Source organism: Paraburkholderia sp. MM5496-R1, from assembly GCF_050436205.1.
GTDB lineage: Bacteria > Pseudomonadota > Gammaproteobacteria > Burkholderiales > Burkholderiaceae > Paraburkholderia > Paraburkholderia tuberum.
In genome coordinates, this window is the sequence record NZ_JBNDLT010000003.1 from 912,147 (window position 1) to 1,027,489 (window position 115,343).

102 protein-coding genes and 4 pseudogenes (1 of these 106 only partly in view) are annotated in these 115,343 nt (G+C 63.0%); 52 read left to right on the forward strand and 54 right to left on the reverse strand.

The window, feature by feature from the left end; translation table 11 throughout:
• Positions 1-114: 114 nt before the first annotated feature.
• From OKW38_RS30500 to OKW38_RS30520, 5 genes are read left to right on the forward strand one after another with little or no spacing between them, the layout of a single operon-like run.
• Positions 115-474, forward strand: a complete 360-nt coding sequence (locus tag OKW38_RS30500; RefSeq protein ID WP_429364597.1) for a hypothetical protein — start codon at positions 115-117, stop codon at positions 472-474.
• A complete protein-coding gene (locus OKW38_RS30505; protein WP_429364598.1) occupies positions 474-977 on the forward strand; it encodes a DUF4123 domain-containing protein in 504 nt (167 codons plus the stop codon). Before OKW38_RS30500 ends, OKW38_RS30505 begins: the two co-directional genes overlap by 1 nt.
• Positions 964-1,308 carry a hypothetical protein gene (locus OKW38_RS30510; protein ID WP_429364600.1) on the forward strand — a complete coding sequence of 115 codons (345 nt, stop codon included), beginning with the start codon at positions 964-966 and terminating at the stop codon, positions 1,306-1,308. The genes OKW38_RS30505 and OKW38_RS30510 overlap by 14 nt, the downstream gene beginning before the upstream one ends.
• A complete protein-coding gene (locus OKW38_RS30515; RefSeq protein WP_429333271.1) occupies positions 1,308-1,928 on the forward strand; it encodes a restriction endonuclease fold toxin 5 domain-containing protein in 621 nt (206 codons plus the stop codon). Before OKW38_RS30510 ends, OKW38_RS30515 begins: the two co-directional genes overlap by 1 nt.
• A 9-nt stretch (positions 1,929-1,937) precedes the next feature.
• Positions 1,938-2,672, forward strand: a complete 735-nt coding sequence (locus OKW38_RS30520; protein ID WP_429364602.1) for an immunity 52 family protein — start codon at positions 1,938-1,940, stop codon at positions 2,670-2,672.
• A 74-nt stretch (positions 2,673-2,746) separates the two neighbouring features.
• On the opposite strand, the gene OKW38_RS30525 is transcribed toward OKW38_RS30520, so the two are convergent.
• Together OKW38_RS30525 and OKW38_RS30530 are read right to left on the reverse strand one after the other, a co-directional pair.
• A complete protein-coding gene (locus OKW38_RS30525) occupies positions 2,747-3,058 on the reverse strand; it encodes a hypothetical protein (RefSeq protein ID WP_429364604.1) in 312 nt (103 codons plus the stop codon).
• A 448-nt stretch (positions 3,059-3,506) separates the two neighbouring features.
• Entirely contained in the window at positions 3,507-4,838 is a 1,332-nt protein-coding gene (locus OKW38_RS30530) for a PLP-dependent aminotransferase family protein (RefSeq protein WP_429364605.1), read from the reverse strand.
• A 90-nt stretch (positions 4,839-4,928) separates the two neighbouring features.
• Here OKW38_RS30530 and OKW38_RS30535 point away from each other — a divergent pair, with 90 nt between their 5' ends.
• Positions 4,929-5,525, forward strand: coding sequence for a DJ-1/PfpI family protein (locus OKW38_RS30535; RefSeq protein ID WP_429333267.1), 597 nt, complete (start codon positions 4,929-4,931; stop codon positions 5,523-5,525).
• Positions 5,526-5,963: 438 nt separating this feature from the next.
• On the opposite strand, the gene OKW38_RS30540 is transcribed toward OKW38_RS30535, so the two are convergent.
• Together OKW38_RS30540 and OKW38_RS30545 are read right to left on the reverse strand one after the other, a co-directional pair.
• A complete protein-coding gene (locus OKW38_RS30540; protein WP_429364607.1) occupies positions 5,964-8,042 on the reverse strand; it encodes an FUSC family protein in 2,079 nt (692 codons plus the stop codon).
• 316 nt (positions 8,043-8,358) lie between these two features.
• Positions 8,359-9,264: a LysR substrate-binding domain-containing protein gene (locus tag OKW38_RS30545; RefSeq protein WP_429333265.1), complete on the reverse strand. Its 906-nt coding sequence runs from the start codon at positions 9,262-9,264 to the stop codon at positions 8,359-8,361.
• Between the two features lie 142 nt (positions 9,265-9,406).
• On the opposite strand from OKW38_RS30545, the gene OKW38_RS30550 reads away from it, so the two are divergent.
• Together OKW38_RS30550 and OKW38_RS30555 are read left to right on the forward strand one after the other, a co-directional pair.
• Positions 9,407-10,249, forward strand: coding sequence for a class II aldolase/adducin family protein (locus OKW38_RS30550; protein WP_429364609.1), 843 nt, complete (start codon positions 9,407-9,409; stop codon positions 10,247-10,249).
• A gap of 93 nt (positions 10,250-10,342) precedes the next feature.
• Positions 10,343-11,656 carry an MFS transporter gene (locus OKW38_RS30555; protein WP_429364611.1) on the forward strand — a complete coding sequence of 438 codons (1,314 nt, stop codon included), beginning with the start codon at positions 10,343-10,345 and terminating at the stop codon, positions 11,654-11,656.
• Positions 11,657-11,704: 48 nt separating this feature from the next.
• On the opposite strand, the gene OKW38_RS30560 is transcribed toward OKW38_RS30555, so the two are convergent.
• A complete protein-coding gene (locus OKW38_RS30560; RefSeq protein WP_090807832.1) occupies positions 11,705-12,391 on the reverse strand; it encodes a GntR family transcriptional regulator in 687 nt (228 codons plus the stop codon).
• 229 nt (positions 12,392-12,620) lie between these two features.
• On the opposite strand from OKW38_RS30560, the gene OKW38_RS30565 reads away from it, so the two are divergent.
• A complete protein-coding gene (locus OKW38_RS30565; RefSeq protein ID WP_090807834.1) occupies positions 12,621-14,162 on the forward strand; it encodes a Rieske 2Fe-2S domain-containing protein in 1,542 nt (513 codons plus the stop codon).
• Between the two features lie 81 nt (positions 14,163-14,243).
• Complete coding sequence (locus OKW38_RS30570) at positions 14,244-15,239, forward strand: PDR/VanB family oxidoreductase (RefSeq protein ID WP_429364613.1); 996 nt, start codon at positions 14,244-14,246, stop codon at positions 15,237-15,239.
• 150 nt (positions 15,240-15,389) lie between these two features.
• Here the strand turns inward: OKW38_RS30570 and OKW38_RS30575 are convergent, their stop codons facing one another.
• The 16 genes and pseudogenes from OKW38_RS30575 to tssB all read right to left on the reverse strand — a co-directional run bounded on the left by OKW38_RS30575 (position 15,390) and on the right by tssB (position 36,414).
• The gene (locus tag OKW38_RS30575; protein WP_429364615.1) at positions 15,390-15,914 is read right to left on the reverse strand and encodes a class I SAM-dependent methyltransferase; all 525 of its coding nucleotides are present in this window, start codon (positions 15,912-15,914) and stop codon (positions 15,390-15,392) included.
• A gap of 135 nt (positions 15,915-16,049) precedes the next feature.
• Complete coding sequence (locus OKW38_RS30580) at positions 16,050-16,637, reverse strand: DUF4865 family protein (RefSeq protein WP_429364617.1); 588 nt, start codon at positions 16,635-16,637, stop codon at positions 16,050-16,052.
• A 406-nt stretch (positions 16,638-17,043) separates the two neighbouring features.
• Positions 17,044-17,924: pseudogene (locus OKW38_RS30585) on the reverse strand (IS110 family transposase).
• 62 nt (positions 17,925-17,986) lie between these two features.
• The gene (locus OKW38_RS30590) at positions 17,987-18,151 is read right to left on the reverse strand and encodes a hypothetical protein (RefSeq protein WP_167368729.1); all 165 of its coding nucleotides are present in this window, start codon (positions 18,149-18,151) and stop codon (positions 17,987-17,989) included.
• 62 nt (positions 18,152-18,213) lie between these two features.
• Positions 18,214-18,735 carry a type VI secretion system lipoprotein TssJ gene (gene tssJ, locus OKW38_RS30595; RefSeq protein ID WP_429333261.1) on the reverse strand — a complete coding sequence of 174 codons (522 nt, stop codon included), beginning with the start codon at positions 18,733-18,735 and terminating at the stop codon, positions 18,214-18,216.
• Positions 18,736-18,748: 13 nt separating this feature from the next.
• On the reverse strand, positions 18,749-19,858 hold the full coding sequence (gene tssG, locus OKW38_RS30600; protein WP_429333260.1) for a type VI secretion system baseplate subunit TssG: 1,110 nt from the start codon (positions 19,856-19,858) through the stop codon (positions 18,749-18,751).
• Positions 19,855-21,669 carry a type VI secretion system baseplate subunit TssF gene (gene tssF, locus OKW38_RS30605; protein ID WP_429364619.1) on the reverse strand — a complete coding sequence of 605 codons (1,815 nt, stop codon included), beginning with the start codon at positions 21,667-21,669 and terminating at the stop codon, positions 19,855-19,857. Before tssF ends, tssG begins: the two co-directional genes overlap by 4 nt.
• Positions 21,670-21,692: 23 nt before the next feature.
• On the reverse strand, positions 21,693-23,273 hold the full coding sequence (tssA, locus tag OKW38_RS30610; protein WP_429333258.1) for a type VI secretion system protein TssA: 1,581 nt from the start codon (positions 23,271-23,273) through the stop codon (positions 21,693-21,695).
• Positions 23,274-26,837 (reverse strand): ImcF-related family protein, encoded by a 3,564-nt coding sequence (locus OKW38_RS30615; RefSeq protein ID WP_429364621.1) that lies wholly within the window; start codon positions 26,835-26,837, stop codon positions 23,274-23,276.
• Entirely contained in the window at positions 26,819-28,015 is a 1,197-nt protein-coding gene (locus tag OKW38_RS30620) for a hypothetical protein (protein WP_429364623.1), read from the reverse strand. The genes OKW38_RS30615 and OKW38_RS30620 overlap by 19 nt, the downstream gene beginning before the upstream one ends.
• Complete coding sequence (locus tag OKW38_RS30625) at positions 28,015-28,272, reverse strand: PAAR domain-containing protein (RefSeq protein WP_429364625.1); 258 nt, start codon at positions 28,270-28,272, stop codon at positions 28,015-28,017. The genes OKW38_RS30620 and OKW38_RS30625 overlap by 1 nt, the downstream gene beginning before the upstream one ends.
• Before the next feature lie 8 nt (positions 28,273-28,280).
• Positions 28,281-29,303 (reverse strand): hypothetical protein, encoded by a 1,023-nt coding sequence (locus OKW38_RS30630; protein ID WP_429364627.1) that lies wholly within the window; start codon positions 29,301-29,303, stop codon positions 28,281-28,283.
• Positions 29,304-29,327: 24 nt separating this feature from the next.
• The gene (locus OKW38_RS30635) at positions 29,328-31,805 is read right to left on the reverse strand and encodes a glycoside hydrolase family 19 protein (RefSeq protein ID WP_429364629.1); all 2,478 of its coding nucleotides are present in this window, start codon (positions 31,803-31,805) and stop codon (positions 29,328-29,330) included.
• Between the two features lie 12 nt (positions 31,806-31,817).
• The gene (locus OKW38_RS30640; RefSeq protein WP_429364631.1) at positions 31,818-34,157 is read right to left on the reverse strand and encodes a type VI secretion system Vgr family protein; all 2,340 of its coding nucleotides are present in this window, start codon (positions 34,155-34,157) and stop codon (positions 31,818-31,820) included.
• A gap of 96 nt (positions 34,158-34,253) precedes the next feature.
• Positions 34,254-35,816, reverse strand: coding sequence for a type VI secretion system contractile sheath large subunit (tssC, locus tag OKW38_RS30645; RefSeq protein WP_090807867.1), 1,563 nt, complete (start codon positions 35,814-35,816; stop codon positions 34,254-34,256).
• Between the two features lie 85 nt (positions 35,817-35,901).
• On the reverse strand, positions 35,902-36,414 hold the full coding sequence (gene tssB / locus OKW38_RS30650; protein ID WP_090807869.1) for a type VI secretion system contractile sheath small subunit: 513 nt from the start codon (positions 36,412-36,414) through the stop codon (positions 35,902-35,904).
• Positions 36,415-37,012: 598 nt separating this feature from the next.
• Here tssB and tssK point away from each other — a divergent pair.
• The 15 genes from tssK to OKW38_RS30725 all read left to right on the forward strand — a co-directional run bounded on the left by tssK (position 37,013) and on the right by OKW38_RS30725 (position 54,709).
• Entirely contained in the window at positions 37,013-38,365 is a 1,353-nt protein-coding gene (gene tssK / locus OKW38_RS30655) for a type VI secretion system baseplate subunit TssK (protein ID WP_090807871.1), read from the forward strand.
• Positions 38,362-39,126 (forward strand): DotU family type IV/VI secretion system protein, encoded by a 765-nt coding sequence (locus OKW38_RS30660; RefSeq protein WP_429364633.1) that lies wholly within the window; start codon positions 38,362-38,364, stop codon positions 39,124-39,126. Before tssK ends, OKW38_RS30660 begins: the two co-directional genes overlap by 4 nt.
• 119 nt (positions 39,127-39,245) lie before the next feature.
• Entirely contained in the window at positions 39,246-40,949 is a 1,704-nt protein-coding gene (locus OKW38_RS30665; RefSeq protein ID WP_429365552.1) for an OmpA family protein, read from the forward strand.
• Positions 40,950-41,047: 98 nt separating this feature from the next.
• Positions 41,048-41,533 carry an Hcp family type VI secretion system effector gene (locus tag OKW38_RS30670; protein ID WP_090807873.1) on the forward strand — a complete coding sequence of 162 codons (486 nt, stop codon included), beginning with the start codon at positions 41,048-41,050 and terminating at the stop codon, positions 41,531-41,533.
• A gap of 142 nt (positions 41,534-41,675) precedes the next feature.
• Entirely contained in the window at positions 41,676-44,432 is a 2,757-nt protein-coding gene (gene tssH, locus OKW38_RS30675; protein ID WP_429364635.1) for a type VI secretion system ATPase TssH, read from the forward strand.
• Between the two features lie 11 nt (positions 44,433-44,443).
• Positions 44,444-44,866, forward strand: a complete 423-nt coding sequence (tssE, locus tag OKW38_RS30680; RefSeq protein WP_429364636.1) for a type VI secretion system baseplate subunit TssE — start codon at positions 44,444-44,446, stop codon at positions 44,864-44,866.
• A 232-nt stretch (positions 44,867-45,098) separates the two neighbouring features.
• Positions 45,099-47,483, forward strand: coding sequence for a bifunctional salicylyl-CoA 5-hydroxylase/oxidoreductase (locus OKW38_RS30685; protein ID WP_429364637.1), 2,385 nt, complete (start codon positions 45,099-45,101; stop codon positions 47,481-47,483).
• Positions 47,480-48,253 (forward strand): SDR family NAD(P)-dependent oxidoreductase, encoded by a 774-nt coding sequence (locus OKW38_RS30690; RefSeq protein WP_429364638.1) that lies wholly within the window; start codon positions 47,480-47,482, stop codon positions 48,251-48,253. The genes OKW38_RS30685 and OKW38_RS30690 overlap by 4 nt, the downstream gene beginning before the upstream one ends.
• Positions 48,250-48,810 (forward strand): MarR family winged helix-turn-helix transcriptional regulator, encoded by a 561-nt coding sequence (locus tag OKW38_RS30695; protein WP_184030378.1) that lies wholly within the window; start codon positions 48,250-48,252, stop codon positions 48,808-48,810. The genes OKW38_RS30690 and OKW38_RS30695 overlap by 4 nt, the downstream gene beginning before the upstream one ends.
• A gap of 19 nt (positions 48,811-48,829) precedes the next feature.
• A complete protein-coding gene (locus OKW38_RS30700; RefSeq protein ID WP_429364640.1) occupies positions 48,830-49,681 on the forward strand; it encodes an enoyl-CoA hydratase family protein in 852 nt (283 codons plus the stop codon).
• Position 49,682: 1 nt separating this feature from the next.
• Complete coding sequence (locus tag OKW38_RS30705; protein WP_429364642.1) at positions 49,683-50,894, forward strand: acyl-CoA dehydrogenase family protein; 1,212 nt, start codon at positions 49,683-49,685, stop codon at positions 50,892-50,894.
• Positions 50,891-51,334, forward strand: a complete 444-nt coding sequence (locus OKW38_RS30710) for an acyl-CoA thioesterase (RefSeq protein WP_090807889.1) — start codon at positions 50,891-50,893, stop codon at positions 51,332-51,334. The genes OKW38_RS30705 and OKW38_RS30710 overlap by 4 nt, the downstream gene beginning before the upstream one ends.
• A gap of 75 nt (positions 51,335-51,409) precedes the next feature.
• Positions 51,410-51,727: a RidA family protein gene (locus OKW38_RS30715; protein ID WP_429364644.1), complete on the forward strand. Its 318-nt coding sequence runs from the start codon at positions 51,410-51,412 to the stop codon at positions 51,725-51,727.
• An 84-nt stretch (positions 51,728-51,811) separates the two neighbouring features.
• On the forward strand, positions 51,812-53,452 hold the full coding sequence (locus OKW38_RS30720; RefSeq protein WP_429364646.1) for an AMP-binding protein: 1,641 nt from the start codon (positions 51,812-51,814) through the stop codon (positions 53,450-53,452).
• A 33-nt stretch (positions 53,453-53,485) separates the two neighbouring features.
• Positions 53,486-54,709 carry a dienelactone hydrolase family protein gene (locus OKW38_RS30725; protein WP_429364648.1) on the forward strand — a complete coding sequence of 408 codons (1,224 nt, stop codon included), beginning with the start codon at positions 53,486-53,488 and terminating at the stop codon, positions 54,707-54,709.
• Positions 54,710-54,797: 88 nt separating this feature from the next.
• Here OKW38_RS30725 and OKW38_RS30730 read toward each other — a convergent pair whose 3' ends face one another.
• Positions 54,798-55,175 (reverse strand): hypothetical protein, encoded by a 378-nt coding sequence (locus tag OKW38_RS30730; protein ID WP_429364650.1) that lies wholly within the window; start codon positions 55,173-55,175, stop codon positions 54,798-54,800.
• On the reverse strand, positions 55,172-55,666 hold the full coding sequence (locus OKW38_RS30735) for a DUF6402 family protein (RefSeq protein ID WP_429364651.1): 495 nt from the start codon (positions 55,664-55,666) through the stop codon (positions 55,172-55,174). Before OKW38_RS30735 ends, OKW38_RS30730 begins: the two co-directional genes overlap by 4 nt.
• Between OKW38_RS30735 and OKW38_RS30740 the strand changes: the two genes are divergently transcribed.
• On the forward strand, positions 55,665-57,158 hold the full coding sequence (locus OKW38_RS30740) for a DHA2 family efflux MFS transporter permease subunit (protein WP_184030402.1): 1,494 nt from the start codon (positions 55,665-55,667) through the stop codon (positions 57,156-57,158). The two genes, OKW38_RS30735 and OKW38_RS30740, sit on opposite strands and share 2 nt — an antisense overlap.
• Positions 57,159-57,203: 45 nt before the next feature.
• Positions 57,204-58,037: an AraC family transcriptional regulator gene (locus OKW38_RS30745; protein WP_429364653.1), complete on the forward strand. Its 834-nt coding sequence runs from the start codon at positions 57,204-57,206 to the stop codon at positions 58,035-58,037.
• A 61-nt stretch (positions 58,038-58,098) separates the two neighbouring features.
• On the opposite strand, the gene OKW38_RS30750 is transcribed toward OKW38_RS30745, so the two are convergent.
• Together OKW38_RS30750 and OKW38_RS30755 are read right to left on the reverse strand one after the other, a co-directional pair.
• Positions 58,099-59,463 (reverse strand): MFS transporter, encoded by a 1,365-nt coding sequence (locus OKW38_RS30750; RefSeq protein ID WP_429364655.1) that lies wholly within the window; start codon positions 59,461-59,463, stop codon positions 58,099-58,101.
• Between the two features lie 288 nt (positions 59,464-59,751).
• Positions 59,752-60,180, reverse strand: a pseudogene (locus OKW38_RS30755) (AraC family transcriptional regulator); the annotation flags it as partial.
• Between the two features lie 241 nt (positions 60,181-60,421).
• Between OKW38_RS30755 and OKW38_RS30760 the strand changes: the two are divergent.
• The 3 genes from OKW38_RS30760 to OKW38_RS30770 all read left to right on the forward strand — a co-directional run bounded on the left by OKW38_RS30760 (position 60,422) and on the right by OKW38_RS30770 (position 62,105).
• Entirely contained in the window at positions 60,422-60,805 is a 384-nt protein-coding gene (locus OKW38_RS30760) for a hypothetical protein (RefSeq protein WP_090807904.1), read from the forward strand.
• Positions 60,806-61,157: 352 nt separating this feature from the next.
• Positions 61,158-61,469: a PQQ-binding-like beta-propeller repeat protein gene (locus tag OKW38_RS30765; RefSeq protein ID WP_429364657.1), complete on the forward strand. Its 312-nt coding sequence runs from the start codon at positions 61,158-61,160 to the stop codon at positions 61,467-61,469.
• A 138-nt stretch (positions 61,470-61,607) separates the two neighbouring features.
• On the forward strand, positions 61,608-62,105 hold the full coding sequence (locus OKW38_RS30770) for a GNAT family N-acetyltransferase (RefSeq protein ID WP_090807908.1): 498 nt from the start codon (positions 61,608-61,610) through the stop codon (positions 62,103-62,105).
• Positions 62,106-62,111: 6 nt separating this feature from the next.
• Here OKW38_RS30770 and OKW38_RS30775 read toward each other — a convergent pair whose 3' ends face one another.
• The 3 genes from OKW38_RS30775 to OKW38_RS30785 all read right to left on the reverse strand — a co-directional run bounded on the left by OKW38_RS30775 (position 62,112) and on the right by OKW38_RS30785 (position 64,808).
• On the reverse strand, positions 62,112-62,504 hold the full coding sequence (locus tag OKW38_RS30775; protein ID WP_090807910.1) for a flavin reductase family protein: 393 nt from the start codon (positions 62,502-62,504) through the stop codon (positions 62,112-62,114).
• Between the two features lie 184 nt (positions 62,505-62,688).
• On the reverse strand, positions 62,689-63,021 hold the full coding sequence (locus OKW38_RS30780; RefSeq protein ID WP_184052897.1) for a hypothetical protein: 333 nt from the start codon (positions 63,019-63,021) through the stop codon (positions 62,689-62,691).
• A gap of 194 nt (positions 63,022-63,215) precedes the next feature.
• Positions 63,216-64,808, reverse strand: coding sequence for a PLP-dependent aminotransferase family protein (locus OKW38_RS30785; RefSeq protein WP_429364659.1), 1,593 nt, complete (start codon positions 64,806-64,808; stop codon positions 63,216-63,218).
• 126 nt (positions 64,809-64,934) lie between these two features.
• Here OKW38_RS30785 and OKW38_RS30790 point away from each other — a divergent pair, with 126 nt between their 5' ends.
• The 7 genes and pseudogenes from OKW38_RS30790 to OKW38_RS30820 all read left to right on the forward strand — a co-directional run.
• On the forward strand, positions 64,935-65,669 hold the full coding sequence (locus OKW38_RS30790) for a GNAT family N-acetyltransferase (protein ID WP_429364661.1): 735 nt from the start codon (positions 64,935-64,937) through the stop codon (positions 65,667-65,669).
• Between the two features lie 312 nt (positions 65,670-65,981).
• The gene (locus OKW38_RS30795; RefSeq protein ID WP_429364663.1) at positions 65,982-67,553 is read left to right on the forward strand and encodes an efflux transporter outer membrane subunit; all 1,572 of its coding nucleotides are present in this window, start codon (positions 65,982-65,984) and stop codon (positions 67,551-67,553) included.
• A 53-nt stretch (positions 67,554-67,606) separates the two neighbouring features.
• Positions 67,607-68,758, forward strand: coding sequence for an efflux RND transporter periplasmic adaptor subunit (locus OKW38_RS30800; RefSeq protein ID WP_429364665.1), 1,152 nt, complete (start codon positions 67,607-67,609; stop codon positions 68,756-68,758).
• 16 nt (positions 68,759-68,774) lie between these two features.
• Positions 68,775-71,843 (forward strand): efflux RND transporter permease subunit, encoded by a 3,069-nt coding sequence (locus OKW38_RS30805; protein WP_429364667.1) that lies wholly within the window; start codon positions 68,775-68,777, stop codon positions 71,841-71,843.
• 140 nt (positions 71,844-71,983) lie between these two features.
• On the forward strand, positions 71,984-72,952 hold the full coding sequence (locus OKW38_RS30810) for a quinone oxidoreductase family protein (RefSeq protein ID WP_429364669.1): 969 nt from the start codon (positions 71,984-71,986) through the stop codon (positions 72,950-72,952).
• 124 nt (positions 72,953-73,076) lie between these two features.
• The gene (locus OKW38_RS30815; RefSeq protein ID WP_429364671.1) at positions 73,077-73,664 is read left to right on the forward strand and encodes a DUF4337 domain-containing protein; all 588 of its coding nucleotides are present in this window, start codon (positions 73,077-73,079) and stop codon (positions 73,662-73,664) included.
• A gap of 30 nt (positions 73,665-73,694) precedes the next feature.
• Positions 73,695-73,904: pseudogene (locus OKW38_RS30820) on the forward strand (LysE family translocator); the annotation flags it as partial.
• Positions 73,905-73,957: 53 nt separating this feature from the next.
• On the opposite strand, the gene OKW38_RS30825 reads toward OKW38_RS30820, so the two are convergent.
• The 5 genes from OKW38_RS30825 to OKW38_RS30845 form a co-directional block, all read right to left on the reverse strand.
• The gene (locus tag OKW38_RS30825) at positions 73,958-75,232 is read right to left on the reverse strand and encodes an RNA polymerase sigma factor (RefSeq protein ID WP_429364673.1); all 1,275 of its coding nucleotides are present in this window, start codon (positions 75,230-75,232) and stop codon (positions 73,958-73,960) included.
• A 77-nt stretch (positions 75,233-75,309) separates the two neighbouring features.
• Positions 75,310-75,723 (reverse strand): YciI family protein, encoded by a 414-nt coding sequence (locus tag OKW38_RS30830; RefSeq protein WP_429333228.1) that lies wholly within the window; start codon positions 75,721-75,723, stop codon positions 75,310-75,312.
• Between the two features lie 179 nt (positions 75,724-75,902).
• The gene (locus tag OKW38_RS30835; protein WP_090807928.1) at positions 75,903-76,256 is read right to left on the reverse strand and encodes a YciI family protein; all 354 of its coding nucleotides are present in this window, start codon (positions 76,254-76,256) and stop codon (positions 75,903-75,905) included.
• A 402-nt stretch (positions 76,257-76,658) separates the two neighbouring features.
• The gene (locus OKW38_RS30840; protein ID WP_090810306.1) at positions 76,659-77,132 is read right to left on the reverse strand and encodes a hypothetical protein; all 474 of its coding nucleotides are present in this window, start codon (positions 77,130-77,132) and stop codon (positions 76,659-76,661) included.
• A gap of 867 nt (positions 77,133-77,999) precedes the next feature.
• Positions 78,000-78,272 (reverse strand): DUF1488 domain-containing protein, encoded by a 273-nt coding sequence (locus tag OKW38_RS30845; protein ID WP_090807933.1) that lies wholly within the window; start codon positions 78,270-78,272, stop codon positions 78,000-78,002.
• Positions 78,273-78,564: 292 nt separating this feature from the next.
• Here OKW38_RS30845 and OKW38_RS30850 point away from each other — a divergent pair, with 292 nt between their 5' ends.
• Both OKW38_RS30850 and OKW38_RS30855 read left to right on the forward strand, forming a co-directional pair.
• The gene (locus tag OKW38_RS30850; RefSeq protein ID WP_429364675.1) at positions 78,565-79,068 is read left to right on the forward strand and encodes an N-acetyltransferase family protein; all 504 of its coding nucleotides are present in this window, start codon (positions 78,565-78,567) and stop codon (positions 79,066-79,068) included.
• Positions 79,069-79,098: 30 nt separating this feature from the next.
• Positions 79,099-79,449, forward strand: coding sequence for a DOPA 4,5-dioxygenase family protein (locus OKW38_RS30855; protein ID WP_090810310.1), 351 nt, complete (start codon positions 79,099-79,101; stop codon positions 79,447-79,449).
• Between the two features lie 28 nt (positions 79,450-79,477).
• Here OKW38_RS30855 and OKW38_RS30860 read toward each other — a convergent pair whose 3' ends face one another.
• From OKW38_RS30860 to OKW38_RS30880, 5 genes are all read right to left on the reverse strand, one after another.
• Positions 79,478-79,792, reverse strand: coding sequence for a high-potential iron-sulfur protein (locus tag OKW38_RS30860; RefSeq protein WP_090807936.1), 315 nt, complete (start codon positions 79,790-79,792; stop codon positions 79,478-79,480).
• Positions 79,793-79,828: 36 nt separating this feature from the next.
• Positions 79,829-80,518: a nitroreductase gene (locus OKW38_RS30865; RefSeq protein WP_187611578.1), complete on the reverse strand. Its 690-nt coding sequence runs from the start codon at positions 80,516-80,518 to the stop codon at positions 79,829-79,831.
• A gap of 110 nt (positions 80,519-80,628) precedes the next feature.
• Entirely contained in the window at positions 80,629-81,351 is a 723-nt protein-coding gene (locus OKW38_RS30870) for a PepSY-associated TM helix domain-containing protein (RefSeq protein ID WP_429364677.1), read from the reverse strand.
• Complete coding sequence (locus OKW38_RS30875) at positions 81,348-82,031, reverse strand: Fe2+-dependent dioxygenase (protein ID WP_429364679.1); 684 nt, start codon at positions 82,029-82,031, stop codon at positions 81,348-81,350. The genes OKW38_RS30870 and OKW38_RS30875 overlap by 4 nt, the downstream gene beginning before the upstream one ends.
• 80 nt (positions 82,032-82,111) lie before the next feature.
• The gene (locus tag OKW38_RS30880; RefSeq protein WP_429364681.1) at positions 82,112-84,292 is read right to left on the reverse strand and encodes a TonB-dependent receptor; all 2,181 of its coding nucleotides are present in this window, start codon (positions 84,290-84,292) and stop codon (positions 82,112-82,114) included.
• A 277-nt stretch (positions 84,293-84,569) separates the two neighbouring features.
• Here OKW38_RS30880 and OKW38_RS30885 point away from each other — a divergent pair, with 277 nt between their 5' ends.
• A complete protein-coding gene (locus OKW38_RS30885; RefSeq protein ID WP_429364683.1) occupies positions 84,570-85,565 on the forward strand; it encodes an aldo/keto reductase in 996 nt (331 codons plus the stop codon).
• A 47-nt stretch (positions 85,566-85,612) separates the two neighbouring features.
• On the opposite strand, the gene OKW38_RS30890 is transcribed toward OKW38_RS30885, so the two are convergent.
• On the reverse strand, positions 85,613-86,179 hold the full coding sequence (locus OKW38_RS30890) for a YbhB/YbcL family Raf kinase inhibitor-like protein (RefSeq protein ID WP_429364685.1): 567 nt from the start codon (positions 86,177-86,179) through the stop codon (positions 85,613-85,615).
• A gap of 201 nt (positions 86,180-86,380) precedes the next feature.
• Here OKW38_RS30890 and OKW38_RS30895 point away from each other — a divergent pair, with 201 nt between their 5' ends.
• From OKW38_RS30895 to OKW38_RS30905, 3 genes are all read left to right on the forward strand, one after another.
• Positions 86,381-86,767: a hypothetical protein gene (locus OKW38_RS30895; RefSeq protein ID WP_184057874.1), complete on the forward strand. Its 387-nt coding sequence runs from the start codon at positions 86,381-86,383 to the stop codon at positions 86,765-86,767.
• 4 nt (positions 86,768-86,771) lie between these two features.
• Entirely contained in the window at positions 86,772-87,251 is a 480-nt protein-coding gene (locus OKW38_RS30900) for a hypothetical protein (RefSeq protein WP_143037232.1), read from the forward strand.
• A gap of 141 nt (positions 87,252-87,392) precedes the next feature.
• Positions 87,393-87,935, forward strand: coding sequence for a type VI secretion system amidase immunity protein Tai4 (locus tag OKW38_RS30905; protein WP_429364687.1), 543 nt, complete (start codon positions 87,393-87,395; stop codon positions 87,933-87,935).
• Positions 87,936-87,993: 58 nt separating this feature from the next.
• Here OKW38_RS30905 and OKW38_RS30910 read toward each other — a convergent pair whose 3' ends face one another.
• The 4 genes from OKW38_RS30910 to OKW38_RS30925 all read right to left on the reverse strand — a co-directional run bounded on the left by OKW38_RS30910 (position 87,994) and on the right by OKW38_RS30925 (position 95,449).
• Positions 87,994-88,818, reverse strand: a complete 825-nt coding sequence (locus OKW38_RS30910; RefSeq protein ID WP_429364688.1) for an ROK family protein — start codon at positions 88,816-88,818, stop codon at positions 87,994-87,996.
• A gap of 63 nt (positions 88,819-88,881) precedes the next feature.
• Positions 88,882-90,501, reverse strand: coding sequence for a glucose-6-phosphate dehydrogenase (gene zwf / locus OKW38_RS30915; protein WP_429365553.1), 1,620 nt, complete (start codon positions 90,499-90,501; stop codon positions 88,882-88,884).
• Between the two features lie 110 nt (positions 90,502-90,611).
• The gene (locus OKW38_RS30920; RefSeq protein ID WP_429364689.1) at positions 90,612-93,428 is read right to left on the reverse strand and encodes an MGH1-like glycoside hydrolase domain-containing protein; all 2,817 of its coding nucleotides are present in this window, start codon (positions 93,426-93,428) and stop codon (positions 90,612-90,614) included.
• A gap of 50 nt (positions 93,429-93,478) precedes the next feature.
• Positions 93,479-95,449, reverse strand: a complete 1,971-nt coding sequence (locus OKW38_RS30925; RefSeq protein ID WP_429364691.1) for an amylo-alpha-1,6-glucosidase — start codon at positions 95,447-95,449, stop codon at positions 93,479-93,481.
• Positions 95,450-95,649: 200 nt separating this feature from the next.
• Here OKW38_RS30925 and OKW38_RS30930 point away from each other — a divergent pair, with 200 nt between their 5' ends.
• Positions 95,650-96,003, forward strand: coding sequence for a hypothetical protein (locus OKW38_RS30930; protein WP_090810319.1), 354 nt, complete (start codon positions 95,650-95,652; stop codon positions 96,001-96,003).
• Positions 96,004-96,102: 99 nt separating this feature from the next.
• Positions 96,103-98,259: a phosphocholine-specific phospholipase C gene (locus OKW38_RS30935; RefSeq protein WP_429364693.1), complete on the forward strand. Its 2,157-nt coding sequence runs from the start codon at positions 96,103-96,105 to the stop codon at positions 98,257-98,259.
• A 109-nt stretch (positions 98,260-98,368) separates the two neighbouring features.
• Here the strand turns inward: OKW38_RS30935 and OKW38_RS30940 are convergent, their stop codons facing one another.
• The 3 genes from OKW38_RS30940 to OKW38_RS30950 all read right to left on the reverse strand — a co-directional run bounded on the left by OKW38_RS30940 (position 98,369) and on the right by OKW38_RS30950 (position 101,464).
• A complete protein-coding gene (locus OKW38_RS30940) occupies positions 98,369-99,286 on the reverse strand; it encodes a dihydrodipicolinate synthase family protein (RefSeq protein WP_429364695.1) in 918 nt (305 codons plus the stop codon).
• Positions 99,287-99,543: 257 nt separating this feature from the next.
• Complete coding sequence (locus OKW38_RS30945; protein WP_429364697.1) at positions 99,544-100,659, reverse strand: succinylglutamate desuccinylase/aspartoacylase family protein; 1,116 nt, start codon at positions 100,657-100,659, stop codon at positions 99,544-99,546.
• 37 nt (positions 100,660-100,696) lie between these two features.
• Positions 100,697-101,464 carry a transporter substrate-binding domain-containing protein gene (locus OKW38_RS30950; protein ID WP_429364699.1) on the reverse strand — a complete coding sequence of 256 codons (768 nt, stop codon included), beginning with the start codon at positions 101,462-101,464 and terminating at the stop codon, positions 100,697-100,699.
• A gap of 114 nt (positions 101,465-101,578) precedes the next feature.
• Here OKW38_RS30950 and OKW38_RS30955 point away from each other — a divergent pair, with 114 nt between their 5' ends.
• A complete protein-coding gene (locus OKW38_RS30955; RefSeq protein ID WP_429333214.1) occupies positions 101,579-102,499 on the forward strand; it encodes a LysR substrate-binding domain-containing protein in 921 nt (306 codons plus the stop codon).
• A 36-nt stretch (positions 102,500-102,535) separates the two neighbouring features.
• Here OKW38_RS30955 and lysA read toward each other — a convergent pair whose 3' ends face one another.
• Entirely contained in the window at positions 102,536-103,792 is a 1,257-nt protein-coding gene (gene lysA, locus OKW38_RS30960; protein ID WP_429364701.1) for a diaminopimelate decarboxylase, read from the reverse strand.
• Positions 103,793-103,912: 120 nt separating this feature from the next.
• On the opposite strand from lysA, the gene OKW38_RS30965 reads away from it, so the two are divergent.
• Both OKW38_RS30965 and OKW38_RS30970 read left to right on the forward strand, forming a co-directional pair.
• Positions 103,913-104,851: a LysR family transcriptional regulator gene (locus OKW38_RS30965; protein ID WP_429364703.1), complete on the forward strand. Its 939-nt coding sequence runs from the start codon at positions 103,913-103,915 to the stop codon at positions 104,849-104,851.
• Between the two features lie 229 nt (positions 104,852-105,080).
• Positions 105,081-105,935, forward strand: coding sequence for an oxidoreductase (locus OKW38_RS30970; RefSeq protein WP_429333211.1), 855 nt, complete (start codon positions 105,081-105,083; stop codon positions 105,933-105,935).
• Between the two features lie 33 nt (positions 105,936-105,968).
• Here the strand turns inward: OKW38_RS30970 and OKW38_RS30975 are convergent, their stop codons facing one another.
• The 6 genes from OKW38_RS30975 to OKW38_RS31000 all read right to left on the reverse strand — a co-directional run bounded on the left by OKW38_RS30975 (position 105,969) and on the right by OKW38_RS31000 (position 111,624).
• Positions 105,969-106,403, reverse strand: a complete 435-nt coding sequence (locus OKW38_RS30975) for a rubredoxin (protein ID WP_090807985.1) — start codon at positions 106,401-106,403, stop codon at positions 105,969-105,971.
• Positions 106,404-106,473: 70 nt separating this feature from the next.
• Positions 106,474-106,599, reverse strand: a complete 126-nt coding sequence (locus tag OKW38_RS30980; RefSeq protein WP_260321012.1) for a hypothetical protein — start codon at positions 106,597-106,599, stop codon at positions 106,474-106,476.
• 220 nt (positions 106,600-106,819) lie between these two features.
• Positions 106,820-108,010 (reverse strand): Rieske 2Fe-2S domain-containing protein, encoded by a 1,191-nt coding sequence (locus OKW38_RS30985; RefSeq protein ID WP_429364705.1) that lies wholly within the window; start codon positions 108,008-108,010, stop codon positions 106,820-106,822.
• A gap of 213 nt (positions 108,011-108,223) precedes the next feature.
• Positions 108,224-109,675: a glycosyltransferase family 2 protein gene (locus OKW38_RS30990; RefSeq protein ID WP_429364707.1), complete on the reverse strand. Its 1,452-nt coding sequence runs from the start codon at positions 109,673-109,675 to the stop codon at positions 108,224-108,226.
• Positions 109,676-109,752: 77 nt separating this feature from the next.
• Positions 109,753-110,352 carry a cytochrome b gene (locus OKW38_RS30995; protein ID WP_429364709.1) on the reverse strand — a complete coding sequence of 200 codons (600 nt, stop codon included), beginning with the start codon at positions 110,350-110,352 and terminating at the stop codon, positions 109,753-109,755.
• Between the two features lie 357 nt (positions 110,353-110,709).
• Positions 110,710-111,624: a LysR substrate-binding domain-containing protein gene (locus OKW38_RS31000; protein WP_429364711.1), complete on the reverse strand. Its 915-nt coding sequence runs from the start codon at positions 111,622-111,624 to the stop codon at positions 110,710-110,712.
• Between the two features lie 100 nt (positions 111,625-111,724).
• On the opposite strand from OKW38_RS31000, the gene metC reads away from it, so the two are divergent.
• From metC to OKW38_RS31020, 4 genes are read left to right on the forward strand one after another with little or no spacing between them, the layout of a single operon-like run.
• Positions 111,725-112,888: a cystathionine beta-lyase gene (gene metC, locus OKW38_RS31005; RefSeq protein ID WP_187630028.1), complete on the forward strand. Its 1,164-nt coding sequence runs from the start codon at positions 111,725-111,727 to the stop codon at positions 112,886-112,888.
• Between the two features lie 38 nt (positions 112,889-112,926).
• Positions 112,927-113,766: an ABC transporter substrate-binding protein gene (locus OKW38_RS31010; RefSeq protein WP_244144749.1), complete on the forward strand. Its 840-nt coding sequence runs from the start codon at positions 112,927-112,929 to the stop codon at positions 113,764-113,766.
• A gap of 2 nt (positions 113,767-113,768) precedes the next feature.
• A complete protein-coding gene (locus OKW38_RS31015; RefSeq protein WP_090808002.1) occupies positions 113,769-114,419 on the forward strand; it encodes an amino acid ABC transporter permease in 651 nt (216 codons plus the stop codon).
• Positions 114,416-115,186, forward strand: coding sequence for an amino acid ABC transporter ATP-binding protein (locus tag OKW38_RS31020; RefSeq protein WP_090808004.1), 771 nt, complete (start codon positions 114,416-114,418; stop codon positions 115,184-115,186). The genes OKW38_RS31015 and OKW38_RS31020 overlap by 4 nt, the downstream gene beginning before the upstream one ends.
• A 129-nt stretch (positions 115,187-115,315) precedes the next feature.
• On the opposite strand, the pseudogene OKW38_RS31025 reads toward OKW38_RS31020, so the two are convergent.
• Positions 115,316-115,343: pseudogene (locus OKW38_RS31025) on the reverse strand (LysR substrate-binding domain-containing protein); its annotated part runs 761 nt beyond the window's last position; the annotation flags it as partial.

Consider the following 115,343-nt stretch of genomic DNA (forward strand, 5'->3'; position numbering starts at 1 on the left):
GAGCAATTGTGAAGATCTGTCAAAACGGTTTTATCTCGAATTAAAGTCATTGACCGTGTCGCGTTTTGGATGGTTAATTCCTCGGGTGTGTTCTGGAAAATCAGCAGAGGTCAGATGGAACAACAGAAACAGGATGAAACCGGGGGCAAGGAAGAATGCCAGCTTTGCCGTATCACTTATTCAGTCTACTCAAACTTCCCGCCAATGCCGTCGGCAATGGCGCTGAATGCCGAAACCGGCGAATGGTTTCCGTTCGACACGCTGAAGTCGTATGCAACTGGTTACGAGATGGCCGAAGCCCTAGGTTACGCGTGGGCGTGCGATTGTCGCGGACGCTCCCCTAATACCGTGCAGAAAAAAGGCCCGTTATCGCGCTACGGCGCAACGCCCTGGCCGGTGCTTCCGCAGTCGTCCATCTGTCTCGAATGCATGATTCACGCTGCCGGACAAGGCGCGATGACCCTGGAGCGCTGATGATTCCCGCCTCTGTCAATGAACAGCTTCGACAGTATGGGGAACGGCACTACAGCGGCCACGTGCTGGCGCTAGTGGACGGTATCCAGTACCAGCAGCATACCGGCCAGCAACTCACGCCCGAAGACCACATGACGGTTTCGCTGTTCGCGGGCACGAACGACATGGCACTCGCACACGCGGGGCCGTGGCTGGTTGATCCGAGGACGGCGCGCGACCATCTTGCGGACTTGGGCGAACTCGAACAGGCCCGCCCTGGCGTGATCTGGCTGATTACCTCAGAAAGCCTGGAGAGGCAGGCCGCAAAGCTGCGCCCGCACCTGAATACCGGCATACCGAAAGGACGAGCCGCCCTGCTGCGCTTCTGGGACCCCAGGGTGCTGCATGCGCTCAATGCGGTATGCCACGGCAAGAGCGAGCGCGAGCTTTTCAGGGCTGCCGACGCGTGGCACTACCTCAACGAACGACAACGGCTCACCATCAACGACAATGGAATTTACTGAAGGGCAATGGGCGCTTCTGAAAGCCTATGAAGACCGTAACTATGTGGACTTTATCCGTGGTCATATCGTGTGCGATTATCCCGCGCTGGCCAATGATCCGACTTTGCGCGACCGGCTTAATGCGGCCTTCGCGCGAACAAAGTTACTCCGCTTCACGCATGACGTGCCGATAGTCGATTTCCTGTATGTGGAAGCAACGACGCCGGAGTTTTACAGCATTCCGGCGGTCATAGCATGGCTGTACAAATCAGGAGTTCCGGGTGAACAGCGATTCGAAATGTTGATGCAGGCAACGGGTAAAAGACAACAGGAAATGAAGGAGAAACGGTGATGGGTATTCCATTCCCGGCGACGCTGGCACGCGCAGCAAACGCAATGGTGCAAGCAATGCCTATGCCCGTTCCGGTCCCCACCGCCGCACCGTCTGCTGCTCCCGCAGGCAGCAGCGGTACTGGCGCGGGTGCAGACGGCGGATGGGACGAACTGCCGCGTGACCGGAGCCGCGAACGCGAAAGACCGTGCAAGTGCCCCCCGGAGAAAGGCGCACTGGTGCGAAAGAACCACAGCATGAACCCTGAGCCGCGACGCTACCAGGCGCGCATTACCGGCTTCGAGTATGCGATAACAACGGACGGAAAAGGCCGTGAGACCGCCGAAGGCTGGAATATGGAATGGGACTGGCTTGACATAGACTTTGATGGGTTTCAGCATTCCCAATGTCTCTTGCAGGAAGCCAAGGGAAATTACGATCAATTTTTCAAAGAAAATAAGGAATTGAAATTTCCGTTTAAAGGATTCACAAAAATGCAGGAGCAAATAGCAACTCAAGGAGAAGCTGTTCGCGCCAATCCGCCGAGCAGATTAATGTGGTACTTTGAGACACCGCAAACGCGAGCTTACATGATGAACACACTTCGCCAGTTTGGCGTGCCTTCGGTCCATCAACCGTGAGTGATTATCGTGAATTTACTTGAACAACATCGGGATCAAGCTGCCGCACCAAAAGGCGCATTCGAATTTCATCTTCAACGCATTAAAGCCATTGTCGACTTTATTGCAACCAAGGACGAAACCTTGGGTGGGAACTGGTATCTCGCAGGAGACACGCAACAAGATGCACTTCAATATGAGGTCTTCGCAAATGGAGCAGCGTCGAAGGCTGCTATAGATGTTTTGAAGGCAGAATATGGACATGGGAAAAAAATTGATCGACCGAAAGTCATAGGCATATGGAACGGAAGACAAACTGACGGCGCGACCGCCATCATGTCCTTAATGATCGACACGGGAGTTATTTCCAATAACATCGAATTGTCTCTGGATGAGAAAGCGAATGGTCTTTCGCGGCTAGGCAATTACAAATCCGTGGCCGAAGTTGTAGCCAAAGTGGCTGAGCTTTATCGCTCGCTGTATGTGACGTTCGGGCCGCGCGCTTATCAGGATCAACAGGTCTTTGATGCCCGCTTAGGCGTAAGCTGGATGCTCTACCTACCGCACGCTCTCGCGCCGGCCCAGGTGCCGGAAGCGCGCGACTTAATCCCTGTCATGCGCGATGGCAAGCAGCAAGGCACGATCATCGTCAGCGTGACGGATGAAGTCTTTGATGTGAACAACCTGGAGCACGTCAAGGCGGCTAACGATATCGAAATCCGCCTCGCCGATCAGGACCTGTTGCCGCGTTTCGTTGATCTCTGAGTTCGGCTCGCTATCCCCGCTTCGGCGAGGCCTTTTCCTGCGAAGAGGCCCGCTACCGCGCGGGCCTTTTGCCGTTACGCCTGATTCCAGCGATTGGGCCTCAGGGGCGATCCACCACGATGCCACTTGCGCCATTCTGTTGCGATTTTCTCCAGCAACTGCAACACCTCTTCGCGGTTGCCGGCTTTATCCGCCTGTTCCATAGCGGCCCGGTATTCATCAGGCGTCGGCTCGACACCGTCACAGCACCGGTTCACCACCACCGTAAGCGCATCCATCGGCGGGCCGACATACCGGGCACGCAACGATAACATCGCATCATGCGTGAGTTGGGTCAGATCGTCGGTCTGCAACACGGCGGCGCTGATTCTCAGCACGGGTTCCATCCACGCAAGCAATTCTGCCGAATGCTGCTTTCGCACTTCGAGCGAACGAAGATTGTCGTAGCAGCGCTTCCTGTTGTTATGGTCGAACGTGGCGGGCGCGAAACGATACGTGAACTCGGTTCGTGTCCATCCGAGGTACTCGACGCTTTACAACGCGATGCTATCCATCCAGGGTGGCTGCGGACGTGCGCGGGCGCTGCGCACCAGTCAGCACATTTCTCCCTTCCGTTTTGCACCGGTTTGTGCAGGAACGAAGCGGTCTTATGCTTGTGCTGGCAACTCGAAAGCGACGCATTCCGTGTCGAGGGTCGTTTCGTGCGATGTCGTCGGGAAAGGGTATGTCGCGGCGTTTTCTACGGTTGCATCGCAACAGAAAGTACGTCGTAGTGAGACGACAGGTCCTGGCCGGATAATCCTGGTGGACAGACCGCGCCCTCGCGCTTGCCGGTCAGTAGGTCTGTTCGGTAATAACCCGGGCCACTGTTTCCAGCGACCGGCGCAGCGTGGCCAGATCGACGGACCCAATCGCGAGGCGGATGGCGTGAGGTACATGCGTCGATGTCGCGAACGGCAGGGCCGTCGACACTGAAATGCGCTCACGCATCAGCGCCATCGCAATCGCGTCGGCGCGGACTTCCTGCGTCAGGGGCATCCAGATGAAGTACGACGCTGGATGGCTCATCGTCTTAAGCTTGCCGAGCGCTTCGGCGGCAAGGATTTGGCGCGTCTTCGCATCCCGCCGCTTCTCGTCTTCGAGCCGGGCCACCGTGCCGTTGTTTATCCAGTTGCAGGCGATTGCCGTCATGGTTGCGGGAGTGTTCCACGTCGTGGCCCGGATTACCCGTTCAAGCCTGGGAATCCATTCGCGTGGTGCGCAGACGAAACCGACGCGCAGACCTGTCGCGACACTCTTCGACAAGCTCGAGACATAGATCGTCGTCTCCGGAGCAATCGATGCCAACGGCGGCGGAGCATCTTCTGCGAGGTATGCGTAGGCCCCGTCCTCGATGAGGATCAGTCCATGCTGTCGAGCGATACTGACAAGCTCGCGGCGCCGCCGCGCGCTCATTACCCAGCCAAGAGGGTTGTGCAGCGTCGGCATTGCGTAGACGGCGCGTACGCGTCGTCGCTTGCATAGGGCCGTCAGCGCGTCCAGATCGGGGCCGCGCCCCGCGGCTGGGATCGGCACGAGTTCCAGTCGAACGGCCTCGGCGGCCAGCTTGAATCCCGGGTAAGTCAGCGCGTCGACGGCAACCACGTCGCCGGGTTCGAGCAGCGCCATAGTGGCCGTCGTCAGTCCGTGTTGCGCGCCGCTCACGAGCAACGTCGTTCCGGCTGTTGCTGCCAGACCTCGGTTCGCCAGGTGGCGTGCCGCAGTAGCGCGCTCGTGCTCGCGGCCACCGTGCGGCTGGTATCGAAGCAGCGACTCGAGGTCGCCGGCCGCCGCAAGCTGGCGCAGCGCTGCCCGAAGAAGGTCTGTCTGACCCGGTGCAGAGGGATAGTTGAAGCTCAGGTCGATCGTAATGGCGCTCCAGGCGTGCAAGTCAACGCCTTGGCCGCGAGGAAGTGGTTCCTTGACGAATGTGCCACGGCCAGCTTCGCCGCTCACCAGACCCATCGTATGAAGCTCGGCATAGACACGCGTCGCGGTGACCAGCGCCAGGCCCTCGCGAGCAGCCAGCTCGCGGTGCGTGGGCAGACGCGTCCCGGGGGGAAGGCGGCCGTCGCGGATGTCAGCCGCAAAGCGGTCAACCAATTGCTTGTAACGGGCCCCAGGCATGGCTCAATGTATCCATGACAATAATTTGATTGTATTGATTATCGGCCCTACCATGATCTTTCACAACCTCTCCATCTGCCCGAGGACGTCATGCACATCACCATTCTGACCTTTGAAGGCTTCAACGAACTCGACTCGCTAATCGCGCTGAATATCCTTAACCGGGTCAGAAAGCCGGGCTGGCAGGTATCGATTGCCAGCCCAGCGGCGAAGATCCGTTCGATGAACGGAGTGGTCCTGGAGGCGCAAGCGTCGCTGAAGGACGCTTGCGAGGCCGACGCGGTGCTGGTCGGCAGTGGAATACAGACACGTGGAGTGGCCGCCGATGCCGCGCTGATGTCGCAGTTGCGGCTCGATCCGACGCGCCAACTGCTGGGCGCGCAATGCTCGGGCACGCTGATACTCGCGAAACTGGGCCTGCTGGATGGCGTTCCGGCCTGCACGGATCTGACTACCAAACCGTGGGTCGAAAAGGCGGGCGTGCCGGTGCTCAATCAGCCGTTCGTGGCGAAGGGGAATGTCGCGACGGCAGGCGGGTGCCTGGCTTCGCAGTATCTGGCCGTGTGGGTGATCGCGCGTCTGGAGGGCGTCGAGGCTGCGCGCGCCGCGATGCAGCATGTCGCCCCGGTTGGCGAGAGGGAGATCTACGTGACGCGGGCGATGGCGAACATCGCGCCATTCATCTGACGCAAAACAGAGGCGCTTCGCACGTCCTTCAAAGCCGACATTGCTGGAGTCCGGTCTGTGGTCCTTCGCGATATTTTCTGTCGTAGCGACCGTTCTGCAATGGAGTGCGCTGCCGCATACCGGCCTGTTTCTTTGTTGCTCGTCGCAGGGCTCGTGGTCGGTGTGACGCTTTTTGCGGCTTATGTCGGGGCCAAAACGAACGAAACCGCTCGCGCGGTAAGGGGCTCCGGCCAATACCTGCCGGTCGACGCTGGTGTATAGATCGTTTTCAATTGCAGTGCACGGTCGTCAATTGTCACGTGGAACTGTGAGCATCTGCTCTTGCGACTATGCTAACGAGCGCGGACTTGCCGTCATTTCTCTTGAAAGAATACGGTCATGAAAACGCGGAAATTCTCCGACGCAAGGCCGCGGTCAAACAGGGGCTCACTGGCGTTCTTATACGGTTCCCACGTAGCTATCAAATGCGCTCACGAGATGCTGGATCGCCTGTTCGAGGTCATCTGCCGGCGTTTCAAAAGACTGATTCAGTTGCATCGCTTCCCTCGACATCAGGGCTTCCAGCAGTGTGGCGGTCATCTCATCGTAGCGATTGGCCCTTTCCCGGTCATGTGCGTCCGGTTCCCCGCTCCGAAGGACTTCGATCACCGCGGCGGCGCCGCAAACCACCCGCACCGCGACGGTCAGGTTCCGCAGTTGTTCGAGCCGCGCAGATCGCCGCTGGCCCTCCAGGAGCATACGTTCTCTCGCAACTTCAAGCCGTGAGCTGGCGAGACCGGCTTCGCGTTGGAGGCGATCGAGGGTGGCGGTCGATCCTCCAGCCATCCGAAGCGCGGCGGACGCGAATGCCATGTTGGCCGAAATCGCGGCTGAGATCACGGCATTCAGCGCGTTACTCTCCCTCGGCGGCCAGAGAAGAAAGCTCGCCGCCACGCCTACGCAGGCACCGACGAATTCATTGGTAAGACGAGCGACAATCAATCCCTCCGCCGGATGGATGAAATCCGACATCAGCATGAACATCGGCGTCAGGAAGACAACGAACAGACCGTAGTTCACCAACCTCAATGCGACGGTCACCGCGGCAAGCGGCAAGATTGCCAATGTCACCGCAACCGGACCGGACAGACTCGTCAGAAGAACAGCGGCGATCGTTGCGCCGATGAGGCTGCCGCATGCACGCTCCAGCACGCGCAACCATGTATTGGCGGAAACCGGTTGGGTCACGACGATTGCAGCGATCACGCCCCAGTATGCAAACGTGACACTCAGCGATGTGCCGATCATGAAAGCGAGCACCGATGCGACAGCCACCCTCAGCGCATGGTCCCAGACCAGCCTTTCAATCTTGACCGCGCGAGCGGCGGCAGGCGTGGGCGTCTCGGGGTCCATTGCGAGCGCGTGTCGCCCGTCCGCGAGCCGAGCGATGGCCCTTGCCGCAAAGGCAACGGCGCTTGCCGTTTGGTCCGTCCGTTCAGCCGTCTGCCGCAACAATGCGTGTGCTTGCGCTAGCAGCGTATCGGCAATGGGCAGTTCTTGCTGTGCCTGCGCGGCCATGCTTTGCAGCAACTGTCGCAGGCCCTGGAGCAATTGCCGCGATCCATCGTCGTCGGCAATCGCTGCGTTGCGGCGGGCATGACCGATTGCGATCAGCGTGGAAAACACCCGGCCCGCGGCATCGACGCCCGGCCCGAAATCAGGGCCGTTGCGAACATCATGCGCCGCCAATGCCCTGCCGCGCTCGATCGACATGCGCACCCCGCGGCGATGAACGGTATCGAACTCGGTCCAGCCCTGCACATCCATTCCAGGCCGCGAATCCAGCGACTCCAAAAAACCGGCCATGTCCTCGAGCCTGCCGAAGATCGTCGCGAGCGTGAAGCCCGCGGACTGTGGGAACGGGACGGGCCAGAGGAAGATGCAAAACAGCATGGTCCAGGCTGACCCGAGCAGAAAATAGCCACCATGAGCGAGTGCAACGGCAAGCGGCTCGGGCGACGCAATTCCGATCACGACCGCGAGCGAGGCAACCAACCCCGCCTGCGCCGGCATAGGCCCGAGCGAGGGCTTGTAGGAGCGTGTCAGTCCACAAAGGAAGACCAGGACAAACAGGGTGACAATGCTGACGGCATAGCCCCAATGCGCGGCATAGGACGCCAGCGGCATGACGACAACACCCATGGCCGTGAAGATGGCCATCGCCTTCAGGCGCTGTGACCTGGACCCTTGCGGATCGCAGAGACAGTTCCAGAACGCCGCGACGGCTCCGAAAGCGATATCCGAACGACCGAGAATCGCCGCGGCACAGAGCATTGGCGCCATCGCAAGCGCAGCGTGTATCCCTTCCGCAATCCCGATGCGCTCGGGCGTTATGGCGAAGACATGACCTTCAGCCCGCAAGGTCCGACGGCTTACCAGGGATACGAGCTTACCTATTATTGTCATCGCACCTTTGCTGCTCTCGAACGTTGATTGCTGGAGGACAAGGCCCAGGAAATGGGCGCTTCCCGGATTCACGCTGCCAGCGCGCTGAGATAGCCGCCGACTCCGCGCTGTGAACGTCTGCTTTTCGCCTATGCGACTGGCGCCTCTGTTTCATTTGCAACACTCCCGCCGCTCATGCGACGTTCATTGTGTTGCATCGACCGGTTGAATCCGCCAATGCGGAGGAGACGTACACGCAATCAGCTTTGGGCGGCCGGGCGGCTAGCCCATTTAGAATCCACGCAGTCTTCCTCTGCGGCGGGCTACGAGGATCGCCGCGCGTATGTTCATCGAATATGCGATCGCGGACCTCTCTAGAGAAGCCGGAGAAGGAGACTCGATCTCAGCATTAAGCGATGCGCGCAGCATCGAGTCCCACCTCCTCGCACAACCAGTCGCAGAAGCACTTCACCTTCTCCGTGTTGCGCTCGTTCACGCGATACGACAGAAAATGCGTCTCGCGGGAGACCGGCTCGAAGACCTCCGCGCCCAGCTCAACCAGTTCGCCGCGCGACAACTCGCGCTCGGCGAGACGCGTGGTTTCGAGCGCGACGCCCATGCCATCGACAGCGGCGGAGATCGCGAGCGCCCCACGATCGAACGAGGGCCGCGCCCGCGACGGGAACGGGAGTCCGTTGAGCGCGAACCAGTCGGACCACGTCACGCGGCTGAGCTGGGAATCGATCAGCGTCATTTCCCCGATCTGCTTCTCGATGGGAACGCCGCTTCGCACGAGCGCAGGCGAACACATCGGCACGATGCGTTCTGCGCCGAGCGCGCGTGTCACGATGCCCGCGCGCTCGTGTGCGACCGCGTATGAGATGGCGACATCGACTTCATGCACCCGGGTGAGGTCGATCGGCTCGGGACCGGACGACAGACGGATCGTCACGCCCGGATGCGCCTGCGTGAATTCAGGCAGGCGCGGACCGAGCCACTTGGCGGCGAAGCTCGGCGCGCTGTGCACCGCGAGCACTTGCGCATCGGGCGCGAGCGCGACCTCGCTGCATGCAGCCTCGATCACATCGAAAACGCGTCCGAGGCTCTCATAAAGGCGCCGTCCTTCCGATGTCGCTTCCACCCGCCGATTGCGTCGATGAAACAGCGGCCGGCCGAAATATTCTTCGAGCTCCTTGACCTGATGACTGATCGCGGACTGCGTCAGATGCAGCTCCTCGGCCGCCAGCGTGAAGCTCTCCAGCCGCGCGGCCGCTTCGAAGGCGCGCAGCAGCACGAAATTGGGAATTCGTCTCATGTCTTTCACCGAAACATGAATGTGGTTCATCTTTGTATGAACAGCCATCGTTTGTCAATGACGGCAGCGACCGCGACCATAGGGCCCATCGAAGCAATCCGCTTCGACCGGTTCAAACCTCACTTCAAAAAGGAGTCGACCCATGGCAGCAGTGATGGAAACGCGGCCGCAGGCGCTGATCAAGGACGGCAAGGTTTCGATCTATCAGCCGGAGCAGGAAGGACTCATCTTTCCGGAGCTTCCGTCATTTTCGAATCCCGCCGCGCAGCGGCAGCATGTGAAGGAACGGCTGGTCGGCGCCTGTCGCGCGTTCGCCCAGCAAGGGTTCGATTACGGCTTCGCCGGACATCTGACCGTGCGCGATCCCGAGAATCCCGGCCTTTACTGGACCAATCCGATGGCCATCCACTTCTCGCAAGTGAAGGTCTCGAACCTGATCTGCGCGGACCATCAAGGGCACGTCGTCGAGGGGCGCCATGCAATCAACCGCGCGGGCTTCGTACTGCATGCGGCCGTGCACGAGATGCACCAGGACATCGTCGCGATGTGCCATGCGCATACGGTCTACGGCACCGCGTTCGCGTCGCTCGGCAGGCAACTCGAGCCGATCACGCAGGACGCCGCGGCGTTCTACGAGGATCACGTCGTGATCGGCGACGAGGCAGGACAAGTAGCCGTCGAGGTGAAGGCGGGTCACAAGGTCGCGAACGCATTCAAGGACGTGAAGGCCGCGATCCACCAGAATCACGGGCTTCTGACGGCAAGCCGGCACAGCATCGAATCGGCGGCGTTCTGGTTCATCGCGCTCGAACGGTGCTGCCAGCAGCAACTGCTGGTCGAGTCGACCGGCATCGCACCCAAGCTCGTCACCCCCGAACGCGCGCGCTACAGCCGCGAGCACGTCGGCAGCGACTACATCGGCTGGCTGCACTTTCAGGCGATCTGGGACGACCTCGTCGCCACGCAGCCGGACATGTTCGACTGATTCCGTAGAAGCAGTCCGAGCACGGCGACAACGCGAGACGAGCGCTAAAAAACGCAGCGTTGCGCTGCAACCTGAACACCAGGAGACACCACAATGAGTTCCCCCAGTCCGGTTGCGTATTACCAGGGCAGAGAGTCGTCCACCTATGCGAAGGTGACATGGCGGCTCTTGCCGTTTCTGTTCCTGTGCTATCTATGCGCGTATCTCGACCGAATCAACGTGAGCTTCGCGAAGCTGCAGATGCTGCAAGCGCTCAAGTTCAGCGACGCGGTCTATGGCGCGGGCGCCGGCGTCTTCTTCGTGGGCTATCTTCTCTTCGAAGTGCCCAGTAACCTGATCCTGCTGCGCGTCGGCGCGCGCCGCTGGATCGCCCGCATCATGATCACCTGGGGCATCGTCTCGGCGAGCATGATGTTCGTCAGAACGCCGATGAGCTTCTACATCATGCGCTTCCTGCTGGGCGTCGCCGAAGCGGGCTTTATCCCCGCGATCCTGCTCTATCTCACGTACTGGTTCCCGGCCTCGCGCCGCAGCAAGGTCACCGCGCTCTTCTTGACGGGCATTCCGATGTCGGGAGTCGTCGGCGGGCCGCTGTCAGGCTGGATCATGAATCATATGAATGCATCGCACGGGCTGGCGGGCTGGCAATGGCTGTTCCTGATAGAAGGCATTCCGACCGCGATCCTCGGGCTGGTCGCGTTCTTCTATCTCGACGACACGCTCGCCGATGCGAAGTGGCTCACAGACTCGCAGAAAGCCATGCTCGAAGCCGGCCTGAAGGACGAAGAGCCGGCTCACGCGCTGCATTCGGTGAAGGACGGCCTGACGCATCCGAAGGTGCTGCTCCTGAGTGCGATCTACTTCTTCTTCACGATGGGCCTGTACGGCGTAAGCTTCTGGCTGCCCACGCTCGTCAAGGCGAGCGGCGTGGCCGATCCGCTCAATATCGGCCTGCTTTCCGCGATCCCTTACGCGGCGGCGGCCGTCTCCATGCTGCTCGTCGGTCAGAGCTCGGACGCCCGCGGCGAGCGGCGCTGGCATCTCGCGTTGCCCGGGGTGGTCGGAGCGGCCGGACTGTGCACGAGCGTCGCGTTCGCCCATTCGACGCCAATCGCGATGATCGCCCTCACGATCGGCACGATGGGCGTGATGACGACAATTTCGCAGTTCTGGGTGTTGCCGCCCGCTATCCTGGGCGGCGCCGCCGCGGCGGCGGGGCTTGCGCTGGCGAATTCGGTCGGCAGCGTATCGGGTGTCGTGAGCCCTTACGTGATCGGGCTAATTCAGACAGGCACGGGATCGACCGGCAACGGCGTACTTGGGCTGGCGGCGAGCCTGATCATCGGCAGCGCGCTCGTCTTCACCGTGCCGGCCGCACTCGTGAACGGCCGGCGCAAGCGGGCTTGAGCGAAGTCCCGCTCCACGCAAAGATCCCGCGATCGCGGGATCATCGCATCAGCTCACTTTTTCTTCCTGCCGATCGCTCAGCACCTGCCCGAGCCGCTCGACGAGATTCTGCCGCGCCCGAGTCGTATGAAGATCGGTCAGTTCCGTCGCGCGCTGCGGATCGCCATCGGCGATGGCCGCGGCGATGGCTGCGTGCTCGTCCCAGATCGCCTGGCGCTGCCCCGACGACTGCAGCACCGCGCCCATCACCCGTCGCAGATGGACCCAGTGCATCTGCGCGGTCTCCACGATTAGCGGATTGCCCGACGCGGCATAGATCGCGGCGTGGAACGCCATGTCGGCATCGATCATCGCCTTCACGTCGTCGGCCTTCGACGCGCGCCGGCCGTTCGTGATCAATGCCTTGTCCAGCTTCGCGCCGCGACCGGCGGCAAGACGCGCGGCGAGCGAGTCGAGCGCGCCGCGGATTTCATAGAGATGGCTGATCCAGGCCGCGTCGAGCGGAGTCACGAGCAAACCCCGACCGGGCGCGTCCTGCACCAGTCCGTCCTTCTTGAGCAAGCGCAGCGCCTGCAACACCGGCGAGCGCGACACCGCAAGTTGCTCGGCGATTTCTTCCTGCGTGATGCGCGTCCCGGGCGCGAGCGTCCCAGAGCTAATGGCATCGAGCAGCACCTTGTAGACCTCGTCCACGTAGTCGGTGCGCGCCTGAAGCTTGAGCAGTTTCGTCGCCATGATCAAAACTCGTTTATGGATACAGAATACGGCAAGGGTATAACCGCACCGCGGGACGCGTCAATGTCCGGCGCTGAAGCGGAAAAGGTGAATCTCCGCGTTTACCCATAGAGACATCGCCGTATCGCGCGACTAATCTTTGGATACAGAGTACGGTGTTCTGAATATCGAGTTCGGCGTTCAAAGTGCCGGCGACTGACAACTCCACCACCTCAAAATAGGATTTGCGATGACGATCAAGGAAGACAAGCTGGAAGGACAGAAGACGAGCGGCGGCAATGTCGTGTCAAAGAAGCTGATTCCATATGGCGGTTACTACACAAGCAAGGTGCCTGGCCACGATCCCGAGCTCACCGAGACCGGCCCCGGCACACCGATGGGCGAGTTCATGCGCGCGTTCTGGCATCCCGTGTGCATGTCGATCGAACTGACGGACACACCGCGTTATCTCAAGATCCTCGGCGAGGAACTGGTGGCGTTTCGCGATGGCAGCGGGCGCGTGGGCGTGCTGCATGCGCATTGCGTGCACCGCGGCGCGTCGCTCGAATACGGCGCGATCCAGGAGCGCGGCATCCGGTGCTGCTATCACGGCATGGTGTTCGACGTGGACGGCACATGCCTGCATGTGCCGTTTCCGAAGGGCGAAGAGAAGGAAGCCGAGAAATTCGCGTGCTCGATCCAGCAGGGTGCGTACAAGGCGGTCGAGCGCAACGGCCTCGTGTTCGCGTACATGGGACCGCCCGATGCCGAGCCGCCCTTTCCCGAATGGGAAGGCGACTTCACGGTGTTGCCGGGCGACGAGCTTGTGCCGTACAGCAACTTCCAGCATTGCAATTGGCTGCAGGTGCAGGACAACGCCGCCGACAACTATCACCCCACCGCGCTGCATGCCGGCAAGAATGTCGTGAATGGGCAGTACCAGGGCACGACATTCGACGAGGTCGGCGCGGCATCAATGGAAGTCGCGCCCGACATGCACTTCGTGCCGGTGCAGCAGGGCCGCAGCCTCGCCTGCGCGGGCGCGCGTCGAGTCGACAAGGACCGGCTCTTCGTGCGCGTGCAACATCAGGTGCTGCCGAATCTGAGCCTGCATGCGTACACGTCGGAAGACGGATCGAAGAAGAAGCTGTTCAGCCGCTTTCACATCATCCGCTGGACCGTTCCCGTCGACGACGAGAACAGCAAGATGATCGGCTGGCGCGTGATGGGCCCGGGCATCGATACGCGCGGCGTCGGCAAGAAGGAACTCGTCGGCTATGAGTCGATCGACTTTCTCGAAGGACAGGTCGCGATGCGGCGCCCCGAGCGCTTCGGCGAATACAAGCTCGAGGATCTGCCGCCCATTCCGCCGAATCATCGCGAGCGCGAGAACTACAAGGCCGCGCAATACGCGCCCGGCGACTACGAAGCGATCATCAGCCAGCGACCGATCGCCGTGCACGCGCTCGAGAACCCGACGAAGTTCGACGCCGGCCTCTTCCTCTTTCGCAAGTTGCTACGCGATGCGCTGCGCGGCACGAATCCGGCGGCATCGGCGCAGAGCTTCGCCGAGTGGTTCCGTGCGAACGCGGGCGCACCCAACAGCTATTGCTCGGGCAACGTGTTCGAGATTCCCGAAGGCGACACGGTCGAAGAAGAAGTCGCGCGGCGCCGCAAGGTCACGAAGACGATCGTCTCGATCCTCAACGAGAGCGAGCGGCTAAAGGCGGATGAACGCGCAGTGTTCGTGCGCGAGAAGTTCGAGGAACTCGAACAATCGATGAAGAACTGAAGCGCCACGACAAGCAAGGGGCGCGTTGCGCGCCTCGTGCGGCGAATCGGGATTCGGCAGCACATATGAGGGATCAGGAAAATGGCAAGCGAACAGACATCGAACTCCGACGGCAGCACGCTCCAGTTGCTCGTGCGACAGGTTCGTTTCGAAGGCAAAGGCATCAACTCTTACGAACTGGTCGATCCGTCCGGCGCCGAGTTGCCGGCTTTCACTGCCGGCGCTCATATCGACATCCATCTCGGCGACGGCCTCGTGCGCCAGTATTCGCTGTGCAACGCACCCAACGAGCGCCATCGCTATGTGATCGCCGTGCTGCGCGACGAGCGCGGCCGTGGCGGATCGAGAGCGCTGCACGAGCGCGTGCATGTGCAGGACATCGTGCGCGTGAGCCGTCCGCGCAACCAATTTCAGCTCGTCGACGATGCGCGCAGGGTGATCCTCATCGCGGGCGGCATCGGTGTGACGCCGCTCACGTCGATGGCGCATTGGCTGGAAGACGCCGGCATCGAATACGAAATGCACTACTGCGCGAAAGATGCGGACTGTGCCGCGCTTTCCGGGGAACTCGAGCCGATGCGCGTGAACGGCCGCGTGCACTTTCACTTCGACGGCGGTGATCCGAAGGCGGGGCTCGACATCCGCCGCTTGCTGAGCGAGCCGTCGCACGGCGTGCACGTGTATTACTGCGGTCCGGCTGGTTTCATGCAGGCATGCGCGGATGCGAGCGCGCACTGGCCCGCCGGCACCGTCCACTTCGAGCACTTCAAGGCGCCGGGGCGAAGCGAACCCGCGAGAGCGGCGAACGATGTGGCGGACACGTTCAGCGTGAAGATCGCGAGCACGGGACAGATGATCGAAGTCGCGAACGATCAGAGCATCGCGGACGCACTCGAACAAGCGGGCGTCACAATCGAAACATCGTGTCATGCGGGGCTGTGCGGGACATGCAAGGTGCGGTATCTGTCCGGGGAAGTTGAGCACAACGACTGCATTCTCAACGACGACGAGAAGGCCGAATTCCTGACGGCCTGCGTATCGCGCGCGAGAAGCAAGGTACTGGTGCTCGATCTTTAGCCGAGATGTTCGATTAGACTCGCGATGGAGCTGTAGCCTCTCGAGCGCAAGGGGCCGTTGTCGGATATGAAGCCGACCTTCGTATGTCTCTTCTCACGCACGGACGAAAGGCTGATGATGGCCGGACACCGCCGATGGAAGGGATCGAAGCTAATCTTGCCCACCACCTTTGACAAAGGCGAGCCGGCTCCAGGTCACACCCATCCGCTGATTTCCTCGTTGGGTGGATTCGGTCCGGACATTTAGCACAGTCCTGAAGCTATGGGCGCTTGCTAACCGAATGGTCTCTGCTGCCGAAACATCAAACATTCGGCGTCCTTCGGGGACTGGACCGTGACGTAAAGACATCACCACCATCGCACCTTCCCGCAGCAAGGAGCTGACGGTCGACATCGCCTGACAACGCTCGTCTTCGTCCAGATGCATCCAAACGGCGGACAGCATCACCAAGTCGAATTCTCTTCGTCGCGAACGTACAGACATGAGATCCGGCAGACTGTCGTCCACCCATTCAATCCGGGAAGACGAATGCAGCCCAATTCCTGCGACGCGCAACGCGTCCACTGGTTCTACGGCCATAACTGTATGCCCCATAGCTCCTAACGCAGCTGCATCGGTTCCGATACCGGCGCCAACGTCAAGAATGTGGGCCGGGGGCATCGGCAAGAGATGCATGACGGGCCCGTGGCTGTTCTCAAATGAGATGTCCTGCCATTGATCGATGAGCGATTGAGCGTTCTCAGCGTAGCCTGCCCGACGGCAATTGAATGCGGTCGCCGACTGGACGAAACGTTAGGCTGCTGGCGCTATCTATTCTGTTGACGGCGCCAGTTCATCGAAGCCTGGGCGCGACAAGTGCAGCACTTCGTAGCTTTCGCCTGGGACAACTGCTTCTGGTGTGTCGGCCCAAACCGTGAAGGTGACACGCTCCCAGGAGCGCGGATCAATCGCACAGGCGCTGGCGATCACACTACTATGCCTTGCGATACGCTCGACTTCAGCGACCGCATCTCGCGCGGCCTGCGCGAGATCGGCTTCGCGAGGAACGACCACTCGCTCCCGCGTCGCCGCGCAAGGCAATACGCCGGACGCCGGTCCGCGCTGGCACAGGAGGCCCGACCATGTCAGCACGACGGGCCGTCCGAACGATTCGACGATGCCTTGGAAACCGCCTCCTTCCCACAGGAAACGGTTCATACCAACGGTGTCATTCCACAAGTAGAACGGCGAATACTGGTTGAGCGTCGCACCTGCCTTGTCGCGCTCGCGGATCAGGTAAGCCTTGAGACCAAGGCCAGCGAACGTGTCGGTCATGTGCCCGCGGTCCGCGACGCGATTTCGGATGATCTGCATATCGTAGTCGGCGGGCAAGGTGATTTCATAATGCATCGCATACATGGTCGGGCTCCAGATTTTGCTACAACCAGGCGAGCGACATCCATTGCGAGGGTGCCGCCGCCCGCGATTGTCGCTGACCCTGAGCTGCCCTTCGGCCCAGTCTAGCTGCAACGGCTTCTTTGAAGCCAGAACGGCCGAAAGATCGATGAAAGCAAGAGAGCGACTTTCCGGCGAAGACGCTTTGAAGGGGGCACGACTGCGTCCGTACATTCGGCTTCTGATGTGCTTGCTGCTGCACGAGCCATCATGGAAATTTGCGCGCTTGCTCCTCATCGGCCTTCTGGCTTCGTACTGCAGCCGCCGGATATATCAGGATCTGCAAGCGCCGGTCCGACCGGTTCGCCATGCTTGCTGCTTCTTGCGCAATCGCGAAAGAAATAAAGCAATACTCAATATCTGTTGCCTGTTACGCAACTCGGAAGCAGCCGTTACCTGTCAATATTGCCCATGCAATGCGCGCCGTCTTGTTCGCCAGGGCGATCGCAGCAATGCTCACGTGGCGGCGTTGCATCACAGCCTTGATCCAGCGACTGTGCCGATCGTCGCGACGGTTCACGAAGTGCATGACCGCGCGGGCGCCCTGTACAAGCAGGGTTCTCAGATAGGTGTCGCCGCGTTTTGTGATACCGCCTAACCTGGTTTTGCCTCCGCTTGATTTTTGCCTCGGCGTCAGCCCCAGCCAGGCCGCAAACTGCCGGCCGTTCCTGAACTGGGACGGATCACCGACACTGCAGACGAGCGCGGTCGCGATCACTGGCCCGATTCCTGGAACGGTAGCGAGCCGTTGGCAAGCTTCATTGCTCTTGAAGATCTCCGCTATCTCGGCAGTAAGTTCGTCGAGCCATTGCTGCAGTGCCTTCAGTTGCTCGAGGTACATCGAGCCAAGCCGTCTGAGCAATGCGGTAATGTGGGCATCGGGATTGTTGACGAGCTCAACCACTCCCTTTCTCAATTGCGGAAGCCCGACCGCGAAGATCACCCCCTCTTCAGCAAACATGCTCCGGATCTGATTCGATTTCGCTGTCCGCTCCAGGATGAGCCGTTGGCGCATGCGATGAACCGACTGCAGCGACTGCTGTTCAGCGCTCTTGATCGCAGCTCACGGGCCCAGAAATGGGAGCCGTGACAGGCCTCGATACCAACCAGACTGCATTCCAGTTTTGCGAAGAACTTCAACACCTCAGCTCGGCGAAGTTTCCGCTGCACAACGGTCTTGCCATGACGATCGACGCCATGAACCTGAAACACGTTCTTTGCGATATCCAGACCAATGGCAAGTGCAGGCATTGACGTTCTCCCGGGAATTGGTGAGGTAAATGTCGCCCCGAAGGGGGCGGGAGTCCATGCCATCAGCCTTTTGTGCAGCCTGACCGGCCGACCGCCGTCGCGATCGGTCGGGTCCGCCGGGCTGTCGACTTCGCAGGACCTCCCGATCCGGTTTCGTGTTCACGGGCGAGCCGGATGTCAACATCCAGCTGGTCGAGTTCCTGCTGCAGTTCGCGAAGCGTCTTCATCGGGCCGCCCCGTCATGCAAACACGTTAAGCCCAGACACTTCCGGACGTCGTGTCATTCCGGCTAGTCCTTCTGGCGATCACCGGATGCGACCAGTTCCTGATCCATCAGCGTGAGCTTCAGCGGGGCATCGGCAGACAGATTCTTCTTTATGATCACGTATTTCCAGCCATCGCCATTGCCGGGATTGCGATAGAACGCGACGATCGCCACGTACTTCGTGTCTGCCTGCATGGGCTGAGACAGGCTGACCGACGCGCCAGGATTGACGACGGCCGCCATACTGGCCTGAAGGTCCTGCGCGAGTACGGTCCTGTCGTTCTTCAGCAGATCGTCGTAGGACACGCCGTCAAACAGCTTTCGATCCCTGAGCTGATAGACGCGGACCGCGAGTGACGTCGAACGGCCCGCGTCATCCGGATTCAGCTCGGCACGCGCGGTCAGGTCGACGTCAAGCACCTTGACCTGCCTGAAAAACACCGAGTGATACGCGCTGGAAGTCGTATCAGATACGGACTGCCAGGCGCCGCATGCGGAAAGCAGCAGACCTGACGCGAGGGCGGCCACGGTTAAACGTAAAGGCATGATTTCTCCAGATTCAGGCGGCACGTGGAACCAGATGCGGGTTCGGTCCGGGCGTGGGAAAGACTTCGTAGACGCCGAGCGCAATGGTGATGATGCGTTCCTCATCAGACGGCAACACGACGGTCCATCCCAGCCGCGGTGCCGGGCCGGTCGCAGCCGTGCCGACCGACGGCGCGGGCGCGAGACGCGACGACACCTCCATCCGCAGGTGTACGTCGGCCTTCGTGCCCACATACAGGCGGATGAACGCCATCAGCTCGCGATGCAGCCATGCGCCGGGCAGCATGTCGTGCGCCTGCTGACCGTCCGAAGGGCGCAGCGTCACTCGAACGGCGCGGCTGCGATACTCGAGGCGGTTGCCGAGCACGTAGCCCCCGCCAAGTCCGCGGCGCTTGCTGTCTTCCTGAGCGCCGGCGAGCCTGCCTGACGACGTGAGGGGCTGCGGCTGTCCGGCACGCTTGACCGTCGGGCAGAACTCGTCGACACGCACCTCGACACCGGGCACCGCCAGCGCCACCACACCAGCGAGTCCCTCGGGCGTGCGCGTGCGCTGGACCAGCAGACCCAGCAGCGCGAGCACGCGTGAATCCGGCAGACCCGACCGGGCCGGCTTCCCGCCCCACCCGAAGCCGGCGAGGCACAGGAGGTTGCGCGACTGCGCATCGGTGCCGCCCGCCTGGAAACTCTCCGGGTAGCGGTACTTCTTCCAGGCGCGGTACAGCAGCGCCACGTAGCGGTGGTTGAACTGGTCGAGAAACGCTTCGACGGCTTCATGTCCTTCCTCGCGCAGGACGATCTCATCGATCATGTGCGATGGCACCGCGGCGTCGACGCCATACAGGCCCAGGAAGGTCGTGCGCACGGTCGGCGGCGCATCGGGACCGAATGTGTCCGACCCGTCATCGAATTCCACCGCGGCGATCTCACCGGCCGGGAACCCCAGCCGCGGCCTCGGCCGGAACCTCACCGGCTCGTGCTCCGGCGTGTCTCGCGTGCCGAAGCCGGGTTGATCGGGTACGCGCACTTCGAGCAGCCTGCATAGCTGCATGAAATTCATCTTCGGCGCGCGCGCAAGCAATGACGCCACGAGCGGTTCAAGATTCGGCAACTCGCGTGGTTTCATAGGGGAGCGCGCTGCGCCTTGCTGCGCGGCCAGTCGGTACGGGTTTGCGAAGGCAGGCTCACGATGGCGAGCTTCGTGAACAGGTTGATCTCCGCATACAGCCCGAAGAAACGGTGCAGCAGTTCGCCGAACAGCATCACGTCGCCTTCGCCCGCGAACGCGTGCGAATCGAGCGTGACTTCGATCAGTACGCCCCGCTCGACCGAGCCGCCCGACACCTCCTCGAGCAGTTCCTCCGACACATGCAGGATGCCGGCGAGGCGTCGGCGGTTCAGCTCGTCGTTGGTCCAGTCGTAGAGCGCCAGTGCGCCCCGCAGCACTTCCGCGTCCATCATCGACAGGAAGTTCGGCGCGAGGTGCGACAGGACTCTCCACTGGAAGCGGTCGCCGGTCGGCGGATAGAGTGGCAACGTCGGCGCCACCAGGTTGCGTACACCCGCGACATTGGGCGTGCTTGCGGCCAGTTCGTCAATGCTGGCCTCGCGCAGACCCTTGCGCGGCAGCATGCCGTTCGTGCCGGTTACGCGCAGCGATACGCTCTCCTCGGGCAGATCCTCCATCGTCTCCCACGCGTGGCCGCCGAGGATCACCCATGTTTCGTGCAGACCGGTCACGCCTGGCCGCACGCGGGTGTGGAAATAGCGCTCGGGTGCTTCATGGCGCAGCATGCCGCCGCGATGCCGGAAGGTGGCGAACGGCACATACTCGTAACGCTCAGCCGTCACATGGTCGAACGATTCGATCGCGTCGACCGAATATGTTTCGACATGCTCGCCCTGGTGCCCGGCCGGGACGACCCGGTACTCCGTTTCGTGGTGATCGATCACGATCGGCGCGGCATCAAGCTCGAACAGGTTAATGACCGGCGTGCAGAAGAGCCGCACGTTCTCCGCGCTGAAACGCTGGTCGGACGGATACGCCCGCTTGAGCACGATCTCCAGTTCGAAGCGCGTTGTGCTCGCCGGCAGCTTCGTAACATCGAGTCCGCACAGGTCGACAAAGAGGAATTTCTCGCGGAACGTGAAATATTCGAGGAGCATCTGGTAGCCGGAAAACGACGCCTCGGCTTTTGGCCATAACCGCTCTTCGGTTGAGAAGCCCGCCGGCTCGATCGTGACGCCGGCCAGCGGCAGCGCCTCGCCATCACGCACTTCGGGGATCCGCCATGCAACCGAATCAACCTGGCGGGTCAGCGCAAGATGCATCGCGAATGCGGTCGGAAGATCGGCGTTCAGATGGAGGCGCACACGGGACAGGTCCGTCGCTTCGCGTCGCGCAGACTGGTCCAGATGGAATCCGAGGCGGATCACCGAGCGGCCGTCATGTCGCACGGTAGGGCCCGCATGCGTGAGGCGCAGCGGCTGCAACGTCACCTCCTGCGTGGTCCGGTAGAGGCACTGCACAGTCCTGGGCGTGGTGCCCTCGGCGCCCGCTGCCGGCGGCACGGCGATGGATGCGGAACGCACCGGCACGCCGGCAGGCACGTTTTCCGTCTTCTGCAGTGTCTCGGCCAGCGGGATCAGCTCGACGACCGACAGCGACGGCATCATGCGCAGGTAGTGTGGCCACAGCAGGCTCACGAGACCTTCCGTCAGTTCGGGCAGTTCGTCGTCGAGCTTCTGCTGCAGGCGCCCCGTCAGGAACGCGAAGCCTTCGTGCAGGCGCTCGACATAAGGATCGCGCTCGCCCACGCGATCGAGGTTGAGCATGCGCGCCCGGTCGGGATGCGCTTTCGCGAACTCCTTGCCGGACTCGCGCAGATAGCGCATTTCGGCTTCGTAGTAGCGCAGGATCGGATCGTCGTTTTCCATGGTGTTCTCTTATTTTCGTTCTCTTATGACAGCGTCAGCGCACGGGACGGGTCGAGCACAGTCAGCTCGTCGCGCAACTGACCGATGCGGTGCGCGAGCGCCGGCTTGTCCGCGTCCTTGCGGCTGCTTGCCGCTTTCAGCGCACGCATCAACTGGTGCTTGACCTCGAAGATGAGCGCCGGCTCCCAGCGCATCAGCGGCAACGAGCGGGCAGCAGCATCGAGTTCGGTCAGCAGCGCCATCGCCGTATCGGCGCAGCCCGCATGATCGGCGAGTCGCGCCATCACGAGCCGCTGCAGGTAGCGCTGGCGTTCGGTCCGGATGCCAGGCAGTGCGTCGAGCCATGCGAAGGCTGCCTCGATACCGTCGCCGGCCACCATGTCGCGCGCCTGCGCTTCAATCTCGGGCCAGTCGCCAGCAGCACCATCGTCGCTGTCAGCGGATACGGACAGTGGTGCAACGCTTTCGCCCGCCTCGAGATCACGCACGACCGCGTGGCGGGCGATCCATTCGAGCGTCGCGTCGTCGGCGAACGGCGTGCCGTCGTTGAACGCGAGCCGCTCGATACCGGGCAACCTTTCGAGGAACAACGCGAAGTCGGCGCGCAGCAGTTCCCGCCACGTGCTGTAGGGCGCACCGACGTGGTCGAGCGCGACGTGCTGGAAGTACTGCAGGTCGAACCAGAGGTGGTTCACGCCCTCCATGTACGCCCCTTCGACGCGCTCCAGCAGTTCGTGCCACTGCTTCTGCAGCACGAGCCGTTTCATCTGCTGGCGAAGTTCGCCGCGAGGCGGCACGAGGCGCGTGCGTGCGCTCGCATCCGCTGGCGGCACCTCGTGGAGTGTGTCCCAGCGGATGCTGCGCACGAGCCGCACGGAAGGCAGGTAGCCGTTTTCCTGATCACGCAGCCACGTTGCCATCGTGCGCGCCTGGTCAAGCAGATCGCGCGTGGAGCCGATCGCGCTGGATGTTGAAGGGGAACCTGCCACAGCGGAGGGCGCGGTCGAGTCGGGTTCCGCGCTGCGTGCCGGATCGTCGCTGCGCTCGAAACGGGACACGAGGGGGCGCAGGTTCGGACGGGCCGCTTCCGGCCACACCCCGGTGCGGGTCACGAGCAGATCGAGCGCGGCGAGCGCACGTTCGAGATCGGCCGGCGCGAACTCGCCGCGGCTCTCAAGCAGATCGATCATGCGGGTGGTGGCCAGCATATCGAGCGCGCCCTTCTTCGCCTCGGCGCGTGCGGGCAGCAGCGCCTCGCCGAACCGCTCCACCAGCGCGGCCGCAAGCTCCAGACCGTCCGCGAAGCCAGCCGTCCCATCCTGGCGCAGTCGCGCGAACGCGTAATACCCCACCACGCGCAGATCCTTGCCGGTTTCCTTCGTGAGCTGCTCGCAGGAGCGCACGATCAGGCCGTCATCAATGGCGGAGAGCCTGTTCGCCTCGTCCTTCAGTTCGAAGAACGCATCCTCGTAGCCCGGATCGCGGCCCACACCGTGGTCGCCTGGTAACGGGTCCAGCCACGCGTCCCACGCATCGAGACGCGCGCGCATCAGTTGCTCCGCATCACGCGAAGGAAACAGGGTTTTGAGCAGACCGGACAGCATTTACTCGACCTCCGGCATCGCGCCATGCGGCAGCGGCATCGCAGCGTGTTTCGCTGCTGCAATCGCTGACGGCGGCAGTGGCGGCGGATTGACGGCCGAGAGCTTCGGTCCGCCTTTCGCCGTGCTGGTCACGAAGATCCGCGGCGGCAGCGTGAAGTGGCGTAGTTCGAGCACGTCGAGTGGCCCCGCTCCAGCCTCGCTGCGAAGCTGTACACGCAGCGGAATGCCCTGGCTCCGGTCCGGCGTCCATGTCAACAGATAGCGCGCGCTGTCCTGCGGCGACACCTTCGCGTGCTCAAGCAGCCGGATCAGCCCGAACCGGCCCTGGGCGTCGAGCCCCGAGCGCAACCCGCCCTGCTCGGTCTGCCACTCGATATGCGAGAGATTCTCCAGCGAGTCGCCGGGCCAGATAAACGGCGTCCACTCTTCCTTCTGGTTGAAGTAGTGCAACTCGCGGCCCGACAGCACGAACTTCATGTCGGTCACGCCTGGTGTGGGTACCGCGCGTAGCTCATAGCGCACATGCGCGTCGCCGGATGGAAACAGCACGGTCGCCACGCGGGTGAGCCTGTTCAGGTCCGCGAGGAAGCCCGGATCGAGTGTGAGCGCGCCGTGGTTTGCTCCTTGGGCCGCCACCCATCGGTCGCCCTGACGCTCGACGATACCGGCCAGTTGCGTCGTGACGAACCCGGTGATGACGCCGCTGTCCGGACGCATGAAGCGCGCCATCTCCGGCAGCGAGGCATCGTTATCCGAATCGGCGAACGGATAGCGGCCGCCGAACGTCCGGTTCCAGTCCGCGACAATCGCCGTGCGCCAGATGTCGTTCAGGCTCGCCGCGGCCGGCTGTACCACGACCTGCCAGGTCTGGTCGAGCGGTGCCTGAAAGAGATTGCCGAAGCCTGCCCATTGCTCGCCGAGGCTCGCAGCCAGACGGCTCGCGTAATCCCGGCTGTCGGCGATATCAGACGTCTTGCCCTGCAGCACAGATTGTGCGGCCGAGCGGGCCATCGCGTCCGCGTCGGCACTGTCGACCATCTGCTGTGCCTTCAGCCGCATCGCGCTCACCCGTTCGAGATAACGCGCGAGGCTCAGGTCGCCCGTGGCCGCCAGCCGGGTGGCGGCCTTCGTGTTTGCGGGCGCGCCCGAAGCCAGGGAAGCCAGGTCGCTGCCCGTCAGGCGCAGGACCGGTCCGAAGGCCACGGCCAGCGGTGCCAGTTGCGGCTGGGTCTGCTTCGATGGATCTTTCTCGTCGGCGCCGACAAGCTGCTGCGCCTTGCTGATCAGCGTATCGGACAGCGATTGCGTCGCGGTGCCCGCGCCTGCCTGATAAACCACTGCGTTCATCAGGGCAACAAGAGGCGAGCGCTGCGGATCACTGAGCAGCGTCAGCTGGTCAACCGTGCCTGACAACGTCGGCGCCGGCTGCCAGCGCAGGCTGTTGAGAAACAGCTCCCAGGCCCGCGCGTAGTCGTCAAAATAGCGCTGACGCAGTTCGGCTTTCAGCGAGCTGGTCGACGGTGCGCTCGCGTGGACGTCTGAGAGCACCCAGTCGCCGGTCACGTTGCGCTGCTCGCTCGCGTCGTCGATGGCTTTCGAGATCCGCTCGTCCCACGCAGTGCGCGTGAACACGCCCGGTACGGTCACCGCGGTATTGAAAAGCCCCTTGCTGCTCGTATCGCCGAGCAGCGTCGCGAGCGACACCGGCGGATATTTCGGCTTCGCGTCGTCGAGGATCTGCTGGTAGATCGCGTCAGTCGAGTTCTGGATGCCGCGCACGCCGATGATGGTCTGACGCGCCGTGGCCACCAGCGCGCCGTCCGGAACGATCGCGAGCGATGAGTCCCCGGCGGATCCATGGCGCCCCAGGTGACTCGCAAAGAACGCGATTGCACGCTGGCGCAGGTCTTCCCACGTGCCGGGTGTCAGCGGCGAACTGGCCGGGTGCGCTGGCACGGCCGTGGCGATCAGTTGCGGCGTCAGGAATGCGGCAACCGCGCGGTCCGGCCTCGCGAGCATCAGGTAGGTCTTGAGTGTGTCGTAGGCGGCCTGGACCTGCGCGTTGCCGCCGCTGGCGATTTCCGCATCCGAGAGCGAGGCGAGCTGGTGCAGGCGCTCCTCCAGTTTCAGGCGGATCGGTGCGACGAGGATGCGGCTGACGGCGTTTTCGTAGCCGGGCCAGGCGGCGGTCAACAGCACGCTGTCCTGGTTCAGGCCGAAGCGTGTGGTCCACGGTGCGCCGTCGCGCTGACGGACTTCTAGGGTGTCGAGCTGCTTGTCCAGGCTGTCGAGTGCGAGCGCCGCCTGCGTGCGGTCCTGCGTTGTCGAGAGTTTCGTCAGTGTGTCGGCCGACGTCTGGATCGTCGACCGATTGGTGAAACCCGAAAGCATCGTGCCGGCGATCCAGCATCCGACGAGTGCCGTCGTTACCCACGCGGCCATGGTCGACAGCGAGGAACCGACGCGCCGGCCGTGGATCCTGCGGCTATGGTCGCCGACCGTTTGCCAGATCGTACGTTGCTGCGGCGGCAGGGGTTCGCCGTCTTCGGAGTCTGGAGTGGGGGCGGTCAGCTCCCGCTCCTCGAACAGTGGAGCGAACAGCAGCCCATGAACCGCATGGCGCCACAGACGTGACTGGCCGGTCTGCATGACCAGATCCGACAATGCGCTGCGCAATCCCGCAATGTGCCGCGACAGCTCGGCCGGGTACCGGTCATCCCGATCCTGCGTGATACGCATCACACCCGCGTCGGCGAGATTGTCCGCGAGTCCCCGCAGCGAGGCGTCGATCTCGTCGGGACGGATGCGCCCGTTCGACCAGGTGAAGCCGATCGCTTCGTCGGGGCCAGACGGTTCGTTGCCAAAGTCGGTGACGTTCAGCAGATACGCGGGCGCCGCCCAGCGTAGCGCGCGCGCGTGACGTGCGAGCCGCTGTGCGGTGCCCTCCGCGTCGAACGGCGTGTTGGCTGAGCTCCGGTTGCGCGTCACGGCTACGATCGCGTCGGCAGGGCGTCGCCGGCGCAGACGGCGGATCTGGTCGAGCCATTCGGCATCGAGCTTGTCGGTGGTCTGCTTCGCGTACAGCAGCACGGTATCGCCGGTGATCGCGTAGCCGGTGTCCGCGAGCCCGGGCACAAGACGCCTGACGAGCGGCTCGTCGCCTGCGACGAGCAACCAGCGGTCGCGATAACGCCAGCACCAACCGTGACGTTCCCGAAGAAAGTCGCGAAGTTGCGAAACGGAGAATGCAAAGGAGTGTTGCCCGTCTGCGGGTCTGGCGGTTTGCTGTTTTTTCTGGCGACTCTGCTCGAACGCCCGTGCGACGCGCGAATCCGCTGCCCACTGGCGAATGCCGCGCTCGTAGAGTGCGGCCATGAGCATGCACGCGAACCATCCGGCGACGAGCGTAACGCCTACAACGCTCCGGTTGTCGGCAAGCCAGCCTCGCTGCGGGCCTTCATTCAATAACCACAACCAGACGCCAGCAAACAGCGCTGCCAGCGCACATCCCAGATAGATCAGCACCCTTGCGGAAGCCTTTTCGTTCAAGTCTTCTTTCGACATATCATTGCGACCAATTCGCCGCCCTGTTGATCCAGAATCAGTTGTGGGCTCACGCTTTCCTGCGCGTTTGCAGCGGCAAGTGCCAGTGCAAGCCACGGGGTGGCAACACCCGCATCGCCGATGGTTCGAACCAGCTCTACGGCCGGCGCTTCATTCACGGAACCATCGAGACTCCTCAATGCGGCCGCGAGCGGCTCAACCAATCCCGGATTCCAGACGGTATCGATACTGCCTTGAGCGCAATGTCCCCAGCGCAATGCATTCGCAACCACTTCATCGAGTGATCGGGCAGTGCCCCTGGAGGGCCGGTGTACGCGGACTGGTACCCCCGAATCCGGTGATTCGGCCGACGTGCCGGTCAGCAGAACTGCCGCGCCGGCTTCCGCCTGTCCAGCCTGAATGCCGCCACTAATGGCGCCTCTCAGTTGCACCGCGATCGCAAGATGACGCGCACTGCGCGCTCTCATGTCGAACCAGGCATCAAGCGAATAAAGCGACATCGGCTCCAGCAACTGGACTTTCTCTGCGTACCTCAGCCCGAGCGTTGCCCACGCTCGGGTAATCACCGTCTTTGCAACATCCGCGGTCAGATCCGAATCGAGACACAACCAGACGGTGAGGCCGCGAGCGGCCTTCAGCGGGGCCATCAGCGGCCTGATCAGTTCAACGAGCAGCCATTCAAGCACGACTGCGTGCCGACGCAATTCGTCGGCCTCGTTGCCCCGGAAAAACGCTCGACCGGGAATGACAAGCCCGCCCGAGCCAGCCGGATTTTCCGTGGACTCGCGGGTCTTCATCGCGTCTTCGAGTCTGTTTTGGCCAGCGTCGCCCGAAAAGCGCCAGGACTGCGCCATGACCGCGAACGGCACGCTCGCATCGCCGTGCAGGCGCGCTTCCTTGCGATCAATGGCTGCATTGTCAGCCAAAGCATTGCGCAAGCGGTGAGCCCCCAGAAATCCCCAGCCGAAATACAGCCCCAACCAAACAAGCAGTGGCAGTCCGAACATGCGAATCCAGAACCACGGAGTCTGCGTAGGTCGTCCCGCCGGCCATGTCGCAATACTGGTTGCCGCCCCGGCCGCGACAATGATGACCACCGCGATCAGCCAGGGTACGACTGCCTGTCTCCCATCTGGAATGGCCCCCCGTGCTGGAAGTGCATCGAAGTCAACAGGCATCAGCGAATCCTCGCCGCCCCAGACGACGCGATCAGGACGCATCCGCACCGCGCGCGATGCCCGTCCAGGGCAAGCGGAACATCTCCATCTTTGATTCGATCAATGCCTTCGATGATTTCGTTGTCGCCATGCAGGGGGCACGACACGAGGTCGCCTTTTCGGGCCGCACGGCGACCACGAATCCGGATGCGGTCCGAGCCGGAGATGACCTTACCGCCGTGGCTGGTCGAATCACCTTCGAGTATCAAATTTGACATGATCTATTCTATTTTCTTGGTATGAGGTACGGTTCGATCATTTCAGGCTGGCATTTTTGGCTAGATACAATCGTTCCTTTTCTTTCAACAATGACACCACCCGAGCTCGTGTCCCCGCCATTTCCAAATTTGACGGTGTATTTGTATCCACCGTTCTCAAACGATTCGGCCTCTTTGTTGGCAACATAGTTGCTATCTATCTGCTTGGACAAAGACAGTTCAATTTTCCGATCGGAGCCGGCACGATACTCAAGAACTGCAGCGCCGTTCATATTTCCGGAGCAGACAGAGATGACCCTTTTGTCAAGTTTGCAGACAAACACATCGAACTGATCGTCGCCGCACAGACTAACGCTTTTCCCCAGGAACTTTCGACGTATCAGGTTTGCGATCGACGAATTGACTTCATTGCTTAGTTGGCTCGTATAGCTATGAGAAAATAGAGAATCCTGCTTGCGAATCTCGTTCATCAGATCGGGAATGGCGAAAAATATCATCGCGTTGTCAAGAGCTTGATTTCCATCTGGGCCAATGAAACCTGATCTATTTTTTGAGACTGATTGGATTAAATACGCCATTTCAGTTTCACCGGATTTATTAATCCATTTCGGTGAAATCCGGTTTATCTCAATATATTTTCCGTTATCCAAATCAGACTCGACCCCGCCGATAGTTGTTAGGCCTTCGTCACCAGGATAAAGAAATGTCACATTATACGAGCCATTCATGCCGCCATTTTTCTCGGAAATTGCCAATAATCCGAATGCAATTTTTTTTATGACCGGCGGAGCCTGAACCGGAAATGTATATACTTCTGGAGTCGTCGTCTTTCCGGCCTTGTAGGTCACCGTTGCGAGTCCCCAAATCCCATCAGGACTAGAGGGCTTAGTAGCGCTACTTAATTCCAGAGTAAAATTGCCTCCGGACATGGTTTGCCCAATAAGCTCAGCGGATAGCGCGGGCAGGGTCAGAAATGCAACCTGAGTAAAAATTAATATACAAATGTAGCTGCGAAGATTGAATTTTAACATGCGACATCACTCATTAGTGGGTATCTATAGACCTGCTAAAGCACCTTCGACTTCTGTCGCCTTGGATATATGATTGTTGTACCAATTTGAGGTACCTACGGCGCTCTCAGCGAATACGAAGTGTTTAAGCTTGACATTCACCGCATTACAGCACTCATCCAGCTTGAGGAGCGGAGCTAGCTTCAGAAGAAGCGAGTTTCTTTCAAACACGTGTCTATATCCTCCGTTAACTGCGATCGTTACATTTAGAAAATCGCTTCGCTCGGCCATTGGATTGATATCCCCCCAAGCGCTGCCCTTTCTCCAGTACCAGCATGCCGATTCCACGGTATGCGCTACTTGCTGGCTTACGATATCAGGATCTGTTGCAATCGAAGAATTGCCAACCGCGCTTCCATATTTGGTGTAGTTATCGTCATGGGTTAGCTGAATCAACCCTCTGCCATGGAAGTTTGATCCGCCACGGTAATTACTCCATCCCGCAGGGGTGGATCCATCTCCATTTCGGTATTCTTCGTTTGTTCGTAGCTGATCGCATTCATGGGAAAATTGAGCAAGAAAATGGACCTTATGGATGCAATTCACGATTCCGTGCTTTTGAATATTTTCATTCAAAAGAGAGAGAAAGTTCTCAATGGAATAATTGCGAATGCCAGCAAAATTGGCTTTATAAAATAGCCCATGCTGAAGGACGTCGCTCGGCAATATGGCTCGGAGTTGTTCCATGGTTATGGCTTTTCCGCACGAGCACGCTCCAGATAAAAAATTCCCAACAAGTGAGATTGGGTGGATATGATAAACGTCCGAACTCGACGGAAACGGCCCCTTTACTGCATTCTTAACATCGTCCCACCAGACAAGTTTTTTAACGCGCTCGATCTCTGCGTCGTGATACGGTTCTTTCGCTACCCGTTTCAGTACCTTGTCGAAGAAGGTCTCGTATTCGCTTTGACTGGCCCATTCGCTACGATGTTTCGGGATCAGACGCGACGCACGGAAGCGTAACCATTTGTCGTCCTTGTGCGCGCGCAACTCATCCGCTGCCTGCTGCTCGTTGCGCATCGGTGACAGTTCCCGATACACGCTGGACGCCACTGGCTTGAGCCTTGAGGCATCACCGGTCGCGGGCTTGTCCTCACGGAGCATATGATCCAGCCACGCATCGACCGTGCTGAACATCGTCGGATTGCCGGCGTCGGAACCTGTGACTGTCTCGAAGTCTTTCCATCCATGCGGTGATTCGCGCGTGACACCACCATTGGGTGGCATCTGACGATTGCGCACCCAGCCGCTGATATCAGCATGACGACTGTCGGCGCTTGTCACTTTCCACCACGGTTCGCCGTCTCCATACGCATCGTCCTTGGGTCCCTTGCTCTCGGCTGGCAGCGCATCGAGTGCGGCCTGACTGTAGATCTGGAGCACGGACGTTTCGGGGGCATCTGCACCTTCTTCATTGATCGAATGACCCGCAAAGAGCTTCACACCCTTGCCGATCCGCAGCAGGGGAAGCCTGTCGAAATCGGTGATCTTCTTTGCGGCCTTGCGACTTCCCGACAGGAAGCTGCTTAGTTCGTCGCCGCAGAACACCTCAATGTGGACCATCCTGTTGTCCCGTGCCGGATCGTCCGGCAGCCAGTACTGCCCGAGGTGGCCGATCAGATCGCCAGCGTTGACGGGGATCGGTTTCCCCGGTATCACCACCTGGTCGCACTGCGCGTCCGACACGACCTCGGCAAGCAGCACATGCCCATGCTCCTTGCTGAGGTAAAGCCAGCCCTTATCGGCACCTGGCTGCACAACACTGGCCACGCGCGGCGGTATCGGCGTGCCTGATTCGATCGCTTCGATTCTTCCCCATTTGCCGGTACGGTCGCGCTCACCGATACGGACCAGCGCCCCTCGGGGCAGGATCCCAAGGATTGTGCGGCTTCCCGCCTCGGCATGAATATTCAGTCCCACCTGCCCAGTCGGGGCTGGGCCCAGGTGCGGGTCAGTTTTGGGTCTGTCCGAGGCGTACTGCGTCACCTCGCAGGACCGTGCCCAGTAGGCCGGTGCCGGCATCGAGTTCTGCTGATAGTCGGCCAGGCTTTGCAGATGCATGTACAGGCTGAAGAAAGTCAGCCGGTTGTTCGCGGGATATTCGAGCGTATGCCGCACCAGCGTGAAAGCCGAGCTGTAGTGGCCGGTCTGGGCAGGCTTGCCGTTGCCGGCCGCAATCTGGCTGGCCAGCGCAATGCGATTCATCCGATAGGCCACCACTTCGCCGACCGCAATGCACCGCGCACCGTGCCTGAGGTCGATCTGTTTCCCGGCGCCGTCCGCCGATACATGAATTCCGCCGTGCCACATGCCAGAACCGGTGATCGCGAAACTGCCACTTCCCTCGCTGGCAAGCCAGTCGTAGAACACGTGTTCGTCAACGATCTCCTTTCCCTTCGCGTCGCGGAACGGAAAGGAGAAGCTGATCATCGGGGGTTCAGGATTTGATTGTGTCGTCATGTCAGTTTCCAGTTAGCCTGAAAATCCCGGTTTGATATGTTGCTGGACATCTTTGAGCGGCGCATCAGACCACTGAGGAAATGCAAAACTGCTACCGTCCGGACCATTGATAGTCAGATTGCCCCTCAACTCGATTTCACCCGCCGGACTGCCAAGGGTGATCTTGCCGCCTGCCAGCTTGATATAGGCCCCCGATCCATCGCCGAGCGTCACTCCCTTGCGCCCGGTGATCATGACTTCTCCGTCGGAGGAGCTCACCACCATGTCCTTGAGCGACATCAACTCCATTGCATCCCCCTGGGCCTGCAACTGCACCTTGCCTTTTACCGAGAACAGCCGAATGCCGAGTTTTGCCGCAAAGAGCGAAATCGCGTCGCCGGCCGCAACCGTGATGCGCTTGAGCACGCCAATGTCGAGTCCTGCCCCGGCCGTGACGAACATCTGCTTTGCGGCTGCCAGCTGCATGTGCTGACCGCTCGCCAGACCAATACCCTCAGGAGCGCTCGCGACGATCACCGGCTTCTGGAGTTTCGCGAGCTTCTGTTCGACAAGCGTACGTTGCTGTTCGACCTCAGCCAGCCACGCATTCGCGGCGCTCGCTGATTCATTGAGCGAGCGCAGTATGTCCTCGCCCTGCTGGAAGGTGGTATCCGCGTTGGGCATTGCGAGCTGCTGGCCCGATGCACCAGGCTGCGCTTCGGCACTGAGCAGCATGCCTTTGGCCGTCCTGGCCGCCAGATGTCCGTCAGTGGTGAGTTCTGCGCCCTGTCCCCGTTCCTTGCCGTCGGTATCGACCATGTGCCCGAGGTTCAGCTGGCTGGACTGGAACGGCGTCATCACGTGGATGTGCTCTATCCCTTCCTTGTCCTCCATCCGCTGCGTATTGCCCGCGGCGGTCACGATGAGGTTCCGGGTGTTGTTGAGGTTATTGACGAGGTCGGGATGGAGACTGTCGTGCATCGAACCAATGATGACGGGCCGATTTGGATCGCCCGCCGTATGGATGATGGCTACCTCCGCCCCATCGATCAGCGGAAAATGGTGGCCGTAATTGTCGCCGCTGTATGGCTTCGCGAGGCGCACCGGCCGGCTTGTGCCACCTGGGCTCCAATCGTCGAGATCAAACGGCAGCTTGATCACGTACCAGCCTTGCTCGGTCAGGTACGCGTATTTGTATCCGCCCGGCGACGTAATACGCGCCGGCAGGATACCGTCGATCACCGGTCTTTTGATCGTATCGAGCGACGTGCGCCACACCCGGTCGGCCGGGATCGCCGTTAGCGTATTGGTGTAGGACTGGCTGCGGCCACCGCTGGATTCCACCGAGGTGATAAACAGCCCATGCGGCGCATCGACCGGGTTCTGGTCGAGCCGTACGACCTCGCCAGCCTCGATGGCGAATGCGTTACCCGTTGCCTTGTAGGTGACCTGTGTTGCGAGATAGGCTTCATGCCGCAGCCGTGCGATACGCCGCCCTTCTTCAGGCGTCTCGTAATGTTCGCCCCAGCGATAGTCAACCGCGTTGGTCGTCTTGTCGCCGCGTGCGGCGTTTTCCTCGACGAGCAACGACACGTCGGCCTGCCGGTGGTTATAGTCGTGCAGACGTACAGCTTCCGGGACACGCTGCGTATATCGCTCAAGTGTCTTGATCGCATCTACGCCGACGCTTTCGAGTCCCGAGTGTAGCCGGAACGGCACAACGCGCTGATTGCGGGCATACGCGTCCAGATCGTCGCCGAACACAATCACGGCGTGATCGCGCTTCTGCTCGAAGCGGAACCAGATGCCTTCCTCCGCGCAGATCCGCTGGATGAAGGCAAACGTCGTTTCCTCGCACTGTGTGATGTACTCGTGCCGCTTGTATTTCGCACGCAGCTTGAACTCGAAATCGACGCCCGCGCGGAAACCATAGTGGCGCAGCGTATCGGTAATGATTTCTTCGACCGACTGCTTCTGGAACAGCCGGCTCGTGACACCGCGATTCAGATCAGCGAGCTTCGGCTCCATCACGACCTTGTAGCGCGTCTCGTCAGCCGAAGTCCCGAGCTCATCGAACTTCGTGATAATGCCGTGGACTGTGTGTGCAGGCGGCATCTTGCTGAACTGCCAAGCGTTCTCGCCGAACATCCTGCGCAGATAGTCCATGTTCGGGTCGATCGGGTCGATGATGAACTTCGCCGGGCGCCCCAGCACCTGATCCATCGGAATTCCGGCCATCGGGCTCGTGAATTCGATCTCGTACCGGTAAAGCTCGCTGAGCGCGTCGCGCCCGCTGAACTTCAGGATCGAGAACGGCGCCGGGTGCGGCGCCAGTTTCAATTCATAGGCCTGGGAAGGCAAAACCATCGACATTTTCTAAAGACCCCTTGAACACACGTCATATCGCAAAGGACAACGCCGGGACGCATGTTTCAGCGCCCCGGCGGGGGTTACATCAGGTAATGAGGATCAGCTCTTGGCTTTCGGCATCTGCGATACCAGCGACAGGCCGATGTCCATGCCTTCCACCTGGAAGTGCGGAATGATGAAGAGCTTGATGCGGAAGAAGCCCGGGTTGTCCTCGATGTCCTCGACCGTGACCTTCGCCTCACGCAGCGGATGCGACGACTGCAACTCGTCGCCCGGATCCTTCATCTCTGTCACGAGGCCCTTGATCCAGCTGTTCAGCTCAAGTTCGAGCAGACGCCGGTCCTTGGTCGTGCCGATGTTCTCGCGCTGGATCAGCTTCAGGTAGTGCGCGATGCGCGAGAGCAGGAAGATGTAAGGCAGGCGCGCATTGATGCGGCTGTTCGCGGTCGCCTCCCTGGTCTCATACAGCGCCGGTTTCTGTGCCGAGCTGGCCGAGAAGAAGCACGCGAAGTCGTGGTTCTTGTAGAACGAGAGCGGAATGAAGCCGAGGTTGGCGAACTCGAATTCGCGGGTTTCGGGAATCAGCACTTCGGTCGGAATCTTCGGCTGCGCGCCGGTGCCCAGGTCGTACAGATGAACCGGCAGGTCCTCGACCTTGCCGCCCGCCTGCGGGCCGCGGATCTGCACGCACCAGCCGTTGTTGACAAAGCTGCGCGTCATGTTGGCCGCGAAGGCGAACGACGCGTTGACCCACAGGTATTTGTCGTGGTCCGGACCCTTGACCGCTTCCTCATAGTTGAACGAACGCACCGGCGTCGTATCCTTGCCGTACGGCAGGCGACCGAGCACACGCGGCATTGTCAGGCCCACGTAGCGGGCGTCATCGGTGTCACGGAAGCTCTTCCACTTGATGTACTCGGCGCGATCAAAGTAGTTGCCGATATCCTGGATCGCGGCCACTTCTTCCATCGACTGCTTGCCGAAGAACGCGGCGCCGACTGAGCCGACGAACGGCATGTGCGCGGCTGCGGCCACCTTTGAGACGTTACGCAGCAGCGCCACGTCCTGCGGCGAGTTGGTGAACTCGTAGTCGCTGATCATCGCGCTGATCGGCTGACCACCCGGCGTGTCGTACTCCTCGATGTAGGTGAGGCGGTACAGGCCGCTCTGGATGATCTCGGGCGTATCCTCGAAATCGCGGTGCAGTGCCTCCTTCGACACGTCAAGCACTTCGACGCGCGCGTTGCGACGGAAGTCTGTCCGGCTCACGAGCATCTTGAGACCACGCCAGCGACCTTCGAGCGCCTGAAATTCCGGCGTATGCATCACTGCGTCGAGCTGCCGGCTGATCTGGCGGTCAATCTGGCCGATGTGGAAATCGAGCAGCGACTTGTCGAGCCGGTCGACCGGCTTGCTCGCCTTGCTCACGAGATCCAGGAATGCGCCCATGCCGCGCGCGATACGCTCGTCGGCCGACGCTTCAGAGAGCATGTCGTTGTCGCGGAAGGCCAGGAGCGGTCGCGCTTCGGCGACGGGCTTCAGGTTGATCTTGCTGCACAGGGACGCGTAGACGCTGTCGCTGCTGCTGTCATGATTGCCTTGCGGGGCGTCCAGCACGACGGTTTCGGTCGTGCCGCCTTGCTGCGATTCAGTGGGATTCATTTCGTGTCCTGTCTGCGATACTATCGCTACCTGCATATCTGTCCGGTTATGGAACGCGGTGAAGGCCGTCCTGGGCCGACGCCGTTCAGGCATGGCCTTCAGGCTGGGTGGCCGCCGTCGCGATCTGTGCGAGTTCGCCGCGCAGCTTGTCAGAGAGCGGCTTATCCTTCAGAATCTTCTCGAACTCACGGCGGAACGTGCCGTTATCGAGCAGATTCGATTTCAGGTCACGCAGCAGATTGCGCACCGCCAGCAGCGCCTGCATCTCCGGGATCTGACGTGCCACCTGTTCCGGCTCGAAGTCTTTCAGCGAGCGAAACGAGAGGTTCACCGGCAGTTCCGAGCCGTCGCCAGCCAGGGTGTTTTCCGCAGCGACCTTGAGGTCCGGCGCGTAGTCAGCGAGAACAGAATCAAAATTATTCTTGTTGATGTCCGTTTTCTTGCGCTCGGCGAGCGGCGCCTGTTCCTTGCCCGCGCTGAAGTCACCGGCGACGAGCAGCTTCAACGGCAGCTCGACCTTCTTCTGGGCACCGCCCGTATGCAAATCTAACGTGATCGAAACCCGACTTTTCGGAATTTCGCGCTGGAAGCTGTCCATTTGTATTCCTTATTGAACGACGTTCAGGATCCCCGCAGAACTCGCCCGGTGCGATGCGGTGACCTCTTTCGATCGGGCGCACACGCATATGCGTGTTTCGCTCGCGAAGGACTCCTTGTGGTACCCCATAGCGCGGCCTCCATTCATGCGATCATTATTGCCACGCGCTATTAAACAGGTTTACCCGCGCCGAGTCAAAGTACGTCGGCGCTGTGAAATCGATACGAATTATAAAGACATCGTAAATAATTGTTAATGATCGTCAATTCAATTCGCATTCAGACTCGTCAATATGAATAATTTGATAAACGAGGTATGCGAATGCGTGACAATTTTCACGAAACCGTTGCTGGCATGGGCTCACAAGGGCATGACATTCTCTGACAATCTTTCAATGATGAAGGCGGTACGATGGCAACATCGCGCTAACCATGCATCGCGAATATTGCCTATTCTGGCACGGACAATATCTCAAAAATAATCATCCTCTATTTGATGTAGTTCGCATGCTTAACTATTCGCAACTGTATACGGATCACAAGTCACGCGTATAGAATCGCCACTCACCATAATCCAAGATAACGGCACAACCACACCCATGCGGATCGATAAACCGCTCTTTCACGAAGGGCTGATCCTAACCCAACAGCACTTCCAGCAGCTGGGTCGAAACGTCGACTTCACGTTGAACCAGATCGCTGCCGCCTGCGTCGCCGAGCCGTGGGGCACGCAGGGCATCGATATCGACGAGGAAGTGCTTGCAGCTGGGCGTCTGAAGCTCACCCGACTGAAGCTGCGTTTTCCGGACGGCACACTGATCGACTCCACGGTGACCGATGCGTTGCCGCCTGCACGTGATCTGACGCAGGGACTGCCAGCCGATGTGCAGAGCGTGGTCGTGCTGGCCGCCCTGCCGCTGTTCAATGCCACGGGCAGCAACTGCCGGTTCGACGAAGCGACGCTGGCGCGGCCGCGGCGCTCATACCGGGAGTTCGTCAAGGTCATCGACCTCAACGGTACCGGCGAGGCCGAGATTGCCGCCGAACGCCATGCGGTGCGACTGCTGTTCGACTTCGAGTCGCATGCCGACGACACGGTGTGTGCGATTGCCCGGTTGACGCGTACCACGAGCGGGCAATTTCAGGTCGACCACCGATACGTGCCACCGTGCCTGACGCTTGGCAGTCATGCGCTGCACGTCGAACGGATCAATCGTCTTGCCGACATCCTGCAGGCGAAGAGCACGGCGCTGGGTTCGCGCAGAAGCGAACGCATCGAGCAGGTTGCCGAATACGGCGTGGCCGACGTGCAGCTGTTCTGGTTGCTCCACTGCATCCATACGGTCTGGCCGCAACTGCGGTTCTTCTCGACGCATCCGGGCCAGCCTCCCGAGCGGCTGTACTCGACGCTTGCCCAGCTGGCGAGCGTCCTCATGACGTTCTCGACCGGCTCGCAGCTCGGCGACATTCCGGCGTATGACCACGTACGCGCCGATGAAGTATTCGCCAGGCTCGAGACACAGATCCGTGATCTGCTCGACGCGATCATTCCGTCGCGTGTGGTGTCGATCGGGCTCACGCACAGGAATCCGACGACGTGGGCGGGCCAGTTCCTCGACGAGCGCATCGTAGCGAGTTCCGCCGACTGGTACCTGTCGGTCCACGCCGCGTCGCCTGCATTCGAACTCGTCGAGCAGTTCCCGAGGCTCTGCAAGATAGGTGCGCCGGACGATATCGAGCACATCGTCAATTCGGCGCTCCCAGGCATTCCACTCAAGGCCGTGCAGCGTGTGCCGGCCGCCATTCCGGTGCGGCTGGACAACCAGTACTTCGCGCTCGACGCGAGCGATCCCGCGCACGCGCGGATGCTGGCCGCCCGCGCCTGCCAGATCTACCTGCCGACGTCGGTTCCCGACGCGTCGCTTGAACTTTACGCGGTGTTGCGCTCATGAGCACGCTGACTCCTGCCCGCGGCGAGACCGCCCTGATGGGTGGATTCGCCTCTGCGAACCGTACTGCCGCCAGTGGTATCCGGGACCTGCTGCGCGACACGGCCCTGCTCGTGACGCGATTATCCGAGGGTGGCCACGCGGAAGACCCGGCTACCCTGCGTCAACGTTGCAAGCAGCTGATGGCGGGTTTCTCAACCGCGCTCGATCAGCGCGGTTTTGCGGCGGACGTCCGCGAAGACGCAGAGGTTGCCCAATGCGGGCTGCTCGACGAGGCCGTACTGCGCAACCTGAGTGCGCAGAACAAGCCGGTCTGGGATGCGCAGCCGTTGCAGGTCGAGCGGTTTGGCAAGCATGACGCGGGCGAACGCGTGTTCGAACGGCTCGAGCAGCGGATGCGTGAAGCGTCGCCGCACATTGCGCTGCTCGAATGCTACGCGGCGGTCCTCGGGATGGGGTTCATGGGCCGCTACGCCCGTGAAGGCGAAGCGAAGCGTTCCGTGCTGATCGCCTCACTCAATACGCAACTCGAAAAACTGCGCCCCGAAGGAAGTCCCCTTGGGGGGCGCCCGGTCGCTGCCCGCCCTTTCTTTGCCGATCGTACCGGCAGGCGGTTCTCGGACTGGTTCTACCGCCTCTCGCCCTGGGCGATTGCCGGCCTCGCGTGCGTGGCGGCCGCGGTGATCTGGCTGATATGGGCACAGGTGCTCGATGCGCAGCTCGCCCACCTCGTACCAGCTGTACCGACGGCGCCGCGGCCGTGAAGTCCGATCTGCACGAACCGTCCGGACCGGCGCTCGGGGACTCGATCCGCACACTGGACCAGGCGCAGAGCCGCGCGCTGGAGGGCCTGGGTTACCCGTTCCGTGCCATCGTGACACTGATGGCCGCGCTCGCGCTCGCCGTTATCTGGCTGGTGTTGCCTGTCTCCCAGGAGGGCTTCCTTCGACCAACGGAAGTCCCTGTGGGACCGGGCGCCGGACAGGGTCTCGCATGGACGCTCACTGTCCCCATCGTCCTGTCCTGGCTGGTACTGATCTGGCTGCGCACCCGTCAGCTCTCACGCGCGCGCGAACAGAACGTACACGTACTGACTGCACCCGGCGCCGCTACGTCGAATATCCCGGTCAACCTGCGCACCCGCATGCCGCTCGTGCTCGTGACCGGCGACGCCTTGGGGAACCTGTTCGACCGGATTGCCGGAGAGCGACGTCTCGCACACGTTGGCGACGGCGCAATATGGCTACGGGCCGACCGGCTGCAGGATCTGCCCCGCCTTGCGGTGGCCGTAAAGCAGTGGCGCGATGGGCGCGCACCCGATGGTGTCGTGCTGTCGGTTGCGCCGGCATTGCACGCGGGTGAAGACGTCCTGACGCAGAATCTGCGCGTCGTGCGGCAGTCCGTCGCTGACGCCTCGCGCATGCTCGGCGTGCGCCTGCCAGGCTTTGTTGCCGTCTACCAGCGGCTCACCAATGCGCCGGCCACACTCGCGATGCCACAGTGGTATGGCGTGTCATCGGCTACGCGCCTGGCTGACGCAAGCCGTTTTGAAGCCGTGGTCCAGGTGGCCGAAACTGAAGTTGAGCGGGCCGGAGGCGACCGTGCCGTGGCGGCACGCGCGGCAAGCCTGGCTTCGATCGTCGGCTGGACCCAGCGCGTCGTGATCGGCGTGCTAAGCGACCGCCGGCAGCCGGCCACGCCGTGGGCACTGTTCGGCGCGGGCTGGATCGATTGCGGGCCGGCGAGCGGTCCGGGCAGGCCCTGGGAGCGCGACGTCGAAATGCAGACCCGGGTCGTGCCGCCTGCACTGCCGGCGTCCCCGCTGCCGTGGCCGCTGCCCCAGCCGTTGATCGAGGCCATGCCGCGGCGGTTGTGGATGTCGCCGCGCCTGGCGGCTCTCGCCCACGCCGTTGCTCTGGTTGCCTGCGCGATCGCGGTGGCGTTTTGGGGCGCCGCCCGGAACAATCAGGCGCTGATCACCCGTATCGGCGCGGATCTCGGAAGATATTCGATGATTCCTGCTGCACACGACGCCGCGAAGCGCGATGCGCTGCAGGCTCTCGTGGCCGATCGCGACCAGCTCGACCGCTATTCACGCACAGGGGTGCCGCTCGGACTTTCCTTCGGCATGTACCGCGGTGCGCAGTTGATGCCGGCGCTCAACCAGGCGATCGCAACCTACCAGCCGCCGCCGCCTCCACCTGCGGTGGTCACGCTTGACAGCATGTCGCTGTTCGACAGCGGCCGCGCGCAACTGAAGCCCGGCTCGACGCGCGCGATGGTCGGCGCGCTTGAAATGATCAGGTCGCATCCGGACAAACGGATTCTCGTGGCCGGTTATACCGACAACGTTGGCAGTCCGGACAGCAACCTGACGCTGTCGGTCGCACGCGCGGGCGCGGTGCGCGACTGGCTCATCGAGGTGTCGGGCATTGCCGCCACGCAGTTCGCGATCCAGGGCTACGGCGATACGCGGCCGATCGCGAGCAACGATACGCAGGAGGGGCGAGCCAGGAACCGGCGCGTCGAAATCACGCTGGTGCCGGACGCCCCAAAAGAAATCCCGTTGGAGGATTCGACCAGATAGCAGGACCATTTTTAGCCCTCGAAGCGAACGCTTCGGGTTTCAGAGGCTCGGGGGCTGGCTCCGGGCGATTGTCGTAGTACCAGAAAAGGGAGTGAAAGATGGCAATTCCGGCTTACATGTGGGTCAAGGACGACGGTGGTGCGGACATCAAGGGTTCGGTGACAGTCCAGGGTCGCGAAGGCAGCGTCGAGCTCGTCGCGTTCGACCATGGCGTGAACATCCCGACCGACGGCAACACGGGCAAGCTGACCGGTACGCGCGTGCACAAGCCGATCAAGCTGACCAAGGAAACCGATGCGTCGACGCCGTACCTGTACAAGGCGGTGACGAGCGGTCAGACGCTGAAGTCGGTCGAGATCAAGTGGTACAAGATCGACGACGCGGGCAAGGAGAAAGAGTACTTCAACACCAGGCTCGACAATGTGAAGATCGTGGCCGTCAACCCGAAGATGCTCGATATCAAGAATCCGGACTACGAGAAGCACAACCACATCGAAGAGGTCGAGTTGCGCTACGAGACGATCACGTGGTCGTACAAGGACGGCAACATCATCCACAAGGATACCTGGAACGAGCGTTCCTGATCCTGGCCACAAGCCATGTTGTGCCGGAACCGGTACTGCAGCCCGCAGCCGGTTCCTTTTTTGCCAGCCCCGTACGTGGGCTGGCACTTTTTTGATACGGGTAGAGCGGCGTTTCTGCCCCGTTCCGTGATACGGCATTGATATGACACTGCGCGACTCTACCCACCTGCTTCGCCGGCTCAACCCGCACTGCGCGAGAGCGCTCGAGGCGGCTGCGAGCCTCTGCCGGACGCGCCTCGCGGACGAGATCACCGTCGAGCACTGGCTGCTCAAGCTTATCGAGGCAGACGACGGCGACATTCCTGCGATCCTGTGCCACTACGGAATCGACATCAATGCCGTCTGGGACGCGCTGATCGCGGCGATCGATCACCTGCCCCGCAACCTGCGCGGCAAACCCGCCCTTTCCCTGCAGCTGGCGACCGTGCTGCAGGATGCCTGGAACTGGGCATCATCGCAGGAGGCTGACCAGCCCATCCGTTCCGGTCATCTGTTGCAGGCGATTGTTGACGCGCCGCACGTGCTGCGTGCGCAAAACGCGTGGCCGCTGCTGTCGGTCAGTAGCGCGCAGATCCAGCGCCTGATCCCGCGACTCGGCCACCAGTCCTGCGAAAACCAGCCCGACGAAGCAGAACCGGCGGCGCCAACGACAGCGTCAGCATCCGGAGTCGACGCAAGCCAACCGCCGTCGGCCACGAGTGCGCCCACGAAACATGCGCCGCCGCGCTCGACCGACGGCGAGGCACTTGCCCGGTTCGCCATCGACCTGACCGACAAGGCCCGTCGCGGCGAGATTGACCCCGTGTTCGGGCGCGAACGCGAAATCCAGCAGATGGTCGACGTGCTCGCGCGGCGACGCAAGAACAATCCGATCCTCGTCGGCGAGCCGGGTGTTGGCAAGACCGCGCTGGTCGAAGGCCTCGCGCTACGCGTCGCTGAAGGCAGCGTGCCCAATGTGATCCGCGACGTACGCATTCTGACGCTCGACCTGGGCCTGCTGCAGGCAGGCGCAGGTGTGAAGGGCGAATTCGAGCAGCGCCTGAAGAACGTGATCGATGAGGTGCAGGCTTCGCCCGTGCCAATCCTGCTCTTCATCGACGAAGCCCACACGCTGATCGGCGCGGGCAACGCGGCCGGCGGCGCCGACGCGGCGAACCTGCTGAAACCCGCGCTCGCGCGTGGTGAACTGCGCACGATCGCGGCCACCACCTGGTCGGAATACAAGGAATATTTTGAGCGCGACGCGGCACTCGAGCGGCGCTTCCAGATCATCAAGGTCGACGAGCCCGATGACGAAGCAGCGTGTCTGATGCTGCGGGGGCTCGCGAGCCGCTACGCGAAACACCATAACGTGCATATCCGCGACGAAGCGCTCGTCGCGGCCGTGAAACTCTCGCGCCGCTATATCCCGGCCCGGCAGTTGCCCGACAAGGCGGTCGACCTGATCGACACGGCCGCTGCGCGCGTGCGCATGGGGCTGGAATCGCCGCCGTCCGAGCTGCAGCGTGCCCGCGCAGCAGTCGCCGCGATCGAAATTGAACGCTCGACGCTCGACGCGGACGAACGGGCCGGCGCTAGCAATGTCACTGCGGACGTCACGCTGCGACGTGATGCGCTCATTGCTGCTCTTGCTGATGCGAACAGTGAACTGATGGCTTTGCAGGCGCGCTACGAGCATGAGTTGGGGCTTGTCCAGGCGTTGCATGTACAGCGGGACACGAAAGATTCAAAACCGGATGCCGGAGCGCTTGCGAGCGCGAAGCGGACACTGGCCGATGCACAGGGCAGGACAGCGCTGGTTTTTGCGGACGTTGATGCGCAGGCGATCGCACGCGTAGTCGCTGAGTGGACCGGCGTGCCGGTCGGCGAACTTGTCGAGGACGAACTCAGGAGCCTGCTGACGATCGAGGACAGTCTCGCGAAGCGGGTCGTCGCACAGGACGATGCGTTGGCCGCGCTCGCGGAGAGCCTGCGCACCGCCAAGGCGGGGCTGAAGAGCGAGCGCACGCCGCTCGGCGTGTTCCTGCTGGCTGGTCCCTCGGGCGTCGGCAAGACCGAGACAGCGCTTGCGCTTGCCGATGTGCTATTCGGCGGTGAGGCGGCGCTCACGACCATCAACATGTCGGAGTACCAGGAAGCACACACGGTGTCGCAACTGAAAGGCTCGCCGCCTGGCTACGTCGGCTATGGCCGCGGCGGCATCCTGACCGAAGCGGTGCGGCAACGCCCGTACAGCGTCGTGCTGCTCGATGAGATCGAGAAGGCTCATCGCGATGTGCTCGACATCTTTTATCAGGTGTTCGATCGCGGCATGATGCGCGACGGCGAAGGCCGCGAAATCGACTTCCGCAACTGCGTGATCCTGATGACCTCCAACCTCGGCAGCGCGCAGATCGACGAGGCGACAGCGGAGAACCCGGCCATCTCGCAGGCCGAACTGCTCGAGGCGATCCATCCGCAGCTCGTTGCGCACTTCCAGCCCGCGCTGCTCGCGCGCTTCCAGACGCTGGCGTATCGCCCTCTGGACGCAGATGCGCTCGCTTCGATCGTGCGGCTCAAGCTCGCGAAAATCGCCGACCGTCTGCGCAGGCAGCACGACGTCGCATTGACCGCCGATGACGCCCTGACCGATTCACTCGCGCAGCGTTGCCTCGCGCGTGAATCGGGTGCGCGCAACGTCGATGCGTTCCTGAACCAGCGGATCCTGCCCGCCGTGTCGCGCGAACTGCTCACGCGGATGGCGAACGGCGCGGCGCCGGCGGAAATCCGGCTGTCGAGTTCGCCTGAAGGGAATCTCACGATCGACTTTGTTGAGCACGATGATGTGCCAGCAGCCGGGGCGAACGCACCAGCAGTGGAGCAAACGGGCGAACGTGTGCCGGCCGACGCCGGCATCTAGGAGAGCACACGATGCCAGCAGGCCCGTCCCTTTACGACATGCTGCTCGGCCAGATCGGCGGTGAGCCGCTCGACGCCTATGACGACAGAACGCTGGAAATCATGAGCGTGCAGCAGAATGTGCGGCGCATCCTCAACACGCGCGCGGGCGCGCTCAAGCACCTGCCCGATTATGGCCTGCCGGACCTCACGAACATTTACAAGGCACTGCCCGCTTCGTCCCACCTGCTCAGGCAGCAGATGGAGGCAACGCTTTTGAAGTACGAACCCCGGATTCGCGCAATCGACGTCGAGATCATCGACAATCAGGACCCCGGCGTGCTCGTGAGCTTCGAAATGACGTGCCACATGAAGAAGACCGGCCTGGTGCGGTTCGGCACGTACTTCGAGCCACCGGGACGGATGCGACTTGAGCGGAAGACTGAAGCAAAGTAGCCCTTCGATGAGTGAAGAACCCGATAGCCAGAAACCTTTGCGGTGCGCAAAAAAAGTTCGTCGCGGATTTTTGCTGCAAGTCGAATGCGCTTTTCTCCGGGCGTAGCCCAAGCCCTCCTAGTTCTCGCCTGCTTCGATGCAGGCTTTGTTGCGCGTCTCCGAAATTTACTTGACATCTAAACTATCAAAACCTAAATTAATCTCACCGCAGAGTTCATTTTGGGGAACCAGCATGCGCATAGTCTGTATCGGCGGCGGTCCGGCCGGTTTGTACTTCGGTCTGTTGATGAAACAACGCAACCCCGGCCATGAAGTCATGGTAATCGAGCGCAACCGCCCCTACGACACCTTCGGCTGGGGCGTCGTGTTCTCCGACCAGACGCTCGGCAATCTGCGCGCCGCCGACGCCCCGAGCGCCGAGGCGATTCTCGACGCGTTCAATCACTGGGACGACATCGAGATTCACTTTCGCGGCCGCAGCGTGCGCTCATCGGGCCACGGTTTTTGCGGCATCGGTCGCAAACGTCTGCTGAATATCCTGCAAGCGCGCTGCGAAGAACTCGGCGTGAAGCTCGTGTTCGAAACCCAGGTCGTGGACGACAGCGCGTACGACGCGGACCTGATCATCGCGAGCGACGGCCTGAACAGCCTCGTGCGCCAGAAATACGCGGACACCTACCAGCCGGACATCGACGTGCGCGACTGCCGCTTCGTGTGGCTCGGCACGAAGAAGCTGTTCGACGCGTTCACGTTCGCGTTCGAGCAAACCGAATTCGGCTGGTTCCAGGCGCACGCCTACCGCTTCGACGATCAAACCTCGACGTTCATCGTCGAAACACCGGAACGCGTGTGGCGCGCCGCCGGTCTCGACGAAATGAGCAAGGAAGACAGCATCGCGTTCTGCGAGAAGCTGTTCGCGAAGTACCTCGACGGCAACGCGCTGATGTCGAACGCGGCGCATCTGCGCGGCTCGTCGCAATGGATCCGTTTTCCGCGCGTCGTCAACAAGGAATGGGTGCATTGGCGCAGCAACGCGAACGGCACACGAACGCCGATCGTGCTGATGGGCGACGCCGCGCACACCGCGCACTTCTCGATCGGCTCGGGCACCAAGCTCGCGCTCGAAGACGCGATCGAACTCGCGAACAGCATCAGCGCGCACCCGGGTTCGCACCTGGACGATCTGGCCGCCGCATTGAAGCACTACACCGAAGTACGCAGCGTCGACGTGCTGCGCATCCAGAACGCCGCGCGCAATTCGACCGAATGGTTCGAGCACGTCGATCGTTATACGTCGTTCGAGCCGGAACAGTTCGCGTATTCGTTGCTCACGCGCTCGCAGCGCATCTCGCACGAAAACCTGCGCGAGCGCGATGCGCAGTATCTGTCCGGTTTCGAGGACTGGCTCGCGAAGCGCGCGGGTGTCGAGCGCGCAGCGGACAGGCATTCGATTCCGCCGATGTTCACCCCCTTGAAGGTGCGCGGCGTCAAGCTGAAAAATCGCGTGATGGTGTCGCCGATGGCGCAGTACTCGGCGGTAAACGGCGTGGCCGGCGACTATCACCTGATGCATCTCGGCGCGCGCGCGATGGGCGGCGCCGCGCTCGTGATGACCGAGATGACCTGCGTGTCGCCCGAAGCGCGTATCACGCCCGGATGCCCGGGCATGTACGCGCCCGAGCATCTGGTCGCATGGAAACGCATCGTCGATCTGGTCCATCTGCAATCGGATGCGAAGATCGGCATCCAGCTCGGCCACTCGGGGGCGAAAGGTTCGACGCGCGTCGCGTGGGAAGGCATCGATCAGCCGCTCGACGATGGCAACTGGCCACTCGTTTCGGCGTCGCCGCAGCAGTATCTGCGCGGCATCAGCCAGCATTCGCGCGAAGCCACGCATGACGAACTGCGCACCATCGAGCAGCAGTTCGTCGAGGCGACGCGCATGTCGATCGAAGCGGGTTTCGACTGGCTCGAACTGCACTGCGCGCATGGCTATTTCCTGTCGAGCTTCCTGTCGCCGCTCACGAATCACCGTACCGACACATACGGCGGTCCGCTCGAAAACCGTCTGCGTTACCCGCTGCGGGTATTCAGCGCGATCCGCGCGGTGTGGCCGCAAGACAAGCCGATCTCGGTGCGGATTTCGGCGCACGACTGGGTCGAGGGCGGCAACACGCCCGACGACGCCGTGAAGATCGCGCAAGCGTTCAAGGCGGCCGGCGCGGACATGATCGACGTGTCGTCGGGCCAGGTCAGCAAGGAAGAAAAGCCCGTGTTTGGCCGCATGTTCCAGACGCCGTTCGCCGATCGCGTGCGCAACGAAGCCGGCATCGCGACGATCGCGGTCGGCGCGATTTCGGAAGCGGACCACGTGAACAGCATCATCGCGGCGGGTCGCGCCGATCTGTGCGCGATCGCGCGGCCGCATCTCGCGAATCCGTCGTGGACGTTGAACGAAGCGGCAAAGATCGGCTATCTCGACGTCGCGTGGCCGAAACCCTATACCGCCGCGAAAATGCAGCTCGAACGCAACCTCGAACGCGAGCGTGCGCAGGCCATCGCCAACGCCGGCCTCACGGCGCAACAACGCGCGCAACGCGCCGAAGGAACCGTGTGAACACCTCAGACACTCCTCTCGCCGGACAACACGCGGTCGTCACCGGCGGCGGCGGCGGCATCGGCGCGGCCATCGCGCAGGCGCTGCTGCGCGCCGGCGCGCGCGTCACGCTGATGGGCCGCAACGCGCAACGCCTCGACACGCAGCGAGAGCAATGCACGGCGCTCGGCGACGTCGCGTGTATCAGCGTGGACGTCACGCAAGAAGATTCGGTGGCGCGCGCATTCGAGCAGGCGGGCGCCGTCGATATCCTCGTGAACAACGCGGGCCAGGCGCAGGCCGCGCCGTTCACGCAGACCGATATCGCGCTGTGGCAACGCATGCTCGACGTGAATCTGACTGGCGTGTTTCTCGGCACGCGCGCCGTCCTGCCCGGCATGCTCGAGCGTGGCTATGGCCGCATCGTCAACGTCGCGAGCACCGCGGGGCAAATCGGTTATGCGTACGTCGCCGCGTATTGCGCCGCGAAGCACGGCGTGATCGGTCTCACGCGCTCGCTCGCGCTCGAAACCGCGACGCGCGGCATCACGGTCAATGCAGTGTGCCCCGGCTACACCGAAACCGAGCTGCTGCATGCCTCGCTCGAACAGATCACGAGCAAGACCTCGCGCACCGCAGCACAGGCGCGCGAAACGCTGCTGCGCTCGAATCCGCAGCGCCGCTTCGTGAATCCGGAGCAGGTCGCGAACGCGGTGTTGTGGCTGTGCCGCCCCGGCTCGGATGCGATCACGGGGCAATCCATTTCCATTTCGGGTGGAGAAGTGATGTGAGCAAATCAACCCAAGCAAAAAAGTCGGCGGCGGCATCGGATGCGAAGCTGTCGCGCAAAGGCGTGGCTCAACCCGCGGAGAACGTCGTGGACCTCGAAATGAGCACCGGAGCGGACAGCCACATGGGCCTGCGTTTGTGGCTGCGCATGCTGACCACCACCAACCTCGTCCAGGCCGAATTGCGCAAACGTCTGCGCACCGAATTCGACACCACGCTGCCGCGATTCGATCTGATGGCGCAGCTCGAACGACATCCCGATGGCCTGAAGATGACCGAGCTGTCGCGCCGTTTGATGGTGACGGGCGGCAACGTCACTGGCATCACCGATCAGCTCGAAAAAGAAGGGCTCGTCACGCGCGACACCGATCCGAACGACCGCCGCTCGATCAGCGTGTGCCTGACGCCCGCTGGCCGCAAGGCCTTCGACAAAATGGCCGTCGCGCACGAGCAATGGGTCGTCGAACTGTTCGGCGGCCTGAGCCTCGACGAAAAGATGAAGACGCATCAGGACCTCGGCAAGCTCAAGCAGCATCTGCTCGACAGCCTGAGAGGCTGACTTCGCACTGGAGGAATACATGACACGATCCAACGCCGACGCACTGTTGTCCGGCAACCGCCTGACCCTGGCAGGCTACGAGGCGAAGCATGTCGGCTGGTCGGTGAGCGACAAGGTCGCGACGATCACGCTGAACCGTCCCGAGCGCAAGAACCCGCTGACCTTCGAATCGTATGCGGAGCTGCGCAACCTGTTCCGCGATCTCGCATACGCGACCGACGTGAAAGCCGTCGTGCTGCACGGCGCGGGCGAAAACTTCTGCTCGGGCGGCGACGTGCACGACATCATCGCGCCGCTGATCGATCTGCCGATGCCCGAGTTGTTGATGTTCACGCGTATGACCGGCGACCTCGTCAAGGCAATGCGCCATTGCCCGCAGCCGATCGTCGCAGCCGTCGACGGCGTCTGCGCGGGCGCCGGCGCGATCCTCGCGATGGCTTCCGATCTGCGCCTCGGCACCGCGCGCAGCAAGCTCGCGTTCCTGTTTACGCGCGTCGGCCTCGCCGGCTGCGACATGGGCGCGTGCGCGATGCTGCCGCGCATCATCGGCCAGGGACGCGCCGCCGAACTGCTGTTCACCGGCCGCTCGGCAAGCGGCGACGAAGCTCACGCCTGGGGCTTTTACAACCGCCTGTGCGACCCGGCCGCGCTCATCGAAGAAACACAGAAGCTCGCCGCCGATCTCGCGGCCGGCCCGAGCTTCGCGCACGGCATGACGAAGAAGATGCTGCACCAGGAATGGAGTATGAGCATCGACGAAGCGATCGAATCCGAAGCGCAGGCGCAGGCGATCTGCATGGGCACGCGCGATTTCGAGCGCGCGTACAACGCGTTCGCGGCGAAGACGCGTCCGGTGTTCGAAGGAGACTGAGTTGAGCGCTGATCATCAGAACATCCCGATCGATTTGCACAGCCCGCTCGCGTGGCCGTTTTTCGAGCCGCGTCATCGCGAACTCGCGGCAGGCATCGACGCATGGTGCCGCGCGCATCTCACGCATAACGAACATGGCGACACCGATGCGACCTGCCGTGTGCTGGTGCGCGAACTCGGTCACGCCGGCTGGCTGAAATACGGCGTCGGCGGTGTCGCCTATGGCGGCCACGGCGACACGATCGACACGCGCGCCGTATGCCTGCTGCGCGAAACGCTCGCGCGCTATTCGGGCCTCGCCGATTTCGCACTGGCGATGCAAGGCCTCGGCTCGGGCGCGATCTCGCTCGCGGGCACGCATGAGCAGAAATCGCGTTATCTGCCGCGCGTCGCGAGCGGCACGGCGATCGCCGCGTTCGCGCTGTCGGAGCCGCAAGCGGGCTCGGACGTCGCCGCGATGGCGCTCGCGGCTCGCGAAGAGGGTGAGCAATACGTGCTCGACGGCGAAAAGACGTGGATTTCGAACGGCGGCATCGCGGACTTCTACGTGGTGTTCGCGCGCACTGGCGAAGCGCCGGGCGCGCGCGGCATCAGCGCGTTCATCGTGGATGCGCAGACGCCGGGCCTCGACATCGCCGAGCGCATCGACGTAATCGCGCCGCATCCGCTCGCGCGCCTGCGCTTCACGAACGCGCGCGTGCCGAAGAGCCAGATGCTAGGTGCGCCAGGCGAAGGTTTCAAGATCGCCATGCGCACGCTCGATATTTTCCGCACCTCGGTGGCGGCCGCATCGCTTGGCTTTGCCCGTCATGCGATGGCCGAGGGCCTCGCGCGCGCGGCGTCGCGCAAGATGTTCGGCCAGACGCTCGGCGACTTCCAGTTGACCCAGGCGAAGCTCGCGCAGATGGCGTTGACGATCGACAGCAGCGCGCTGCTCGTCTATCGCGCCGCGTGGCTGCGCGACCAGGGCGAAAGCGTCACGCGCGAAGCCGCGATGGCGAAGTGGCACGCGAGCGAAGGCGCGCAGCAGGTGATCGACGCGGCAGTGCAGCTTTACGGCGGCATGGGTGTGCAAAGCGGCAGCGCGGTCGAGATGCTGTACCGCGAGATCCGCGCGCTGCGCATCTACGAAGGCGCGACCGAGGTGCAGCAGCTGATCGTCGGCCGCGATCTGTTGAGGGCGCATGCCGCCGCGAACGGGAATGCGCAATGAGCACTTCGTTCGAGCGGCCCATACGCATCCGCTTTTCGCACTGCGATCCCGCGGGCATCGTGTTCTTTCCGCAGTACCTCGTGATGACCAACGTGCTCGTCGAAGACTGGTTCAACGAGGGCTTGCGCATCGACTACGCGCACATGATCGCGCGGCGCCGCATCGGACTGCCGATCGTCAAGCTCGACTGCGAGTTCTCGCGGCCGAGCCAGATGGGCGAAACGATCCTGCTCACGCTCAAGGTCCGAACCATCGGCCGCAGTTCGATCGGCATCGAGATTCACGGTCATTGCAACGGCGAAACGCGTTTCCGCTCTAAACAGGTGCTCGTGTTCATATCGTTCGACAGCGGCAAATCCATCGATATTCCCGGCGATGTCGCGAGCGCGCTCGCGGCGTACGCTCCATCGGCCCCCTCCATCGAGGCGCATCGCTCATGAAACAGGCTCTCCCTTCCCGCCGGCTGGGTCAAACCGCGCGGCTATGCGAACGGCGTCGCTGCGAGCGGCACGCAGGTGTTCATCGCCGGCCAGATCGGCTGGGACGAACAGGCGCAGTTCCAGTCCGATGACTTCGCGCAGCAGTCCGAGCAGGCGCTGAAGAATCTGCTCGCCGTGCTGCGCGAAGCGGGCGGCAAGCCCGAACACCTCGTGCGCCTCACGTGGTACGTGACCGACAAGCGCGAGTATCTCGCATCGCTGAAGGACATCGGCCGCGCGTTTCGCGAGCTGATCGGCGACTACGACATCGCGATGAGCGCGGTGCAGGTCGTCGCGCTGATGGAAGACCGCGCGAAGGTCGAGATCGAAGCCACCGCGGTGATTCCGTACTGAACGTCGTACAGGTACCGAACGCACAGGCAAGCCCTTCACACCGAACGAAGCGCATTTTCCGGCTCAACGCCTCGGGAGACCATGATGGAACCGTCAGCACACGTCGATACTTTCGCGCGCGACAATCTTCCGCCGCAGGATCAATGGCCCGTCTTGCTGCTCGACAATCCGGACGTCGCCTATCCGCCGAGGCTGAACTGCGCGACCGAACTGCTGGAGCGGACCATCGAGGCGGGGCATCGCGACCGGCCGGCGATCTGGTCCGACGTGGACGGCAAGCCGCAAGCCACCACGTACGGCGAACTGCTCGCGCGGGTCAACCGCAGCGCGCATGTGCTCGTCGATGAAATGGGCTTGCGCCCCGGCAACCGCGTGCTGCTGCGCGGACCGAACACATTGCAGATGGCCGTCGCCACACTCGCGGCGCTGAAGGCCGGGCTCGTCGTCGTGCCGACCATGCCGCTGCTGCGCGCGAAGGAGCTCAAGCAGATCATCGAGAAGGCGCAGGTCAGCGCCGCGCTTTGCGACGCGCGCCTGAGCGCGGAACTCGAGCGCTGCACGAATCCGCGGGACGAGTTCTACTGCGCGGTGCTGAAACAGACCCGCCGCTTTCACGACGACTCCGCCGATTCGCTCGACACGCTCGCCGTAAACAAGCCCGAATACTTCACCGCCAGCGACACCGCCGCGGACGACATCTGCCTGATCGCGTTCACGAGCGGCACGACCGGTGCGCCGAAAGGCTGCATGCATTTCCATCGCGACATGATCGCGATGTGCGACCTGTTCCCGCGTCATGTGCTGAAGCCTTGCGCGAACGACATCTTCTGCGGCACACCGCCGCTCGCGTTCACGTTCGGGCTCGGCGGGCTGCTGTGCTTTCCGCTGCGCGTCGGTGCCTCGACGGTGTTGGTCGAAAAGCTGACGCCGCAGACCTTGCTCGAGGTGGTCGAACGATTTCATGCGACCGTGATGTTCACCGCGCCGACGTTCTATCGGCAGATGGCGCCGCTCGTCGCGCAACATGACCTTTCGTCGCTGCAGAAGACCGTGTCGGCCGGCGAGGCGCTGCCCGATTCGACGCGGCGCCAGTGGCGCGAGGCGACCGGCATCGACATGATCGACGGTATCGGCGGCACCGAGCTGATCCACGTCTTCGTTTCGTCGCAAGGCGCGGAAATCCGGCCGAACGCGATCGGCCGCGCAGTGCCGGGCTACGTCGTGCAAGCCGTCGACGACGACATGCAACCCGTGCCGCCCGGCACGATCGGCAAACTCGCGGTGCGCGGCCCCACCGGCTGCCGCTATCTGGCCGACGAACGGCAGTCGCGCTTCGTGCGCGACGGCTGGAACCTGCCGGGCGATTCGGTCTATCTCGACGCGGACGGCTACGTGTTCTACCAGGCGCGCGCCGACGACATGATCGTGTCGGCCGGCTACAACATCTCCGGTCCTGAGGTGGAAAGCGTGCTGATGCAGCACGAGGCGGTGGCCGAATGCGGCGTGATCGGCGTGCCCGACGAAACGCGTGGGCAAATCGTGCGAGCCTTCGTCGTGGTGAACCCGGGCTACGCCGCCGACGATAAACTGGTCGCGCAGCTGCAGGATTTCGTTAAGAATAACGTCGCGCCGTATAAATATCCCCGCGTCATTACGTTCGTCGGCGCGCTGCCGCGCACCGAAACCGGCAAGCTCAAACGTTTCGAGTTGCGCATGATGACGTAACCCCTATCTTTCGTGAGACTGGAGGCAGACTGCATGGCCGGCTCTTTCATCGAAGTCGTCGCCCACGATGGCGGCCGTTTCAACGCATACGTCGCGCGGCCCGCGCAGGGCTCGGGCCCAGGGCTCGTGCTGCTGCAGGAAATCTTCGGCGTCAACGACACGATGAAAGCGAGCGCCGATCGCTACGCCGAAGAAGGCTACGTCGTGCTCGTGCCCGATCTGTTCTGGCGCATCAAGCCGAGCATTGCGCTTGGCTACGGCGACGCCGACATGAAAGAGGCGCTCGGCTATCTGGGGCAGTTCGACGCCGAAGTCGCGGTCAAGGACATCGCCGCCACCGTCGCCGCGTTGCGCGAACTGCCCGAGCAGTCCGGCAAGGTGGGCGTGGTCGGCTACTGCCTCGGCGGCAAGCTCGCGTTTCTGAGCGCGGCGCGCACCGACGTCGATTGCGCCGTCAGCTATTACGGCGTGGGCCTCGAAGCGCATCTCGACGAAGTATCGGCAATCAAATGCCCGATGGTGTTCCACTTCCCTGAAAACGACGCGCACTGCCCGCCCGAAACGCGCGAGCGCATCAGCGCCGCGCTGCTCGCGCGAGCGCAAATCGAGCAATACGTGTACCCCGGCTGCGATCACGCGTTCGCCGCGCCGCAGCGCAAACAGTACGACAAGCCCGCCGCGATGATGGCGTACTCGCGCACGCTCGCGCTGCTGCGCAAGGTGCTCGGTCCGGTCTACGATCTGAACGCGCTGTGGGAAGCGCACTGCTATCACGAGTTCGCGACACGCGACGTCGACGCGGTGATGCCGACGATGGTCGCCGAGCCCTACGTCAATCACGTGCCGACGATGACAGGCGGCGTCGGGCATGACAATCTGAAGCGCTTTTACACGCATCACTTCGTCAACTCGAATCCGCCCGACACGAAGCTGATTCCGATTTCGCGCACGATCGGTTCGGATCGTGTCGTCGACGAATTCATTTTCAGCTGCACGCATAGCTGCGAAATCGACTGGCTGCTGCCGGGCGTCGCGCCGACCGGCAAGTACTTCGAGGTGCCGATGCTCGCCGTGGTGTGCTTCCGCGGTGACAAGCTCTATAACGAGCATATCTATTGGGATCAGGCTTCGGTGCTCGTGCAGGTGGGGCTGCTCGATCCGGAGGGCTTGCCGGTGGCGGGGATTGAAAGTGCGAGGAAGTTGCTCGACGAGACGTTGCCGTCGAATGGGTTGATGGGGGGTAAGTCGAAGGTTTAAAGAAGTGGTGCTGCCGTCGCTGTGCATCATCCGAATGACTCGCGCCGGCAGCGCGTATTAATCGCGGCATGCAAGACCGAAAAACTCATCATCCAATCGACGAAAATCTGGCGATCATGCGGTCATAGAATGACGGCGGCAGCTTTATAAACGACGCGTCGTCGCCGCCGCGGGAAAATGAAACGCCTTCGTCGTCCACCCAAATCAATTCAGGAACCGGAGTGCTGAAGGTTCTGCGCACTAGCAGTTTGCCTGACGCGGCGTCGTAGACCTGACTGAGATAAGCCGGGTCGTTGCCGCCTCTCCATTGGAGCAGGCATCGCTCTGCAGTGTAGCGGCCGTTTTTTGACGTGCTTTTGATGCATTCGCTCGCATTCCTGTGATCGGTGTGCGTCGCGACGAGAAGCACGGCAAACGCGACTGTGAGCACTACAGCGCCCCATCCGATCGATCGCCCCGGTTTCATAAATACACCTTGATCGGTGGGTCAATTCGAACAAGCTTTCGATCCGAATAGATCACGAAGTCACCTCCTCGCTGGTGTTTTATTGCCCACTCTCTAAAGTCCTTATTGTGAACCGGGTAGTACACGTTGCCCCTGACCTTCGGGTTCCCCAGTGCAACGGGATAGGAAAAATACAATCGCGGTTCGTTCAGATATGACATCGCACCGTTGTACGCCAGAACGATCACGCCGTTTTTGCTCCAATGGCCAAGATATTGCGACGCCTCGCCAGGCTTGTCGGTGAAGTCGTAACTATCCTTAATATAAACGTAGATACCTGAGATTTCTGCAACCCTGGTATTGCCTTCCTTCCCGCTCGAAGCCGCCACCGCGCGCGGCTTCGCGCAACGCCGCCGCCCAGGATTTCGTAGTTGGACGCTAAATGTGCGGGTGCTAGACTCGAAAACCCATCGTCGGTGATCGACCGAATCCGCGTAAAGGGGCGTCCGCATGACCCATTCCCTCCACGGCAAGCAACGCTGGCTCGCGCTAATCGTGCTCTGCCTCGGCGTACTGATGATCGTGCTCGACACGACCATCGTGAACGTCGCGCTGCCGTCCATCGCAGCCGATCTCGGCTTTAGCGAAACTTCGCTCGTGTGGGTCGTCAACGCCTACATGCTGACGTTCGGCGGCTGCCTGCTGCTCGGCGGACGGCTTGGCGATCTGTACGGACACCGCAAGCTGTTTCTCAGCGGCATCACGCTCTTCACGCTCGCTTCGCTCGCCTGCGGCCTCGCGAATTCGCAGGTGCTGCTGGTCGCCGCGCGCGCCGTGCAGGGCCTGGGCGGTGCGATCGTCTCGGCGGTATCGTTGTCGCTGATCATGAATCTGTTCACCGAAGCCGGCGAACGCGCGAAGGCGATGGGCGTGTATGGCTTTGTCTGCGCGGGCGGCGGCAGCATCGGCGTGCTGCTCGGCGGACTGCTCACCAACCTGCTGAGCTGGCACTGGATCTTCCTGGTCAATCTGCCGATCGGCATTGCGGTGTACGCGCTGTGCCTCGCGCTATTGCCCGCTGCGCGCGGCCACGCGCATGGCGAACGGCTCGACGTGGCCGGGGCGCTCAGCGTGACCGCATCGCTGATGCTGGCGGTCTATGCGATCGTCAACGGCAACGAAGCGGGCTGGACTTCGGCGCAAACACTCGGCCTGCTGTTCGTCGGGCTCGCGCTGCTTGCCGTGTTCCTCGCAATCGAGGCGAGAATCGAACACCCGTTGATGCCGCTCGCTCTGCTGCGTTTGCGCAATGTCGCGACCGCGAACCTGGTCGGCGTGTTGTGGGCGGCGGCGATGTTCGCGTGGTTCTTTATTTCGGCGCTGTATCTGCAGCGCGTGCTCGGCTATCGGCCATTGCAGGTGGGGCTCGCGTTTCTGCCCGCGAACCTGATCATGGGACTCTTTTCGCTGGGATTGTCGGCGCGCGTGGTGATGCGCTTCGGGCTGCGTCGTCCGCTCGCGGCCGGCCTGCTGATCGCGGCATGCGGGCTTGCGCTGTTCGCCCGTGCGCCCGTCGACGGCAGCTTCGTACCCGACGTGTTGCCCGGCATGTTGCTGCTCGGCTTTGGCGCGGGCATCGCGTTCAATCCGCTGCTGCTCGCCGCGATGAGCGACGTCGATCCCGCCGATTCGGGCCTCGCGTCGGGCATCGTCAATACATCGTTCATGATGGGCGGGGCGCTCGGGCTTGCGGTGCTCGCGAGTCTTGCCGCGGCGCGTAGCGAGGCGATGCAGGCGTCGTCGAGTGCGGCGGCTGCGCTGAACAGCGGGTATCACGTCGCGTTTCTGTTTGGGGCGGTTTTTGCGGCGGCGGCCGGCGTGCTGGGTGGGCTGTTGCTGAGGCCGGGGCAGGCGGGTGGCGCCGCGGGCGTGCATGGTGACGCGGCGGAATCGTCTCGGCCCTCCGCCGCGACTGCAAAACCGCAAGCGCGATCAAATGCGTGAGTTCGCCGCTGACTATGCTGGCTTCATGCTGACATGAGAGCCGAGATGAACCCGGTTGGAAAAGCGCTCTGGTATATCGAAAGCCACTTCGCCGGCGAGTTGACGCTCGACGACATCGCCCGCTGTGGTTGCGTATCGCGCTTTCACCTCGCGCGCGCGTTCGAAGCGGCCACCGGGATGCCGGTGATGCGCTACGTTCGCGCACGGCGTTTGAGCGAGGCCGCACGACGTCTGGCCGATGGTGCGCCCGACATCCTCGCAGTCGCTCTCGACGCTGGCTACGGCTCTCACGAAGCATTCACGCGCGCGTTTCGCGAACAGTTCGGGCTCACGCCCGACGCGCTGCGCGCGCGGGGTCATCTCGACAACCTGACCATCGTGGAGCCGATCAAAATGGACGAAACCCTGCTCACCCATCTGGACCCGCCGCGCTTCGAAGACGCGCGAGCGTTTCTCGTCGCTGGACTGAGCGAGCGCTATACGTGCGACAGCAGCAAGGCGATCCCATCCCAATGGCAGCGCTTTGGCGCCTGGTACGGCAGGGTGCCGGGACAGGTCGGCAAGGTGGCTTATGGCGTTGGCTATAACGCCGATGAACTGGGTAACTTCGACTATATGTGCGGCGTCGAAGTCAGCGATTTTTCCGCATTGCCGCCAGAGTTGAGTCGTGTTCGCATCGCCGCGCAACGGTATGCGGTGTTCGCTCATCGCGAGCACATCTCAGGCATTCGTCGCACGATGAATACGATCTGGAATCAGTGGTTGCCCGCGTCAGGGCACGTGCCTGCCGATGCGCCGCATTTCGAACGGTATGGCGAGCAGTTCGAGCCGGTGACGGGGATGGGTGGAGTCGAAGTCTGGTTGCCGCTGAAAAGTTGATGGTCGATTCGGCGGATGGCCGTTGTGGATGGCCGTTGTGGCCGGCCATCCGCCTGATCGTTCACGGAGTGGCATGTCTGCTGTCACGCAATGCATGCACATCGTCGTATTCCCGCGAAATGTCCTTATTCGTGTAATCGCCCAATCGCATGGCGGCGGCCACGCTAATCACCGCGCACGCGAAGACATACCACGCCACCGCAAATCCCGAATGGAAGTAAGCATAAAGCGCCGTCGCAATCAACGGTGCCGGACCGCCAGCGATGACGGAAGCCAACTGATAGCCCATCGACGCACCGCTGTAGCGCAAGCGCCCCGTGAACGATTCGGCGATCAACGCGGCTTGGGGACCATACATCATCGCATGCGGCACCAGCGAAAGTACGATGGCCGCGAAGATCCATATCGGGTTATGGGTTCCAACCATGAAAAAGTACAGGAAGCCGAATAGCCCGACAGCAGCGGCACCGATCACATACATGCGTCGACGTCCGATCAGATCAGACACGTGACCAAACAGCGGAATGGTGAAGAATTCCAGCACCGAAGCGGCCAGCACTGCCGTGAGCAACAGATCGCGTGTGACGCCCAGACTCATCACACCATAGGTGAATATAAAGGCCGTGAAAATATAGAACGGCGCCTGTTCCGCCATACGCGCAAGAGCCGACAGAAGAATGTCTTTCGGCTGCCGGCGCAATACTTCACGCATCGGCGCCTTTTCGATCCTGCGCTCAGCGAGCAGCTTCGCGAAGATAGGCGTCTCGAGGATACTCAAGCGGATATAAAGGCCGATCGCGACCAGCACGATACTGAGGAAAAACGGCACCCGCCAGCCCCAGGTGAGAAATGCGCTGCCGGAGATCTGACTGATGGCAAGCACCACCAGATTCGCGACGAACAATCCCGCCGGTACGCCGAACTGCGGCCAGGACGCGATGAAACCGCGATGCTTGTTGGTACGTGCCCACTCCATCGACATCAACACCGAACCGCCCCACTCGCCTCCAACGCCCACACCTTGAATGAAGCGCAGCGCCGTGAGCAGGATTGCCCCCCAGATACCGATCGTCGCATAGGTTGGAACAAAGCCCACGGCAAACGTCGCGAGGCCCATCAGCAACAGCGTCACGATTAACGTGGCTTTACGTCCGATGCGATCGCCATAGTGGCCGAAAATCGCCGCGCCCACCGGCCGCGCGATAAAGCCGACAGCGTAAATCAGAAAAGCCTGCAGTGTGCCGACGAGCGGGTCCGATTCAGGAAAGAACAGTTTCGCGAATACAAGACCCGTGACAATGCTGTACAGGAAGAAGTCATACCATTCGATTGTGGTACCAATCGTGCTGGCGATGACAGCACGGCGCAACTGGCGCCGAGCCTCCTCATCCGAGAGGGGCACCGCCCCTGATTGCGTGGCAGCCATTTGATATCTCCCCAAAATGGACGGGTGACATCTTTTTTTGACATTTGAGGTATTGCGTGGTTCCAGCGAGGACGCGAGGTACCTGCAGCGAAAACAGAGACATTTCGAAATTGCATTTTTTGCCGAATTAGCAATCCGGCACCCCTCGCTCAATGCAATTGATACCGATGCCTAAATCGAATTGGAATTCGAACGAACCGCGGCTTCGGACATGAGCTTTCGCGAAGAATGGGAGCGACTTGCTTCGCAATACAGGCATCGCACATGCTCGTCACACCCATTCCCCAATCACACCAACGGAAGGTAGATATCCGTCTGCCACTGATCCAGCGGCGTCTCAGGATAGACGCTCGGGTAGTGGAAAAACAGCGGATGATCCCGCAACTCTTCCCCACTCGAAGGCAACCAGTCGCGATAGACCGGGTACATCGTCTCGCCGATGTGGTCGGTCAATCCCGTGTGCCGAACCACCGCACACCGTCCACCGGGCATCACGAGTTCGCGCACGCCATAGAGATTCGGCGCGACCGGCTCGTCGATCTCTCCGCAGATATCGAAACGGAATTCATCCGCTGGCACGGTGTCTGGATTGCCGTGCGGGATGCCGAAGGTACGGCTCGACGCCACCGGTGATTGTCCGCTTTGAATACGCCAATCGATGAACTTGCGCGCACTCTCGTTGACGAGTCCGGGCGAACCACAATGTTCGAGCGCGGCATCGAGAGCCGGGCGCGACGCAAGCGCATCAACTGCACGTAGCGTGCGACGGGCACGTAGGCAGCGGTGGCGTCTGTGTGAGCTAACATGGTCTGGATCGTGCGAGTTTCGATATGGTCGCCGAGGTTGGACACATCTTACCTAGCCGGACTTGCTCGATCTTCAATTGGCTCGCTGCCGAGCCTGGAGAATTTACGTAAACTTATCTTCGTTCACCCGCGCTTCCTGAGATTGTCCGCCGATGCCCTCTTCGATCAGCAATTCGCTCCTTTGGATCTTCGACGCGTTCGAACGCGATCCGACGTATATGCGTCGGCGGATGTTTGGTAGCGACGCTGCGTATATCGATGGGCTATTGTGCCTGGTCGCCGTCGATCGCGATAAGCCGTGGAATGGGCTGCTCGTCTGTACGTCGCGGGAACGCCATGCTGCTCTGATTACCGATATGCCTGCGTTGCAGCCTCACCCGGTGCTTGGGAAATGGCTTTACGTGCCGCAGGAGGATCCTGCGTTTGAAGACACTGTCGAGCAGTTGACGGCACTCGTGCTGGAGCGGGACCCGCGAGTGGGTGTCGAGCCTAAGCCGAAAAAGCGGCGCGGTAAGTCGGTGTTGCCGGAGGGTTGAAGCACGGCAGTGCCGTTTCGGTCTCTCTTCCTGTCCGAACGCGCGCGCATGCCGGGCAATCATCCAATCAGCCGCGAATCACGCTACCCCGTCATACTCTCGCCGACGAACCCGGCAGGGATGTAGAAGGGCATTCGATTGAAGTGGAGTTGCCGCGCTTTCATTGGTGACTACGCGAATTGCGGTCGGGCTTAAAGACCGGAAATAAGATTCGGCTTTGGCACACGCAAATCGATTCAATCACTTATTCAATGGTCACGCAGTCTGCCGTCATCGCGAACGGTACGGCTTTCGTAGGAACCACATCGAACGAAGAACTGATGGCCGCCTATGTCCCTCCGCCTGCCTGGCAGTGCGTTTCCGCGGCAGCGTCGTCGCACTCGATGTCGCGACCGGCGCAGTAACGTGGACCACGCCGGACCCGCTCGGAAGCCGCGCGGAGGCAGCCGTCGGTGTCGCCAATGGCGTGATCTTCGAATGCAATCTCGATTACACGAATGGCACGATGTACGAGCTCGATTCTTCCAACGGAAAAGTCCTGTGGTCATTCAATAGCGGGGGTGCATGCAATGCCGGGCCGGCCATTGCGGACGGCGTGGTGTTCTGGGGCTCTGGCTCGACGAGTGGACCGGGGCCGCTGAAATTGTTCGCCTTCGGTCTGTAGGAAACGCCCGAGGCCCCGTCCGTTCGCGGCGGGGCCTTTGGCTCTTTGCTACGATGTGCGTCTGTTCCGAAGCCGGCGCATTTGGCGCGTAGCGCCCGCCGGCCGGCAGTCATCACCGAACTCACCGAGCACTAGACCTTGACGATCCACATCCGCCCCGCCACCGCTTCCGACGCCCCCCTGATCCTGCGCTTCATCACCGAACTCGCGATCTACGAAAAAGCCGAGCACGAAGTCGTCGCCGGCGTCGAAGACATCGAGAAGAGCCTGTTTTCCGAGGGCGCGCCCACGAAAGCGCTGATCTGCGAAATGAACGGCGAGCCAGTCGGTTTTTGCGTGTACTTCTTTTCGTATTCGACGTGGCTCGGCAAACAGGGGCTTTATCTGGAAGACCTGTACGTATCGCCCGCATCGCGTGGCAGCGGCGCGGGCAAACAGATGCTGCGCCATCTCGCGCAAATCGCCTGCGAAACGGGCTGCGGCCGATTCGAATGGAGCGTGCTCGACTGGAACGAGCCGGCCATCGGCTTCTACAAGTCGATCGGCGCGAATCCGCAAAGCGAATGGGTACGCTATCGTCTCGCCGGCGACGCGCTCAAAGCATTCGCCGAAGGCGAAACCGAACGGAGCACCTAAGCCCGGTCACTGCGCGGACGCCGCGACGGGCGCCACCTCGAATGCATCGCCCGTCGCGAAGAAGGTACCGCCGGCCACGTAATGGCATGTGCGCAGGTCGGGATCGTCGTTGTCGAGTTCGACGCCCGCGTGCGTGCCGACCGCGAGCGTTTGCGCAGCGAAACCGCGGCTCGGCAACTGCAGCCCGAACACGCCGCTCGCCTCGATCAGGCGACGCGTCAGCGTCCGGCTATCCACGACCACCACCACCTTCGGCGGATTGAAGTCGAGCGGCATGGCCCATGACGCGGCCATCACGTTCGATCGACCATCGTGTGCGCTCGTGATCAGCGTGACGGGTCCGTGATTGAGCAGTTGAGTCGCGCGCGACAATTCCACGGTTTCTCGGGTGGCGTTCATAGCATCGTGATGGCGTCGAAAGGATGACGCTGATTGTAGCGGGGCGGAAGAAATGCGATGCGGCGCAGGGCCGAGCGATACGAGAGCGATTCGAACCACGCGCGGATGGCGGCCTAATCGAACTGCCGGGCGGCGGCCCACAAGCCGCCGCCCGACCGGACTTCAAACGAATTTCAAGGGACCCTCAATGCGGCGCCTTGCCGTTCGGCACCGCATTGAGCGGCTTGTGCTGCTCGTCGCCGAGTCCCGGGAAGAACGCGTTCCAGGCGGCGCGCACGCCTTGCGCCGCGGTGGCTTCGGCGCCGACCGACTCGGCCGCGCCGTCTGCGGCTTTCGAGGGATCGGCGCACAGGCCGCGCCAGTGCGTGAATACGAGCAACGGCTTTTCGGTCCACACGCCGTCGCCAAATTTCGCAAACGCCGTGTCCCCGCTCGCCAACTGCACTTCGTACCAGCCTTCGCGTACGGGCGTATGGATGGCAAGGTCAAACCACGGGGTCGGTTCGATTTCCTTCATGTCTTCTCCGGTCGGATAGATCGTCATCGATAACCACACTGAACGCATTGTTCGTGCCCATCGCCGGCGCCACACCCGCCGCGCGACGGGACGGGCAACCGCGGCACATGCGGGCAAACCAGCACATCGGACCTGCGAAGTCGCCGCGCATACGACACGATAGCGCGACATGGGCCAGGCGGACAGACGTAAAATTACACGCCCGGAGTGGCGGGCGTACGGCGTGGCGGGGCGGGTTTTTTGCGGGACCGGACGACGGTTTTTCCGCCCCGTTTTGACGCGCGCTTCGCAGCCGGTCGCGCCTCGCCCTCCATCTGCCGCACCACCTCCGCCAGCGCTTTCACCGCGGGCTCCAAGCGCTCCGCCTCCGTATTGCCATACCCGATCACGAGCCCGTTCGTCCGCTCCGACGCCCCGATCGAAAACCCCGACAGCGCGCGCGGACTCAACCCCAACGCCTGCGCCCGCGCAGTGAGCGCGGGATCGTCGAGCGACGCCGGCAGCCGCAGCGTCAGATGCATGCCGCAATCGCCGCCAAGAATCGTCGCCGCCGGAAAATGCTCGGCCAGCGCGTCGCGCAGCGCCTGCTGCCGCTCGCGGTACAGCCGCCGCATCCGCCCGAGATGCCGCCCGAATTCGCCGCTTTCGATGAAATGCGCGAGCGCCAGTTGCTCCAGCCGATGCCCGCCGCGCAGCATCTCTTGCAGCGCAACAGCGGCGTGCGCGGCCATCGCGCGAGGCAGCACGACGAAGCCGATGCGCAGCGCCGGAAACATCGTCTTGCTGAACGAGCCGACGTACAGCACGGGCGCCGCGTCGACGAGGCCCTGCATGCTCGCGATCGGCTCGCCGGTGTGACGCACCTCGCCGTCGTAATCGTCCTCGATCAGCCACGCGCCGCGGCGCCGCGCCTCGGCAATCAGCGCAAGCCGCCGCGCCACCGACAGCACCGCGCCGGTCGGATACTGATGCGCGGGAGACGTGTAGATCAGTTTCGGCGGATGCGTGTGCCACGCGTCGGCCGGCACGGCCATGCCTTCGGCGTCGACGGGAATCGGCAGCGTGCGCAAGTCGCCCGCGTTGAAAGCGGCCTTCGCGCCGCGATAGCCGGGGTCCTCGATCCATGCGATATCGCCGGGATTGGTCAGCAGTCGTACGCACAGGTTCAGCGCCTCCTGCGCGCCCTCGGTGATCACGACCTGCGAGCCATCGCAGCGCACGCCGCGCGACATCCGCAGATGCGCGGCGATCGCGTCGCGCAGCGCGGGCTCGCCGGCCGGCATACCGTAGCCGAGCGCGCGCGGTAATGCGCGCTCCATCGCACGTTCGAGCGCGCGCCGCCACGCGGCAAGCGGGAAACGGTCCAGCGCGGGCGTGCCGGGGGTCAGCGCGTACCCGTTGTCGGCGTGCTTGTGCGACGCCGCGAACTGCTCGACGCGCGCCGCGTATACGACCTCCGGCGCGGCCGACGCCGCCGCCCGCTCGCCGCGCGCGGCGGGGCTCGACAGCGGGCTCACGCGCGTGCCCTGGCGATCGGCGATGACGTAGCCGACCGCGGCAAGATGCTCGTAAGCGATCACGACCGTGTTGCGCGACACGCCCATTTCGGCGGCGAGCAGCCGCGACGACGGTAGCAGCGACCCGGCCGGCAGACGACCGGCGAGAATCGCCTGCTGCAGACGTTCGATCAGCTGCTTTTGCAGCGGCGCGGGCCGCTTGGCCCCGCTGGCGCCGCTCGCGGCGAACGCGTCGTCCGCATGGACGAGCGGTCCGATGATTTCGATCATGGTGGCTGGACCTATCGAATAAGCACGTCGTGGATCTTTTGAACATACCACGTTTGCCGTATCGTTCCTGCATCGACACGCATCGGCATCCTCCGGCATCGCTCATTCATCGACGGGAGAACAGACATGGAACCCACACGTAACGCCTACGGCCAGCCAATCGGCGCGCCCCTGCCCGGCTGGCACGGCGCGCAGCCGCCGGGCCGCGAGCCGCTCGGCGGCCGCTATTGCCGGCTCGAAGCGGTCGACGTCGAGCGCCACGCGGCCGACCTCTTCGACGCGTACGGCTCGGCCACCGACGGCCGCGACTGGACCTATCTGGCGGTCGGCCCGTTCGACAGTCTCGCGGCCTATCGCGAGCGTCTGACGCAGATGGCGGCATCGAAAGATCCGCTGCACTACGCGGTCATCGACCTGGCGACGGGCAAGCCGGTCGGCACGCTCTCGCTGATGCGGATCGATCCGGCCAACGGCGTGATCGAAGTCGGCCACGTCACGTATTCGCCGCGGCTCAAGCGCACGCGCATCGCGACCGATGCGATGTACCTGCTGCTAGGCGAAGTGTTCGACAAGCTCGGTTATCGGCGCTTCGAATGGAAATGCGATTCGCTGAACGAGCCGTCGCGCAAGGCCGCGTTGCGCTATGGATTTACGTTCGAGGGGATCTTCCGGCAGGCGATCGTCTATCGCGATCGCAATCGCGACACGGCGTGGTTTTCGATCATCGACAGCGAGTGGCCGGCATTGCGCTCGTGCTATGAGCGGTGGCTCGACGCGGGCAATTTCGATGCGCAAGGGCAGCAGGTCGAGCGGCTCGCCGATCTGATCGCGCAGCGCCGAGCGGCGGACGAGGCCCGGTAAAACCAGACGATCGATAACCAGGCAACAGCTCGACCAGTTCGCCAAGCGCGATGCCGAGCCAACCGCGTGCCCGAATCCGTGAAATTGTCGTGAATACTGCGCCGGGCGTGGCAGACAGCGGTGGCACCGCCTGCCATCACCGCCCTCCTACGTGATCTCGTATCCACCTTCGTCCGCCAGCGAACGCGAGGCCAAGCGCGGTTCGCGCCGTGCATGGTAAATTCCAGCGTCGGCAAGACAACTCCAAGAACGTTCGGGTGCCCTGAACATCTTCGTCCGGTCCACCCGCCATTGGCGATACAAGGTAGATCGATGATCGACGTGAGTCAGCGTATTGTCTGGCGGCGCCTCTACGTTGCGTTGTGCAGCTGCGTCGCGCTGGCCGGCTGCATGGTCGGCCCCGACTACCACGCGCCGCCAGCACCGGCCACCGACACCTTCACCACCACGCCGCTGCCCGACCAGACCGCCTCCGCGCCCGGCCCCGCAGGCCTGCCGCAGCGTTTCGCGCCGGCCCGGGACATTCCCGCCGCGTGGTGGACGCTGTTTCATTGCGAGCCGCTCGACGCGCTGATCCGCGAGGCGATCGCCAACAGTCCGAACATGGCCGCCGCGCAGGCGGCGTTGCGACAGGCTCGCGAGAATTACACGGCGCAAGCCGGCGGCACCTTGCTGCCGAGCGTCGACGCGCAACTGAGCGCCACGCGCGAAAAGATCAACGGCATCGCGTTCGGCGAGCCCGGCCTCGTCGAGGAATTCAATCTCTACAACGCGTCGGTCAACGTCTCGTACAAGCTGGACGTGTTCGGCGGCGCGCGGCGCGAACTCGAAGCGCTGCATGCGCAGATCGACTATCAGCGCTTCCAGCTGCAGGCCGCCTATCTCACGATATCGGCCAACATCGTGACCGCGGCGGTCAAGGAAGCGTCGGTGCGCGCGCAGATCGACGCGACCGAGCGGATCGCTTCCGAGGAAGAGCAGCAACTGAACGTGCTCGACCAGCAATTCTCACTCGGCGGCGTGAGCCGCACGGCCGTGCTCGCGCAGGAAACGCTGCTCGCGCAGACCCGCGCGACGCTGCCGCCGCTGCAACAGCAGCTCGATCAGGCGCGCCATCAGCTTGCGGTACTCGCCGGCAAGCTGCCGAGCGATACCTCGGTGCCCGGCTTCACGCTCGACATGTTCTCGCTGCCCGACACGCTGCCCGTGAGCCTGCCGTCGTCGCTGGTGCACCAGCGCCCCGACATCCTTGCCGCCGACGCCACGCTGCATCAGGCGAGCGCGCAGGTCGGCGTCGCGACCGCGGCGATGTATCCGCAGATCACGCTGTCCGCGAGCTACGGCGCCGAAGCGTTGACGCCCGCGCAGGTGCTCAGGGCCGGCAGCACGATCTGGAGCATCGGCGCGGGCTTGCTGCAACCGGTCTTTCACGGCGGCCAGCTGAGCGCGCAGAAGCGCGCGGCCGAGGCCGCCTACGAGCAGGCCGGCGCGCAATACCGCGAGACGGTGCTGCTCGCGTTCCAGAACGTTGCGGACACGCTGCGCGCGCTCGAACACGACGCAACCGGCCTCAAGGCGCAGACCGACGCGTCGCGCGCCGCGAGCGATTCGCTCGAACTGACGCGCGGACAGTATCACGTCGGCGGTGTCAGCTACCTCGCGCTGCTCGACGCGCAACGCCAGTATCAGCAAACGGTCGTGAGTCTCGCGCAGGCGCAGGCCGCGCGTTATGCCGATACCGCGGCGCTGTTCCAGGCGCTCGGCGGCGGCTGGTGGAATGCCGCCGCGCCCGAGTCCGCGGCCGCGCCGGCCGCCGACTCGGCGAGCGCGTCGAACACGTCGTCGCCATCAGCAACGACGGCAACCGCCGCAACGCCACATTGACCGTGCCCTGACGCAACCCCAGCCCTCGCCCCAAGCCGAGCAAGGACATCACGATGGCCGAAAGAAAACCGATGACAAAGCGGATGGTGATCATGTTGATCAGCGTCGGCCTGCTGCTCGCCGCGCTGGTCGGCTTCAACCTGTTCCGCGCGCACATGTTCGCGAAGTTCATGGCGGCCAACACCGCGCCGCCCGCCACGGTCTCGGCGGTGGTGGTCCACTATCAGTCGTGGCAGCCGCAGCTCGCGGCGGTCGGCAGCCTGCGCGCGGTGCGCGGCGTAGACGTGACGACCGAAGTCGCCGGCCTCGTGCGCGAGGTTGCGTTCGTGTCGGGGCAGGAAGCGAAAGCCGGACAGATCCTCGTGCGACTCAACGCCGACAGCGACGTCGCACTGCTGCAATCGCTGCAGGCCGCGGCCCAACTCGCGCAGACGGTCTACGAGCGCGACCGCGCGCAGTACGACATCAAGGCGATCGCGAAGGCGCAGCTCGACGCCGATGCGGCCGACCTCAAGGGCAAGAAGGCGCAGGTCGCGCAACAGCAGGCGCTCGTCGACAAGAAGACGATTCGCGCGCCGTTCGCGGGGCGCCTCGGCATCACGACGATCAATCCGGGGCAATACCTGAATCCCGGCGACGCGATCGTCACGCTGCAAGCCATCGATCCGATCTACGCCGACTTCTCGGTACCGCAACAACAGCTCGGCCAGCTCGCGATCGGCGCGACCGTCAGCGTCGATACCAACGCGTACAGCGGGAAAACCTTCAGCGGCAAGATCCAGTCGGTGAGCCCGAAAGTCGACAGCGCGACGCGCAACGTACAGATCGAAGCGAGCGTCGACAATCGCGAGCGCAAGCTGCTGCCCGGCATGTACGCGAACGTGAAGATCGACTCGGGCGCCGAACAGCGCTACCTGACCCTGCCGCAAACGGCGATCACCTACAACCCGTACGGCGCGACCGTGTTCATCGTGAAGCCCGGCACGCAGCCCAACGCGCACGGCAAGACGCTGCCCGTCGCGCAGCAGGTGTTCGTAACGCCGGGGCCGACGCGCGGCGACCAGGTGGCGATTCTGAAGGGCATCGACGACGGCACGCAGGTCGTGACGAGCGGCCAGATCAAGCTCAAGAACGGCACGCCGCTGATCATCGACAACCGCGTGCATCCGTCGGACAGTCCGAATCCGACGCCGCAGGAACAATAAGCGAGGCCGCCCGACCATGTTCACGGACATCTTCATTCGCCGGCCGGTACTCGCTTCGGTCGTGAGCCTGCTGATCCTCGTGCTCGGGTTGCGCGCGCTCGCGGTGCTGAAGGTCAGCCAGTATCCGCAGACCGAGAACGCGGTCGTCACGATCACGACGGCCTACTATGGCGCGAACTCGGACACCATCGCCGGCTTCATCACGCAGCCGCTCGAAGCGGCGATCGCGCAGGCACAGGGCATCGACTACATGTCGTCGACGAGCATCACGGGCGTGTCGACGATCATCGCGACGCTGCGTCTGAACTACGATGCGAACCGCGCGCTGACCGAGATCAACACGCAGATCGGCTCGGTGCGCAACCAGTTGCCGCCGCAGGCACAGCAGCCGGTGCTGACGGTGCAGACCGGGCAGACCACCGACGCGATGTACATGGGCTTCTACAGCAGCGTGCTGCCAAGCAACAACGTCACCGATTACCTGCTGCGCGTGGTCAAGCCCAAGCTCGATTCGATCCAGGGCGTGCAGACCGCCGAAGTGCTGGGCGGGCGGCAGTTCGCGATGCGCGCGTGGCTCGACTCGGCGCGGCTCGCCGCGCACGGCGTGAGCGCGAGTGACGTGTACACCGCGCTCGGCAACAACAACTATCTCGCCACGCTCGGCACGACGAAGGGGCAAATGGTCAGCGTCGACCTGGAAGCGGGCACGGACCTGCATACCGTCGACGACTTCAAGCAGCTCGTCGTCAAGCAGAAGAACGGCTCGCTCGTGCGTCTCGAGGATGTCGCGAACGTCGTGCTCGGCGCCGACAGCTACGACTTCAACGTCGCGTTCAGCGGCAAGCGGTCGGTGTTCATCGGCATCAAGGTCGCGCCGGATGCGAACATTCTCGATGTGGCCAAGCGCGTGAAAACCGTGTTTCCCGATCTGCAGAAGCAGTTTCCGACCGGCATGACGGGCGACATCGTTTATGACGCGACCGACTTCGTCAACACCGCAATCAGGGAAGTGATCAAAACGCTCGTCGAAGCGCTCGTGATCGTGACCGTCGTGATCTTCCTGTTTCTCGGCAGCTTCCGCGCGGTGATCGTGCCGTTGATCGCGATGCCGCTGTCGCTGATCGGCACGTTCTTCGTGATGCAGGTGCTCGGCTATTCGATCAATCTGCTCACGCTGCTCGCACTCGTGCTCGCGATCGGGCTCGTCGTGGACGACGCGATCATCGTCGTCGAGAACGTCGATCGGCACATGAAGCACGAAGGCAGGACACCGTTCGACGCCGCGCTGATCGCCGCGCGCGAACTGGGCGGCCCGATCGTCGCGATGACCGTCGTGCTGATCGCCGTGTACGCGCCGATCGGCTTCCAGGGCGGGCTGACGGGCGCGCTCTTCACCGAATTCGCGTTCACGCTCGCGGGCGCGGTGACGGTGTCGGGCGTGATCGCACTCACGTTGTCGCCGATGATGTGCTCGCGCTTCTTCCGCGCCGCGCAGGAGTCGGGCCGCTTCGCGCGTTTCGTCGACCGCCAGTTCGAGCGCGTGCATCGCGGCTACGGCCGCCTGTTGCATGCGACGCTCGACACCTGGCCCGTGTTCGTGATCATGGGCGCGCTGCTGCTGTGCGGCACCGTGTATCTGTTCATGACCTCGAAGTCGGAACTCGCGCCGCAGGAAGACCAGGGCATCGTGCTCTCGCAGATCATCGGGCCGCCCAACGCGACGATCCAGCAGATGCAGACCTACGCCGACCAGGTGTTCGATGCTTCGAAGACACTGCCCGAATATTCGCAGATGTTCCAGCTCACGGGCTCGCCGACGGTCAACCGGGGCATCGGCGGCGTGCTGTTCAAGACCTGGGATCAGCGCGGCAAGAACGCGACCGTGCTGCAGCAGGAGTTGCAGCAGAAGTGGAATCAGATCGCGGGCGCGCGCGTCGCGGCGTTCCAGTTTCCGCCGCTGCCGGGCGCGCAGGGATTGCCGGTGCAGTTCGTGATCAGCACGACCGAGCCGTTCGAAAACCTCAACGAGGTGTCGCAAGCAGTGCTGGAAAAAGCGCGTGCGAGCGGCATGTTCTTCTTCGTCGATAGCGACCTGAAAATCGACAAGCCGGAAGTGACGCTCGTCGTCGACCGCGACAAGGTGGCCTCGCTCGGGCTGTCGCAGAGCGACGTCGGACAGGCGCTCGGGTCGGCGCTGGGCGGCGGCTACGTCAACTACTTCTCGATTGCGGGACGCTCGTACAAGGTGATTCCGCAGGTGTTGCAGATCGACCGGCTCAATCCGTCGCAAGTGCTCGACTACTATCTGCGCACGCCGGACGGCAACGTGATTCCGGCGTCGACGATCGCGCATCTGCGGCACAGCGTCGTGCCCGAATCGATCAACCACTTCCAGCAGTTGAACTCGGCGACGATCTCCGGCGTGATCGTGCCAGGCGTGTCGCAAGGCCAGGTGCTCGATTTTCTGCGCAAGGCGACCGCGCAGGTCGCGCCGGCCGGCTACTCGGCCGATTACTCGGGAGAGTCGCGCCAGTTCGTGCAGGAGTCGGGCGGCTTCGTCATCACGCTGCTGCTCGCGACGATCATCGTGTTCCTCGCGCTCGCGGCGCAATTCGAGAGTTTCCGTGATCCGATCGTGATCCTGATCTCGGTGCCGATGGCGCTGTTCGGCGCGCTGATCTTCATCAACATCGGCCTGACGACGCTGAACATCTACACGCAGGTCGGCCTCGTCACGCTGATGGGGCTCGTCAGCAAGCACGGCATTCTGATCGTGCAGTTCGCCAACGAACTGCAGCGCGCGGGCCGCGCGAAGCGCGAAGCGGTCGAGGAAGCGGCGGGCGTGCGGCTGCGCCCGATCCTGATGACGACCGCGGCGATGGTGCTCGGTGTGGTGCCGCTCGTGATCGCGTCGGGCGCGGGCGCGGCGGGCCGCAACGCAATGGGGCTCGTGATCTTCACCGGGATGTCGATCGGCACGCTGTTCACGTTGTTCGTCGTGCCGGCGATGTACATGTTTCTGGCCGCCGAACACCAGCGGCATGCTCAGGCGCCGAAGGCCGACGAGGCGGGTCAGGCGGGTTAGAGCCTGGGTGATCGCGTACCCGGCGCGCGGGTTGTTGTCCGAAATCTGAAAGCCGTCGTCCTGATGCCCTTACTCGCATCACTTAGACTACGGTGCATTCGCTGCGCAACGCGGCGCAAGACCAACCGGAGCCACGCACGATGAAAGCGATTCAGTTCAAATCTTTTGGCAACCCCGAAGTGCTCGAATACGTCGATCTGCCGACGCCGAAGGCCGACGCGGAGCATGCGGTCGTGCGGGTCATGGCGGCCTCGGTCAATCCGAGCGACGTGAAGAACGTGTCCGGCCATTTCGAACATACGGTGCTGCCGCGCACGCCGGGGCGCGACTTCAGCGGCGTGGTGGTGGACGGCCCGGCCGCGTGGCTCGACGCCGAGGTGTGGGGAACCGGCGGCGACATCGGCTTCACGCGCGACGGCACGCACGCCGAGTACCTCAGCATTCCGGTCGCGGCGCTGTCGCGCAAGCCCGTGGCGTTGAGCCACGTCGAGGCGGCGGCGATTGGCGTGAACTTCGTGGTCGCGTGGCTCGGCACCGTCGAATACGCAAAGTTGCAGGCCGGCGAGACCATTGCCGTGCTTGGCGCGAGCGGCGGTGTCGGTGGCGCGGTCGTGCAGATCGCGAAAGCGCGAGGCGCGCGCGTGATCGCCGTCGACCGCCGGCCGCTCGATCCCGCCACGCCTGCGGGCCGCCTGATCGACGCCTACGTAGCGTTCGACGAACACGCGGCCGCACGCGTGCGCGAACTGACCGGCGGCGCGGGCGCGGAAGTCGTGTACGACACGGTAGGCGGTGTCGCGTTCGAGACCGCGCTGAGTCTCGCGAAGCGGCGCGGCCGCGTGCTCGAAATCAGCGGGACCGGCAAGCGCCGCGTCGAGTTCGATCTGATCGACTTCTATCACAACGAGACGCAATTGCTCGGCGTCGACAGCGCGAAGCTCGGCGTCGCGGAATCGGCGCCGCTGATGACGGCGCTCGTCGAGGGCTTCGACAACGGCAAGCTGAGCGGCCCGGCGATCGCGCAGGAATTCCCGCTCGCCCGCGCGCGCGAAGCCTACGAGGCGGTCGCCGCCGGCACGCGCGGGCGCGTCGTGATTCGCATGCAATAACCGTCCCTCTGACACAGTGCATTGAAGCTGCGGCCTCCGGGCGTCGGCCACACGCTAAGATTGAAGCCGCCGGGCGCCCGCCCCGTCCGGCGAGAACGACAAAAGCATTGCCTCGGAGAATCTGATGTCTGAAGAATATGAAGTGCACGGTCCGCACGACCATGCCGTCGAACACGCCGGCCACGCCGCGCATCACGACGCCGATCCGTTCGCGAGCCGCATGGCCGTGATGACCGCGATCCTCGCGACGATCGGCGCGCTGTGCGCGTACCAGAGCGGCAACGCCGAAAACCTCGCGCTGTTCTACAAGAACGAAGCCGCGATCAAGAAGACCGAAGCGTCGAACCAGTGGAGCTACTACCAGGCGAAGGGCGAAAAGGAAAACCTCGCGGAACTCGGCGCGGCGCTGTCGGCGCCCAATAGCGACGCGCACGCGAAGTTCGTCGCCGACGTCGAGAAATACAAGCAGCAGAAGGAGCCGATCCGCGCGAACGCAGAAGCGATCGAAAAACAGGTCGTCGCCGCCGATACGCACAGCGAAACGCTGTTGCACGGCCATCATCGCTGGGCTCAGGCGACGCTGCTGATTCAGGTCGCGATTGCGCTGTGCGCGATCACGCTGCTCACGCGCAAGAACTGGCTGCGCAATCTGTCGTACCTCGTCGCGGGAGTGGGCGTCTTGACCGCGGGCGCGGCGTTTTTCGGGCTATGAGCGGGATGCTCGCGTTACTTTTCACCCAGAGCTTCGGCGGCGCCAGCGCATGTGAGCACCGGCATGTTCACCGCGATGCTCGGCATGGTGTTCGTCGTCGCGAGCAGCTGGTATGGGTTCGTCGCGCTGGCGCTGTCGCATCAGCGCATCGCGTCGGCTTATCGGCGCGGCAAGAGGTGGGTGGATCGTGTGTGCGGCGGCTTGATCGTTGCGTTGGGGGTGCGGCAGCTGATTCGTTGAGGCGGCACTGACGTGTGCGTGAGCACCAATGTGCCAGCACCAATGTGCCAGCCTCAATCCGCGAGCCCGCGCGCACGCTCCAGCAACAACTCGCGCTCGCGCGTATTGCGCGTCATCGCCGCGGCGCGCTCGAACTCCGCGCGGGCTTCGTCGACGCGTCCAAGCTTGACCAGCAGATCGCCGCGCACGCTCGGCAGCCAGTGATAATTCGCGAGCGCCGAACCGGCGGCGAGCGCATCGACGATCTCGAGTCCGGCCGCCGGCCCGAACGCCATCCCCACCGCGACCGCGCGATTCAACTCCACTACCGGCGACGGCGCGACCTGCGCCAACGCATCGTAGAGCGCGACGATCTGCGCCCAGTCGGTGTCCTCGGCGCGGCGCGCTCGCGCATGGCACGCGGCGAGCGCCGCCTGCAACGCATACGGCCCGCTCTCGCCGCCGAGCGCATGCGCGTTGTCCAGCGCCGCGAGGCCGCGGCGAATCAGCAGCGGGTCCCAGCGGCCGCGATCCTGATCGAGCAGCAGTACCGGACGCCCCTGGGCGTCGATGCGCGCGTGCGTACGCGACGCCTGAATCTCCATCAGCGCGACGAGACCGTGGACCTCGCTCTCGCCGGCTACGAGTCCGCTCAACACGCGCCCGAGCCGCAACGCCTCCTCGCATAGCGTCGGGCGCATCCAGTCGTCGCCGGCCGTGGCCGAATAACCTTCGTTGAAAATCAGGTAGATCACCTGCAGCACCGACGCGAGCCGCGCCGCGCGCGCGTCCTCCTGCGGCACCTCGAACGGCACGCGCGCCGCCGACAGCGTGCGTTTCGCGCGCACGATCCGCTGCGCGATGGTCGGCTCCGGCACGAGAAACGCGCGCGCGATTTCGTCGGTGGTGAGGCCGCCGAGCAGGCGCAGCGTCAGCGCGACGCGCGCATCGGTCGACAGCACCGGATGGCACGCGGTGAAGATGAGCCGCAGCAGATCGTCGCCGATGTCGTCGGCGCGCGCGGCGTCGAGCGCATCGACGAAATCGGGCACCACGTGCGCTTCGATCGCGTCGAGATCGTGGCCGAGCTCCTCGCGCTTGCGCGCATGCAGCGCTTCCTGGCGCAGGCGATCGAGCGCGCGGTTCTTCGCGGCGGTCATCAGCCACGCTCCGGGGTTGTCGGGCACGCCCGCGTCCGGCCAATGCTCGAGCGCGGCCACCAGCGCGTCCTGCGCGAGTTCCTCGGCGAGTCCCACGTCGCGCACGATCCGCGCGACGTGAGCGATGACCTTCGCGGATTCGATCCGCCAGACAGCGTCGATCGCACGATGGGTGGCCTGTATCGTCACGGCGTCAGCCTTCACCTGCTGCCGGCGGTTGCGCGTTCAGGACCATGTATGCGGGCTCCCAGGCGTAGTCCATCAAATCAGCGGCGATCTTCTTCGAGCTTGTGAAAGCGCTCGACTTCCGGCCCCGGCTCGAAGTCGTCGAGTTCGAACAGCTGCCGCACTTCGATTTCGCCATCGGCGTGCTCACCGAACGGCGCCGGAAAACGCCGCGCCCATTCCATCGCCTCGTCGCGCGAGCGCACCTGGATCAACGTATAGCCCGCGATCAGCTCCTTGGTCTCCACGAACGGCCCGTCCACGATGCTCCGTTTGCCGCCGCTATAGCGCATGCGCCAGCCTTTCGAGCTCGGCTGCAGGCCCGTCGCGTCGAGCAGCACGCCGGCCTTCGCGAGTTCTTCGTGGTAGGCGCCCATGGCGGCGATCAGCGACGGTTCGGGCATCTCGCCGGCTTCGCTCGCGGCGGTGGCTTTGACGATGATCATGAATCGCATGTCGTTGCTCCTTGTTGTTAGTGGTTGGTCGTGAGTGGATTCCTGTGAATCGCCTGGCGAGGCCACGCCGGCTCGCCCCTTACTCACACGACGCACGATGCACGGTCCGATCGACACGCGCGGCGGTCCCCACATCCCAGGGAAAACACCGAAGCTGGTGAAGCGGGAGTCACGCGTGCCTAGATGAAGCACGGTCCGAGCTTGCGCACCTCGACCGTGCACCACGACGCCGCCGGGCAGGTTTGCGCGATCGCCACGGCCTCTTCACGGCTGTCGCAGTTCAACAGAAAGAAGCCGCCGATCATCTCCTTCGCCTCGGCGAACGGCCCGTCGACGAGCTTCGATTGGCCATGGCGGACCTGCACGCGCACGGCGTCCTTCTGCGAAGTCAGTGACTCGACCGCGAGCAGCTTGCCGCGCGCTTTCAGGTTCTCGGAGAAACGCACCATCTGGTCGTAGAGGTCGCGGCCCGCGGCTTCGGCGCGCTCCTCGCGTTGGTCCGTGGGTTCGACGATCAGCAGCATGTAGGACATGATGTCTCCGATAGGGCTCGGTTGTACGCGCGCGTCGGCATCGCAACGACGCCAGCGACGCCTGGCCTCGGCGGTATGCGGGAGGTACGCGAGCAGGTAGGCGGCAAGCAGGCGCAGCCAGTCTAGCAAGCGGGAATCGCAGCGGCAAACGCGCCCGGCGGGACTTCTACGGACACTCGTAACAAGCCGCGCCACGCGCACCAGCCGGCCTCGCGCGACACGTCGATGCCGCTTTCAATGTGTCCGTAATCCATTTACGTCCGCGCTGAAATGGTCGTATCAGCCGTTCGACGAAACGCAGCGCAGCGGGCAGCCACTCGCCCGGGCTCGCCGATAGCGCATTGAGCGAAGCGCCGGTGACCCGCGACGCTTTCGAAATGCGCGCCGCCAGATGCGTGCCGCTCAAACCGCCGCTTCCGCCAGCGCCCGCAGTCGCGCGGAACGCATCAAACCTTCGATCATTTTCGCTTCCGCGCTCGCCAGCTCGCTCAGCGACGCCGCCGACAACTGTCCGTCGAAAATCGCTAGCGCCGCGCACAGACTTGCGTAGTCGTCGTCTTCGAGCGACCAGCGGCCAGTCTGGCGCTCGCGCACATCGAGCCGCACCATCGCCGCATGCGCGCTTTCGATATCGGCGCGCGCGTCGGCGCCCCATCCGGCATGCACAAGTTCCTGCGACACCAGCAAATGCCGGCTCAGCGTCGTGTGCAGAATGCGCGCGCCGTGGCCGCGGCGCAATGCATCGAGCGCGGCGTAGGCCTGCAACAGCATGGTCTGCGTGACCGGCGCGTGCGCGGTGCGGCTCTGGGTCAGAGAACGCAACAACGGGGACATGGCCGTGCGGCCGGGCTTGCGAACTCGCGACTTGCTGGACATCGATTCAACCTCCTTCTTTCGGCAGCGCGCCCGGACTTCGGCACGCGACGGCGGCAAACGCCGCGCTCAAACGTCCGACGTATTTCGCGCCCGACAGTTCACCCCATGCGGACGCGCCCGTGCTTCGAACGTATCGAAGAACGCAATGTCCGCATATCGGTTCGACGCCGCCAGAAACAAGAAGCCCGCTTCGTTGCGACGAAAAAAAGCCCTGGTCCGCGAGGAACAGGGCTGACAGGATGGAACGGCCGAGCAGGCGCGTGGATGCCTGCCAACCTATAACCACCTAACCTGCAAAGCTATTGCTTACGTGTACTGCACCGGCAATTACTACCGCTCGACAGCAAGCTTCAACTGCCGATTCAAACCACCACTTCAATTGCGACTGCATGTGGGCCGGTCCTCGCTATCTGCTACTTCTGGCCGCTACCCCTGTTGCTTCGCGCTCGTGCTCGATGCATTGCGCGCTTGTATTGCGTCAACTGCGGACTGCCAACTGCCAGATACGCACTGCGAACTGCAGACTACTTATCAACGGTACGGTTCAAATCCGACACGAGGGGAAGATCGCATCGATGGAGGGCGGTGATTCCTCGCTCCATGGAAAAGAGTGTATGCGCGCACGCGCGAAAGCAATTCAGCGAACCGAAGCGCTTTGGTGGGTTAATTTGGCGAATCGATGTAACAGCGGCCCCACGGAGCGCTCGATGTGAAATCAGCGATTGCACCGAAACGGTGCTGCGAAAGCCTGCGAAAAAAACGCGAAGTGCGAAGCCGGCCGCATTCAGGCCGAGCGGAGCCGGTGCCGTCGCGCCGGCGTCATCGCGTGTGCAGCTTCGAGCGATGACGCGCGCCACGCCAAGCACGTCAACCGCGTGTGGAGAAATCGTCGATCGTCAGCAAGACCTTCTCGCCGGGACGCGCGAGCATTTTTCGTTCGGCGATCGCCGTAATACGTTTGCGCCCATCCGCGAACGTCTTCAGAACGCGCGCCTCACCCGCGCCGCGTTGCAGCCAGAAGTGCTGCTCGAGCGCCTCGCGCGTGACCGCGCATTCAAGGTCTCGTCCCTGCGACGAAAGCTGGAAAATCACCGCGCGTCCATCTGCCGAGACGCTGGGTACCACCTCGATCATCGTCATAGCCCACCTCGCAACGTTGATTACGACGTTCGCCGCATCACGCGAACGTCCCCGGCTAAGCGCGGCCGCGATGGGTCGACGACCGTGCCCGCGAAAAGCGAATCAACCTTTAGCAATGCGCATGCCACACAGCGCAGCAAGCGGCGCCTCGCCGCATCGAGCGTTCGCCCTGCATCGCAAAGTGAGAAGACTGCAACATAGCCGCGTGGTAAAAAAGCGCAGCCGGCGCGACAATCGACGACAATTCTTACTAGCGCTTCGCACGATCATCGCGCGCCACCACCTTGCCGACATGTCCGCCCAACTGCCCGACCAACGATCCGGGTTGACCTTGCGCCCCGCGCAACCCGACGACGAAGCCTTCCTGCTCGAACTGCGCAAGACGACGATGACCGAACACCTGGCGCGCGCCGGCGAGCCGACCGACGACGACGCCCATCGCGCGCGCCTGTTGCATCGCTACGACGCGGCGCAGGTGGTCTGTATCGACGGCGCGCCCGCGGGCTTGTTGAAGGCGCATCGCAACGACGACGAATGGTTCGTCGTGCAGTTGCAGATCGCGCCGGCGCTGCAGGGTCGCGGCATCGGCGAGCAAGCGCTGCGCACGATCCTGCGCGCCGCCGCGGCCGAAGCGTTGCCGGTCAGCTTGCAGGTGCTCAAGGGCAATCCCGCCAAACGGCTGTACGATCGTCTTGGCTTCGAGATCGTCGGCGAGGATCAGACACAGTTTCACATGCGACTTGCAGCGCGCGCGCCGGCGGAAAGCGAAGCAGAACGAATGTCGGATAAAGACTGATACGGAACGAGCCTGGCAATGAACTCTGATATGACTTTTCGCGCTGCTTCAGCGATACAAAGCTGGCACGCGCACATCTACTTCGACCCGGCGAGCCGCGATGCCGCCTGGGCGTTTCGCGAGCAGATCGACGCGCATTGGGGCGACAAACTGCAGATCGGGCGCTTCCACGAACGGCCGGTCGGGCCGCATCCGATGTGGTCGTATCAGCTCGCCTTCGCGCACACGCAGTTCGCCGACGTGGTCGGCTGGCTCACGCTCAATCACGGCGCGCTCGATGTCTTCCTGCATCCGAACACCGGCGACGCGCTGCGCGATCATCGCGACGCCGCCGTGTGGATCGGGCACTCGCACGAACTCGTGCTGAAGGCGCTGCTATAGCACCGCTGCGAACGCTACGGCGGCGTGCTCACATATTCGTATACGCGCTGCACCAACCGCGCGACGCGACCTGTTTAGTGCCGAACAGCGTGCAGCCGCCGTATGCGTCCGATGCCTTGCCCTGGAACAGCGAGCAGTTCGCGCACGATTGCCCGGCCGCGAAGTTCGGAAATCTGGCCTTGTCGACCTTCGACGCATCTTCGGTATAGCCGACCGCCTGCGCCTGCGGATCGCTCTCGCTGAGCGCATTGGGAACGGTCGCGGCGAACGCGACCCGAGACAGCGCGAGCGAAGAGCCGACGCCCGCGCTGACCAACAGGAAATGGCGCCGCGATGTTTTCATTGTCGTTTGCCTCTGGGTGGGGACTGAGGGATGCGTTCAATCGAGAAAGCGCGCGAAGCGCTCGACCGGTTCGCGCTCGGGGCGCAGCGTATTGACCGGCGCGTTGGGGTCGCCGAAACCGAGCGACATGCCGCACACAAATTGCTCGTTTTCGGGCAAGCCGAGATGTCCGGCAATCAGTCGATGAAACTGCATGAACGCGGCCTGCGGACAGGTGTCGAGACCGCGCCCGCGCGCGGCCGTCATGATCGCCTGCAGGAACATGCCGTAGTCGAGCCAGCTGCCGCGCTCGAGGCTGCGATCGATCGTGAACAGCAGGCCGACGGGTGCGTCGAAGAAACGGAAGTTGCGCGAGTGCTGTTCGTGCATGCGCGCCTTGTCGCCCTTCTCGATGCCGAGCAGGCTATACATGTCCCAGCCGATCTTGCGACGCCGGTCGATGAACGGCGACTGCCACTGGCGCGGATAGTACGCGTACTCCTCCTGGTACAGCTCGTCGCGCTGCGGATCGTCGTAGGCGGCGAGCAGATCGCGCGACAGACGCGCGAGCGATTCGCCCGTCAGCACGTACACCTTCCACGGCTGCGTGTTGGTGCCCGACGGTGCGTGGCTGGCGGCTTCGAGAATCGCTTCGATGTCGGCGCGCTGCACCGGTGTCGGCAGAAAGGCGCGCACCGAGCGCCGCGTGGTCAGCGCGGTGTCGACGGGGTTCGCGGAAGAGGTCATCGGCGGATGGCGGCAGAGCCTGCGGAGTAGGTCTGCGACGATTCTAGCGCGGACCGATCAAAGCCTGCCCGCCAGCGCGCAGGCGTCGCCCGAAGCGTTGCGCTGCGCCCTTACGTCGTCCCCAACACCACCGCCGCCGCAATCGATCCGACCACGAGCGCGAGCCCCACCGTCTTGCGCTTGTTCAACTCGGTCCACAACAGCACGCCCGTCAACGACAGCAGGATCAGGCTGCCCGCGAGCGTATCGATCAGCAGCACCCAACCGACGCTCAAGCCGACACCCTTGTGCATGTTCGTCAGCATCGCGAGAAAGGTGGTCGCGCTGCGCTTGACCGTCACGGTGTGGTTGCCGACCCAGTATTCGGCCGACGTGTTTTCCTTCGGCGACCCGAAACTCAGTTGCCAGTGCTCGGGCTGCACGACGCTGCGATCGCCCCACGCCACCGGATGCTCGGCTTCCTTCTGCACGCGCCCCGGATTGCCGGCGATTTTCAGCTCCTGCTTGAGCCACTTCGCGAGCTCGCGCGGCGTTTGCGGCGCCGGTTGCGGCAGCGGCACCTGCATCACCGACACCTGCGGCTCGCCGGTCGAGACGCGCAGCGGGCCGCCGCGATGATTCAGAAAGAAGCCCGTCGTGCCGAACAGCAGACCGAGCGCCGCGCCCCACAGTCCAACCCAGCCATGCACCTGGCGCAGCCACTTGATGAAGGTCGCGCGACGCGAGCGCTGCTGGCGCGATTTCAGTTCATGGTCATCGAGCCGACGCGGCTCCTGCGCGTCATGTTCGCCGGCCGCGGGCGGTTGAATGTCGAGGGTGTCCGATACGCTCACGTTTCACTCCAGGTGCGCAGCAGATTGTGATAACAACCGACGAGGCTGCGTCGCGCAGCTTCGTCGGCATGGGTGGTATTGAGCCGTTGAATCGCGGTGTCCATATCGAACAGCAGCGCGCGATGCGTGTCGCTGCGCACGAGGCTCTGCACCCAGAAGAAGCTCGCCACCCGCGCACCGCGCGTGACCGGCGTCACCTGGTGCAGACTCGTCGCCGGATAGACGATCATGTCGCCGGCCGGCAGTTTCACCTGCTGCACGCCGTAGGTGTCCTCGATCACGAGTTCGCCGCCGTCGTATTCGTCGGGCGCGCTGAGAAACAGCGTCACCGACACGTCGGTGCGCAGCTTCACGCCGTTCGGCAGCACGCGCACCGCGCCATCGACGTGGCTGCCGAACTGCATGCCGCCCTCGTAGCGGTTGAAGAGCGGCGGATAGACCTGGTTGGGCAGCACCGCGCTGATGAACAGCGGATTGCGTTCGATCGCCGCGAGAATCACATCGCCGAGTTCGCGCGCGAGCGTCGAGTGCTCGGCAATCTGCTGATTGCGCTTGACCGGCGCGCCCTGATAGCCCGCGGTCGCGCGGCCATCGACCCATGCGTCGCCGGCTCGATCGAGCCGCTCGCGTATGAAGCGCAACTGCCCGGCGTCCAGTACCTTCGGAATGTGCAGCAACATAGTGTGTCCTTCGCGTCGGCTTGCCGTTTGCAGAAGCGGCAAGCCGTACGCATGCGCTCAGTGCGTATCAAAAGCGCGTATCAAAAGCGGTAGTTGAACGTCGCGAGCAGCGTGCGGCCGATGCCCGGCACCGAACGTCCGCCGTCCGACGGAATCAACGCGTCGTAGTAGTACTTGTTGGTGAGGTTCAGCAGGTTCAGGCGCACGTCGTACTTCTTCGCGTGATAGGCCGCGGTCGCGTCCCAACGCGTGTAGCCCGGCACCTTCACGTAGTTCGTATTCGACGCATAACGTGGCGACATGTAGATCGGACCGCCGCCGATTTCCCAATGCGGCGTGATCGCGTACGTGGTCCAGAACGTCAGCGTGTTGCGCGGCGTGTTGGCCGGCGTGTGGCCCTGCGTGCCGTCGGCCGCTTTCAGGATCGTCGCGTCCATGTACGTGTAGCCGCCGAAAATCTGCCACTTGTCGGTGATGTGCCCCGTCACGCCCGCCTGGAAGCCGTCGACGCGAATGTTGCCGGCCAGTTGGTACTCGGTCGGTGACACCTGCGTGCGCGCGTTGTCCTTTTCCTCGCGGAAGATCGCCGAGGTCACCGACATGTTGCCGCCGAACAGATCCCACTTGCCGCCGATTTCATACGACTTCGTCGATTCCGGCGCGAGGTTCTGAGTGAGGTTCGTGACCGTCAGGTTTTCGAGCGACGGGTTGAACGACGTGCCGTACGACACGTAGTACGACTGCCAGTCGGTCGGCTGATAGATGACGCCGGCGCGCACGCTCGTGAAGTAGTTGGTCTGGCTCGCGTAAGCCGGCGCGCTAATCGTATTGCGGATTCCCGCCGAGAAACGATCCCAGCGCACACCGCCGATCAGCTTCCAGTGCGGCGTCAGCGTAATCGTGTCGTTCAGGTAAGCGGCAATTTCGTTCGCGCTCGAATCGGCGTAGTTGCCGACCGTCGTCGTCACGTTCGACGGCGTGCCCATGATCGGCGGATTGAGCATCGGCACGATCGGCAGGTTGTTGCGCGTGTACGCCTGGTTCGTATAGCTGTCGTGGCCCACTTCGACACCGACGATCAGGTCGTGCCTGATCGGTCCGGTGTCGAATTTGTATTCGAGCATCGTGTCGTTGTAGATCGCATGATTCTGGATCACGCGGTCATGACTCTGCAGCTTGATGAACAGCTGCGATGGCGACAGCGTCGTGAAGTTGCCGTTGGTCAACGCTGTGCTGGACGACAGCGGTCCGGTCAAAACCGCTTGCGGCGCGGTTTCGCGCGCGTCGGTGGTCGAGTGCGAGATCTGCGTCTGGTTCGTCAGCGTCAGGTCCTCGGAGAACTTGTGCTTGATCGCCGCGGTAAAGATCTGCACGTCCTGGATCGTGCGGTCGCTGGTCAAACCGTAGAACGTGTTCTTCGGTACCGGCGACGGGCGGCCGTTCAGCGCCTGGATGCCGTAGTCGGGCATGTCGTGGTTGTGCTGGATCAGCGCCGACAGCGTGATCTCGGTCGGCGTGCCGATGCCGAAGCGCAGTTCCGGCGCGACGCCGAAGTCCTTGTTCTTCATCACGTCGCGCGTCGAGCCGAGGCTCTGGCCGAATGCATTGAGGCGGATCGCCGAGGTGTCGGTGAGCTTGTGGTTCACGTCGACGGTGGAGCGGTAGCGGTCGTCGGTGCCGATCATGCCGGAGACTTCCGCCGAGTCCGTCAGGTTCGCCTTCTTGCTGACCTGGTTGATCACGCCGCCGGTCGAGCCGCGGCCGAACAGCATCGACGACGGACCGTACAGCACCTCGAGCGATTCAAGATTGAACGTGTCGCGGTAGTACTGGTTGCGGTCCCGAAAGCCGTCCAGATAGATGTCGTTCTGCGCGGTGAAACCGCGCAGGTTGATGTTGTTGCCGATCTGGCCGCCTTCGGCCGCGCCGATCGTCACGCCGGGCGCGTTGCGCAGCGCGTCCGCAAACGACGTCGCGCCCTGCGAGGCGAGCAGGTCGCGATTGATCACGGTGACGGTCTGCGGAATGTCACGCAGCGCGGTCGGCGTCTTGGCGCCGACGGTCGCCCGGTCGGCCTGGAAGTCCTGCTGAACGGCCTGAGCCTGCACGCCGATGGTCGGCAGCGTCTGCGCGGCGGCGGGTGTGTCGTTCCGTGCGCTGGTTTGTGCGTTCTGCGGCGCGCTTTGCGCGAGCGCCGGGGTCGACAAAGGAATGGCAAAAGCGAGCGCTAGCGCTGTCGCGAGCGGCGTGTGATTGAGCATGGAAATCCCGTCAGAAATGCGTTTGTCAGATCCGCATCACTGACGTCGAATTCATGACAAAGCCGCAAATGGCTGGCTGCCGCTCTCCGTAGTGTGAGAAGGAGATGACGGGATGGCTGGCTAGGTTTAAATGAGAATCGATATCATTTCACATCTACTGGATGTCAGCAATCCCGGCGTGCGTCAGGCACATCGAATCGCGACTCGGTTTATCCTTTTTACAACAATGTAGTTTCATCGCTTCGGCAGCGCTTTCCTTCCCTCTGGAGTCGACTTTATGCAATATCGCCAATTCGGCCGCACCGGCCTGACCGTTTCTCGCCTGTGTCTCGGCACCATGACCTTCGGGCTGCAAACCGAAGAAGCCGCATCGCACCGCATCCTCGACACGGCCGCGGACGCCGGTGTCAATTTCATCGATACCGCGAACGTCTATCCGCTCGGCGGCGACGAAAATCTGGCCGGGCGCACCGAGGAAATCGTCGGACGCTGGCTGAAGGGCAAACGCGAGCGCTTCATCGTCGCGACCAAGGCGGTCGGCAAGATGGGGCCCGCCGCGTGGGACCAGGGCGCGTCGCGCAAGCACCTGCTCGATGCGATCGACGCGTCCTTGCAGCGCCTCGGCACCGACTACGTCGACCTGTACCAGCTCCATTCCGACGACGCGAAGACCCCGCTCGACGAAACGCTCGAAGCGCTCGATGCGATCGTGCGCTCGGGCAAGGCGCGCTATATCGGCGTGTCGAACTTTCTCGCCTACCGGCTCGCGCGCGCACTGGGGCGCGCGGACGTACTCCGCGTCGCGCGCTTCGTGTCGGTCCAGCCGCGCTACAACCTGCTGTTTCGCCAGATCGAGCGCGAGCTGCTGCCGCTGGCCGCCGAGGAGCAACTGGCCGTGATGCCATATAACCCGCTCGCGGGCGGACTGCTGAGCGGCAAGCACCGGCTCGACGCGACGCCCGCCGAAGGGCGCTTCACCGAAAGCGTCGGCAAGGCTGGCGCGATGTATCAGGAGCGCTACTGGCATAAGCGCGAGTTCGACACGATCGAAAGGCTGAAGGCGATCGTCGCGCCGACCGGCGAAGCGCTGACGAAGGTGTCGCTTGCGTGGGTGCTCGCGAATCCGCTGATTACGTCGGCGATCATTGGTGCGAGCCGCGCGGAGCAGTTGAGCGATACGCTCGCGGCGGCCGGGCTCACGCTCGACGCCGCGATCAAGACCCAGCTCGATGAAGCGAGCGTGCAGTATCGCTGGGGGGACGCGGCGCGCTAGGCGCCCGCCGGCAGATCAGGCGCGGCCCAGCGTTCGGCCGCGCGTCTTCATCGTCCGTAGCGCAGCACGGTGCTCGTCGCGGCGAGCACGTGATCCTTGATCGCGGCGTGGAACGCGTCGCGCGTCAAGCCGGCCGGCAATGCGTCGGGCGGCAGATCGAGCGCATAGACCTGCGCCAAGTAGTGATGCGGTACCTCGCCGACGGGCGGACACGGGCCGTAATAGCCGGGGCCGCCGGTGCGATTCGTGCCGGCGACGCTGCCCGCCGGCGCGGCTTCGCCTTCGGCGAGTCCGGTCGTGGTAGGCGCGATGCCATAGACGATCCAGTGCACGATGCCGAGGCCTTTCGCGCCGTCGGGATCGAAGATCGTCACCGCGAAACTTTTCGTGCCGGCCGGCGCGTTATGCCATTGCAGCGCCGGCGACACGTTGCCGCCGCCGCAATTGTTCGCGCTCGCCGCGTGGCTTGCGTTGAGCGTGCCGCCATCGGCCAGTCCCGGCGACGACACCGCGAAGGCCTGTGCCGCATACGCATGCGCGCACGCGTAAGCGAGCAGCGCGCACGCGCCGACGGAGAGGAGGCGCCGCGCGAGGTTCAGGTGGATGCGAGTCATTGGGAGTCTCCAGGGTTGGACGTGCCGTTGAGAGCTTTGCAGTTCAGAGAGCAACTATAACGAGAATGTTGTTTTGAGATGGAAGAAGCGGCATATTGCGCATGGGGCTACGCGAATCAAACAGATAGCGATCCTACGTGATCGATTGATTAATTCGTTCTCGCCCCTTTGTCGTTCAAAGAAAGAAATGGAGTTGCCTGAATGTCTACAAAACACGCCCACTCGCATCGCCCGACGAAGACTGCGCCGCCGCAATGGAAAGAGAAGCCGGCAAGCATTGTGCCGCTCACGGTTCAGAATGCGCTGAAAGACGCCATGCGCACCGAGCGCATTCCAGACACGGATTTCAGCGATCTGCTATGGATCATGGCTCAGGAATCCGCCGGTGTCGTCGATGCGCGCAACGGGACTTCAACAGCACGTGGCCTGTTTCAACTGCTGCGCGCGCAATACAGCTTGAACCCGCGCGGAGAGGCATCATTCGGTAATGCGAAGGAGGAGTGCCAAGGCGGCATCCGTTACATTTATGGCCGCTACCATTCCGCAAATATGGCCAGGGGATTCTGGCAACAACACCACTGGTATTAAAACGATGCGTCTTTCGTCCTGGCTTATTGCCACATTGATGTTCGGCGCAGTATCCGGTTTGGCCCTTGCGGAATCGGTTCTCAGGTTTGAGGATTGTCCCGCCACTGTCGAGTCCAGGCACGCTGCGATGCCACGCATGATATTCACGGACGCGACGGCACGTCATTACCGCAGCATTCTTCGTGAAGCCGCAAAGGAGCCGATTAACTTCGCGGGCCACTACGTTCTCGCTACGTGGGGATGCGGTGCTGGCTGCGTGATGGCGGCGGCAATCGATACGAACTCGGGCCGCGTCACTTCGCTGCCGTTCACGGTTTCCGATTGGCCGCTGGACATCACGGATCCGCTTGCCTATCGCGCAGACAGTTGCCTGCTGATCGCTCACGGTAGCCGCAATGAAAACGCCGAGCACGGAACCTACTACTACGCGTTCGACGGCAAAACATTTACCTTGCGCGCGAGTACGACAAACGTCGGGCGTTAGACAAACCGCGGAAGCAGTGAACGAGACCGTCACCCCGTGATGGACAACTGGATTGCGCGAAAACTACTGTTACGACCACTGCTATTTCAACGAACCTGAGGCGAAGTATCGCACTGACCGCGCGAACTTCTGGAGTTTACCGTGAAGAAGGTCGGGGTTGGCATCCTAACTGGTTTTGCCCTCATCTTCGGCATGTCTGCTTGCTATGCAAAAGGCGATCAACGTGCGACTCCTCAAGCTGGAGCACGTACTTATGCACAGAATTACAAAGACATGGTTCTGGCTACTTGCATAGCGACCGCCTACAGGAACGACAAAGATGCTGCTATGGATGCGGGAAGCAGCGTCAGTGCATTGCGAGACTGGACTTACTACGACTTGGAGAAGGCTCCAGACGCGATCAAAACCTTGGTGGACAATTATTTGGCGCGAAATTATCAAAACCCGCTGGTTGAATCGGAAACTGAAGGTGTCCGTTTCGATTTCCTGAAGTGTCTGGACCTGTATCACAGTAAGGAATTGGACGCACAGGTCAAGCGTTTGGTCATTAACCCCAGGCGCACTTACCGGCAAGATAATCCGTTGCCAGCAAAGCCCGAAGTAGTTATGAGCACGTCCAGCGTCGAAGCGCTGACCAGTGCTCGGGCACGGATCGCCTTGGCAATCGTTGAGGGGTTGATATGAACCCTTGGACGTGGCGCCGCGGCACTGGATACGTGATGGCAGCGGCAATCCACCCCCCTCACTTCGGCTTGAACCGCCCCGTCTTCTGCGTCGCCTCCGGATACTGTCGCGTCTCGCACACCGACAGCGGATGCCACAATTTCGCGCCGCCCTCGATCCCCGCGTCGTTCGATACGGTCGCCACGTTCGCCGGCAGCGAAAACTTGATGCGCGCCGCGTTGCCGCCGCCGATCCACAGCTTGTCGTAATTGACCAGTGACTCGAGAATGCCGATCACCTTCTCGACACGCCGGCTCCAACGCTTGTTGCCGATCTGCTCGCGCGCGGCCTCGCCGATGTATTCGTCGTACGCCACGCCCTTCTTGCTGACCGGATGATGCGCGAGCTCCAGATGCGGCATCAGTTCGCCATCGCGAAACATCGCGGTGCCGGCGCCGGTGCCGAGCGTCAGCACGAACTCGAGGCCGTGGCCTTCGATCGCCGCGAAGCCTTGCATTTCGGCGTCGTTGATCATCCGCACCGGCAGTCCGCCCAGGCGCTGCGCGAGCGAATCCGCGAGCGCAATGTCGTGCCATCCTTCGATGCCGAAGTGCGGCGCGGTCAGAATGCGGTTGTTGCGCACGACACCCGGAAACCCGATCGAGATACGGACGGGCCGCACCTGCTCGATGAGCGGAGCCACGAGTTGCGCGAGCGCGTCCACCAGTTGATCCGGCGTGCACGGATGCGGCGTCGCAACGCGCACGCGCTCGGTTTTCATCTGCCCGTCGGCGTCGATGATCGCGGCCTTCAGGCCGGTGCCGCCGACGTCGATCGCGAGGATGTGCTCGCTGCCGCTTGTCGGCGCATTCCGTTTCACTGCGTTCTTGTTGCGTGTTGCCACGATGTCTCCCGATTGTGTTGAGGCGGTTGTGACGCGGGCCTGCGGGTTGGTTCAAAGTTGCCGCTACGACTTGCCGCCGGGCGCTTTCTGCTGCAACGGGCGCCACGCGTGGCCATCGCGCGCGAGCAGCGCGTCGGCTTCGGCCGGCCCGTCGCTGCCGGCCGCATAGCCGCGCACGGCAACCGCGCCGCCACTCCTCGGATGCAGCACGTCGTCGACCGCGCACCAGCTCGTCTCGATGCTGTCGGCGCGCTGAAACAACGTCGCGTCGCCAAACATGCAGTCGTACAGCAGCGTCTCGTAGCCGACGTTCGCGCTTTCCGCAAAGAAGTCGCCATAGTTGAACGACGACTGTACCGGACCGACCTGCATCACCGGCCCCGGCACCTTCACGTTGAAATCGAAGCTCGAGCCGTGCTCGGGATCGATGCGAATGGTCAGCACGTTCGGCGTCAATGCGTTGACCGGCGTATCGCGGAACAGGCGGAACGGCACCGGCTTCAGCTGCACCGAAACCTCGGTGCGGCGCACCGCGAGCCGCTTGCCGGTACGCAGATAGAACGGCACGCCGGCCCAGCGCCAGTTCTCGACGAACACGCGCGCCGCCGCGTAGGTTTCCGTCGTGCTGCCGGGCGCGACGTCGGGCTCCTCGCGATAGCCCACGCCGGCTGGCCCTTTTTCGTACTGGCCGAAGACGACGTCGGCGGACGTCAGCGGCTGGATTGCGTCGAACAGCTCGGCCTTCTTGTTTCGCACGGCTTCGGCCTCGAACGAATTCGGCGGCTCCATCGCGACGATGCCGAGCAACTGGAACAGGTGGTTCGGCACCATGTCGCGAAACGCGCCGGTCTGCTCGTAGAACCTGCCGCGCCCCTCGACGCCGATCGTTTCCGCCGCCGTGATCTGCACGCAATCGATGTACTCGCGCCGCCAGATCGGCTCGAACATCGCATTCGCGAAGCGCACCGCGAGGATGCTCTGCACGGTGTCCTTGCCGAGAAAATGATCGATGCGGTACACCTGCGACTCCCGCGCATACGACAGGATGTGCGCGTTCAGATCGCGCGCCGATGCGAGATCGGTGCCGAACGGCTTCTCGATCACGAGACGCCGAAAGCCGCCGTTTGCGCCGTCGCCTTCCTTCAGCAGGCCGGCTTTGCCGAGCCGGTCGGTGATCGGTTTGAAAAAACGCGCGCCGACCGCGAGGTAGAAGATCGCGTTACCGCCTTTCGACTGATCGAGCTTCTGCTTCAGCTTCGCGAACGTATCGTCGGATTCGAACTCGCCCGCCATGTATTCGAGGCGCTGCGCGACCCAGTTCCATGCGCTGTCGTCGAGCTTGCCGGCGTGAAAGGTGCTGGCCTTGTCGGCGGCGAACTTCTGCAGCGAGGTATGCAGTTCGTCGCACCATTCGCGCGTTTCGCGCTCGCCGTGATTGACGCCGATGATCTTCATGCTGTCGTCGAGCAGGCCATCGACCGCGAGGTTGTAGAGCGCCGGCATCAACAGACGTTTGGTCAGATCGCCGCCCGCGCCGAAGATCACGAGCGTGCACGGCGGCGCGGGCTTCTTGCCGGCCGGCGACGACAGGGCGTCGTATCGGTTCGCGCTGAGCTTGCAGCTCAGGGCGGGCGTTGCGTTGGGTTGATCGGGAGAAGCGGAAGGGTTCGGTGTGCTCGACATGGGATTCACTTGGACCTCGGTAAGCCGATAGAACGAACGCGGCGATATATGAAAGACCACGGGCGCTGCCGCACAGTTCAATTGCGTTCGCGCGTGAGCGTGCGGCGTGCTTATTTCGTCGTCGTGGCCGCGAGCGACGGTACCGGTTCTTTCGCCACCGCCGGCGTTACCGCGGATGCAGAAGCCGCCGGCACCGGAATCGGCGCGGGCGCGGCCACCGGCGCCGGTTCCCCCGCCAGCGGCACGTTGCCCGATGCCGCCATCGCGCGCGGCTGCAACAGCAACGCGACGAGCCCGGTCCAGCCGGTCTGATGCGAAGCCCCGACGCCACGACCGTTATCGCCATGAAAATACTCATGGAACAGGATCAGATCCTGCGAACGCGGGTCCGCCTGCAGCAGCGGATACGCACCCATCACCGGCCGCTCGCCGTTTTTGTCCTTCAGGAACAGCGTGGTCGCGCGGCGCGCGAGTTCGTCGGCGATTTCGCTCAACGAGAACTTCTGGCCCGACCCGGTCGGATACTCGACGCGGAAATCATCGCCGTAATAGCGATGAAACTCGTACAGCGATTCGATCAGCAGATAGTTGACCGGCATCCACACCGGCCCGCGCCAGTTCGAATTGCCGCCGAACACACGGGTATCGGATTCGGCCGGCAGATACTTGACGCAGAAGCTGTTGCCGTTGTGCTGGTACACGAACGGATGATCGCGATGGCAACGCGACAACGCCCGCACGCCGTGATCGGAAAGAAATTCACTTTCGTCGAGCGCGCGCCGTAACAACGCCTTCATCCGATGCCCGCGCAGCAGCGACAGCAAAAGCGCGTTGCCCTTGCCGGGCTCGTTCCAGCGCGACACCAGCTTCGCGAGATCGGGCCGATGCTCGAGAAACCACACGAGGCGCTCGCGCAAGCTCGGCAAGCCGCCGTGCAGACGCTCCTCGAGCACGTGCACGGCGAACAGCGGTATCAGTCCGACGATCGAGCGAACGCGCATCGGCATGCTGCTGCCGTCGGGCAGGCGCAGCTTGTCGTAGAAGAATTCGTCCTCGCTGTCCCACAGGCCCGTGTCGCAGCCGTCGTCGCAACTGACCGCTTCCGCGATGTACAGGAAGTGCTCGAAGAACTTCACACCGATATCGACGAACACATGATTCGCGTAGGCGAGTTCGAGCGCGATACGCATCAGGTCGAGCGCGTACGCGGCCATCCACGCGGTGCCGTCGGCCTGGTCGATGTGGCCGCCGGTGGGCAGCGGCGACGAGCGGTCGAAGATGCCGACGTTGTCGAGCCCGAGAAAACCGCCCTGAAAAATATTGTGGCCGTCGGCGTCCTTGCGGTTCACCCACCACGAGAAATTCAGCAGCAGCTTGTGAAACATGAGCTCCAGAAAATCGCGGTCCGCCTTGCCGGTCAGCGCTCGGTCGATCTCGTACACGCGCCACGCGGCCCATGCATGGACCGGCGGGTTCGCGTCGCTCAAGGCCCATTCGTAAGCGGGCAACTGGCCGTTCGGGTGCTGATAGCGGTCCTTCACGAGCAGCAGCAACTGCTTCTTGGCGAACGCCGGATCGATCAGCGCGAACGCGGCCGCGTGAAACGCGAGGTCCCACGACGCGTACCACGGGTACTCCCACTTGTCCGGCATCGACACGATGTCCGCGTTGCACAGATGCCGCCAGTCGGTGTTGCGGCCGTGCCTGCGCGCGGCGGGCGGGCTCGGTTGCAGCGGATCGCCGTCGAGCCAGCGCTGCACGTCGTACTGGTAGTACTGCTTCGACCACAGCATGCCGGCGAGCGCCTGACGTTGCACGAGACGCGCATCGGGGTCGGTGATCTCGTGTTGCAACGCGCCATAGAATTCGTCGGCTTCGGCGCGGCGGCGCGCGATCAACGCGTCGGCATCGAATGGCGCTTCATCGGTCGCCGATTGCGGGTGCCAGCGCAGATACACGACCGCGCGTCCGTGCGGCCCGAACTCGAGCGCCGCATGCGCGGCGGCCCGGGTGCCCGCGTCGTGACGGATCGCGTTCGCGTCGCCGTGCACGAGGTAGTCGTTGAAGCCGTCCTTGAACGGGCCCGCGCCGTCCATGCCGAACAGCCGCTTCACGTTGGTGTCGTTCTCGCAGAACAGCCATGCGAGTTGCGGCGCGTCCTTCGACCACGCGGTCACGACGATCGGTTCGTGCACATGGTGATGGCCAAGCAGACGCACTGCGCCGTCATGACCGGTACCGGCGACGAGCTTCGGCTTGTCCTTGTTCTCTTTCCACGACCACGAGTTGCGCGCCCAGATCTGCGGCAGCACATCGAGCGACGCCGCTTCGTCCGCGCGATTTTCGATCGTCACGCGCATCACGATGTCGTCGGGCGTGTGCTTCGCGTATTCGATCTGGACGTCGAAATAGCGCTGATCGTCGAACACGCCGGTATCGAGTACTTCGTACTCTGGCATATCGCCGCCGCGGCGCGCGTTTTCGTCGATCAGGTCCTGGTAGGGATAGGCGGCATGCGGGTACTTGTACAGCATGCGCATGTAGGAATGCGTGGGCGTGCCGTCGAGATAGAAGTACAGCTCCTTGACGTCCTCGCCGTGATTGCCCTGCGAGTTGGTCAGGCCGAACAGGCGCTCCTTGATGATCGGGTCCTTGCGGTTCCACAGCGCGAGCGACACGCACCAGCTGAGCCGGTCGTCGCCGAAACCGGCGATGCCGTCTTCGCCCCAGCGGTAGGCGCGGCTGCGCGCATGGTCGTGCGGAAACGAGTCCCAGGCGGTGCCGTTCGCGCTGTAGTCCTCGCGCACCGTGCCCCACTGGCGCTCGCTCAGATACGGCCCCCAGCGCTGCCAGTGGCCGCATTCGGGCGAATGCAGCCGGGAACCTTCGATCGTGGCGAGCAGATTGGCAGCGCGCAGCGGTGGCATGAAACGTCCTTGCAACAGGCCTGGCGGTGGGACCCACATCGTAGCGCGGTTTACGCGCCGTTGTGCTCGAACCGGGCAAGCAGACTTTCGACGCGCAGCAATTCGCCTAGCGACCAGGCCTGGAACGGCGTGCCGGCGGGCGCGTGCGGCGCGTCGCCGGCGGCGATCTCGGACAGGTGATCGAGGCCCGCGTGATCGAGATGCGTGTACAGCGGGGCGAGAAAGCGCGCCCTCGCCTGCGCGAGATTATCGGCACTCGCGCCATTCACTCGCAGCCACGCTTCGACGAACGGGCCGATCAGCCACAACCACGCGGTGCCCTGATGATAGGCGCCGTCGCGTTCGCGCGGCGCGCCGCCGTAGCGGCCGCGATAGGCGGGATCGGACGGCGCGAGCGTGCGCAGGCCGAGCGGCGTCAGCAATTGCGCTTCGACCTGACCCACCACCGCGCGCGCCGCCGCGCCTTCGAGCAGCGGAAACGGCAGGCCACCGACCGCGAAGATCTGATTCGGCCGGATCGAGCGGTCGACCGTGCCCGGCACATGATCGACGTCGACGTTATCGAACAGCGCCTGGGTGGCCGGATCGACGAAGCGCCGGCGAAACGCGAGCGTCGCGCGCTCGGCAGCTTGCCGCCACTGCGGGTTCCATGCTGACGCGATTCGCAGCGCGTTGGTCCACAGCGCCTGCACTTCGACCGGCTTGCCGATGCGCGGTGTGACGACCCAGTCACCGACTTTCGCATCCATCCACGTCAGTTGCACGCCGGGGATGCCGGCGCGCAGCAGGCCGTCGTCCGCGCACACGCCGATGTTGAAGCGCGTGCCGTTCGTGTAGCCGGTCAGGATCGTTTCGGCGGCCTGCTGCAGATGCGCGCGCGTTTGCGCGCCCGCATGCGGCGTTGCCAGATAGTCGTGAACCGCGACGATGAACCATAGCGACGCGTCGACCGAGTTGTATTCGGGCGCGTCGCCGTAGTCGGGGAAGCGGTTCGGTAGCATGCCTTCGGACAGCGTGCCCGACCATTCGAGCAGGATCGCTTCGGCATCGTCGAGACGGTTCGACTCGATCAGCAGGCCGCGCATCGCGATGAACGTGTCGCGGCCCCAGTCGGTGAACCACGGAAAGCCCGCGAGGATCGTGCGGCCTTCGTTGCGCGTGACGACGTAGGCGTCGGCCGAACGTTGCAGGCGCGAGCCGAGTGCGGCGCGGCGTTGTTGTTCGGTGTGGGCGAGTTGGGCGGCGTGGGCGGTGGTTTGGGCTTTATCGTTCGCGCATTCGGTGGCGGACGTGCTCGACGCGCTCAGAATCATCACGGCGTCGCCCTCCGCGAGATCGAAGCTGAACACGCCGGGCGTCGCGAGATCTTCGCTGCAATCGAGACCGCGCTCCTGCTCGCGCACGTAGCAGAAGTTGCGATACCAGTCGGGCGCATGCGTATAGGCACCGTTCGTCGCCGCTCGCACGACCGGCAGTCCGCCATACGGTTGCCAGCTCGCGCACGATTGATCGGCGCTGACTTGCACGCCGAAGTTGAAGGCCGGATTCTCGTGATGCAGCGCATGATAGTCACGGCCCGACAGCAGCGGTCTGATCTTCAGCACGGGCGCATCGAGTTCGCCGCCTTCGAGCCGCCAGCGCAATACCGTTTCGCACGTCGCTTTGCTGACGAACACGTCGGCGATCATCGCCGCGTGCGCACCGAGTTGAATGCGCCACGTCGGCCACGGCGCGGTGTCGAAGCCGGCAAGGCGGCCGCGCAGATCCGGATAGATCACGTCAGGCCCATAGCGTTGCATGGTCAACGCGAAGCGCTCGCCGCCCGCCTCGACCCACGCCTCGATACCGTTGACGAGCACCATGCGCCCGCCCGGCGCGCGCGTCGCGGCTAGCAGCAGCGCATGGTAGCGGCGCGTGCGCAACATGCCGAGCGTGCCCGAAGCAAAGCCGCCGAAGCCGTCGGCTTCGAGCCATTCGTCTTCGAGTTGCGAGATGTCGATGGGTGAATCGATGCGAGTCATTGGATCGTGCCCATGCGCGAACGATAAAGCAGCAAACATAGCGCAGATGGCAGCGCCATGAACATTGACCTTCCCGATACTTTCCATTTTCTTTCGATCAACCGACGATTTATCGAAAGTTATGCCAGGCGCAAACGTTTCACAATTATTTCTTGAAAGGAATGGAGACTGCACCCGCTTTCATCGAACCGGATGCAGACATGAGAACAATCAGTTGCATCGCGAGCGCCGCATTGCTGGTGCTTGCCACGATAGCGTTGAACGGTTGCGGCGCGGACGACTCCTCTTCCACGAGCATCGCGACGACCACGAGCCTTGCGCCGAACGACGCGGCGCAACGACCCGCAATGGCGGCAGCGGCAGCGGCAGTGGCGACTCCCAACGCCTCAGCGCCATTCGCGGACAACGCGGCGAACAACACGGCGAGCAACGCGGCAAGTGGCGCAACCGCCACCGACGCGATCACGCAAAACATGCAGGCCAGTCTCGCGGCCGACAGCCAGCAGGTCGCGCCGGTCATGCGCTACGCGCCCGGCGACAGCGCGAACAACTAGTCCGCAACTGATCAGCAAGAGCAACGCGTAACCGACCACGAAACACCCCAAGGCACGCTCACGCGCGCTATTCTTCCCCTACGCAGAAGGTGATATTCGATGACATCAACTAGCCGTCGCCGTTTCCTGCAAACCGTGGCTTCATCCGCGGGCGCCGCCGCCGCGATGACCGCATTGCCCGAGTCGATCCGCAACGCGCTCGCCGTGCCTGCGTTTTCGCGCACGGGCACGATTCGCGATGTCGAGCACATCGTCGTGTTCATGCAGGAGAACCGCTCGTTCGACCACTACTTCGGCCACCTGCGCGGCGTGCGCGGCTACAACGACCGCTTCCCGATTCCGCTGCCGAGCGGCCTGCCGGTGTGGAATCAACCGTCGAAGGAAGATCCGACCAAGCCGGTGCTGCCGTTCCATCTGGACACCGCGACGACGAGCGCGCAGTGCGTCGGCGATCTCGATCACTCGTGGTACAAGACCCAGTACGCGATCGACGGCGGCCGCTACGACCAGTGGCCCGCCAATAAGACCGACATGACGATGGGCTACCACCTGCGTAGCGACATCCCGTTCCACTACGCGCTCGCCGACGCCTTCACGATCTGCGATGCGTACTTCTGCTCGTTGCCGGGACCGACGCACCCGAACCGCGCGTATCTGATGACCGGCATGGTCGACCCGACCGGCACGATGGGCGGTCCGCTGCTCGACAACAACGACTGGGTCGACGGCGATGGTCCGCCGAACTATCAGTTGCTGTCGTGGACCACGTACCCGGAGCGTCTGCAGGCCGCGGGCATTTCGTGGCAGATCTATCAGCAGGGCACGACGGGCGCCGATCCGCTGAATGGCAACTACGGCACCAACATCCTGCAGAACTTCACGAACTTCATCAACGCGCAGCCGGCTTCGCCGCTCTACGAGCGCGCGCAAACCGTGCGCACGATCGACGACCTGAAAGCCGACGTGCTCGCGAACCGGCTGCCGCAGGTGTCGTGGCTGTGCCCGCCGGCCGCCTACTCGGAGCATCCGAGCTACACGCCCGCGTACGGCGCCGAATACACGTCGCAGATTCTCGACGCGCTGACGTCGAACCCCGAGGTGTGGAGCAAGACCGTGCTGTTCATCATGTACGACGAGAACGACGGCTTCTTCGATCACCTCGTGCCACCGCAGCCGCCGACGACCTCCACCCAGGGCAAGTCGACGGTGACGACCGACGGCGAGATCCACAATGTCGTCAATCCGCTGCGCGGCGGCAGCTACACCGCCGACGGCTATCCGTACGGCCTCGGCCCGCGCGTGCCGATGACGATCGTGTCGCCGTGGACCAAGGGCGGCTTCGTGTGCTCGCAGGTGTTCGATCACACGTCGGTGATCCGCTTCATCGAAACGCGCTTCGGCGTGCATGAGCCGAACATCACGGCATGGCGCCGCGCGGTATGCGGCGACCTGACCACCGCGTTCGACTTCCGCACGCCGGATGCGAAGATGCCGTCGCTGCCGGACACCAGCAACTACATGAGCATGGCCGACAACCAGTGCAAGACGCAACCGAAGCCGACCGTGCCGACGACGCCGACTCCGGTCGATGCGCAGGAAGCGGGCATCCGTTTCGCGCGCGCGTTGCCGTACGAACTGCATGTGAACGGCGCGGCGAACGCGGGCAACGACACGTTCGAAATCACGATCGGCAACACCGGCGACCAGGGCGCGCACTTCTACGTGTACGCGACGAATCGCACCGACGGTCCGTGGCGCTACACGGTCGAAGCGGGCAAGTCGCTCAGCGACACGTTCGACCTGAGCACGACGAACGGCGTGTATGCATTCGACGTGTTCGGCCCGAACGGCTTCGTGCGCAAGTTCGCGGGCAACACCCAGGCGAGCACGCAAAGCACGCAGAAAGGCCATGGCAACGGTCATGGCGACAACCAGCCGGCGCGGCCTGAAGTGACCGCGCAATACGACGTCGCGAACGGCAACGTGTTCCTGAAGTTCACCAACAGCGGCGGCGGCATCGCGCATCTGACGGTGATCGACAACGCGTACGGCGCGCGCCCGCGCACCGTGGTCGTGCCGGCCAATGCGCGTATCGAAGAAGGCTGGGTGCTTGCGTCGAGCCATCACTGGTACGACCTGACGGTGACGAGCAGTGACGACGCAAGCTTCTCGCGCCGCTTTGCCGGTCACGTCGAGAACGGCCGGCCGAGTATCAGCGATCCGGCTGCGGTTGCGCCGGTGCTGAGCGCGAGTTGAGGCAACCACCGCCAGCCCTGCTTACTCACAGTAAGATTCGGCATCCTGTCCCGCCTACGTGGCGGACAGGGTGCCGATGTTTTTTAAGGCTCGTATCGAAACGCGGTGCTTAGAGACCGACGTCCGGCAGCGCCGGACGCGTGCCGAGCGCCTTGGCGACGATGTCTTTGACTTCGGCGAGCGCGTCGCCTTGCAGCGCGAGGCGCGGCGGACGCGTGACGGCGCTGCCGCGGCCGAGCAGTTCCTCGCACAGCTTGATGCATTGCACGAGGTCGGGGCGCGCGTCGAGGTGCAACAGCGGCATGAACCAGCGGTACAGCGACAGCGCTTCATCGAAACGCTTCTGCGTGGCGAGGCGGAACAGCGTCTCGCCCTCCTTCGGGAACGCGTTCGACATGCCCGACACCCACCCTTGCGCACCGACCGCGATGCTTTCGACGACGACGTCGTCGAGGCCGGCGAACAGCACGAAGCGGTCGCCCACCGCGTTGCGCAGATCGATGAAGCGTCGCGTATCGCCCGACGAATCCTTGAAGCAGACGATGTTCTCGCAGTCCTGCAGTGCGATCAGCACGTCCGGCGTGACGTCGTTCTTGTAGATCGGCGGGTTGTTGTAGATCATCACCGGCAGATCGGTGCTGGTCGCGACCGAGCGGAAATGCGCGGCGGTTTCGTGCGGCTTCGCGGAATAGACGAGCGCCGGCATGACCATCACGCCATCGACGCCGACACGCGCGGCTTCACGCACCGTCTGCCGCGCGAACTCGGTCGTGAACTCGGCGACACCCGCGACGACCGGCACCTTGCCGCCAGCCGCGTCGCGCGCGGCCTCGATCACCTGCAGTTTTTCCGACGTGCTCAGCGAGGTGTTTTCGCCAACCGTGCCGCAGACCACCAGACCCGACACCCCGTCCTTGACGAGATTGCTGACCACGCGGTGCGTCGCGTCGATGTCGAGCGAAAAATCCGGCTTGAACTGAGTGCTGACGGCGGGAAACACCCCGCTCCATTGGGTAGCCTTGCTCACTTTGTCCGTCTCCTTCAAAAAGCCGGCCGCGCCGACACACGTTGAGTATGACGACGAGTATCGGCCTTTATCCGGAGGCGGGCTTGGGCTTTTTCGTGGCTGAAAGAGATTAAATCCGCACAACAGGCGAGGCGCCGGATCGCCGGCCGGGCGGCGCCGGCTACTTCGCAGCAAGGCGGCTGAGGCGCACGTCAGCACCGTCGCGTGAGGCGTCGAGGCGGCCCCTGGATGCCGAGTCCGGCATAGCCGCTACGCGATCAGGCGCCCAGCAACACGCCCGTTCGGATCGGCCGCGTGCCGGTCACGCGACCGAGCGGCGCACCGGCCGTCACGAAACGGATCGCGCGCCGCATGTACAGCACCCCTTCGGTCTGGCTCGCGATCGTGGTCGTCTCGTCGGTCAGCGGATCGACGATATCGAACAGCGGCTGGCCGATGCGGATCTTGTCGCCGATCTTCGCGCGGTGCACGAGAATGCCGCTCACCGGCGCATAGAACTGCTCGCTGCCCGCGAGCGGCGTCGCCGGCGACAGCAGCGGCGGCAACGGTTTGGCCTCGCCCCGAATCGCGCCGCGCCACACCAGATAGTCGACGAGCGCGTCGGCATCCTGCTGCGCGACTTCATACGACACGTCGCGCTGGCCGCGGCATTCGACCGTCACCGCGATCGAGCCGGTCGGCACTGGCTTACTCGCCGGCATCTGCTGCTGCAACGTCCACCACAGCAGGCTGTGGGTTTCGTCGAACGCGCCGCCGCCCGAATCGGTCGCGAGCAACGACGCCTCTGCACCGAGATAGCGCGACAGCGGCTCGAACTCGGCCCAAGCGGATTCGCTCGTGTACACATGCATCGCCGCTTCGAGCGAGCAATGCAGATCGATCACGACGTCCGCGTCGCACGACAACTTCAAGAGCGCCAGTTGCAGCGACTCGAATTCGGTCAGCGGCTTCTGTTGCGCGAGTTCGGCCGCGAGCAGCTCGCGCACGATGCGGCGGTTCTGGTTCGCGTCGGCGCCGAGCGCCTCTTTCGCATTCGCGACGAGCTTTGCGAACTGCACGAAATGCCGGTTGAAGTTCTTGCCACTGCCGAGATCGAAGCGGCCGATGAACTGCCCGAGCACGTGTTGACTGAGCCCGACCGGATTCGACACCGGCACGAGCACGATTTGAGCGCTCAGCGCGCCGGCTTCCTCGAGCTCCCGCAGACGCCGCTTCAGCAGCACCGTGGTCAGCATCGCGGGCGTTTCGTCGGCATGCAGCGACGCCTGGATGTAGATCTTCTGCCCGCTATTGGCCGGGCCGAAATGAAACGACACCAGTTCGCGGTGCGTGCCGATGGCTGGCGACACAAGCGGAATCGATTGCCTGTTCATGAATGGAAAGCCGTGAAGATAATGTTGGAAATCTGCATCAATTGCCGTACGGATCGAAGTCGAAGTACTTCTTCGCGATCCGCGCATAGGTGCCGTCTTTGCGCATCGACGCGATCGCCTCGTTGATCGATGCCTGCAACGCGGTTTCGTCCTTGCGCAAGCCGATGCCGACGCCGCGATCTCCCATCGAAAGCGGCTCGCCGACAAACGCGAAGCCCTTGCCCGCGGGCGTGCGCAGGAAGCCGTAATCGGCCTCGACGGTGCCGAGCAACGCGCCGTCGAGCCGGCCGTTCTGCAGATCGGCGAACACCTCGTCCTGGCTCTTGTAGGCGACCACGTTCGCGCCGAGCGGCGTCCAGTTCTTCAGTGCGTAGCTCTCGAACTGCGTGCCCGACTGCACGCCGATCTGCTTGCCGGCAAGTCCGCTCGCCGTAGGCGCGAGCGACGAGCCTTGCCGCGCGATCAGCCGCGACTTGAACTGGAACAGCTTCGACGAAAACAGAATCTGCTGCTCGCGCTTCTCGGTGATCGCCATCGACGACAGCACCGCGTCGATCTTGCGCGCCTGCAGCGCCGGGATCATGCCCGAAAACTCGAGTTCGACCCACTGACAATGCGCGTGGATGCGCCGGCAAATCTCGTTGCCGAGATCGACGTCGAAGCCCTTCAGGCTGCCATCGGGCGCCTTCGAGTCCATCGGCGGATAGGTCGGATCGATGCCGAGGCGCAACGTGTTGGCGTCAGCGGCGAACGCGCCGCTGCTGAAAGCCAGCGCGGCGCAGAGAGTCATCAGTGGAGTTTTCATGGAAGGCGACGATGAGCGGATCAGGACAGCGTGATCGTAAGCCGCTGTGGCGCCTCAAAGAAGTCCCGTTCGGACTATCATGATCACTTTTACCGATCAGCAAACCCTGTCGCCATGGCATTGACGATTTCCCAGCTGCGCGCGTTCACGGCGGTCGCCGAGCATGGCAGCATCCGCGCGGCCTCGCGCGCGCTCGGCATCGCGCAAAGCGGCATCACGCAGCAGTTGCAGAACCTCGAATCGATGCTCGGCGCGACGCTGTTCACGCGCACCAATCGCGGCATTGCGCTGACCGCGCTGGGCCAGCGGCTGCTGCAGCGGGCCGGCGCGATCCTCGGTGAATGCGAGCGTGCCGAGGAGGACGTGCGGCAACTGCGCGGCGACTACGTGGGCGAGGTCACGTTCGGCATGACGACAGAGCCGCTCGTCGACGCGTTCGCGCCCGTGTTGATGGAATTTCGTGCGCGCTTCGAGCGCGTCGCCGTGCATCTGCGCACGGGCACGTCGCGCATGATGATTTCGTGGATCCGCGAAGGCACGCTGGATTTCGCTGTCGCGCTCGTATCGAAGCAGACCGACACCGCCGATCTGTCGGTCACGCCGCTCTATCCGTCCGACCCGGTGATCGTGTGCCGGCGCGGTCATCCGAAGGCGCGCGCGAAGTCGCTCGCCGAACTCGTCGATTGCAGGTGGGTGACAACGCGCTCGCCGAATCTGACCGAGGAGCCGCACGTCAACCGGTTGAGCCATCTGTTCGATAGCTACGGCTTGCCGCCGCCGAAGATCGTCGCGACCGTCGAGGGCTTGTACGAGACGCTGCACCTGGTAGCCGCGACTGATTGCCTGTCGCTCGAATCATCGGTCATCGCGAAGCGCGGGCCGTTCGCGGACGTGCTGACGACGATCCCCGTGCGCGAGCGCGCGTTGCAGCAGAACGTCTGTCTGCTGCAACGCGCCGCGATTCCGCTGACCCCAGCCGCGCAGGAGTTCGCGACGATGATGGCGTCGTACACGCGCGCGGTGCGGGCGCATTGAGCGTTGAGTGTTGAGTGTTGAGCTCCAATGCGCCGCTCAAGCCGCCGTTGCTTCGAGCGCTATCAGTTCTTCGATGCGCTGCCTGCGCCGGATCAGCCGCGCGTTGCCGCGCTCGATCAGCACCTCGGGCGCGAGCGGCCGGCTGTTGTAGTTCGATGACATCGACGCGCCGTACGCGCCCGTGTCGTGGAACACGAGCAGGTCGCCCATTTGAGGCGCGGGCATCGACCGGCTCGTGACGACACCGCCTTGCGCCTGCGTGAACACGTCGCCGGCTTCGCACAGTGGCCCCGCCACGCTGAACGAGCCGGCCGGCGCATCGCTCGGCGTGCCGTTGCGCCGAAGCACGCTGATCTCGTGATAACTGCCGTAGTACGACGGCCGCACCAGGTCGTTGAAGCCCGCATCAAGCAACGCGAATTGCCGCGACGGCCGCCGGTTCAGCGCGTGCACTTCGGCGACGAGTACACCTGCCTGCGCGACCAGAAAGCGCCCCGGTTCGATTTCGAGTCGCACGCGATGCCCGACGCGTGCTTCGATGCGGCGCCGCGCGTCGTCCCACAGCCGGAAATAATGCGCGGTATCGACACTTAGCTCGTCATCGCGATACGGCACCGACAAACCACCACCCGCGGAAATCGCCTCGATATCCTGATCGAGTTGCGACACCGCATCGACCATCGCATCGCACACTTTCGCGAGATGCGCGTAATCGACACCCGAGCCGATATGCATATGCAGCCCGACGAGCTTCAGCCGATAGCGCCGCACCAGTTCAAGCGCGCGTGGCAGTTCATCGCGCCAGATGCCGTGCTTGCTGTGCTCGCCGCCTGTGTTGGTCTTGCTGCTGTGGCCGTGACCGAAGCCGGGATTGATCCGCAGCCACACGCGATGGCCTTCGCTCGCGTGTCTCCCGAGCCGTTCGAGCATGTCGGGCGAGCCGGCGTTGACCGTGATTCGCTCGTCGAGCACGGTGGCCAGCGTCGCGTGGTCGAGCACGTCGGCGGTGAAGACGACGCCTTCGGGCCCACCGTTCGATGCGGGTTGAGCCGCATAACCCGCGGCAAAACCGCGCGCGAGTTCACCCAAAGAGACCGCATCGACCATCACGCCTTCGTCGCGCATCAGCTTCAGGATGTGCACGTTCGAACAGGCCTTCTGCGCGTAGCGGATCGTGTCGAAACTGCGCAACTGCGCGATGCGCCGGCGGATCGTGTCGGCGTCATAGACCCATAGCGGCGTGCCGTGCTGGCGCGCGAGGTCGGCGAGTTGATGGGAGTCGAATGGCGTCATGGTCGGTTGCATGTCGAAGCTTTGCGAAAGCGATAGCCGACATGATGATCCGTGGCGATCATTCAGTAAAATACCAATCTATTGCTCACCTATTCACTTTTGATATAGCACGGACCCACCATGGCGCTCACGCACCGGCACATCGAAATCTTCCGCGCGCTGATGACGGCCGGCAGCGTGACCAAGGCAGCCGAGATGCTGTTCACGTCGCAGCCCACCGTAAGCCGCGAACTTGCGCGCATGGAACAGAGCATCGGCTTCGCGTTGTTCGAGCGAGTGCAGGGCCGGCTACGTCCCACGCAATCCGCGCTGACGCTGTTCGACGAGATCAAGCGCGCGTATGTCGGGCTCGAACGCGTCGCGTCGACCGCGGCCGCGCTGCGCGAATTCAAGGGTGGCCAGCTGTCCGTGATCGCGCTGCCGGTGTTTTCGCATTCGATCCTGCCGGGCGCCGTCAAACGCTTTCACGATGTGCAGCCGGGCGTCAGCGTATCGATCGCGACGCAGGAATCGCCGTTTCTCGAAGAATGGCTGAGCGCGCAGCGCTACGACCTCGGCCTCACCGAGCACGACGCGCCGCCGCCCGGCACGCGGCTCACGCCGCTCATCGCGGTCGATGAAGTGTGTGTGCTGCCCGACGCTCACCCGCTGCTCGCGAAACGCGTGATCGCATTGAAAGATTTCGCCGATCAGGCGTTCATCAGCCTGTCCGCGAACGATCCATACCGGCTGCAAATCGACGAAGCGTTCGCGCGAGCCGGCATCGCGCGCCGCCTGCTGATCGAAACGCCGACCGCGGTGTCCGTGTGCAGCTTCGTGCGGCAAGGGCTCGGCATTGCGATCGTCAATCCGCTGACCGCGCTCGATTTCGCGGGCCAGAATCTGCATATCCGGCCGCTCGCGTCGTCGCTGCCGTTTCGCGTCAGCGTGATCCGTCCCGAGCACCGGCCCGCGCATCCGCTCGCGGACGCGTTCGTCGGCGCACTGCAAAGCGAAGCCGCCGCGCTGCGGCTACAATTGAAGCGCCGCACCAGCCCCAAGCGGTCATCGCATTCATAGCAGTCACGGCGGCGTCCCCGCTTCATCGCCGGGCGAATCCGCGCAGCGCCACGCGCGTTCGCGCGGGGCCATCGCCCGAACCGTCCGCCGCGCGAACCGGGCACGCTTCGAGCTGACATCACCCGCATACCGATTACCGACGCGCCGCGCGTCTGCGCCGCATCGGGGCGCCGTTGTTAGCGCCGTTTCCCAGTCTTCACGTCATAGACCCTCAACAGGAGTGTTCCAAATGATGAATCGAGACAATCCCGTCTGGCTGATCACAGGCTGTTCCACCGGCTTCGGCCGCGAGCTCGCGAAGCTCGTGCTCGAACGCGGCTGGCGCGCGGTCGTCACCGCGCGCGATGCATCGAAAGTGAAGGACATCGCAGAGGGGCACGGCGAGCGCGCGCTGGTGCTGCCGCTCGACGTGACCAATCGCGCGCAGATAGAAACCGTGGTCGCGCAGGCGAAGCGCCATTTCGGCCGCGTCGACGCGCTCGTCAACAACGCGGGCTACGGTTATCTGGCCGCGATCGAGGAAGGCGAGGACAGCGAAGTCCGCGCGATGTTCGAGACCAACGTGTTCGGCCTCGTCGACATCACGAAGGCCGTGCTGCCGATCATGCGTGAGCAGCGCAGCGGTTTGATCGTCAACGTGTCGTCGATTGGCGGGATTGCGAGTTTCGCGGCGACCGGCTACTACCATGCGACGAAGTACGCAGTGGAAGGGCTGTCGGAATCGCTCGCGCTGGAAGTGAAACCACTCGGCATCGGCGTGCTGATCGTCGAGCCTGGGCCGTTTCGCACCAACTGGGCGGGTCCGTCGATCAAGCAGTCGGCAACGTTGATCGACGACTATGCGTCGACCGCCGGCGAGCGCCGCAAGCAGACCGAAGCGCGCAGCGGCAACCAGGCCGGCGACCCGGTGCGAGCCGCGCAGGCGATCATCGATGCGGCGTTGTCGGACGCGCCGCCGCTGCGTCTGCTGCTCGGCAAGACCGCGCTCGATCTCGCGTACAGGAAGCTCGACTTTCTGCGCGGCGATTTCGACACCTGGCGAGCGACGAGCGAGGGGGCGGATTATCCGGAAGGGACGGCGTAGAGCGGGTTTATCAGGCGAGCCTCGGCCCGCCGTTTAAAACTCCACCAGCGCAAAATCTTCCTTGCCCACATCGCACAGCGGGCAGCGCCAATCGGCCGGCACATCGGCCCAGCGCGTGCCCGGCGCGATGCCCTCTTCCGGCACGCCTGCGGCTTCGTCGTAGACCCAGCCGCAGATCACGCAGACCCATTGCTTGAAGTCGTCGGCTGTGGCGACGTTCGCGGCCGACGGCGCATCGGGCGTACCGGTCGCAGCGGCATCCGCCGCGCACGTGCGCGCCGTCGCATCGAGGCTCACGACGAGCGGCGCGACCGTGCCGCTACCGGTTCCCGCGAGCCGCGCCTTCAGGCTGTCGAGCAGTCGCTGCGCTTCGTCGTGGGTCAGATCGATCCAGTACGGATCGCCGGCGCCGTCGTTAAGCCGCTCGGGGGAAAACTGGATTTCTACGGCTACGCCCTTCTTGTACATGGCAATCAAAAATCTCGAGAATGCCGGCGACGCGCCGGCATATGGCCGCCCGCGCGACGCGGGCGCTGCTTCAGTGCGCGTGGACCAGCAGATTCAGCGCGATCGAGGCGATCAGGCCAGCGGCGCCGATCAGGCCAAGCAACTGCAGCAAAGTGAGGGATTTACGCGAGTTGGTGGGGGTTTGTTGCGAGGTCACGAGCGAGTCTTGAAGTTCGGAAAAAGCGCAATGGTACACGGGTGGGGACGCGACGAATGTCGATTGGCGCAAACTCGCGCGCAATCAAAGTACCGGGCGATATTATCGCCGCTCGCGCGCCGCGCATTGTCTACCGTGGGAAGATGGATTAATTCCCGGCGAGGGGGAAAGCCGTGGCGGGACGGGGTGCGCGGCGCCGGTGAACACACCCGCGCCGCGCTCAGGTCTTGGCGAGCGGATCGCCGTGACGCGAATCCCAGAAACGGATCACCGCCGTATCGCCGGTGCCCGCGCCGACCACCTGGTCCGGCGCGCCGCACTCGCGCAGCAGCGCGCGCAAGTCGTTGATGACCGGGAACACCTCGTGATTCCAGTCCGCTCCCTGCGAATCGTGGGCGCGTTGCTCCGCCTCGACGATCTCGCGATCCTCCTTGAAAATGCGTTCGGTGAACCACACCAGCAGCGGCCATGCGAGATTCATCACACCCGGAATGCCGGGCTTGCGGATCGACAGCAGCCCGAACGTTCGGTTGGTGCGCTGCTCGCGGTCGAGCGGCACATAGACGATCCACAGGTCCATCACCAGCGTCTGCTCGTCGTTGCGGATTTGCAGCGTCTGGAACGGGTATTCGGTGCGGATCGTCATGACGTCTTTGTCGCCGGAGCCACCGGTCTTGCGCCTCTCGCCGAACACCATCGCCTCGCCTAGCGGCTGCTGCCCCTCCATGCGCGCAAACGTGTAGTCGACCTCGACCCAGCCCTCACCGCGCCGCCGCCCGAGCGAACGCGCGCGCATGCGCCCCATCTGGCGGCGATGCAGGAACTGATGATTCATGTCCATCAGGTTCTCGTGCATGAATGAATAATGACACTTGACCGGACGGCCGAAACGGCGCGTCTTGTACTTCGGGTCGGACACCGAGCGAAAGCCCGGCAACGGCCGCTCCTCCGCGAGCGCGGCGTCGCCGGGAAACACGAAGATCAGCCCCTCCACTTCCTGACACGGATACGAGCGCACACCGTTCGGTAGACGCTCGCGGCCCAGGTACGGCACGTCGATGCACTTGCCCGAGCAGTCGTAGGTCCAGCCGTGATAGCCGCAGCGAATCGATTCGCCGTCGACCACGCCCTGATGCAGCGGCACCTGCCGATGCGCGCAGCGATCTTCCAGCGCGAACACTTTGCCGCTCCCGGTGCGCGCGAGCACGATCGGATCGCCGGCGAAGGTCACGCCGAGCGTCTTGCCGCGCTTCACTTCATGCGACCACGCGAGTGGGTACCAGTAATCCGGATGAATGGCGACGCGGCGCAGATCGCGCACCGGCGCCTCGTGAGTGGCTTGAGCAGGCGCGGCAGCGAGCGTTGCGCCTGCGGATTCCTGTTCCTGTTCGAGCGGGGGAACTGCATGCATAGGTCAAGCCTCCGTGCACCAGCGGATGGAAGGTTGCCGCGCTGCAGGGCAGTGCGGCATCTTCATCAGTCTACTTGATGCAGCCGCCGCATGGCACTTTCGCCGGCATGCGCGATGCATCGCAGCACACATTGCGCGGCAGCGCGCATCAGGGTGACGAGCTTCCTTTACCACACCCGCCCTACGGAAACATTGACCTGCACTTCGAGCTGCTCAATCCTCGTCGACCGCAACGAGCCCGGAGCGCCGTTGCACGCCCCACGCGCGGCCGCCGCGCAGAAAATGCAGCCAGCCGAGCGCGGCGCCCAGATGACGCGCGAGCTGGAACGAGAACGGCTCCGCAACGGCCGCGAGCATCGCCATGCCGAGACTGTTGCCACTGCGCTCGCCGGTCCAGCGCCGGTAGAGATGGATGCTCCACAGGTAAAACGCCAGATCGATCGCCGTTTTCAGGCCGATCACGCTGAAGATCGACACGACGATTGCCCCGTGTCCGCCGAACAGAAAACCGAGTAGCAATGCGAATGCCGTAAGGCCGTAGATCGGCTGCATCGTGTCGACCGCCTTGACCGGCAGCATCAGCATGCCGAGCGTACCGTAGCGCGGATTGCCGGTCATGTCGCGGTTCCAGTACTGCGTCTGCAGGAAGCCCGCGAACCAGCGGCGGCGCTGGCGCAGAAAGCTTGCGAGGGTGTCGGGCGCATCGGTGCGCGCATGCGCTTCGCCGACCACGCGCACGTCCCAGCCGAGCTCGTGATCCACCGAATAGCGGCGCAGCCGGTGAATCAGTTCGTAATCCTCGACCAGACACTGCGGATCGAAGCCGCCGACCGCGACGAGCGCATCGCGCCGGAACGACGCGAATGCGCCCGAGATCAGCAGCAGGCTGTCCGCGCGCATCCACGCGAAACGCGCGATGAAGTTGCGCATGTACTCGTAGGTCTGGAACCACTGGAACACGCGGCCCGACAGCGACTTGCCGCAGACCGGCACGAGAATGCCCGCTGCCGCGACGAGCGACGGCTCGCTCGCGAACGCGGCGCGCATCGCGTAGGTGGCGTCGTCGTCGAGCATCGTGTCGGCGTCGACGGTCATCACGGTGTCGGTCGTCATCACGGTGATCGCGGCGTTCAGCGCGCGGGCCTTGCCGCCGTGCGGCACGCGCAGCCAGAACAGGTTCGGATGCTGCGAGCTCGGCGCGCTCAGCACGCCGTCGGCGGCGGGCGTGAGGCCGAAGCGTTGCGTGAGCAGCTCGGCGGTGGCGTCGGTGGAGCCGTCGTCGGCGATCACGATCTGCGCGGGGCCGTGCGTTTGCCGCAGCAGCGCGGCGAGCGTGACCGGCAACACGGCCGCCTCGTTACGCGACGCGACGATGACACCCATGGCCGGCAACTCGCGCCGTTCGTGGTCGGCTTCGAGCGGCGCCGCGCCGCGCGTGAGCGGCAACGACTTCCACGTGACGAACGCGAGCAGCAACGTGTCGTATGCGACATACGCAATACCGGTCGACCACGCGAGCGCGCCACGCAGAAAGAATGCTCGCGCGAACAGCAGTGCCCACAGCACGACGACGCTGGAATGGATCAGCGTGCTCGATAGCGTCGCGCGACGCGGCAGAATGCGCGGCGACGCGACAGCGAGTGCCTGTTCTAGGGTCTTCTTCAAGGTGAGTGTTTCAGGTTCAACTGGGTTGCGGTTAGTTGGCGAAGCTGTGTTCGCGCCATCAAAAACACGCGGCGGCTTCACGGCGTCATGCGCTTCAACACCGATTTGCGATCGAGCCACTCATGCTTGAGCGCGCCGCCGATATGCATCGCCAGCAACGCATAGAGCGCATAACCGAGCCACGCATGCAGCGCGCCGAAGCGATCGTGCAACGTCTCTTTCAGCGTCGGGTCGAGATGCATCACATAGCCGAAGCGCGGCCATTGGAACAGGCCGAACCACTGCATCGGATGCGTGGCCGCGTCTTTCCAAGCGGAATCGTGCAGCCAGCCGGACAGCGGCAACGCAATCATCAGCAAATACAGCGCGAAGTGCGCGAGGTGCGCGGCAATCTTTTCCCACGACGGAAACTCGCGCGGCAACGGCGGCGGCTTGTGCGACACGCGCCACAGGATGCGCAGCAGCGCGAGCCCGAGCACCGTGATGCCGATCGATTTGTGTGTGTCGATCACCGGACGCACCCAGTCGTCGGGCAGCGAATCGGCGGACAGAGCGAGCACGAAATTGACGCACATCAGCAACGCGATCAGCCAGTGCAGCGTCATCGCGGTGCGCGTATAGCGCGGCGGGCGAGAGGCATCGGTCGAATCGGTCAGGGAATTCGCTTGGGTGTTCATGGGGGTTCCGTTCGCGAGGGCGATGAATGCCGTGAAAGCTGTTTGAAAATCGACGCTACTGGTATCAGGCAAACGCCCAAGTGTGCCGTTTTATTCCGCAAAGCGCTTAACCTGCGTGTTTCAGTTTGTTTCGAGCTTTGGAGGCACGACACGCGCGCAAATCGCACTCGCGTGGCTGCTTTTTAGCTGGTGTTTTGGCCCATGTTCTGGCTGGCGTCCCGCAGATCAGCGCGGGACGCCCGGCAGCATCGTGTTCACCTTGCGCTTGCGCGCGTTCGAGCCGTCGCTCGAACGCGGTGTCGAACGTGACAAGGCCAGGCGCGATGTAGCGATCAAGCGTCTCCGATTTCTATCCGATCAATTCGCCAGCACCCTTTTGAGCGCCTTCTGGTCACGTTCGAGCTGCATTCTCATGTGCCGCATGAACTGCCTCGCGGTTTCCGTGAGTGGGGTACCAGGGCGAAACACCAGCACTCCTGTGAACATTACCTCGATGTCGATCGGCTTCACGACGAGTCCCCGCTCTGCGAAGTCCAACGTCACGAGCGGATGAGCGATTCCTATACCGACTCCAGCGAGCGCCAGTTCGCAGATCGTGTGCGAATACGGCGTCTCGACGACCGGTTTGAGACGGATTTCGCGTGCCGTGAGTTGCGTTTCCAGGCGTAGCCTGGTGCTGTCTTCGGGATTCAGCGCGATGAAAGGAAATTCAGGCAGGTCCGCAACAGCGATGACAGGACGCGTGGCCAAAGGATGATGCGAGTTCATCACTGCGACAGCCCGCATACGCGCGAACACCGAGTGTTCGAGGCCGGCCATCGACATCTCGTCGGACATCAGGCCGAAATCCACCTGTCCAGCCGAGACCTTCTCATGCACTTCGCGCGAACTCATCACCTGTAGCGAAATTTGCACGTTTCTGGACGGGGCATCGAACGCCGCAATGACACGTGGCAGAAAGCCTGTGCCCAGTGCCGGCAGAGAGGCGATCGCCATCCGGCCCAATCCGTAGGAGCGCAAACTACGGATTCGATGCTCGATGACCTCAAATCCGCGAAAGTACTGGTCAACCTCACGCATCAGGGCGACGGCTTCCTGGGTGGGAACGAGCCGGCTGCGTATCCGCTCGAACAGGCCGAAGTCCGCCATGGTTTCCAGACGCCTGATGGCCTGACTGACAGCCGGTTGCGAAATGCCGAGCAGGGCCGCCGCCTTGCTCGTGCTTCCTGCGTTCATGACCGCCCTGAACACTTCAATATCCCTGATCCGCATAACCTACACTTATTGACCTAATTATTTCCGATGTTGATGCAATCCCGGGTAAAAGTAAACTTCGATCATCAATCCACCACGAGGCATCGCCGGGAGCAAGATGACAAGCAATCCCCAGAAAGCGCCGCAGCCGTTCCGCAGCCTGTCCCCATCTGTCATGCGGGCATCGACAGTTGTATTCGATTCTCTGGCCGAGTTTTCGCGCCGCAAGGAGCGGCAACCGGACGGTTACAGCTATGGCATCACCGGAACGCCAACGGCTCGTGAACTGGAGCACCGCATCGCCGAGCTCGAAGGTGGCGCGCATTGCGTGGTGACGCCTTCCGGTCAATCCGCGCTGATGACGACCGTGATGGGCTTCGTGCGCGGCGGCGATCACCTGCTGGTGTCCGCTGCCTGCTACGGCGCGCTCAAGACATTCGCGCATAAGTGGCTGGCGCACTTCGACGTCGAGGTCGAACTGTATCCGCCGGCAATCGGGGCTGCGATTCAAAAGTACATCAAGCCCAACACCCGCATGATCTGCATGGAGTCGCCGGGGACGGTGACGATGGAGATGCCCGACATTCCGGCGATCGTCGAAGTCGCGAAACGTCACGGCGTATTGACGATGATGGACAACACCTGGGCAAGTCCGCTCGCTTTCAAGCCGCTCGAACATGGTGTGGATTTCAGCGTCGAAGCCGCGACGAAATTTTTTGGTGGTCATTCGGATCTACTGGCGGGCTGCATCAGCATGAACGACGCGGATTACTACGCGACCTTGCGCGAGACGCAGAGCGTTCTCGGCCAGCAGACCAGCCCTGATGACTGCTTCCTCGTCATGCGAGGCCTGCAAACCCTGAAGGTCCGCTTCGCTGCCCAGAGCGCCTCAACGCTGCAGATTGCGAGGGAACTAGAACGTCACCCGGAAGTGAGCAAGGTGCTGTTCCCGGCACTGCCGTCCGATGCCGGTCATGCCATCTGGAAGCGGGATTTTGCGAGCAGCGGGTGTCTCTTCTCCCTGATCCTCCAGCCCGCGGCGGAGGACGCGTTCAACGCATTCTTCGATACGCTCCAGTATTTCCCCATCGGGGCGAGCTGGGGAGGCGTGCATAGCCTCGCTGCCTACTACCCGGCCCCGTTGCAGGCCGAGCGTGCGTTCCCGCTTACCGACCAGCCTATCGTGCGCCTTTCGATCGGGTTGGAGGACCCGGCGATGCTGCTTGCGGATCTGAATGCCGGTCTTGACGCATTCGGACGCGCCCGGGCAACCGCTGCGTAGATTTTTTAATTCAATTTACCTGGATGAGTGAGTACGAGATGAAATCAATCAATGGATGGAGACGCTTTGCCACGGTAGCGAGTTTCGTGACGCTTTCCGCGGCATTCAGTTCACCCGCTACTGTGCAGGCAGCGGATCTTCTCGCGCAGGTGAAGGCGAATGGCACATTGCGCGTGGCCAACACCCAGAGTAGTCCCCCATGGAGCATGCTTGACGAAAACAATCAACCTGTCGGCTATGACGTTGCAATTGCAAAGGAAGTCGGCAAGCGCATTGGCGTGCCGAACGTAGTATTCGTCGCCGATTCGTTCAAGAACTTCGTGGAAGGGTTGAAGACGGGCAAGTACGACCTTGTGATGAACGATCTCACGCCTACACCTGAACGGCAACAACAGGTTGATTTCGGCGAACCATACGGCGTGGAGGATTTCCGCATTTTCGTACCCGCCGGCAACACAGACATTAAGGGCAAGGAAACCCTTAAAGGCAAGCGAGTGGGAGTGGTCACTGGCTCGAGCAATGAAACTTGGGCACGAGCACACCTGCATGACTCCGACATTCGTTCGTACGATAACGGGGGACTCGTCTTCAGCGATCTGGGCAATGGACGTATCGACGCAGTCATCATCTCGCACTTCGGCGGCATGAAGTACGCCAACGTCAACCATTTACCGGTCAAGGAAGTGGGCGAACCCTTGATCTACCAGCTATCAGCGCCGGCTTTGCAGAAAGGCCAACCGGCCCTGCTCGCAGCGGTCGATAAGGCGATTGCAGACATGATGGCTGACGGGACGATCGAGGCCCTTGCCAGGAAGTGGGTCGGGCAAGATTACGATATGGCCGGCACGATCACCAAAGCGAAGGCACACAAGGAGTAGTCATGATCGAGCTTTTCATGCGCTCGCTTCCGCTGTTAAAGAGTGCGGTGCTGATGACACTCTTTCTCGGTTTGTTGTCGTTTGTGCTCGGTTCGACGCTAGGGTTGCTTGTCGCCTTGGCTCGTATCTCCAGCATAGGCGCACTACGCGCCTTCGCATTCGCATATGTATCCATCTTCCGTGGTACGCCGCTGCTCGTGCAGATACTGCTGATCTATTTCGGTTTGCCCCGGTACGGTCTGACACTTGACCCGGTTCCCGCCGCGCTCCTCGCGCTCACACTGTTTTCGGCCGCGTATCTGAGCGAGAACTTCCGTTCCGGCATCAACGCGGTGGACAAGGGCCAGTGGGAAGCTGCGATGTCGCTGGGCATGGGTTACTGGAAAGCCATGTCGCGGGTTATTCTTCCCCAAGGACTACGCATCGCCATTCCGCCTGTCGGCAGCCGCATGATTGCACTCATCAAAGATACATCCCTCGCTTCGACAATTACGGTGGTAGAACTGACCCGCGTCGCCGACCAGGTCGGCGCCTCCACCTTCCGCTACATGGAAATGTTCCTGATGGTCGGCCTGATCTACTGGGGCATCAACCAGATTCTCACGATCGTCCAGACCGTCCTCGAGAATCGCATTTCGAGGCGTTTTGTATGAATACTGATATCAGGACGATTGAAGTCCGTGGACTTTCGAAGGCATTTGGCGACAACCATGTCTTGCGCGGCGTCGATTTCAGCGTATCGAAAGGCGAGGTTGTCGTTGTAATGGGTCCCTCCGGGTCGGGCAAGACCACGCTGCTGCGCTCGCTGAACTTCCTCGAGGTACCGGATGCCGGCAGCGTGACAGTATGCGGCATTGATGTCGAATGCAACGGTTTGTCAAAACCGTCACGCCAGAATCAGAAGAAGATCCGCGCGATCCGCCAGCGCACCGCGATGGTGTTCCAGTCGTTTAACCTCTTTCCGCACAGGACAGCACTGGAAAACGTGATGGAAGGTCCGGTCAGCGTCAAGGGTGTCCCTCGTGCGCAAGCGTCGGAGCGCGCAATTCACCTGCTGACACAGGTTGGGCTGGCCGCAAAAGCCAACGAATATCCGGCACGGCTGTCCGGCGGTCAGAAGCAGCGCGTAGCGATCGCGCGGGCGCTCGCGATGGATCCTGAGGTCATCTTCTTCGACGAGCCCACGTCTGCTCTCGATCCAGCGCTGCGGGAGGATGTCCTGACCGTCATGCGCGACGTTGCCAAAGCGGGCATGACGATGCTGATCGTCACGCACGAAGTGCGGTTTGCGCGAGATGTAGCGGATCGGGTTGTTTTTATGGACGGCGGCGTGGTTGCCGAAGACACGACACCGCAAGCCTTCTTTGGTGAAGGCAGCAGTCCACGGGTAAGGCAGTTTCTGCATCTGATCGAGACCTGAGTATTGAGTACGCCGCGACACCGCCTTGAATCACGCGTAGGGCTTCCGTTGCAAAAGCGTTGGCGGAAGAGTTCGTGCTTTATCGCGAGGAGGAGAGGCGGAAAGCGTCGGCGACGTAACACAGCCCCGCTAGCTCAACCGCAAACTCCGCAATACG

Excerpts from the sequence above, each read along its gene's own strand:
- OKW38_RS30895 (WP_184057874.1), top strand. The coding sequence starts at position 86,381 with ATGTCTACAAAACACGCCCACTCGCATCGCCCGACGAAGACTGCGCCG.
- OKW38_RS30750 (WP_429364655.1), bottom strand. The coding sequence starts at position 59,463 with ATGGCTGCCACGCAATCAGGGGCGGTGCCCCTCTCGGATGAGGAGGCT.
- OKW38_RS30625 (WP_429364625.1), bottom strand. The coding sequence starts at position 28,272 with ATGTCAAATTTGATACTCGAAGGTGATTCGACCAGCCACGGCGGTAAG.
- tssC (WP_090807867.1), bottom strand. The coding sequence starts at position 35,816 with ATGAATCCCACTGAATCGCAGCAAGGCGGCACGACCGAAACCGTCGTG.
- OKW38_RS30555 (WP_429364611.1), top strand. The coding sequence starts at position 10,343 with ATGAGTTCCCCCAGTCCGGTTGCGTATTACCAGGGCAGAGAGTCGTCC.
- OKW38_RS30740 (WP_184030402.1), top strand. The coding sequence starts at position 55,665 with ATGACCCATTCCCTCCACGGCAAGCAACGCTGGCTCGCGCTAATCGTG.
- OKW38_RS30575 (WP_429364615.1), bottom strand. The coding sequence starts at position 15,914 with ATGCATCTCTTGCCGATGCCCCCGGCCCACATTCTTGACGTTGGCGCC.
- OKW38_RS30510 (WP_429364600.1), top strand. The coding sequence starts at position 964 with ATGGAATTTACTGAAGGGCAATGGGCGCTTCTGAAAGCCTATGAAGAC.
- OKW38_RS30785 (WP_429364659.1), bottom strand. The coding sequence starts at position 64,808 with ATGATCGAAATCATCGGACCGCTCGTCCATGCGGACGACGCGTTCGCC.
- OKW38_RS30840 (WP_090810306.1), bottom strand. The coding sequence starts at position 77,132 with ATGTCCAGCAAGTCGCGAGTTCGCAAGCCCGGCCGCACGGCCATGTCC.
- OKW38_RS30580 (WP_429364617.1), bottom strand. The coding sequence starts at position 16,637 with ATGTATGCGATGCATTATGAAATCACCTTGCCCGCCGACTACGATATG.
- OKW38_RS31015 (WP_090808002.1), top strand. The coding sequence starts at position 113,769 with ATGATCGAGCTTTTCATGCGCTCGCTTCCGCTGTTAAAGAGTGCGGTG.
- OKW38_RS30550 (WP_429364609.1), top strand. The coding sequence starts at position 9,407 with ATGGCAGCAGTGATGGAAACGCGGCCGCAGGCGCTGATCAAGGACGGC.
- OKW38_RS30880 (WP_429364681.1), bottom strand. The coding sequence starts at position 84,292 with ATGCTCAATCACACGCCGCTCGCGACAGCGCTAGCGCTCGCTTTTGCC.
- OKW38_RS30900 (WP_143037232.1), top strand. The coding sequence starts at position 86,772 with ATGCGTCTTTCGTCCTGGCTTATTGCCACATTGATGTTCGGCGCAGTA.
- OKW38_RS30660 (WP_429364633.1), top strand. The coding sequence starts at position 38,362 with ATGAGCACGCTGACTCCTGCCCGCGGCGAGACCGCCCTGATGGGTGGA.
- OKW38_RS30860 (WP_090807936.1), bottom strand. The coding sequence starts at position 79,792 with ATGAAAACATCGCGGCGCCATTTCCTGTTGGTCAGCGCGGGCGTCGGC.
- OKW38_RS30945 (WP_429364697.1), bottom strand. The coding sequence starts at position 100,659 with ATGAACAGGCAATCGATTCCGCTTGTGTCGCCAGCCATCGGCACGCAC.
- lysA (WP_429364701.1), bottom strand. The coding sequence starts at position 103,792 with ATGACGCCATTCGACTCCCATCAACTCGCCGACCTCGCGCGCCAGCAC.
- OKW38_RS30535 (WP_429333267.1), top strand. The coding sequence starts at position 4,929 with ATGCACATCACCATTCTGACCTTTGAAGGCTTCAACGAACTCGACTCG.
- tssK (WP_090807871.1), top strand. The coding sequence starts at position 37,013 with ATGCGGATCGATAAACCGCTCTTTCACGAAGGGCTGATCCTAACCCAA.
- metC (WP_187630028.1), top strand. The coding sequence starts at position 111,725 with ATGACAAGCAATCCCCAGAAAGCGCCGCAGCCGTTCCGCAGCCTGTCC.
- OKW38_RS30745 (WP_429364653.1), top strand. The coding sequence starts at position 57,204 with ATGAACCCGGTTGGAAAAGCGCTCTGGTATATCGAAAGCCACTTCGCC.
- OKW38_RS30835 (WP_090807928.1), bottom strand. The coding sequence starts at position 76,256 with ATGTCCTACATGCTGCTGATCGTCGAACCCACGGACCAACGCGAGGAG.
- OKW38_RS30865 (WP_187611578.1), bottom strand. The coding sequence starts at position 80,518 with ATGACCTCTTCCGCGAACCCCGTCGACACCGCGCTGACCACGCGGCGC.
- OKW38_RS30985 (WP_429364705.1), bottom strand. The coding sequence starts at position 108,010 with ATGCATGCAGTTCCCCCGCTCGAACAGGAACAGGAATCCGCAGGCGCA.
- OKW38_RS30950 (WP_429364699.1), bottom strand. The coding sequence starts at position 101,464 with ATGAAAACTCCACTGATGACTCTCTGCGCCGCGCTGGCTTTCAGCAGC.
- OKW38_RS30815 (WP_429364671.1), top strand. The coding sequence starts at position 73,077 with ATGTCTGAAGAATATGAAGTGCACGGTCCGCACGACCATGCCGTCGAA.
- OKW38_RS30780 (WP_184052897.1), bottom strand. The coding sequence starts at position 63,021 with ATGAAGGAAATCGAACCGACCCCGTGGTTTGACCTTGCCATCCATACG.
- OKW38_RS30525 (WP_429364604.1), bottom strand. The coding sequence starts at position 3,058 with ATGGAACCCGTGCTGAGAATCAGCGCCGCCGTGTTGCAGACCGACGAT.
- tssH (WP_429364635.1), top strand. The coding sequence starts at position 41,676 with ATGACACTGCGCGACTCTACCCACCTGCTTCGCCGGCTCAACCCGCAC.
- OKW38_RS30890 (WP_429364685.1), bottom strand. The coding sequence starts at position 86,179 with ATGACTCGCATCCACCTGAACCTCGCGCGGCGCCTCCTCTCCGTCGGC.
- OKW38_RS30975 (WP_090807985.1), bottom strand. The coding sequence starts at position 106,403 with ATGTACAAGAAGGGCGTAGCCGTAGAAATCCAGTTTTCCCCCGAGCGG.
- tssG (WP_429333260.1), bottom strand. The coding sequence starts at position 19,858 with ATGAAACCACGCGAGTTGCCGAATCTTGAACCGCTCGTGGCGTCATTG.
- OKW38_RS30725 (WP_429364648.1), top strand. The coding sequence starts at position 53,486 with ATGGCCGGCTCTTTCATCGAAGTCGTCGCCCACGATGGCGGCCGTTTC.
- zwf (WP_429365553.1), bottom strand. The coding sequence starts at position 90,501 with ATGTCGAGCACACCGAACCCTTCCGCTTCTCCCGATCAACCCAACGCA.
- OKW38_RS30795 (WP_429364663.1), top strand. The coding sequence starts at position 65,982 with ATGATCGACGTGAGTCAGCGTATTGTCTGGCGGCGCCTCTACGTTGCG.
- OKW38_RS30775 (WP_090807910.1), bottom strand. The coding sequence starts at position 62,504 with ATGAACGCCACCCGAGAAACCGTGGAATTGTCGCGCGCGACTCAACTG.
- OKW38_RS30800 (WP_429364665.1), top strand. The coding sequence starts at position 67,607 with ATGGCCGAAAGAAAACCGATGACAAAGCGGATGGTGATCATGTTGATC.
- OKW38_RS30500 (WP_429364597.1), top strand. The coding sequence starts at position 115 with ATGGAACAACAGAAACAGGATGAAACCGGGGGCAAGGAAGAATGCCAG.
- OKW38_RS30720 (WP_429364646.1), top strand. The coding sequence starts at position 51,812 with ATGGAACCGTCAGCACACGTCGATACTTTCGCGCGCGACAATCTTCCG.
- OKW38_RS30505 (WP_429364598.1), top strand. The coding sequence starts at position 474 with ATGATTCCCGCCTCTGTCAATGAACAGCTTCGACAGTATGGGGAACGG.
- OKW38_RS30730 (WP_429364650.1), bottom strand. The coding sequence starts at position 55,175 with ATGAAACCGGGGCGATCGATCGGATGGGGCGCTGTAGTGCTCACAGTC.
- OKW38_RS30845 (WP_090807933.1), bottom strand. The coding sequence starts at position 78,272 with ATGACGATGATCGAGGTGGTACCCAGCGTCTCGGCAGATGGACGCGCG.
- OKW38_RS30790 (WP_429364661.1), top strand. The coding sequence starts at position 64,935 with ATGGAACCCACACGTAACGCCTACGGCCAGCCAATCGGCGCGCCCCTG.
- OKW38_RS30630 (WP_429364627.1), bottom strand. The coding sequence starts at position 29,303 with ATGTTAAAATTCAATCTTCGCAGCTACATTTGTATATTAATTTTTACT.
- OKW38_RS30920 (WP_429364689.1), bottom strand. The coding sequence starts at position 93,428 with ATGCCACCGCTGCGCGCTGCCAATCTGCTCGCCACGATCGAAGGTTCC.
- tssB (WP_090807869.1), bottom strand. The coding sequence starts at position 36,414 with ATGGACAGCTTCCAGCGCGAAATTCCGAAAAGTCGGGTTTCGATCACG.
- OKW38_RS30615 (WP_429364621.1), bottom strand. The coding sequence starts at position 26,837 with ATGTCGAAAGAAGACTTGAACGAAAAGGCTTCCGCAAGGGTGCTGATC.
- tssJ (WP_429333261.1), bottom strand. The coding sequence starts at position 18,735 with ATGCCTTTACGTTTAACCGTGGCCGCCCTCGCGTCAGGTCTGCTGCTT.
- OKW38_RS30640 (WP_429364631.1), bottom strand. The coding sequence starts at position 34,157 with ATGTCGATGGTTTTGCCTTCCCAGGCCTATGAATTGAAACTGGCGCCG.
- OKW38_RS30735 (WP_429364651.1), bottom strand. The coding sequence starts at position 55,666 with ATGCGGACGCCCCTTTACGCGGATTCGGTCGATCACCGACGATGGGTT.
- OKW38_RS30700 (WP_429364640.1), top strand. The coding sequence starts at position 48,830 with ATGACACGATCCAACGCCGACGCACTGTTGTCCGGCAACCGCCTGACC.
- OKW38_RS30955 (WP_429333214.1), top strand. The coding sequence starts at position 101,579 with ATGGCATTGACGATTTCCCAGCTGCGCGCGTTCACGGCGGTCGCCGAG.
- OKW38_RS30685 (WP_429364637.1), top strand. The coding sequence starts at position 45,099 with ATGCGCATAGTCTGTATCGGCGGCGGTCCGGCCGGTTTGTACTTCGGT.
- OKW38_RS30995 (WP_429364709.1), bottom strand. The coding sequence starts at position 110,352 with ATGAACACCCAAGCGAATTCCCTGACCGATTCGACCGATGCCTCTCGC.
- OKW38_RS31000 (WP_429364711.1), bottom strand. The coding sequence starts at position 111,624 with ATGCGGATCAGGGATATTGAAGTGTTCAGGGCGGTCATGAACGCAGGA.
- OKW38_RS30830 (WP_429333228.1), bottom strand. The coding sequence starts at position 75,723 with ATGCGATTCATGATCATCGTCAAAGCCACCGCCGCGAGCGAAGCCGGC.
- OKW38_RS30855 (WP_090810310.1), top strand. The coding sequence starts at position 79,099 with ATGACTTTTCGCGCTGCTTCAGCGATACAAAGCTGGCACGCGCACATC.
- OKW38_RS30545 (WP_429333265.1), bottom strand. The coding sequence starts at position 9,264 with ATGAGACGAATTCCCAATTTCGTGCTGCTGCGCGCCTTCGAAGCGGCC.
- OKW38_RS30935 (WP_429364693.1), top strand. The coding sequence starts at position 96,103 with ATGACATCAACTAGCCGTCGCCGTTTCCTGCAAACCGTGGCTTCATCC.
- OKW38_RS30850 (WP_429364675.1), top strand. The coding sequence starts at position 78,565 with ATGTCCGCCCAACTGCCCGACCAACGATCCGGGTTGACCTTGCGCCCC.
- OKW38_RS31010 (WP_244144749.1), top strand. The coding sequence starts at position 112,927 with ATGAAATCAATCAATGGATGGAGACGCTTTGCCACGGTAGCGAGTTTC.
- OKW38_RS30620 (WP_429364623.1), bottom strand. The coding sequence starts at position 28,015 with ATGCCTGTTGACTTCGATGCACTTCCAGCACGGGGGGCCATTCCAGAT.
- tssA (WP_429333258.1), bottom strand. The coding sequence starts at position 23,273 with ATGCTGTCCGGTCTGCTCAAAACCCTGTTTCCTTCGCGTGATGCGGAG.
- OKW38_RS30515 (WP_429333271.1), top strand. The coding sequence starts at position 1,308 with ATGGGTATTCCATTCCCGGCGACGCTGGCACGCGCAGCAAACGCAATG.
- OKW38_RS30965 (WP_429364703.1), top strand. The coding sequence starts at position 103,913 with ATGGCGCTCACGCACCGGCACATCGAAATCTTCCGCGCGCTGATGACG.
- tssF (WP_429364619.1), bottom strand. The coding sequence starts at position 21,669 with ATGGAAAACGACGATCCGATCCTGCGCTACTACGAAGCCGAAATGCGC.
- OKW38_RS30560 (WP_090807832.1), bottom strand. The coding sequence starts at position 12,391 with ATGGCGACGAAACTGCTCAAGCTTCAGGCGCGCACCGACTACGTGGAC.
- OKW38_RS30805 (WP_429364667.1), top strand. The coding sequence starts at position 68,775 with ATGTTCACGGACATCTTCATTCGCCGGCCGGTACTCGCTTCGGTCGTG.
- OKW38_RS30565 (WP_090807834.1), top strand. The coding sequence starts at position 12,621 with ATGACGATCAAGGAAGACAAGCTGGAAGGACAGAAGACGAGCGGCGGC.
- OKW38_RS30810 (WP_429364669.1), top strand. The coding sequence starts at position 71,984 with ATGAAAGCGATTCAGTTCAAATCTTTTGGCAACCCCGAAGTGCTCGAA.
- OKW38_RS30635 (WP_429364629.1), bottom strand. The coding sequence starts at position 31,805 with ATGACGACACAATCAAATCCTGAACCCCCGATGATCAGCTTCTCCTTT.
- OKW38_RS30930 (WP_090810319.1), top strand. The coding sequence starts at position 95,650 with ATGAGAACAATCAGTTGCATCGCGAGCGCCGCATTGCTGGTGCTTGCC.
- OKW38_RS30710 (WP_090807889.1), top strand. The coding sequence starts at position 50,891 with ATGAGCACTTCGTTCGAGCGGCCCATACGCATCCGCTTTTCGCACTGC.
- OKW38_RS30970 (WP_429333211.1), top strand. The coding sequence starts at position 105,081 with ATGATGAATCGAGACAATCCCGTCTGGCTGATCACAGGCTGTTCCACC.
- OKW38_RS30530 (WP_429364605.1), bottom strand. The coding sequence starts at position 4,838 with ATGCCTGGGGCCCGTTACAAGCAATTGGTTGACCGCTTTGCGGCTGAC.
- OKW38_RS30760 (WP_090807904.1), top strand. The coding sequence starts at position 60,422 with ATGCCCTCTTCGATCAGCAATTCGCTCCTTTGGATCTTCGACGCGTTC.
- OKW38_RS30570 (WP_429364613.1), top strand. The coding sequence starts at position 14,244 with ATGGCAAGCGAACAGACATCGAACTCCGACGGCAGCACGCTCCAGTTG.
- OKW38_RS30925 (WP_429364691.1), bottom strand. The coding sequence starts at position 95,449 with ATGACTCGCATCGATTCACCCATCGACATCTCGCAACTCGAAGACGAA.
- OKW38_RS30590 (WP_167368729.1), bottom strand. The coding sequence starts at position 18,151 with ATGAAGACGCTTCGCGAACTGCAGCAGGAACTCGACCAGCTGGATGTT.
- OKW38_RS30885 (WP_429364683.1), top strand. The coding sequence starts at position 84,570 with ATGCAATATCGCCAATTCGGCCGCACCGGCCTGACCGTTTCTCGCCTG.
- OKW38_RS30665 (WP_429365552.1), top strand. The coding sequence starts at position 39,246 with ATGGCCGCGCTCGCGCTCGCCGTTATCTGGCTGGTGTTGCCTGTCTCC.
- tssE (WP_429364636.1), top strand. The coding sequence starts at position 44,444 with ATGCCAGCAGGCCCGTCCCTTTACGACATGCTGCTCGGCCAGATCGGC.
- OKW38_RS30670 (WP_090807873.1), top strand. The coding sequence starts at position 41,048 with ATGGCAATTCCGGCTTACATGTGGGTCAAGGACGACGGTGGTGCGGAC.
- OKW38_RS31020 (WP_090808004.1), top strand. The coding sequence starts at position 114,416 with ATGAATACTGATATCAGGACGATTGAAGTCCGTGGACTTTCGAAGGCA.
- OKW38_RS30875 (WP_429364679.1), bottom strand. The coding sequence starts at position 82,031 with ATGTTGCTGCACATTCCGAAGGTACTGGACGCCGGGCAGTTGCGCTTC.